We start from the raw sequence: 115,343 nt of genomic DNA, 5'->3' as shown, positions 1-115,343 counted from the left end.
TCCACATTGGGTATTTTCGCTATTTTAAATATTAAAGCTGACACCTTTGCTTATCCGGGGATTATGTTTGTTTTATTAATGTTTTTATCTTTATTTGGAACAAGCGGTCGGAATTTAATATTATTTTGCAAAAACAAAGAGGCAAAAAATGTTTAGTATTATCGTGCCATCTTATAATCGTAGTGAAGAAATTAAGGCTCTACTGGAAAGTTTAAAACAGCAAACGGTTTATAATTTTGAAGTGGTGATCGTTGATGACTGCTCCAAAACGCCTGTTACTGTTAATGAAGATTATCCTTTTGAGGTTAAAGTTATTCGTAACAATCCAAATGTTGGGGCTGCACAAAGCCGAAATGTCGGAGCGAATAGTGCCAGCCGAGAATGGCTGCTGTTTTTAGATGATGATGATCGTTTTATGCCGGAAAAATGTGAGCGATTAGCGACCGAGATTGTCCAAAATCCAACCGCAAATTTCATTTACCACCCGGCAAAATGCGAAATGGTAAACGAAGGCTTTAGCTATGTGACTACGCCCTTTAAACAGAAAAGCGAGCTCACGAAAGAAAATATCCTCAGAGCGAATAAAATTGGTGGAATGCCGATGATTGGCTTGAAAAAAGAGCTATTTTGCAAAATTGGCGGATTATCTGACCGCTTGCGTTCGCTGGAAGATTACGATTTCTTGCTGAAGCTGTTGGAAGAATCGAGTTTTGAGCCACTTTATATTGATGCCGCTTTAACGTATTGTACATTCCACACCAAGCGTTCCAGCGTTTCAACCGATACTACAAATACTGAAAAAGCGATTGAATATATTCAACAAACTTATATTCAAACCCCTGAGCAAGCGAATAATTTTAAATTAAATTCACTTTATATTTTAAGTTATCCGCATATTATGAATTTATCTCGCAAGGCGGCAGGCTATTATTTTGAGATGTTCAAACAGACAAAAAATATTAAACAGCTAATTATTGCCGCTGCGATTTTAATTTCGCCGAAATTGGCGATTAATTTAAAAAGGTTTATTTAATGAAATTTTCTGTTTTAATGTCGTTATACATTAAAGAACAGCCGCAATATTTAAGAGAATGTTTTGACAGCCTCAAAGCCCAAACTCGCCAAGCCGATGAAATCGTGCTCTGTTTTGACGGAGCGGTCACGCCGGAACTTGAAGCTATTGTGGACGAATACGCTGCTATTTTGCCGATAAAAGCAGTGAAATTCCCGCAAAATCGAGGTTTGGGTAAAACACTAAATGAAGGCTTAACCTATTGTTCAAACGAATGGGTTTTCCGTATGGATACGGACGATATTTGCTTGCCAGAACGCTTTGAAAAGCAAGTGGCGTTTATTGAGCAAAATCCTGATGTGGTGATTTTCGGCGGGCAAATTGCTGAATTTGGACAGAATATTGAAGATATCGTGGCGTATCGCAACGTGCCGACAACGGCGGAAAAGATTGTGAAATTTACCCGCTTGCGTTGCCCGTTCAACCATATGACTGTGGCGTATCAAAAATCCAAAGTGCTGGAAGTAGGCGGCTATCAAGATTTACAAGAGGATTACTACTTGTGGATTAAGCTGATTGCTCAATTCAAGCAAGTAGCAAATTTACCTGAGGTGCTGGTTTACGCCCGAGTAGGCAACGGAATGGTCGGCAGACGCCGTGGAATGGCTCAAGCCGAAGCAGAATGGCGTTTATATAAATTGAAAAACCAGTGTAAAATCCACGACCCGATTTCAGGTTTAGCCGTTTTCCTAATGCGAGCCGTACCACGCTTGTTACCACTTTCCGCCTTGAAAGCGGTGTATGGGCTGTTGAGGAAATAGAAAGAAAACCACAGATGTTACTCTGTGGTTTTTTATTATTGATTTTTCAAAATCTCATTCATCAATTGAATATCAATATGGCAATAACCCGTTGGGTTTTTGACTAAATATTCCTGATGATATTCTTCGGCAGGGAAATATTGCTCCAGCATTTCGTTTTCAACCGCAAGTGGTTTGTCGAACTGAGTTTGTAACTCGGCAAGGGCTTGGCTGATTACCGGCTCATCTTGCGGATCGACATAATAAATCCCAGTGCGGTATTGAATGCCGATGTCACCACCTTGTTGGTTAATGCTTACTGGATCAATCACTTTAAAGAAGTAATCCAATAATTTTGCAAGGCTGATTTGGTTAGCATCGTAAGTGACTTTTACCACCTCAGCATGTCCGCTACCGGCGCACACGTCTTGATAACTTGGGTTGTCTGTGCTGCCGTTGGCGTAGCCAGATTGAGCTTTAATCACGCCTTTAATGCGCTGCATAAAAGATTCAACGCCCCAGAAACAGCCCCCAGCTAAATAAATTTCACGAATGTTTTGCATATTTGCTCTCCTATAACCCTTGAATTTAAAGCATTGTAAAAAAATAGCTGAAATTATACCGCTTGTAAAACACAATAATATATATTTTACCGATTTCAATTATAGATAATTGCATTTTTTACAAGATTTTTTACGCAAAAATAGGTATAGTATCGCCACTTTTTTAACTTCATTTTATTAGAGGTCTTATGGGTACGCTTAATAGCCTTTTAGGCATTATTGTTTTACTATTTATCGCATTTTTATTTTCGAGCAATAAACGTTCAATAAATGTGCGTACAGTGTTAGGAGCATTGGCATTGCAAATTGCGATTGCGGCATTGGTACTTTATGTGCCAGCAGGTCGTGATGCGTTAAATGCAATGGCAAGCGGTGTTTCTAAAGTTATTTCTTATGGTAATGAAGGTATTTCATTCCTATTTGGTGGCTTAGTCAGCGACAAAATGTTTGAAGTCTTTGGTGGCAGTGGCTTCATCTTTGCTTTTCGTGTGCTTCCTGTGATTATTTTCTTCTCGGCACTTATTTCATTGCTTTATTACATCGGGGTAATGCAATGGGTAATCCGTATTTTAGGTGGTTTATTGCAAAAAGCTCTTGGCACATCTAAAGCAGAATCTATGTCTGCGGCGGCGAATATTTTCGTTGGTCAAACCGAAGCTCCACTTGTGGTAAAACCCTTTATCAGCAAAATGACTGAATCTGAACTCTTTGCGATTATGTCGGGGGGGTTAGCTTCTATTGCAGGCTCAGTAATGGCAGGTTATGCAGGAATGGGTGTGCCTTTAACCTACTTAATTGCAGCATCATTTATGGCAGCTCCGGCAGGTTTATTATTTGCGAAAATTATGGTGCCACAAACAGAAACGTTCCGTGATGAGTTAGAGGCAGTTGATTTAGAAAAACCGGCTAATATTCTTGATGCGGCTGCTTCAGGTGCGTCATCAGGTATGCAACTAGCCTTAAACGTAGGGGCGATGTTGATTGCTTTCGTAGCGTTAATTGCCTTAGTGAATGGTATTTTAGGTGGTATTGGTGGCTGGTTCGGCTATGACTCATTAAACTTAGGTCAAATTTTTGGCTGGATATTCAAACCACTTGCTTGGGTAATTGGCGTTCCTTGGGAAGAAGCTGAAATTGCAGGGCAGATGATTGGTCTAAAATTAGCGGTTAATGAATTTGTAGGCTACTTAGAGTTTGCAAAATATTTAGCACCTGAATCAGCCATTCAGTTAAGCGATAAAACCATCGCAATTATTACTTTTGCACTTTGTGGTTTCGCTAACTTCAGTTCTATTGCTATTTTAATCGGTGGTATCGGTGCAATGGCTCCAAATCGCCGTGGCGATATTGCTCGACTTGGCATTAAAGCCGTAATTGCAGGTTCACTGGCGAACTTAATGAGTGCGACTATTGCAGGCTTATTTATCGGCTTAGGCGGTGCAGTTTTATAATCTGAATAATGAATAAAACCACTAGAAATAGTGGTTTTATATTTTTTTATCTAGCGTAAACGGTTGCTTGAAATTTGTCTATTTACAAGCGGTCAGATTTTTATAAAAATTTACTGAATCATTCATTTAATTAAAAAGGAGAATCGTATGAGTCTAAAAAATTCAGCTGAGATTGCACTTTCTTTAATGGATCTCACTACATTAAATGACAATGATACAGACGAAAAAGTTATCGCACTGTGTGAGCAGGCTAAAACCGATTTTGGTACACCGGCAGCAGTATGTGTTTATCCTCGCTTTGTACCGATTGCACGTAAAACCTTGAAAGCAAAAGGCATTGAGCAAGTAAAAATTGCGACTGTTACTAACTTCCCACACGGTAATGATGATATTGATATTGCCATTGCCGAAACCAAAGCTGCGGTGGCTTATGGAGCAGATGAGGTTGATGTAGTATTCCCTTATAAAGCGTTAATTGCAGGTAATGAACAGATTGGTTTTGAATTAGTTAAACAGGCTAAAGCGGTATGCCAAGAGAAGAATGTTTTACTTAAAGTGATTATTGAAACGGGCGAGTTAAAATCAGAAGAACTCATTCGTAAAGCAAGTGAAATTTCAATTCGTGCCGGGGCAGATTTCATCAAAACTTCCACAGGTAAAGTGGCAGTAAATGCAACGCTTGAATCGGCTCGCATTATGCTTGAAACAATTCGTGATTTAGGCGTGGCGGAAACCGTAGGCTTTAAAGCCGCCGGTGGGGTAAAAACCAGCGAAGAGGCAGCGGAATATCTAGCTTTAGCTCGTTCCATTTTAGGCTCGGATTGGGTTAATTGCTCACATTTCCGTTTTGGTGCATCAAGTCTATTAGGTAATCTGTTAGCAACATTAAAAGGCGAGCAGCAACAAGCTGTTCAAGGTTATTAATTATTCATCATAAGAGGAAAATAAAATGGCAACTCCACACATTAACGCACCTGAAGGTGCTTTTGCAGACGTTGTATTAATGCCGGGCGATCCGCTTCGTGCAAAATATATTGCTGAAACCTTTTTAGAAGATGTTAAGGAAGTAACTAATGTACGCAATATGTTAGGTTACACCGGTACTTATAAAGGTCGTCGCATTTCTGTGATGGGACACGGTATGGGTATTCCATCTTGTTCGATTTATGCTAAAGAGTTAATTACGGAATATGGTGTGAAAAAAATTATTCGTGTCGGCTCTTGTGGTGCAGTGCGTAGCGATGTTCGCATTCGTGATGTTATCATTGGTTCAGGTGCTTGTACGGATTCTAAAGTAAATCGTATTCGCTTCCGTGATAATGATTTTGCCGCCATTTCAGACTTTGAAATGACATTAGCCGCATATCAAGCGGCACAACAAAAAGGCGTGAATGTTCGAGTAGGGAATTTATTCTCAGCAGACTTATTCTATAGCCCAGATGTTAAAATGTTTGATGTGATGGAAAAATACGGCATTTTAGGTGTGGAAATGGAAGCTGCGGGTATTTATGCGGTAGCAGCGGAATATGGTGCGAAAGCATTAGCGATTTGTACCGTTTCAGACCATATTCGTACAGGCGAGCAAACCAGCTCGGAAGAGCGTCAATTAACTTTCAATGAAATGATTGAAATTGCGTTAGAGTCAGTACTGATTGGCGACAAACAATAAGCGGTCATATTTCTAAAATTTTTTGCAAAACCCTAACAATGCTAACGTTAGGGTTTTTTGTTATTCTTAAGTGAATAAAAACTCAATTTTAGTGAATTTATATTCAAAAATAAACTTGAGTTTAGCCGGAAATAACCTTAGACTACGACCTAATACAAGCGACAGATAGAAGGATTTTTAATGAGCAAATACAAAATTTTTGTTGATGGGGCAGTTGGCACAACAGGGCTACGCATTCACGAACGTTTGAGTGCAGCAGAAGATATTGAACTTTTGACTTTGCCTGACGAACTACGAAAAGATCTGAATGCCCGAGTACAAAAAGTGGCAGAGGCTGATTTAACTTTCCTCTGCTTGCCTGACGATGCTTCGAAAGAATTAGTAGCAAATGCCCCAAAAAATGCCCGTATTTGCGATACTTCCACCGCTCATCGAGTGAATCCTGATTGGATTTATGGCTTTGCCGAATTAAGCGGACAACGAGAGAAGATCCAACAAGCCAAGCGTGTCGCCGTGCCGGGCTGCCACGCCACGGGTTATATCGCCTTGGTTCGCCCCTTGGTGGAAAATGGTGTTTTGCCGGCGGATTATCCCCTCAGTTGCCATTCACTAACCGGCTATTCAGGAGGCGGAAAAGCGATGATCGCCAATTATGAAAATGCAGAAAGAGCAGAAGAATTTAATGCTCCTCGTGTTTACGGCTTAGCTTTAAAACACAAACATTTGCCTGAAATGCAAGCCCTCACCCAAATGCAAAATCCGCCGATTTTCACCCCCGTGGTGGCAGATTTCTACAGCGGAATGTTGGTTACTGTGCCACTGCCGATTGTAGCGTTACAAGCGGTCAAATCTGGCGAAGAAATTGCAAATCTATTCGCTGATTATTACCAAAACCGCAACTTGATCACCGTTCACCCATTCCAAACTCTGCCTGAAGATGGAATGCTCGCCGCCAATGCCTATTCAGGAAAGGACAGCCTTGAGATTTTTGTCTACGGCAATGAAAGCCAAATTTTACTTGCTGCTCGTTTTGATAATTTAGGCAAAGGAGCATCAGGAGCAGCGGTGCAGTGTATGAATATAATGTTGGGGAGAGAGGAAACCTCGGGGTTAGAAGTTTAATCATCAACTCCCCTCTTTTCTAAAGAGAGGAACTAGATAGTGAGAAAAATATGCAACTACAAGAAATCAACCAATTCGCAAATTTATTAGAAAAATCCACCGCTTGTCTTGCCAAGTGGCAAGATAAAATCATTGTGGTGAAATACGGCGGTAATGCAATGATCAACGAGGAACTGAAGAAATCGGTAATGGCAGATATTTTGCTGTTAAACCGACTAGGCGTGAAAGTGGTGCTAGTGCACGGCGGTGGGCCGGAAATTTCGCAAGGGGTGAAATTGCTTGGTAAAGAGCCGCAATTTATCAACGGTTTGCGTGTGACGGATAGCGACACCATCAACGTTGTGCTTCAAATGCTGGCAGGTAAGGTGAACAAAAGTTTGGTAGCATTGCTTAAAGGTAAAGGCATCGGCTTGTGTGGCATTGACGGGGCTATGTTGCAGTGCAAAAAACTCGAAGGCGAGGTAGATTACGGCTTCGTAGGTGATATTGTAAACGTGAATCCGCAAGTGATTGACATTGCCCTAAACGCAGGCTTGATTCCAGTGATTTCAACCGTGGGCGTTGATGAAAACGGACAAGCGTACAACATCAACGCAGATACGGCAGCGAGTGAAATTGCGATTGCCTTAAATGCAGCGAAATTAGTTTCAATGACCGACATCGCAGGATTATTGCGAGATCGCTTTGATGAAAGTACGCTGATTCCAGAAGTGGAAGTGAGTGAAGTACAGGGGTTGATCGACCAAGGCATTATTGCTGGCGGAATGATCCCGAAAATTGCCTGCTGCACCGATTTCATCAACGCCGGCGGCATTGAAGCGAACATTATTGACGGACGCATTGACCACGCTATTTTAGTGGAGCTGTTCGGCGGCAAAAACGGCACTCGATTTTATAAGCAATAGGATAAAAAATGACAACTTCGAACAACATCAAACAGTTAGATAAAGATTACATCGCCCAAACTTACGGCAGATTTGACCTTGCCCTGTCGCACGGCAAAGGCTGCGAGGTGTGGGATTTTGAAGGCAACCGCTATTTGGATTTCACCAGCGGCATTGGCGTGAATAGCCTTGGCTGGGCAGATGACGATTGGCTACAAGCAGTTGTGAACCAAGCCGGAAAATTGCAACACACCTCAAATCTGTTCTTCACCGAACCCTCAAGCCAACTTGCAAAAAAATTGGTGGCAGCAAGCGGTTTAAAACGGGCATTTTTTTGCAATTCAGGGGCGGAAGCGAATGAAGGAGCGGTGAAAACGGCTCGTAAATATAGCCACGATAAATACGGAGCAGGGCGTTCAACCATTTTAACTTTAGTGAACTCTTTCCACGGACGCACGATTTCCACCCTTGCCGCAACAGGGCAAGAGGTATTCCACCAACATTTCCACCCTTTCACGGACGGTTTTGAATATGTGCCAGCGAACGAAATTGAGGCTCTCAAAACTCGTTTAAACACCAATGATGTGTGCGGTATTTTGGTTGAAGTGGTGCAAGGCGAAGGCGGCGTTTGCTCGCTTGATAACGACTACTTGCAAGCGGTGCAAGCCCTCTGCCACGAAAAAGATATCGTCTTTATTATTGACGAAGTGCAAACCGGCATTGGGCGAACCGGCACAATGTTCTCTTACCAACAATTCGGCTTGCAGCCCGACATCGTGAGTTTGGCGAAAGGCTTAGGCGGTGGCTTGCCGATTGGCTCGTTCCTACTCGGTGAAAAAGTGGAAAATACCCTCGGCAAAAGCGACCACGGATCAACCTTTGGCGGCAATCCTGTGGCTTGCGCAGGGGCGAATGTGGTAGTGGATAAAATCAACGCTGATTTCTTGGCGGAAGTGCAACGAAAAGGGCAATCGCTACAAGCAACACTTGCCGCTCTTCCAAAAGTGAAATCGGTTTCAGGTCTAGGTTTAATGCTTGGTGTGGAATTTGAAGATGGCGTGTTAGCTTCTGATATCGTGGCAAAATGTATCGCTAAAGGTGTGCTGTTTTTAACGGCGAAAAGCAAGCTACGTTTGCTCCCACCGCTCATCATTTCTGATGAACAAATTGCTCACGGAATGCAAGTGCTAAAAGAAGTGCTGGAAAGCGAGTGATTTTAGAGAAGAAAGGCTACACAGTGTGTAGCCTTTAACATTTTATTTGGGTTTAAATTAGGAAATAAAAACACTTATCATTAGTAAGTTGTTGATTTTATTCGTTTTTTGATGTAAGTCAAGTCAGGGGTACTTCTTTTGAGTTAAAGTTAATTTACTTAATTTTCGTGGGGGAAATTATATGAGTGATTTTAACTTAAATCGTCGTCATTTTCTGAAAACTGCCTCTGCAACAAGCCTAGCGGCGGCATCTGGTCTATCTCTTCCTTTCTCAGCTAAAGCTGAATCTATTCCTGTTCAAAATACAAGTGATGAAAAAGTCGTTTGGAGTGCTTGTACAGTAAATTGCGGTAGCCGTTGTGCATTACGCATGCATGTTAAAGATGAACGTATTACCTATGTTGAAACTGATAATACAGGAACTGAAACCTACAATCTCGATCATCAAGTTCGAGCCTGTTTGCGTGGACGTTCAATGCGTCGCCGTGTGTACAATCCTGACCGATTAAAATATCCGATGAAGCGTGTTGGCAAGCGTGGCGAAGGTAAGTTTGAGCGAATTACTTGGGACGAAGCCTTAACAATCATTGCAGATTCTTTAAAGAAAAATATTGCCAAATATGGCAATGAAAGCATCTATCTAAATTATGGTACAGGGACTCTAGGTGGCACAATAACAAAATCTTGGCCACCAGGTTCAACATTAGTTGCTCGTTTAATGAACTGTATTGGCGGTTATTTAAATCACTATGGCGATTATAGTACGGCACAAATTGCAGTGGGCTTAGATTATACTTACGGCGGTGGTTGGGCATTAGGTAATGGAATGGCTGATATGGAAAATTCCAAATTGATTGTGCTATTTGGGAATAATCCAGCCGAAACTCGAATGAGTGGTGGTGGTTTAACTTACTGTATTCAGCAGGCCAAAGCAAAATCTAATGCGAAATTAATTATTATCGATCCTCGCTATACGGATACAGGGCTGGGTAAAGAAGATGAGTGGATTCCAATTCGACCAGGGACTGATGCCGCGTTAGTTTCTGCCTTCGCTTATGTATTGATTACCGAAGATTTAGTTGATCATCCTTTCCTTGATAAATATTGTGTTGGTTATGATGAAAAAACATTACCAGCCTCAGCTCCGAAAAATAGTCATTATAAAGCCCATATTTTGGGGCAAGGGGAAGACGGTATTGCAAAAACCCCGGAATGGGCGGCTAAAATCACAGGTATCCCAGCTGATCGTATCGTGAAATTAGCTCGTGAGATTGGCTCTACAAAACCGGCTTGTATTTCACAAGGTTGGGGACCGCAACGCCGTAGTAATGGCGAAATTCTTTCTCGTGCTATTGCAATGTTGCCGATATTAACTGGAAATGTGGGGATTAGTGGCGGTAATACAGGAGCTCGTGAAAGCTCTTATGGCGTACCTTTTGTGCGTATGCCAACATTAACCAATCCGGTAAAAGCCAGTATTCCAATGTTCCTCTGGACAGATGCGATTTTCCGTGCAACAGAAATGACGGATAAGACAGATGGTATTCGCGGCGTAGAGCGTTTAACCGCACCAATTAAGGTTATTTGGAATTATGCTAGTAATTGCTTAATTAATCAGCACGCAGAAATTAATCGAACTCACGAAATTCTACAAGATGATTCTAAATGTGAGTTGATTATTACCATTGATAACCATATGACATCAACCGCAAAATACAGTGATATTTTGCTTCCTGATTGTACGACATCAGAGCAAATGGATTTCTGTTTAGATGCGTTTACTTCGAATATGAATTACCTCATTTTTGCTGACCAAGTAGTGAAGCCGCCATTTGAATGCCGCAATATCTACGATATGTTGAGTGATTTGTCAGAAAAATTAGGGGTGAAAGAGAAATTTACTGAAGGTCGTACACAAGAAGAGTGGTTGCGTCATATTTATGAACAATCCCGAGCTCAGCTACCTGAATTGCCTAGCTTTGAAGAATTTAGAAAACAAGGGATCTTCAAAAAAGTTGATCCTAACGGTTTCTATATCGCCTATAAAAATTTCCGTGAAAACCCAGATGCAAATCCACTAGCTACACCGTCAGGTAAGATTGAAATTTATTCTGAACGTTTAGCAGAAATTGCGAAAACTTGGGAGTTAGACAAAGACGAGGTTATTCATCCATTACCGATTCACGTTGATAGTTTCGAGCATTATGGTGATCCACTAATGGAAAAATACCCTCTACAAATGTGTGGTTTCCACTATAAAGCCCGAACACACTCTACCTATGGCAATGTTGATGTGCTGAAAGCAGCTACGCCACAAGAGGTTTGGATTAACCCAATTGATGCAGAGCCTAGAGGCATTAAAAATGGCGATATGCTGAAAATTTTTAATGATCGTGGTGAAGTGCATATTAATGCCAAAGTGACTCCTCGTATTATGCCGGGAGTTGTGGCATTAAGTGAAGGTGGTTGGTATGCACCGGATAATAAAGGTATCGATCATGGTGGTTGTGTCAATGTGCTGACTACCCAGCGTCCATCACCTTTAGCCAAAGGTAATCCACAACATTCTAACTTAGTCCAAGTTGCAAAATTATAGAGGTGAGCTATGGAACAATATGGTTTTTATTTTGATTCTGAACGTTGTACCGGCTGTAAAACTTGTGAGTTAGCTTGTAAGGATTACAAAGATTTAGGAACAGAGGTGAATTTTCGCCGAATTTATGAATATGCAGGTGGTAATTGGATACAAGATGGAAATGGTTGCTGGAATCAAGATATTTTTACCTATTATATGTCGATTTCCTGTAACCATTGTGATGATGCAGCTTGTAGTAAAGTGTGTCCAACTGGAGCTATGCACAAAAATGCTGATGGATTTGTCATTGTTGATGAGGAAAGATGTATTGGCTGCCGCTACTGTAGTATGGCTTGTCCTTACAATGCTCCGCAATTTGATGTGAAAAAAGGGCTAATGACGAAATGCGATGGCTGTTATTCACGAGTGAAAGATGGAAGTAAGCCAATTTGCGTAGATGCTTGTCCGCTACGTGCATTAGATTTTGCCCCAATTAAAGAGTTGCGTGAAAAATATGGCAATCAAGCCTCTATTGCACCATTGCCATCTGCTGAGTTTACCAAGCCGAATTTGGTGGTGAAACCGAATAAAAATGCACGCTCAAGTGGCGATAAAACAGGCTTTTTAGCCAATCCAAGAGAGGTGTAATATGAACGGACTACACGAATTACCTTTAATTGTTTTTACTGTACTTGCACAATCCGCAGTTGGCTGCTGGCTATTATTGAGTTTTGTGCTATGTCGCAATAATTCGGAGCAGAGCCACTCGTATATTCATAAAGTGATGTTTATTCCGCTTGTTTTATTAGCTCTCGGTTTTGTGGCATCTGCACTACATTTAGGCTCTCCTCTGCGAGCATTTAACAGCCTAAATCGTATTGGTGAGTCAATGCTCAGTAATGAAATTGCCAGTGGGGCAGCTTTCTTTGCTTTAGCTGGTTTATATTGGTTATTAGCGGTGTTAAATAAAATGCCAACAGGATTTGCAAAAATTTGGTTAATTTTGACCGCTTGTGTGGGCTTGATTTTTATGTATATGATGAACAATCTTTATCATATTAGCACCGTACCAACGTGGAATACCGTATTTACCTCGTGGCAGTTTTACTTAACGGTGATAATTGGCGGTAGTGCATTAGCTTACGTTCTATTACACTCTAATCCTCATCGAGAATACTCGTTCTGCTATTATCCTTGGCTATATGTTATCGCCATATTTCTAGCTGCTATTGTGGTGCTTGATCAAGGTTTTGGATTAAGCCAAATCCATAGTTCGGCAGCACAAGCGGTCGATTTGGTGCCAGATTATGCAATTATGCACGTAGTTCGATTATGTCTATTAGGTTTAGCAGGTATTTTATTATTTAAGGGTAAAAATACAATGCTTTTAGGAATGGCACTTATAATAGTGCTATTGGCTGAAATGATTGGCAGAACCGTGTTTTATGGATTACATATGACCGTTGGAATGGCGGTAGCAGGGTAAAAATAAAGGGCGGATATTCGCCCTTTGAGCATTTTTTATATTCGAGGTGGTATGGATAAAGCATTATTAGAATGGATTTCTTTAAGTGGACGATTGTTAGGAACGCTATTTTATTATTCGCCAAATGAGCAGCAGGCCCAAACAGTGTTATCACTATTCTCTGAGCCAGAGTGGGAACAGCAATGGTCAATTCAGCATTCGGAAATTCCTGCGTTAATTGCTAAAGGGCTGAAACAGAATATTTCTAGAGATTATCAAGCACTATTTATTGGTCCAAATGAACTACTCGCACCACCTTGGAGTTCAGTATATTTAGATAAAGAGCAGGTGAATATAGAGATTATCTCATCACAACTCTATCGGTAATGAATATGCAAGGCAGAAATGAACAATATTATGAGGCATATTTAAATCATAAACAGATTTCAAGGCGAGGGCTATTACGAACACTCTTCCACTCTATAAATAAAGGGCAGAAAGAGCATAATTCTCGTTTAGCTTATCGTCCGCCTTTTGCCGCAGAAGAACATCTATTTCTAGTTGCTTGTACTGGTTGTGGAGATTGCATTCAGGCTTGCCCACATAATTTAATTCAAATTCAGCGACAAAAAGCTGTTTTAGAGTTAGATTATATGAGTTGTAGTTTATGTGGAAAATGTGCTGAAAGTTGTTCTACTAATGCTTTAAATATTGCCTTCAAAAGAGATACTGAGCTTCGCCCAAGTTTTTCTAATGAATGCTTAGTGAAACAAGCTCAATTTTGTACTATGTGCCAAGATAAATGCCCTCAGCAAGCTATTTCTGAAAATTTAGTCGTGAATGATGAATTATGTAATGGTTGTGGGGAATGTAAGATAAGCTGCTTTTTATCAGCAATTCAACTGGTTTAATCTTTCAAAAAAATCAGCACCTAAATGGTGCTGATTTTTTTATGTTCTACGAACGTTTCATAATCTCAAAAAACTCTTCGTTGGTTTTTGCCATCATTAATTTATCAATTAACCATTCGATAGCGTCCACTTCATCCATAGGATTGAGCACTTTACGTAGCATCCAGGTTTTTTGTAGCTCATCGGCTGCCATTAACAAGTCATCTTTACGCGTGCCTGAACGGTTAAAGTCAATCGCAGGGAAGATACGGCGTTCAGCAATACGACGAGATAAATGTAATTCCATATTACCTGTACCTTTAAATTCTTCAAAGATAACCTCGTCCATTTTCGAACCGGTATCCACAAGGGCAGTCGCGATAATGGTTAAGCTGCCGCCTTCTTCCACATTACGAGCGGCACCGAAGAAACGTTTTGGACGATGTAATGCGTTTGCATCCACACCACCGGAAAGAATTTTACCTGACACAGGGGTTACTGTGTTGTAAGCACGAGCAAGACGGGTAATAGAGTCTAATAAAATCACCACATCTTTTTTATGTTCAACCGAGCGTTTGGCTTTTTCAATTACCATTTCAGCTACTTGAACGTGGCGGGTTGCCGGTTCGTCAAAGGTAGAGGCAATCACTTCGCCACGCACGGTACGTTGCATTTCGGTTACCTCTTCCGGGCGTTCATCAATTAAGAGAACGATCAATTCACATTCAGGGTGGTTAGAGGTAATGCTTTGAGCGATATTTTGTAGAAGAACGGTTTTACCCGCTTTTGGAGGCGCTACGATTAATGCACGCTGACCTTTACCGATAGGAGCCGCTAAATCTAGGATGCGAGCAGTTAAATCTTCTTTTGAGCCGTTGCCACGCTCCATTTTCAAACGAGAATTTGCGTGTAGAGGGGTTAAGTTCTCGAATAAAATTTTACTACGAGAGGCTTCAGGTTTGTCATCATTGACGGAATCCACTTTTAACAGAGCAAAATAACGTTCGCCTTCTTTTGGTGGACGGATTTTACCTTCGATTTTATCCCCGGTTTGCAAGTTAAAACGGCGAATTTGACTCGGTGAAACGTAAATATCATCAGGTCCGGCTAAGTAAGAACTATCTGCAGAACGCAAGAAACCAAAGCCATCAGGCAAGATTTCTAACACGCCTTGACCAAAAATATCCTCACCACTTTTTGCGTGTTGTTTGAGAATGGCAAAAACAATGTCTTGTTTACGTAAACGGGCTAAATTTTCTAATCCCATTTGGTTTTCACCCATTTTAACAAGATCAGAAACGGGGGTATTTTTTAATTGAGTAAGATGCATAATTTGAATATTAAATTTATGATTAAATAAGATTGGATTATTTGATTAGATATTGATAAGCACATAAAAGATGGGCGAAGAATACCGTAACCATCGGAAAATTGCAAATTTTTTATAAAAAATAACCGCTTGATTATATAAAGCCATCTTTAAATGGATATATTAATATTTAAAGATGGCTTTAACATTTGGTTATTCAATTCCTGTCGTGACAGTAAATGAACGGCTTTCTTTTGGCGCTAACATAATTAGCGAACCATTTTTTTGTGCTGAAAGAAAGCCTTCAGGGCGGCAAGTCGCAGGTAAAACAAAAGCTCCGACTTGTTGATCTGCATTATATAAAATCCAGCGAGTGGCATAATTAAATTGATCTGATGAAAATGTAGCTAGATAATTATACCCTTTAGGTGAGTGCATACGATATTCCAACTTTTCTTGATATTGCTGCAAATTATCCATAAAGAATACAATTTCAGGATTATACATTTCATCATTTTCTAATGCTGATAAAGTATATTTTCCTTGCTTGATTTCTTCATTAAAAGCTAACCATTGTGGCGTTGGTTTTACGTGTGCTGGAATCGTTTGACGTAATTGCACGGCATTATCTGGAATATTTTGGCTGAATGTGGCTCCATGCTCATAGCAGTAATTCATATGACACATATATTGTAGTGGCATTTCAACACTTGCTAGATTGGTCACCTTCATATTAATATCAAAAAGTGTACTATCTGCCGGTAATACAACTTCAGGCTGAGCTAAGTAATGGTCGCCAAATCCTTTTACGTATTCAAATTCTCCCCCAACGCCTAATTTATTATCTTCAATGAACAACCAAGCTTTGTTCATTTCTGCACAAGGCATTTCACCGTGTAATGGATGATCATCTTCTGGACTAGGACATCCATTACGAATAAGTCCGGAGTGGAAGGCGAAACAACCGTAAGTATCAATAATGCTTGTACCACGTTTCGGTTCGCTAAACATATTTTTCATTGTGAGTGTTTGCCCCAAGAATTGAGCATCCCAAATAATTTGCCCATAAAAGGGTAATACAATAATAAACCCTTTACTGTTAATAAGTTTAATCGCTTCAATAGCCGAATTATATTTAAAAGCGATAGCACTTAGATGATCATTTTGAAAAATGAGACGTTCTTCGGCTGTAAATTGTGATTTACAAAGATAAATATAGTTTTTCATTTTATTTTTCCTCATTTTCTTTTAATTTGCCGTAAAAATAGTAACCAACATATGCAAAACAAAATAGTGGTACGATGAAGGCAAGTTGTAGCGAGCCTAGAGTATCTGAAACATAGCCATGAACAGCGGGCACAACAGCTGCACCAATGATCGACATAACAACAACAGCACCACCTACTTCTCGATGTTCTTGAGATACAGTACCTAATACAGAAGCGTAAATTGTTGCCCAACAAGGTCCAAATAGTAAGCTGGCAAAAATAGCGGCATAAACAGCAGAGAAATCATGAACAAATGCGGTATAAGCTAGAGTAATTACCCCCAAGATTGAATACCATAATAAAACTAAGTCGGACTTAAATTTAGTCATTAGGAAGTTGGCGACAAATTTACCAATGAAAAATCCTATAAAGCTATAGACCATATAGTCGGAAGCGGCACGTTCATTCATATTACTTAAGTTTAAAGCAAGGCGAATAGTGAATGACCATACAGCTACTTGCATTCCTACATATAGGAATTGAGCAATAATTCCTTTTTGGAATTTTTTATTTGAAGCTAAATATTTTAATGTATCTGTAATTTTTACTTCTGATTTTCCAGCTTCAATAGCTGCTTTACATTTTGGAAATGGAGTGAGTAAGAATAAGGCTGTTACAGCAATGAGAACAAATATTAAATATTTATACGGTTTTAAAGTATGTTCTAGCATTGATAATTTGAATGCGTGAATCTGTTCTGGTGTCATCCCAATCATTTGCTCTTCAAGGCTTGCTCCCTCTTGGAAAATAAGATATTTGCCAAGTAAAATACCTGCAATTGCACCGATTGGGTAGAAGGTTTGGCTGATATTTAAACGTAAAGTTGCATAATCTTTATGACCAATCATTGAACTATAGGTATTAGCGGAGGTTTCTAGAAAACTAAGCCCAATAGCTATAGCGAAAATAGCTGCTAAAAACATTGTATAAGTGGCCATGTGTGAGGCTGGATAAAATAGTGAACAGCCGCCAATATATAAAACTAGTCCAATAAGAATGGCAATTTTATAACTTGTTTTTTTAATTACTAAAGAGGCTGGAATTGCGATTAAGAAATAGCCACCATAAAATGCGCTTTGGACTAATGCACTAGCAAAATCACTTAATATAAATACACTTTTAAATTGAGTAATTAGAATATCATTTAAACTTGCTGCAGCTCCCCAAAGCGGGAATAGGCAAGAAAGCAAGATAAATTGGAAAATAGGGGTTTTGTTGAGATAACCATCTGGCATTTGTTGAATATCTTTCATGGTACTATTCCTTATTTTAAAGATTGTAAGAACTGTTCAAATTGAACTTTGTCCGGGTAAGAGGTTTGTGTGCCTTGTCCTGTAACACTATAAGCTGAGTAGGCCGATGCCATTTGCATTGCTTGTTCTACATTTTGAGTTTGAATATAAAAATGAGCGAAACAACCTATAAAGGCATCGCCTGCACCGCTAGTATCAATAGCATTGACCTTATGAGGAGGAATGTGAGTTACTTTATCTTGATGGAACCATACAGAACCTTTTTCACCTAAAGTTACAATGAGATTTTTTAAACCTTTTGCAAATAAACAATTTGCAGCTTCTTGAATTTGCTCCATAGTTTTTACAGGCATGCCTGTTAGAATCTCTAGTTCAGTTTCATTTGGCATAAAGAAATCACATTTACAAGCATAGTGAATATCTAATGATTTACTTGCCGGTGCAGGGTTAAGAATTACAGGAATGTTATATTTATTGGCAAAATCAATTGCGTAATAGACAGTTTCTAAAGGAATTTCGAGTTGTAGAATAATAAGCTTACAGACTTTTAATTGCTTTTCTGCACGGTCAATATCTTCCGGTTTCAAACAAGCATTTGCACCTTTGATAATTAGGATTCGATTTTGCGACGATTGATCTACAAAGATAGGGGCTACACCACTAGAAACTCCCTCTACTTTTTCAACAAAATCGGTATTAACACCATATTGTTGGAAATTCTTAATCGTATTTTCAGCAAACATGTCATCACCAACTTTAGTGATCATCATAACTGAAGCACCTAATTTAGCAGCTGCAATAGCTTGATTAGCCCCTTTACCCCCACAGCCTATTTTAAAGTCTGGGGCTTCAAGTGTTTCTCCCATTTTTGGCATATCTTCAATATAGCTAATTAAATCCACCATATTAGAGCCAATTACTGCAATATCCATAAATTTCTCCTTATCATTGAATTATGTTAAAATAATAACAAAATTTATTTTTATTTATTGTATTACAATAAAAATGTTATAAAAGTGACAAAGATCACAGTTTTTAAATTTTTTTTAAGTATCATATAAAAAAGTAAAAATAGTCACATAAACGTAATATTAGGAGAAAATTTATGTCATCTTACAATCTTGCCAGATTTATTGATCACACAGCCTTAACGGCAGAGAAGACAGAGTCAGATATTCTGAAACTTTGTGGGGAAGCAGTAGAAAATCATTTTTTTTCTGTTTGTATTAATTCTGCATATATCCCTCTAGCTAAGCAAAGGCTAGAAAATTCAGATGTTAAAATTTGCACAGTTGTTGGTTTCCCTCTTGGAGCTAATTTATCTTCTGTAAAGGCTTTTGAGGCGAAAGAAGCTATTAAAGCTGGGGCGGAAGAAATTGACATGGTTCTGAATGTAGGTTGGGTAAAATCAGCAAAGTGGGCTGAGGTAAAATCGGATATTCAAGCAGTTTTGGATGCTTGTGATGGAGTATTATTGAAAGTTATTTTAGAGACTTGTTTATTAACACAGGATGAAATTATCAAAGCTTGTGAGATTTGCCGTGAATTGAAAGTAGGGTTTGTAAAAACATCGACAGGCTTTAATAAAGGAGGAGCTACTGTTGAAGATATTGCCTTGATGCGCCAAGTTGTTGGGGATAATATTGGAGTAAAAGCATCCGGTGGAGTTAGGGATACTGAAACGGCTGTTGCAATGATTAATAACGGTGCAACCCGAATTGGTGCGAGTGCGGGGATTGCTATTATCAATGGTTTAAAGGACAATAGTAGCACCTATTAACGATTAATAAGAGCCTGTTATGGATAAAAAAATAAAATCGCGTATCCAAAAATTGGAGTTTTTGCTCAAACAGATGGATAAAATTCATTTGAGAGATGCTGCAAATATTTTGAATGTATCAGAGATGACTATTCGGCGTGATTTAAATACAGAAACAGGCTCAGTTGTTTTATTAGGTGGCTATATTGTGAGGGATCCTCAAAAAAATAGTGATAATAACAATTATCAGATTTTTGAGCAGGAAACCAAACATATTGCCGAAAAAATGGAAGTAGGACGGTTAGCTGCAGAATTAGTGAAAGAAGGAGATGTTGTTTTTTTTGATTGTGGGTCCACAATTCCTTTTATTGCTTCTCAAATTGATGCTTCAATAAAATTTACTGCACTTTGTTGCTCCATTAATACTTTTATGGTGTTGCAGGAGAAACCACATTGTGAAGTTATTTTATGTGGTGGAAATTATTCTCGAAACAATTCGTTTTTAGTACCTATTCAGCTTAAAAATGAATTAGATGTTATTTGTACAACAAAGGCTTTTATTTCTGCAGCTGGAATTGATGCTAAAAAAGGGGTAACTTGTTTTAATTTTGATGAGGCTAAAACAAAAGAAAAGGCAATGGAAAAAACTAAAGAGTCTATATTAGTTATTGATTCCTCAAAAATTAACCAGGTTCAAAAAGCGTATATTAATGATATTAATAAATTTGATAGAATTGTGTGTGATCAGCCACTACCTAGCATTTTTTTTAGTAAAATTGAATAACATCTATAGAATTTAAAGGCTGTATTTTATGTTTTAAATACAGCCCTTATTGAATTAAGCTTCAATTCCTTCGAATAAAAGCGTACTTAAATAACGCTCTGATGCAGAAGGTAAAATCACTACGATAAGCTTGTCTGCAAATTCAGGAAGTTTAGCAATGCGATCTGCTGCTGCAACTGCCGCCCCTGATGAAATTCCGCCTAAAATACCTTCTTCAGCCATTAAACGGCGTGCTGTTGCAAGGGCTTCTTCGCTAGACACTTGTTCTACACGATCCACTAAAGATAAATCTAAGTTTTTCGGAATAAAGCCAGCACCGATACCTTGGATTTTGTGTGGGCCCGGTTTCACTTCTTCACCGTTTAAGGTTTGGGTGATGACTGGCGATTCTGAAGGCTCTACCGCCACAGAAATAATCTGTTTACCCTTGTCTTGTTTAATCGCACGAGAAACACCGGTAATAGTACCGCCGGTTCCCACACCTGCCACTAACACATCAATTTTACCTTCAGTCGCCGCCCAAATTTCAGGGCCGGTAGTTTGTTGGTGGATAGCTGGGTTAGCCGGGTTTTCAAACTGTTTTAATGTCACATAGCGGTTTGGATCAGAGGCTGCGATCTCTTCTGCTTTCGCAATCGCCCCTTTCATACCTTTCGCCCCTTCGGTAAGCACTAAATTTACACCTAAACCACGTAATAAACGCTTGCGTTCGGTACTCATTGTTTCAGGCATTGTAAGGGTTAATTTGTATCCACGAGCTGCTGCCACATAGGCAAGAGCGATGCCAGTGTTACCGCTGGTTGCATCAACGATTTCCTTATCTTTTGTTAAAATACCGTCTTTTTCCGCTTGCCACACCATATTTGCACCGATACGGCATTTTACGCTAAAGCTCGGGTTACGCCCTTCCACTTTAACCACGATATTGCCGTTACCGAAATTTTTTAAACGTACAAGTGGGGTGTTGCCGATGGAGTATGAGTTGTCTGCATAGATAGTCATAGAAAATTCCTCTTAAAGTAGGTATTAAAATTTGATTTCATCATACTGATTTTTTTGAGCTTGGCTAGTAGCGGAAATTTATTTTATATAACCAAATGGAATATTGCAGAGGGGAAGCAAGCGGTCAAATTTTGAGGATTTTTTGCAAAAATCCGACAAAATCCAACCGCTTGTGGTAGGCAATAATGTTAAATATGGGCTTTATTAATTAAGAATTGTGTCAGTAACGAAACCGGTCTGCCGGTTGCCCCTTTCGCAGCCCCTGATTTCCACGCTGTGCCGGCAATATCTAAGTGAGCCCAAGTGTATTTTTTAGTGAAGTTGGCGAGGAATTGCCCTGCGGTAATCGCCCCCCCCAAACGCCCGCCAATGTTGGCGAGATCGGCAAAATTAGATTTGAGCTGCTCTTGATATTCCTCGCCCAACGGTAAACGCCACGCTTTGTCATCGGCTTGCTCGGCGGCAGATAAAAGCTCATTCGCTAAGCTGTTAGATGGTGACATCAATCCGCTGTTGTGGTTGCCGAGTGCGATCATACAAGCCCCCGTGAGAGTTGCGATATCGATGACCAGCTCCGGCTCGAAACGTTCTACATAGGTGAGGGCATCGCATAGCACCAAACGTCCTTCCGCATCGGTATTCAACACTTCCACGGTTAGCCCCGACATTGTGGTGAGAATATCGCCCGGGCGGTACGCTTTGCCGTCCACTGCATTTTCGCAACCCGCTAACAGCCCAATCACGTTAAGCGGTAATTTCATCTCTGCAATCGCTTTCATTGTGCCGTAAACGCTGGCGGCTCCGCACATATCGTATTTCATTTCGTCCATTGCTTCTGCCGGTTTAATGGATAAACCGCCGGAGTCGAACGTCATTCCTTTACCGACTAACACAATCGGTTTCGCATTCGGATTTGGGCTGCCTTTGTATTCGATAACCGATAAAAACGCTTCGTTTTCAGAGGCTCGAGATACCGCCAAATAAGCGTTCATTCCCAATTCTGCCATCTGTTTTTCATCGACAATCGTGGTGGAAATCGCGCCATATTCCGTAGCAAGCCCTTTTGCTAATTCCGCAAGGTATTTCGGATTGCACACATTCGGTGGGCAGTTCGCTACATTTTTTGCATTTGTTACGCCTAAAGCGACCGCTTTACCGTGCTCTAACGCACGCTCGGCATCAGCTAAATCTTTGCGGTTCGCCACATTAAAAATCACACGGCGTAGTTCACGGCGAACTTCTGGTTTAATGCTTTTGAAATCGTTGTAGGCATATTGGGTTTCTTGGATAGCCTCCACCGCAAAACGGACATTCCAGTAAGGGCTTCTGCCTTTCACGTGCAGTTCGGTTAAGAAGCAAACCATCTCCATTGAGCCTGTGTCATTAATGGTTTGCATAGTTTTTTGGATAATTTGCTTATATTGGCGTTCGGTGAGTTCACGCTCCTTACCGCAACCGACCAAAAGCACTCGGTCTGCCGGCACATTCGGCACATTGTGTAGCAACAATGTTTGCCCAGCTTTACCCTCTAAATCACCTCGTCTAAGTAGCGAGCTAATATAGCCATTGCTTAATTTATCCAGTTGCTCGGCGGCGGTACAAAGTCGGCGAGGCTCATATACGCCCACTACCAAACATGCGGTTCTTTGTTTTTCAACACTGCCGTTTTTAACGCTAAATTCCATTATTCTTCCTCTAATTATGGTTTCATTTTGGGTAGAGTGATAAATAAATCCTTAGTATAAATAAAATTTTCAAAAATTTACGCTTTATATTGAAATATCCGTAAATTTTTTGGTCATATAGATGATTTTATTGGTTTTTCTTTTAGTTTGCTTACTTTATACTAGAAGAAATATTGAGATTTCAAGATTATGGGAGATAAATATGCGGTTTTTCGGTAAAACATTAATTATGAGTATGATTGGGGTGTTTATTCAGAACTCTGCGTTAGCCAACGATGATGCCCAAATTAGCCGCTATGAGCAGGCAAAGTTGCGCCTTTCTTATGAGGGCGATGTTGGTAATTTGCTTCAGCAACTTTCACAACGTTTGAAAGTAGGTTTTATTGCTTATGATATTGATACAGCTCGCAAGGTTTCTATTCAAAACACTGCTGAAACCTCTATTAAAAAGATAAATGAACAAATAGGACAACAGCTCTCCAATACTGATGTACGTTTTGAAAAAATAGGCGAGCGTTTATTTATGGTGATTTCAGCGAAAAATGCTGAACCCTTATTGAAAGATCTTCCTCAGCCTAAAGAGCAGTTTGTTGGGGACATTATTTTTGATGGCGAGCAGGCAGCATCTGAATCAACTCAAACTGAGGTAAGTTCAACATCTCAATCAGATGCAACAACAAAAGTTCAACATATTTTTAGTACGGCAACAGATAAAGAAAATATTGCAGCAGCAAAAAATAAAAAAGCCCCTCAATATAAAACTGTTACTAAGGAAAACTTGGGGTTAAAAAACATTCGGGTAACGCCATTAGGAACTTTCTTGATTTTTGATAGCCAAGTAGAGGCTGGAAAATTAACTGTAAAAGGAAATTTTGAAGAGTTAGCACAAGGAGAAAATATTATTGCAATTCTCCACCAAAAATCAGATGCGCCGGTTAAGATTGAAGTCGTAAATGAGCAAGGTAAAAAGTTAATCCTTGAGGCACATAAAGTAACATCATCTAAGAAATCAAAGAAATAAACAATGAATTTACGCACGCTTAGCCGTGCGTAATTTTTCTATAGATGATTTTTCTAGCTAAAAAAGGTATTATTACCAATTCGTATGAAGAACACTTTTGCAAAAAATTGTAAAAAAGAGACCGCTTGTTATAGCTAAGTGTGACTTAATATTTTAGACATTATAGATAGAGAAAAACTGTGATTTTAAGCCGATATTTAACTAAAGAGATATTTAAAAGCCAATTAGCGATATTGTTTATCCTACTGCTCATCTTTTTCTGCCAGCAATTAGTGCGAGTTTTGAGTTCTGCAGTAAGTGGTAAAGTACCGGCTGATTTAGTGGTTAGTTTGTTAGGATTAGGTATGCCGACAATGGCACAGCTTATGTTGCCATTGTCGCTTTTCATTGCTCTATTATTAACGCTTGGGCGTTTTTATGCCGAGAGTGAAATCACGGTGATGCGAGCCTGTGGGATAGGGCAAGGCTTATTAGTTAAAGTGGCGATGTTCTTGTCTATTTTTACTACTGCATTAGCGGTTTATAACGTCTTTTGGCTGACTCCTTGGGCGATTAACAAACAAAGTGAAATGCTAGCCGAAGCGAAAGCGAATCCACGTTTTGCCGCCCTTTCTGCTGGGCAGTTTATGTCGGCAGGCGGCTATGTACTATTTATTGATAGTATTGAAAATAACAGTTTAAACGATATTTATGTGTTCCAACCTGAACAACAGAAGAATAATAAACCTTCGGTAGTTGTGGCAGAGTCTGGTACTTTACAAGGTTTGCCAAATGGTGATCAGGTTTTAACGTTATCAGAAAGTAAGCGTTTTGAAGGGACGCCGAAAAGCCCAGATTTTCGTATTTCTCACTTTGAAAATTATTCCGCTTATTTAGGTTATCAAGATGTGGAATCAGACGAAAAATTAGTACAGCGAGCTGATTTCGCGAAGCTAATGGAAACTGACACTCCGGAGGCTAAAGCTGAATTACATTGGCGTTTAGCCTTGATTCTGGCGGTGCCGTTAATGGCATTATTAGCTGTGCCGATGAGTAGTGTAAACCCTCGACAAGGGCGTTTTGCTAAATTATTACCTGCATTACTACTTTATTTAATCTATTTCTTACTGCAAAGCTCGCTCAAATCATCAGGTGGCTCGGGCAAGCTAAATGCAGAGATTTTGATGCCGTTAGTCTCCGTTGCCTTTTTAATTTTAGGTATTGTGTTGAATATATGGAATGGTAAATTTATGTCTAAATTACGCTATCAGTTTAGTGCAAAAAAGCCAACGAATAAGGCGGTAGCATAATGAAAATTTTCTCAATGAATATTTTAGAACGCTACATTGGCAAAACGATTTTATCATCTATTTTCCTCACTCTTTTTTTGCTGATTGGGCTAGGGGCTATCATCAAATTTGTTGAGGAGTTTCGTGATGTAGGGCGAGGTTCTTATGATGGTTTGAAAGCAGCTTATTATACCTTTTTAACCATTCCAAGAGATATCGAAACCTTTTTCCCGATTGCGGCCTTATTAGGCTCACTATTAGGTTTAGGTAATCTTGCCAGCCGCAGTGAATTGGTGGTAATGCAAGCCTCTGGCTTTTCTCGTTTTAGAATTGGTTTAGCTGTAATGAAAACTGCATTGCCTCTGGTGCTTTTTACAATGATTATCGGCGAATGGGGTGTGCCGCAAACTGAACAATTTGCCCGTAATATGCGTTCTATTGCGCAAAGTGGCGGTTCGATGATTGCTACTAAAGACGGTTTTTGGGCGAAAGATGGTAATTCCTTTATCTACATTAAACGTATTAATAATGAAAAAAGCTTGAGCAATATTCTGATTTACGAATTTGGTGACAGTGAGCAAAAGCGTGAACTGAAATCAATTCTCAGAGCAGATTCGGCTAAATATAGTGATGATAAAGGTTGGAAGCTCTCTAAAGTGGAAAAATCGGAAGTGGGTGATAATCAGATTGAGCAGGCAAAACAGCCTGATCAAGTTTGGCAAACTAGCCTAACACCAAGCAAGCTTGGGATTGTATCACTCAAACCGGAATCACTCTCTATTTCGGGTTTGGCGGATTATGTCGGCTTCTTGAAAGATACCGGGCAAGATCCGAAACGCTTTGAAATTACGTTCTGGCGTAAAGTATTCCAGCCGATCTCAATGGCAGTGATGATGCTGCTTGCGATCTCCTTTATTTTCGGACCGCTTCGCAGCAGCACGATGGGGGCAAAAATTGTTATCGGGATTGTTGCCGGCTTTATGTTCTACGTGGCGAACATTGTATTTGGCAATTTAAGTCTTATTGCCACTTGGCTACCTGTGCCTGTTGGGGCATTAATTCCAAGTTTGCTCTGTTTAGTCATTGTTTGGTGGTTACTGAGCAAAAAACGTGATTAATTTTACAAGCGGTCATTTTTACAAAATTTTTTGCAAAGATGACCGCTTGAATATTCCTTTAAATCTTAATTCTACCTTAGCATTATGTCTGATTGTCGTTTCGTCCATTTAAAAGTTCACAGTGATTTCTCAATGATTAACGGTTTAGCCAAAGTGAAATCGTTAGTCAAAGCAGCTGTTGCCAATAATATGGTGGCAATGGGCTTAACCGACTTTACAAACTTCTGTGGCTTGGTGAAATTTTATGGCGAAGCACTGGGCTCAGGTATTAAACCGATTATCGGTGCTGACGTGTATGTCAAATCGGATACAGGTGGTGATAATTATTTTGAGCTAACGCTATTAGCTAAAAACAATATAGGATACCACAATATTACCCAAATTCTCTCCAAAGCCTATCAACAAGGCTACATTGAATTTCCAATGGTAGAGAGAGAATGGCTGGCTGAGCTGAATGAAGGCATTATTGTGCTTTCAGGTGGGAGAATGGGCGATGTGGGTAAAGCTTTACTTAAAGAAAATCTATCAGAAGCTGCTGAGAAACTCGCTTTTTATCAACAATATTATCCAAATCATTTTTATATGTCGGTTTGCCGTACAGGGCGAGCAGACGAAGAACGCTACATTAAACAAGCGGTCGAATTTTCCCAAAAAAATGCAATTCCTTTAGTGGCGGTGAATGATGTTGTTTTCTTAAAAGAAGATGACTTTGATGCTCACGAAATCCGCGTGGCAATTCACGACAGCTATACTTTAGATGATCCGAAACGCCCGAAAAAATATTCTCCAAAGCAATATTTCCGCTCAGAAGAGGAAATGTGCAAGCTGTTTGCAGACTTACCGAGTGCCTTAGCTAATACGGTGGAAATTGCGAAACGCTGCTCAGTGACGGTGCGTTTGGGCGAATATTTCCTACCAAATTTCCCGACAGGTGAGCTTTCAACCGAAGATTTTTTAGTAAAAAAATCTCGAGAAGGTTTAGAAGAACGCCTTGAGTTTTTATTTCCTGAGCCTGAAGAAAGAGTTAACAAGCGGGCAGTTTATGACGAAAGATTGCAAGTTGAATTAGATGTTATCAACCAAATGGGCTTCCCAGGTTATTTCTTGATCGTGATGGAGTTTATTCAATGGTCGAAAGATAACGATATTCCGGTTGGTCCGGGGCGAGGCTCGGGAGCGGGCTCGTTGGTTGCTTATGCATTAAAAATTACCGACCTTGATCCGCTGGAATTTGACTTGCTTTTCGAGCGTTTCTTAAATCCTGAACGGGTTTCAATGCCCGATTTTGATGTGGACTTCTGTATGGACGGCCGAGATCGCGTGATCGAACACGTGGCGGAAACTTACGGTCGCCAAGCGGTATCACAAATTATTACCTTCGGAACGATGGCGGCAAAAGCAGTAATTCGAGATGTAGGGCGAGTGTTGGGGCATCCGTATAGCTTTGTGGACAGAATTTCCAAGCTGATTCCGCCCGATCCGGGAATGACACTAGAAAAAGCTTTTGCCGCTGAGCCAAAACTCCCTGAGCTGTACGAGGCTGATGAAGAAGTTAAAGATCTAATCGATATGGCTCGCAAGCTTGAGGGCGTAACCCGAAATGCCGGTAAGCACGCAGGGGGAGTGGTGATTGCCCCAACAGCAATTACCGATTTCTCACCACTCTATTGCGATAGCGAAGGTTTGCACCCGGTTACCCATTTCGATAAAAACGATGTGGAATATGCAGGCTTGGTGAAATTCGACTTCTTAGGCTTGCGTACGCTCACCATCATTAAATGGGCGTTGGAGATGATCAACGAGCGTTTAGCCCGTGAAAGCAAAGAACCAATTCGGATTGAAACTATTCCGCTTGATGACAAAAAATCCTTCGACTTATTGCTAGCAGCGAAAACCACAGCTGTGTTCCAGCTTGAAAGCCGAGGAATGAAAGATTTGATTTCCCGCCTCAAGCCTGACTGTTTTGAGGATATTATCGCTCTTGTAGCCTTGTTCCGACCAGGTCCGCTGGAGTCGGGAATGGTGCAGAACTTTATCGACCGTAAACACGGCAAAGAAGAGGTTTCTTACCCTGATCCTGAATATCAGCACGAGTGCCTACAGCCGATTTTGGAGCCGACTTACGGCGTAATTGTTTACCAAGAACAAGTAATGCAAATTGCTCAAGAGCTGGCAGGCTATACCCTCGGTGGAGCGGACTTACTTCGCCGTGCGATGGGTAAGAAAAAGCCGGAAGAGATGGCAGCTCAACGTGAAGTTTTTGAAAAAGGGGCAGAATCGAAAGGGATTGATGGTAAATTAGCCGGGGCAATTTTTGATTTAGTAGAAAAATTCGCCGGCTATGGCTTCAACAAATCTCACTCCGCAGCCTACGCTTTGGTTTCCTACCAAACGCTTTGGTTAAAAGCTCACTACCCGGCTGAATTTATGGCGGCGGTAATGACTTCTGAGATGGACAATACCGACAAAATCGTGGGCTTCTATGATGAGTGTATCAATATGGGGCTCACCGTTGTACCGCCGGATGTGAACAGCGGAAAACACCGTTTCAGCGTGAATGAAAAAGGCGAAATTGTCTATGGTTTGGGGGCAATTAAAGGCGTGGGCGAAGGCCCAATTGAAGCAATTTTAGAGGCACGTAACAAAGACGGGCGTTTTAAAGATCTGTTTGATCTGACGGCTCGGGTCGATTTAAGAAAAATCAACCGCCGAACCTTTGAAAGCCTGATTATGTCAGGAGCGTTCGACAAATTAGGCCCGCACCGTGCTGCCTTGATGAAAAATCTCGAAGATGCGTTGAAAGCTTCAGATCAACATAGCAAAATGGAAGAACTTGGGCAGAGCGATATGTTTGGCGTGCTGACCGAAACCCCTGAAGAAGTGCAAAATGCCTATGCCAATACGCCAAAATGGTCGGAACAAACTATTTTAGACGGCGAACGTGCAACATTAGGGCTATATTTAAGCGGTCACCCAATCGGTAGATTTTTGAAAGAGCTGTCGCACTATTCGCCAAATCGCTTAAATGAGTTACAACCAACTTTCCGTGGGCAAATGGCGACTGTTTCTGGTATGGTAATGGCATCTCGAGTAGCGGTTACCAAGCGTGGCAGCCGTATTGGGATTGCAACTATTGAAGACCGTTCGGGTAAACTCGATATTACGCTTTTCTCTGAGGCATTAGAGAATTTCGGGCATTTAATGCAGCAAGATCAGGTTATTGTTGCCAGCGGCTCGATTCAATTTGATGATTTCAGCGGCGGCTTGAAAATGTCGGCAAGAGAGGTGCTTTCCCTTGATGAGGCGAGATCCCGATTTGCAAAAAGTTTGGCATTGGCAATTAGCCAAGAACAGCTATCTGCAACTTTTATCAAAAAAATGACCGCTATCATCACCCCTTATAAGGAAGGAACACTACCGCTACACTTCTACTATCAAAGCCCGGAAGGGCGTGTATTGCTAAAAGGCGGCGTAGAATGGAGGGTAACGCCAAACGAGCAAATGTTCTCTGAGCTCAAAGCGTTGTTGGGGGAAAATTCGGTGGAGTTAGAGTTTGAGTAGAGGAAAAATAAAAGGTGGGAGTTTCCCACCTTCGTTTTATGCGATTATTTGTATTTTTTGTGATACTCACGCTTAATCATTTCAAGCTCTGAAACCATCATTTTGGCTTCTTGTAACTCACCAGCTTTGGCTTTTTCGTCTGCTTTTTTCACCACATCAATTAATTTCTGCATTCCAGCTTGATAATCTTCAGCCGCCGCTTTGTCGCCCTCTACGCTGTTAGGCAAAATTGCTTTGGTTTTCTCAGTAATTTCAATGAAATCTTTGGCGATTGCCTGAAAATCTTCCGCACTGCCGGCTCTCATTAATTTGCTGGCGTTCATATTCATCTGCATCATTTCCATTTTGATGCTTTGAGCTTGGCTTAACGCCGAAAATGCAAGCAAGCTTGTTGCTAAAATAAGTTTAAGTTTCATCGCTTTGTTCCCCACAAAAAGTGTAAATAAAAGAGCTTAAAGAAGCGAATTGTATGGATTAACTTGCCAATATGCAAGATTTCTTAGAAAATAGACCGCTTACGCTTTCCCTTGTTGGAAAGTCCTGACTTGTTATCAGAAAAGAGATTACCTATGACTTTAAAATATGCCAAACCTGAGCTGCTTTCGCCAGCCGGTTCATTAAAAAATATGCGTTACGCTTTTGCTTATGGAGCCGATGCGATTTACGCCGGTCAGCCACGTTACAGCTTGCGTGTGCGTAACAACGAATTTAACCACGAAAATTTAAAAATTGCGATTGATGAAGCTCACGCTCTCGGTAAAAAATTCTATGTGGTAGTGAATATCGCCCCACACAACTCCAAGCTCAAAACCTTCATCAAAGATTTAAAAGTGGTGGTGGATATGAAGCCGGACGCATTGATTATGTCTGATCCGGGCTTGATTATGTTAGTGCGTGAAAACTTCCCTGAAATGGATATTCACCTTTCCGTGCAAGCAAATGCGGTGAACTGGGCAACGGTGAAATTCTGGCATCAAATGGGTTTAACTCGTGTGATTTTATCCCGTGAATTATCCCTTGAAGAAATCGAAGAAATTCGCCAACAAGTGCCGGAAATGGAGCTGGAAATTTTCGTTCACGGTGCGTTATGTATGGCGTATTCAGGTCGTTGTTTGCTTTCAGGCTACATCAACAAACGTGACCCGAACCAAGGCACTTGCACCAATGCGTGCCGTTGGGAATACAAAATGGAAGAGGGTAAAGTGGACGAAGTCGGTCAGATCGTGCCGAAATATGAGCCGGAAATTGAAGTAAAGAACATTGCTCCAACCTTAGGCTCAGGCGAAGCGACCGACAAAGTGTTCCTCTACACCGAATCACAACGCCCTGACGAGCAAATGACCGCTTTTGAAGATGAGCACGGCACCTATTTTATGAACTCGAAAGACTTGCGTGCAGTGCAGCACGTTGAGCGTTTAACCCAAATGGGCGTACATTCTCTGAAAATTGAAGGGCGTACCAAATCGTTCTACTACTGTGCGAGAACCGCTCAAGTTTACCGTAAAGCGATTGATGATGCTGCCGCTGGTAAGCCGTTTGATGAGTCGTTATTAGATACGCTCGAAAGCCTAGCACACCGTGGCTACACCGAAGGTTTCCTACGCCGCCACACGCACGATGAATATCAAAATTACGAATACGGCTATTCGATCTCCGAACGCCAACAATTTGTCGGCGAATTTACTGGTAAACGCAATGAGCAAGGTATGGCAGAAGTCGCCGTAAAAAATAAATTCTTAGTGGGCGATTCAGTGGAAATGATGACGCCAAAAGGCAACATTGTATTCAAAATCGAACGTATGCTAAACCGCAAAAACGAAAGCGTAGAAGCCGCCCTTGGGGACGGACATTTCGTCTTTTTAGATGTGCCGCAAGACATTGATTTGGATTTTGCCCTATTAATGCGTAATTTGGTGAAGGCTAATACTCGCAATCCACATCAAGCCTAATTTCAGTTAAAATAATGTAAACCACGAAATCCAAACTATTTCGTGGTTTATTTTTAGGTATAATAAGGCTGATTTGCAAAAAAATTAGAAAAAAAGACCGCTTGTAAGGAAAATAAATGCTCCGTTTACTCTATATCTGCTTAAGTTATTTATTACAGCCCGTGATTTTGCTTTTGATGTGGTACAAAGGGCGTAAACAGCCGGCTTACCGTAAGCGATTGTGGGAGCGTTATGGTGTTTATGACGAGGCGGAAAAGCCGAAAGCCAAGGGAGTAGTGATTCACGCTGCTTCTGTAGGTGAAGTGATTGCGGCAACACCGCTAATCAAAGCGATTGGCAAACAATATCCGGATTTACCACTTATTGTTACAACAGTTACACCAACAGGCTCGGATCGTGTGATGTCCGCTTTTGGCGATTCAGTTTCGCATTTTTATCTGCCTTACGATTTGCCTGATGCGGTGGAGCGATTTTTAAATTTTATCGATCCAAAGATGATGATCGTGATTGAAACCGAGTTATGGCCGAATTTGATCCGCAAAGTACATTTACGTAATATTCCGTTTGTGATTGCCAATGCAAGGCTTTCTCCTCGTTCAGCTAAACGTTATGGTTGGATTAGAGGCAGTATAAAAGATATGCTTAATCAAATTTCGCTTATCTTGGCACAAGATGAAGTGAGTAAAGATCGTTATTTAGCACTAGGCTATAATCCTGCCAAAATGGTAAATACGGGCAACCTTAAATTTGATTTGGAAATTACGCCAGAGCTACACCAAAGCGTACTAAAAACAAAGTCAGCTCTGAATTTACGGACAAGACCAGTTTGGATTGCAGGTAGTACGCACGAAGGTGAAGAAAAATTGATTTTAGAAGCGCATCAAATGTTATTGAATAAGTATCCGGATTTGGTATTGATTTTAGTGCCGAGGCACCCCGAACGTTTTAAGTTAGTCGAGCTTTTGGTTAAAAAATCAGGTTTGGATTATGTAAAACGCTCAGGACATAAGGCATTAAATCAAGACACCAAGGTCCTGTTAGGCGATACAATGGGCGAAATGATGTTACTATACGGGCTTTCTGATATTGCTTTTGTTGGTGGTAGTTTAGTTAAACATGGCGGACATAATCCGCTTGAACCAATCGCTTTTAATATACCTGTTATTTCAGGACTATTTACCTACAATTTTCCGGAAGTATTTGAAAAATTGAGGGAAGTGAAAGGCGTGATTGAGGTTGAAAGTTCTGCGGAAGCCTTAGCTGAATGTATCCAGTTATTATTAACTCAACCACAAATCGGGCGAGACATAGCCGCGTCAGGTTTTAGTGTATTACAAGAAAACCAAGGAGCGTTAAAACGGCATTTGGAACTGTTAAGCCCCTATTTAGAGAAATAGATCAGAGAAATAAAATGAGCTATAACGTTATTTATGCAGGGACTTTTGATCCCATTACCAACGGGCATTTAGATATTATTCGTAAGGCTTCAATGCTCTTTGGAAAAGTGATTGTTGCGGTGGCTAAAAATCCAAGTAAGCAACCGCTTTTCGAGCTAGAAGAGCGTGTTGAATTAGTGAAAAAAAGTTGTGCAGAGCTTGATAATATTGAAGTGATTGGTTTTAGTGGTTTACTGGCGGATTTTGCTAAAGAGCAGAATGCGAAGGTGCTTATTCGTGGCATTCGTAGTGCAGACGATATTGACTATGAAATCCAACTTGCTCAGATCAACCACAAACTTTCGGGAAGCCTAGAAACGATTTTTTTCCCACCATCAGTGGAGTGGCGTTATCTCTCTTCCACAATGGTGAGAGAGATTTACCGCCACAATGGTGATGTGAGCCAGTTTGTGCCACAAGCGGTCAAAAATGCCCTAAAATTTGCAAAATAATTGAGTAATAAAAAGGAAATAAAATGAGCCAAGATGCACAAAATCTAATTTGGATCGATCTTGAAATGACAGGTTTAGATCCGGAAAAAGAACGCATTATTGAAATAGCAACTATTGTGACTGATAAAGATCTGAATATTTTAGCGGAAGGTCCGGTTTTAGCAGTTTATCAATCTGATGAATTATTAGGAAAAATGAGTGATTGGTGTGTGAAAACCCATACGGCAAACGGCTTAATTGAGCGAGTGAAAGCGAGTAAATTCACTGAGCGTGCGGCAGAATTACAAACTATTGATTTCTTAAAGCGTTGGGTACCAAAAGGAAGTTCGCCAATTTGTGGCAACAGTATTGCACAGGATAAACGTTTCCTTTATAAATATATGCCTGATTTAGCGGATTATTTCCACTACCGCCATTTAGACGTGAGTACGCTCAAAGAGTTGGTAAGACGCTGGAAGCCAGAAATTCTCGACAACTTCAGCAAAGGTAATACGCACTTGGCGTTAGACGATATTCGTGAATCCATCAACGAATTAAAATTTTATCGGGAACATTTTATTAATTTAGACGAAAAATAATGGCTGATTTACTCTCTTTTTACTGCGAAGATGAAACTAAATTACTTGAATTTGGTCAATCATTCGCATTAGGGCTAAAAAACTATTTGTTGCAAGACAGCAATCACGCTCTGGTAATTTACCTAAACGGCGAGTTAGGGGCGGGCAAAACGACCTTAACTCGTAGTATTGTAAGAGGATTTGGGCATCAAGGTAATGTGAAAAGTCCGACTTATACGTTAGTTGAAGAGTATCATCTCGCTCCTTTTAATGTTTACCATTTTGACTTATATCGCTTAGCTGACCCGGAAGAACTGGAATTTATGGGTATTCGTGATTATTTCAAACCACAAACATTGTGTTTGCTTGAATGGGCAAGCAAAGGCAAGGGAATGATTCCGGAAGCTGATTTTGCCATTCAGATTGATTATATGAATGAAGGGCGACAAATAACGGTTGTTCCGCAGAATCAATCGGCAACAGATATTTTAGTAAATTTTAATCAAAAATAGATCGCTTGTAGGGAAGGTGATGAAGAAGGTTATCCAATATATTGTTTTTGGTGCATTAAGCATATTCAGTTTTTCCAGTTTTGCAAAAACGGTAGTGGTGATTGATGCAGGGCATGGAGGAAAAGATCCGGGGGCAATTGGTAAAAACTTAGGACTTCTTGAAAAAAATGTAACACTTTCTATTTCTAAAGAGCTAAAAGCATTATTAGACGCAGATCCAAATTTTAAAGCAGTAATGACACGCTCAGGCGATTACTTTATTCAACTGCCGCAGCGTACCGAAATTGCGCGTAAACATCGTGCAGATCTATTGGTTTCTATTCACGCAGATTCTTCACCGAGAGGTGATTCTTTAAAAGGTGCTTCTGTTTGGGTGCTTTCTAATAGCCGTGCTAGTGATGAAATGGGAAAATGGTTAGAAGATCACGAAAAGCAATCTGAATTGCTTGGTGGTGCGGGTGCCGTGCTATCTGCAAATAAAGAGCGTTATTTAAATCAAACAGTGTTAGATTTACAGTTTTCACATTCTCAGCGTGCAGGTTATGAATTAGGCAAAAGCATATTAAGCAAAATGGCTGGTATTGCAGCATTGGCTAAATCTTCTCCGCAACACGCAAGTTTGAGTGTATTGCGTTCACCTGATATTCCCTCAGTATTAGTTGAAACGGGGTTTTTATCTAATTCAACAGAAGAGGCAAAATTAGCGAGTGCAAATTATCGTAAACAGCTAGCTCGAGTAATTTATCAAGGATTAGTAGCTTATCGTGCGAAAAGTGGGCTTTCAACTTCAACAAATTTAAGTAAGACATTGGATAAAAATGAGAAGAAAGAAGTGAGTAAAAAAGAGGAAAAATCCGCTAAAACCGATTCTAAAAAAGTGAAGGAAGAAAACCAAAAAGCCACGAAGAAAGAACAAAGCAGCAGTGTGGATAAGAAGAAAGAGCGAGCAGCTAAAGAAAAGTCTGCTAAAGAAAAAGTAAAAGAGTCGAAAAATAAGGACGAAAAATCTTCATCTAAAAAGGAGATTAAAACCTCAAATAATGGCTACCACATTGTTCAACAAGACGAAACCGTTTACTCCATTGCCAGAGCGTACGGCACAACCCCGCAAAAAATTAGTGAGCTGAATAATCTGAAAAATTATCAGATTACGGTGGGTAAAAAGTTGAAGGTGAAGTAAATTCGCTTTTGCAAAAAATCCGAAAAAAATGACCGCTTACACAAGCGGTCATTCTATTTTTTTCATCCTATATTTTTAATTTTTTATGGCACAGCCAAAATCCGGCAGTTGCATAAATCATCGCTTTCAAATTCGGTGAGGTCTCCGGCTTTTTTGTTAGGAATTGGGAAAACTCGCACAGTAAGTGGTTTATTAAGTCTGAATGCCATTGTGCCAGTATCTCGCATTAATGCGGCAATTTGTTCAATGCTGGCTTCAGATGAAATCGGTACGGTGTCTAGCCCTATGCCGCATACTGCACTGTAAGTGAGTAAGGCTCGAATATCAAATTGCTCTTTTTGTGTACCAGCGGCTAACCCTAAATCTTCGGTAACGGCAAGCATTAAGCCGGAAAAGCCGATAAGCGGTACATTTTTGACGGATTTAAACACTTTGGTGAGCAGCGATGAAGCCTCAACCGTGCCAGCTGCTCCAAAATATGGGACTCCCATTAATTCGTACACTTCCGTCATCGAGGCACAGTTTTTAGACGGAGCGGCAGAGCTATCAATGCCGGCAAATTCAAATTTCAGTGAGGATTGCACCGATTTTACCGCTTCTAGCACTTCGTCGACGTGATATTGCAATGCCTGAGCCATCGCTTCATAACACTGACGGTAAAAATCGTTGTGCTTGGTTTTCTCTACCTCTTTTAACACGGCAACCAATAAATCCGGCGTTTCGAGCCCAATCACAAAGCTGTTTGGTAAGGCACTTTCGTGGTAACTGGCTGGAAAATAAGGAATAAATGGCTTGCAATTGAAATTGACGGTGAAGTTAAAATTCCCTTCGCCTCGAGGAGTGATTTCTGCAATTTTTTGTACAATTTGGGCAGATTGTAAAATTTTGTCGTTATCTAAAATACCAAATTCATCGCATTCAATATTGACGCAAGCGTTAGATAAATCCCCATAATTTAAGATCAGTTCAGGCAGTAGAGCAATTTCTTGTGGCGTTTTGGCTTCCCCAATCGCAAAGCGGATCCGCAGTCCGCTGTCGTTTAATTCGCTCAATAAATTTTTCAGATAAGCCAGATCTTGTTTTGCCGTGTCGATGTTGGTTAAGTCTAAATATTCGCCAAAACCGTTAGTCACGATGCGGATAGATTGAAGTGTATAACCTTGGTTTTGGATAGCTGGCACAAGTAAATCAAACTCTGCTTTGGCTGATTTTAATGCGGTTTCCCATTGCGATTTATCTTTGGTGAGGCTGAGAAATAAGGTGATGGTTCGTACTCGGCAGAGGGCTTTGTTTTGGTAGGTTTGCATAGGATTTTCCTTTTTATTTTTCGAGATTTTCGCAAAGAATAGCAAAAAAATGACCGCTTACACAAGCGGTCGTTTTCTATCTGAAATTTACCAATTAGCCTTCCGCTAACAGAGCTGGCAATTCAATGAAGGCATAGCCAAAAATCACCAGCAAGAGTGCCAAAATCACTTTCTCGAAAGTGAAAAGCGTGAGTTTGCCGTGGAATTTGTAGTTTGAGTAGAGGTATAACAAAATCCCCGGTACATAGAGCACGACTGAGAGCAGTAAGTATTCCAAACCTGCAGCATACACAATCCATAAACCGTAAGCAGCTGCCATAAAACCGGTGAGTTTGATGTACCACGCAGCATTGGTTTGGATGGAGAGCTTGAATAAGTACGCCCCGATGAGGAAGTAAGGAATTAGAATCATCGAGGTGGAGATGAGCAGCAAGGTGTTGTAACTTTGCTCAAAAACGAACACCAACACCAGGCAGAGCTGAACCACAAAACCGGTGAACCAAAGGGAATTAATCGGCGTGCCGTTTTCATTGAGCTTGTCTAAGATTTTCGGGAAAGCCCCGTTTTTCGAGCCACGATAAGGCACTTCGGCGGAGTACATTGTCCAGCTAATGTAAGAAGCTAATACGGAGACGATCAAACAAGCGGTGATGATCACTTTGCCGGTCGGGCCCATCATAGCATCAAGTAGCGGTCCCATTGATGGATTCGCCATATTCGCAATGGTTTCACGAGGTAAGATCCCAAGTGAAAGAATGGTGATCGCCACATATAAACAGAGGGCAATCACAATGCCAAGCACAGTTGCCAGGCCAACGTCTGAACGTTTTTTAGCGTGAGCAGAGAGCACCGAAGCCCCTTCTACCCCGGTAAATACCCACAAGGTAATCAGCATTGTGCTTTTGACCTGATCGCTGATGCTATTGTTTAATGCCGTGGCTTTTACATCGGCATTGAACACCTCCACATCGAAATACCAAAGCCCAAGAGCGATGAAAAGAATAAGCGGAGCCACTTTCACAAAGGTCGCAATTAGGTTTACAAACGCAGCTTCTTTAATACCACCGGCAATCAAAGCGTGCACCAGCCAAACGATGATTGATGAGCCAATGAATGCGGCAAGCGTGTTGCCTTGCCCGAAAATCACCGTGCTTTCGTTATCGGTGAATACGCCCAAGCCCTCAAAAGCAACGGTTAAATAGCCGACAATCCCGATGGTGGCACAAAGCCAGTAGCCCCAAGCCGACATAAAGCCCATTAGATCGCCAAAACCTTCACGGGCGTAGGTGTAGATGCCGCCGTCTAGGTCGGGGCGAAGTCTTGAGATAAAGAAGAATGATAAGCCTAAAAAGATGATCCCCACACCGGTGATTAACCAACCAATAGTGATCGCTTCCGCCCCAGCAACTTCCGCCATATTTTGCGGTAAGCTGAAAATACCCGAGCCGATCATTGAGCTTAATACGAGAGCAGTAAGGGAAATTAATCCGATTTTTTTATTTGACATTGCTATTCCTTACTTTAAATTTTTTGCCAGTGTTTCAATATATTCCACACCGATACCGCAACAACCACCGATAATGGTTGCCCCTTGCTCCGTCCATTTTTTGGCCCACGCTAAATAAGCATTCGGATCTAAATCTTTGCGAACCTCATCTAAGCCGTCATTAGCGGTTGCATCTTTGGGCTGAGGTGCAAACGCATTAGCATAAGCTCCTGTGCGGATATGAGTTGCATTGAGTTCAGCTAACATTTTTTGCGTAACTGCTAAGGCTTCGCCAATCACTTCGGGTTGGCAACAGTTAAATAAAATTGCCTGAACGCCTAATGCTACCATTTCTTCAACGGCTTGTTTTACCGCTTCACCTGAGCGTAATTTTGGCTCTGTGGTTGGTTCATCATCAATAAGCGTGAACGAAACCCATAAAGGGCGGTTATCTTTTGGTAATAGTGCTTTGATTGAAATTGGCTCAATAATCGCACTTTGCGTTTCGCATAACCAAACATCCACATAAGGCGAAAGCCCATCAATTAACGGTTGAGCAATTTCTGCAAAACGTTCCATTTTAATCAGATCAGCTCGGTAAGAACCAAACATTGGAGGGAGAGAACCTGCAATTTGAGTTGCAAAATTTCCGGAATTTTTGACCGCTTGTTTAGCAAGACGACCAGCCAAATCAGCCAAACTTTTGCCATCAGCGGCAAAACGTTTCTCGCCAATGTGAAAAGGCACAACGGCATAGCTATCAGTAGTAATCACTTCTGCTCCATGAGCAATAAAATCTTCGTGAACGGCTTGCACAAAGTGCGGACCTTCATACAAAGCGGCAGCAGACCATTCGGGCTGATGGAAAGGGGCGTTGCGACGCATTAATTCACGGCTCATTCCGCCGTCTAATATCGTGATTGACATAAAATTTCCTAATTAAAAGATAAGAATAATAGAATAAACTCAAGCAGTTTACTGACTTTTTGAGTAAGTGCTTATAACTAAATGAAATAAATTAGATTTTTTTGTAAAACAGATTGTTATTCCAAACTAAAATAAGAAAGCACTTCTTGTAGATTAGTTTGTATTACCATCGGATCGACTGGATTATCTGACATCACAATATGTTCCATCATTGCAATAGAAAGCGTTGCAAAGAGTTTACCTTGAAACTCAGCATCAATATCGTCAAGACTTTTTCGTGTTGATATAACATCAATATATTTCTTTTTTACTTCTTCTTGAATTTGCCTTTTTAAGCTAATACGGTGGGTATCAATTTTCCATAATGCCTGTAATGTGTGGCGAAGCGTATTAATCACAGGGGCTGCTTTTATTGCAAATTCCAGAGTGGGGGTACTAAAGCGTTCTTCAAGAAGAGGAAGAAGGGATTGGTGTTTGAGTTTTTCGATAATATCGGTTGCCAAATGGTCTTTATTTAAGTAATGCTTATAAAAAGTAGAGCGGTTAATGTTGGCATTATCTAAGATATCTTGCACCGTAATGTCATCATAATCTTGCTTTTCAAGCGTTGTAATGAAAGCTTGGTGGATAATCTCTTTTGTGCGGGTAATTCTAGGATCTTCTTTTTTCATATTTCCTACTAACCATTGTAAATAAGCAACATTTTATGGTGTTTTGTATTATTAGACAACATTTTATCGCTTTTTGGTGGTTGCTAATAGGAAGCTATTTTTTTACACTTCAGACCAGTTAGATAGATTATAAGGGTAAAAGATGAAGAAATTATTAATTGCAACTTTGATTTTTTTTGTCGCAGGTGGGGCTTATTTGTGGCAGCAAATACAGGATGAACGTACGGAATTGTCAGGAATTGTTGCAGTAAATGGACGCTTGGAGTTAGAACGTTTAGATGTTGCAACCCTTTATGCAGGAAAAGTAGAAGAAATTTTAGTTAAAGAGGGGCAAAACGTTGAGAAAAATCAACCGCTTGTACGCTTTTCTTCTACGCAATCACAAAGCCAGGTAACTTCCGCAGAGGCTCAAATTTCCGCTGCGAAAGCTCAAGTAGAAAGTGCCAAAGCTCAAAAATTACGTGCAGAAGAAGCAGTGGCTCGAGCTTCAGCGGAAATGAGTGCCCAGCAACAGCAAGTCTCTGTTGCTAAATTAGAATTAGATAATGCAAGAAAATTACGCCGTGAAAACTTAGTTTCTGCCAGTGAACTAGAACGCCGACAAGCGGCTCATAAAGCAGCTTTAGCGGCAGTTGAAACCGCAAAAGCAGCAAGAGCAGAAGCTCAGGCGGCAGTTAATCAAGCAAAGGCAGTGATTTCTCAAGCAGAAGCAACGGTTAATCAAGCTGAAGCAGCAGCCAACCAAGCAACTTCACAAAATGATGATATGTTAATTAAAGCACCAATTGCAGGCAGAGTAGAGTACCGCATTGTTGATGTGGGTAATGTGGTCGGTATGGGGGCAAAAGTTATTAGTTTGCTGGATACTAAAGATGTTTACTTAAATGTATTTTTACCTGCCCATCAATCAAATAATGTCAAAATAGGCGAAGAAGCTCGCATTAAAATTGATGGTACAGACTATGTTTTCCCAGCACATATCGGTTATGTGGCGAGTGAAGCCCAATTTACGCCAAAATCGGTGGAAACATTGGAAGAACGCACAAAATTAATGTTTAAAGTGAAGCTCCAAATTCCAGAGGACATCGCCCAACAATATGCTGGCTTTTTCAAGGGTGGAATGACCGCAATGGGCTATGTGAAATATGACGACAGCGTCGATTGGCCTGAAACCTTATCTGTAAAACTGCCAGAGAGCCGATGAATGATGACTGAACTTGCGGTTAAAATTAGCAATCTTCGCCATACTTATAAAAACACGGTGGCGGTTGATAATGTTTCGCTTGAAATTCCGAAAGGCAGAACAGTTGGGCTGATTGGCCCTGATGGTGTGGGTAAATCTACGCTACTTTCGCTGATTACTGGGGTAAAAATTCTCCAGCAGGGAGAAATTTCGGTGTTTGGTTTAGATGTATCGAAAGCAAAAGACCGAGATATCTTAACCCATAAAGTAGCTTTTATGCCGCAAGGGTTAGGGAAAAACCTCTACCTTACACTTTCCATTTATGAAAATATTGATTTTCACGCTCGAATGTTCGGGTTATCGCCAAGCCAGCGAAAAGCACGTATTCATCGTTTGCTAAAAGCAACGGGACTGTTGCCATTTGCCGATAGAGCAGCAGGCAAATTATCAGGTGGAATGAAGCAAAAACTCAGCCTTTGCTGTGCGTTGGTGCATAGCCCTGAATTACTGATTTTAGATGAGCCAACAACAGGGGTAGATCCACTTTCACGCCGCCAATTTTGGGAATTAGTCGAAGAATTGCGTGTTGAAACACCAGATATGACAGTTATCATCGCCACCGCCTATATTGATGAAGCCGAAGGGTTTGAATATGTCATGGCAATGGACGATGGCAAGCTAATTGTTGATAAACCAACTCAAGCTGTTATTGCTGAAACAGGCAGCCAAAATTTAGAACAAGCCTATATCAAATTATTGCCACCTGAAAAACGAGGGGTAGTTGATGGTTTGGTTATTCCGCCTTTTGAGCCGTTAAAAGATGAACCACCTGTTATTGTGGCAGAAGGTTTAACCAAAAAATTTGGCGATTTTGTTTCAGTAGATAATGTGAGCTTTGTGATTCCGAAAGGTGAGATTTTTGGCTTTTTAGGCTCTAACGGCTGTGGAAAATCCACTACAATGAAAATGCTAACTGGTTTGCTGGAGCCAACCGAAGGCTCGGCATTACTGCTTGGGCAGCCGATTGATGCGAGCAATATCGACACCCGAAAACGGGTTGGTTATATGTCGCAGGCATTTTCACTTTATGAAGAGCTAACCGTGCGTGAAAATCTTGAATTGCACGCCAAATTGTATCAAATTCCCCGTAGCGAATGGTCGCATTACGTTAATAATGTAATGCACCAATTTGATCTTGCTGACTTAGCTGAAGAAAAACCGTTATCTTTACCGCTTGGTATTCGCCAACGCTTACAGCTTGCCGCTGCGTGTTTGCATAAACCTGAAGTGTTGATTTTGGATGAACCTACTTCTGGGGTTGATCCGGCTGCCCGTGATATGTTTTGGGAGTATTTAATTAAACTTTCCAGAGAAGATCGTATTACCATTTTTGTTACTACCCACTTTATGAATGAGGCGGCTCGCTGCGATCGTATTTCTTTTATGCACAGAGGAAAAGTACTTGGCGTTGGTACACCTGAAGAATTAAGGCAAGGTAAGAATGCGAAAACACTTGAAGAAGCCTTTATTATCTATTTAGAAGAACAAAATGATGAAGTAACCGCCCCGAAAGAAACGGTTGATAATGAAGAGCTGGAAAATAGCTCTCTACAAGCGGTCAAAAATCCGCAATTTTTTGCAAATGGGTTAAGTGTTATCTGGACTTTTGCCGTGCGTGAAGGGAAAGAACTGTTAAGAGACAATATACGCTTATTATTCGCTTTGCTTGGGCCATTGATAATGTTGTTGGCGATGGGGTCGAGTATTTCTTTTGATATTAGACCATTAAATTTTACCGTGCTTGATCACGATAATAGTTCGGAAAGCCGTAAATTGATTGAAGCCTTTTCCGGCTCGCCTTATTTTATTCGGCAAGACAATATTTATTCGATAGATGAGATAAACCTCAGCCTCCAAACAGGTACAGCAAAGCTGGTATTAGAAATTCCGTCTGATTTTGGTCGGGATCTTTTAGCCCAAAGAATGCCTGAGGTAGGAATATTTATTGATGGAGCTTTCCCAAGTACCGCAGAGAATTTACGAGGCTCTGCACAAGGCGTTATTGGGCAATATATGCAAGAGATGTTAAGAGAAAATGGCATTAGTGCAAGCATTCCTTCGGTAACCGAACCTCGAATGATCTACAACCAAGATTTCAAAAGCGTGTTTGCGATGACACCGGGTATTATTATGCTTGCAATGATGCTTGTGCCGCCAATGATGACCGCACTTAGTGTGGTAAGAGAAAAAGAGATGGGAACAATTATGAACCTCTACGGATCGCCTGCTTCGCAATTTCAGTTTTTGTTAGGCAAACAGCTTCCTTATATCGCACTCTCATTTATCAGCTATTTAATTATGGTACTGGCAGCTATTTTTGTATTTGGTGTGCCGATTAAAGGCTCAATAACCGCAATGTTCTTAGGTGTGTTATTGGCAATTTGTGCTTCAACAGGTTTTGGCTTATTGGTTTCTAGTTTTGTGAAATCACAAGTAGCTGCTATTTTTGCCGCCGCAATTATTTCAATTGTACCGACTATTAACTTCTCAGGAATGATGTATCCTGTATCTCGTTTAGATGAAAATGTGCAGCTGGTTTCAAAGATTTTCCCTGGGGCTTGGTTCCAGCAAATCAGCTTAGGTGGATTTACCAAAGGACTTGGCTTTGCCGATTTCCTCCAGCCTTACTTGGCACTCGCAGTTATTTACGCCGTTTATCTTGCATTAGCAACTTTTGCGTTGAAAAAACAGGAGAAATAGATGAACCGTTGGTTTAAAAATGTTGGTTTCCTCGCAGTTAAAGAGTTGAAAAGTTTATTTAGTGATAAGGTATTGGTTTTACTGATTATCTATATGTTTTCCTTTGCGGTTATCACTATTGCAAAACAAGGTATGACCGATGTTAAAAACGGCTCAGTGGGAATCATTAATTACGATCATTCAGCCTTATCTTATCGCTTGAAAGATGCATTAATTCCCCCTTATTTTAAAACGGTAGAAGATATTGAGCCTCAAACGGTTGATCGTGCAATGGACGTGGGGCAATATACCTTTATTGTCGAAATTCCACCCAATTATCAACGCGATACTTTAGCTGGAAAAAATCCCAAAGTGCAGCTATTGGTTGATGCAACGGCAATGACGCAAGCAAATATTGGTGCTCATTACGTCAGCCAAATTTTTAACCAAGAAATTCAGCGTTTTGTTGGTTCTACAGAAATGCCTGTTCCGTTCAATACCGCAATCAATGTGCTATATAATCCTAATTATGATAGTGCTTGGTTTATGGGAGCAGGGCAGATTGTCGGTAATCTTACCTTATTAACGTTGTTGCTTTCAGGTTCTGCGGTAATTCGGGAAAGAGAGCGTGGCACAATAGAGCATTTATTGGTAATGCCTGTTCGCTCAAGTGAAATTGCAGTATCAAAAATTCTTGCTAATGATGTAATACTGTTAATTGTTACTTTATTCTCACTGAAATTTATTGTTTCGGGCTTTCTCGGTGCACCGATAAGCAATCAACAAATTGCGATTTTCATTTTAGGCGTAGCCATTTTTCTGTTTTCGATTGCTTCACTTGGTATTTTATTGGCGGTTTTTGCCCCCACAATGCCACAATTTGGCTTGCTCTGTATTCCGATTTATTTAGTTATGTATATGCTTTCAGGGGCAAATTCTCCGCTTGAAAATATGCCTCAATTGGCACAGCAATTAACGCAATTCTCGCCCACTACTATTCTGGGGAGTTATGCTCAAGATGTATTATTTCGCAATGCAGGCTTAGATTTAGTGTGGTTGCACTTAGTAAAAATGGCGTTAATTGGGGCGGTTTTTTTAGGCATCGCATTAATGCAATTTAAATCTATGCTATCTAAACAAGGATAAAAAAATGAATCTTTATAAATTATCGACAATTGCAATTTTTACCGCTTTTTTGACCGCTTGTAATAGCATTACCGTCGATACCCAATCTTCCGTTGAAGTACCGCTTGAGTTTGATCAAACTCAAGCAGCGAAAGGAGCCAATGAAATCCAACAATGGTGGAAAAACTGGAATGATCCGCAATTAACAGCCTTGATTGAAAAAGGATTAGCTAACAGCCTTGATATCAAACTCGCCCAAGCCCGATTAGCGGAAGCTCAAGCCAACAGCCAATATACCGAAGCCGATAAAGGGATTAACATTGGGGCAAGTGGTTCTGTTGGTGGAGGTCTGATGGATATGGACACCGGGTTGTTTGACCCAAAACGCTCTGATGTAGCAGCGATACAAGGCGGAATCTCTGCTTCTTGGGAGCCAGATTTTTTTGGTAAAAAACGCAGCGATGCTGATGCTGCAAGAGCAGGAGCGTTAGCACGCCAAGAACAAGTTTATGGTGCACAGCTTTTAGTTTCCAGCAGTATTGCGGAAAATTATTTCCGAATTTATGCCATTGAGCAGAAACAAGAAATTCTTCGTAAAAATGTGGCCATCTTGAATGAACTACAGCGTTATATTCAAGGGCGTTTTAATGCAGGGCAGGCAACTGCGTATGAAATCAGTGAAATTAAAGCTCAAATCACTGCATTACAGGCTCAACAATCAATGTTACAATCACAAGCTGATGCCCTCACTCGTAATATTGCGGTATTGATTGGTTCAGTGCCACAAGGTTTTCACATTGCCAAAAGTGGTAATCCGTTAGCGAAAATTCCGGATAGCCCAAGTGGGCAAATGCCAAGTACAGTGATTGAACGCCGCCCGGATATAAGGGCAAATGCCCGTCAGGTAGAAGCAATGGCGGCTAAGCTTGCAAGTGCGAAAGCAGATCTCTACCCACGTTTTGACATCCAGTTCTTGGGGCAGGGCGGTTATATCAAAATCAATAATGATCTATCGCCAATTTCGGCTTTAGCGAACCTAGTGAGTGTTGGCGTGAAGCTCCCGATTTTTACCAATGGCAGAATTCAAGCCAATATTGATGCTTCAGATGCTCGCTTGCAAGCAGCAATGATTGAGTACGACAATAGTCTCTTAAAAGCTCTCGGCGAGGTAGATTCTGCTTATCAACATCAATCCAGTTTAGCTAAGCAAAGCCGATTATTGCAAAATGCAGTACGCCAAGCCCAAAAACAGGCAAATGATGCTCAAAGTTTGTTTAAATATGGCGAAAAAACTTTAGATGTAGCGATTGGAGCAAGAACATCGGTGCTGAATTATCAACAGCAGCTTGTTCAATCTCAGCTTTCACAAGCATTAAATTTAATTAGCTTGTATAAAGCACTCGGCGGTGGTTGGCGATAGCTTACAAGCGGTAAGGTTTTTTAATTATTTTTGAACTTTTGTTATTCTTGCAAAAAGACAAACAAAAATGACCGCTTGTAAGCGGTCATTTTTATCAGAATGAAAGATTATTCTGTTTTGCCATAGTAGGCTTTTGTCATAATCTCTTCCATATCTTCAATCATTGCTAAGCGTGGATTTGCTGGTGTGCATTGATCTTCAAATGCGTGTAAGGCAAGTTCACGGCGAGCATTTAAGAATGCTTGTTCATCAACGCCTTGCTCACGTAATGACATTTTCACACCGCAACGTACCGCTAAATCATGTACTGCCTTAGCGTAAGATTCCACCGCTTGTTCCGGTGTTTTAGCCGGTAAGCCGAGCATTCTGGCGATGTCTTGGAAGCGAACGTCTGCCACATAGTTGGTGTATTTCGGCCAGGTTGCCACTTTGGTTGGGCGTGTGCCGTTATAACGAATGACGTGCGGGAGTAAAATCGCATTGGTTCTACCGTGAATAGTGTGGAATTTACCGCCGATTTTGTGTGCCATTGAGTGACAAATCCCTAAGAATGCGTTGGCGAACGCCATACCAGCCATTGTAGAGGCGTTGTGCATTTTTTCACGGGCGGCTTCGTCAAACTCTTTCACCGATTTTTCGAGGTTTTCGAACACTAATTTGATCGCTTGTAACGCTAAACCGTCGGTGTAGTCGTTGGCTAAAATTGAGGTGTAGGCTTCAGTAGCGTGGGTTAAAACGTCTAAGCCGGTATCTGCCGCAACGTGTGATGGCACGGACATCACCAATGCCGGATCAACGATCGCAATCGTTGGGGTTAAAGAGTAGTCCGCTAACGGATATTTAATATCACCGTCAGTAATTACTGCAAATGGTGTTACTTCAGAACCTGTACCGGAAGTGGTTGGAATACCAACAAATTTCGCTTTTCTGCCTAATTGTGGGAATTTAAACGCACGTTTGCGAATATCCATAAATTTTTGCACTAAATCACGGAAATCCACTTCAGGTTGTTCGTAGAATAACCACATAATTTTCGCTGCGTCCATTGGCGAGCCACCGCCTAATGCAATAATGGTATCCGGTTGGAAGCTACGCATTAATTCTGTACCACGCTGCACGGTTTGTAGGCTTGGATTCGGTTCAACATCGGTGAAAAGTTGAATCATTACTTGATTGCGGCGTTGGCGGAGTTGCTCGGTAATTCTATCCACAAAGCCGAGATCTACCATTGAACGGTCTGTCACGATCATCACTTTGTGTACATCGTGCATTGATTTGAGGTATTGAATTGAGTCACGCTCAAAGTAGATTTTTGATGGCACTTTAAACCATTGCATATTATTTCTCCGTCTGCCCACTCGTTTGATGTTGATTAAGTTCACTGCACTCACGTTGTTGCCCACGGAGTTTTTGCCGTAAGAGCCACAACCTAAGGTGAGCGATGGGAGGAAAGAGTTATACACATCACCGATACCGCCGAAGGTCGATGGCGAGTTCCAAATCACACGAATCGCTTTCACACGCTCACCAAATGTTTTGGCAAGCTCTTTGTTTTCGGTGTGGATCGCCGCACTATGCCCTAAACCGTGGAAATTCACCATCGCTTCGGAAAGCTCTAAACCATGTTCGGTAGAATTAGATTTGAGTAAGGCTAACACCGGCGAAAGTTTTTCACGTGTAAGTGGTTCGCCTTCGCCCACAAAAGCACATTCCGCTAATAAAATATTGGTTTTTTCCGGCACTTTGAAGCCTGCTTGCTCGGCAATCCAAGCTGCTGGTTTACCTACTACTGCAGAATTAAGTTTCGCCCCAGAGCAGCTTTCCGCATCGGCTTTATCAACACCAAAAATATATTTCTCTAACAACGCTTTCTCTTTTTTGTTCACCAAATAGACGCCGTAAGATTGCATCTCTTTGATGAAATCGTTGTAGATCTCTTTATCCACAATCGCTGCTTGTTCAGAGGCACAAATCATACCGTTGTCGAAAGATTTCGACATCACGATGTCATACACCGCTTGTTTTAATTTGGCGGTTTTTTCTACATAAGCTGGCACATTACCTGCCCCAACCCCTAATGCAGGTTTGCCACAAGAGTAAGCTGCTTCAACCATCGCATTACCGCCTGTAGCTAAGATAGTTGCAATACCTGAATGCTTCATTAAAGCAGAAGTACCCTCCATTGAAGGTTGTGTAATCCATTGTACGCAATGTTCCGGAGCTCCTGCAGCAACAGCTGCATCACGCACAATTTGAGCAGCGTGTGCAGAACATTGTTGAGCTGATGGGTGGAAAGCAAAAACGATTGGGTTACGAGTTTTGAGGGCGATTAACGCTTTGAAAATGGTAGTAGAGGTTGGGTTGGTAGTTGGGGTGATTCCGCAGACGACACCGACTGGGTCGGCAATTTCGGTGATACCTGTGACATCATCTTCACTAATGACTCCGGCGGTTTTTAAATGTCGCATATTATTGACAACATATTCGCAGGCAAACAGGTTTTTGGTGGCTTTATCTTCAAAAACGCCACGCCCGGTTTCTTCATAAGCATGCATCGCCAAGATGCCGTGTTTATCTAATGCCGCGACGGACGCTTTCGCCACAATGAAATCAACCTGTTCTTGGTTGAGTTTTCTAAACTCATCAAGGGCTTTTAAGCCTTTTTCAACAAGCTCGTTCACTTCTGCTTGGGCATCAAAGGGTTGTGCGTGTTTAGCCATAGTTTTGTTCCTCATAAAGTGTAAATTTGACAATTTTTTTAACTGATAAAATTATTACTCAAAAGGAGGTATTTTGTCGCGAGGAATTATACTTCTTTTATGTTGTTTTGATCTATGTCAAAATTAAAAAAATGTTATATATGCTATAAAAGTTGAATACTATTAGCTTGATAACTTCATTAAGATTTTTCATTTACCCTAAATGAATAGATACGATTATTTTTGGCAGTTGGATCAAAAAGTGGTAGGATTAACCACTACAAGCGGTTCAATTTTTAGAAATTTATGAAAGATATTTTACGTATTGCCACACGCCAAAGCCCATTGGCTTTATGGCAGGCGAACTTTGTGAAAGACGAATTAGAAAAATATTTCCCTGAGCTTTCCGTGGAACTGGTGACAATGGTCACTAAAGGTGATGTAATTTTAGATACGCCACTTGCCAAAATTGGTGGAAAAGGCTTGTTTGTCAAAGAATTAGAATTGGCTCTATTAGAAAACCGAGCTGATATTGCCGTGCATTCAATGAAAGATGTGCCGATGAGTTTCCCAGAAGGCTTAGGCTTGGCGGTGATTTGCGAGCGTGAAGATCCGCGTGATGCTTTTGTTTCCAATCACTATGCTTCCCTAGACGATTTGCCGAACGGTGCGGTAGTTGGCACCTCAAGCCTCCGCCGTCAATGTCAGTTAATGGCGAAATATCCGCACTTGGAAGTGAAATCCTTGCGTGGCAACGTAGGAACTCGCTTAAGTAAATTAGATAACGGCGAATACGATGCGATTATTTTAGCTTCGGCAGGTTTAATCCGTTTGGGCTTGAAAGAGCGAATTAGAAGTTATATTTCGGTGGAGCAATCGTTGCCGGCTGCAGGGCAAGGTGCGGTAGGCATTGAAACCCGAGTAAATGACGAGCGAGTGCTAAATTATGTTGCAAAATTAAATCATAATTTGACCGCTTGTTGCGTGCTTGCCGAGCGAGCGATGAACACTCGATTACAAGGCGGCTGTCAAGTGCCAATCGGTGGTTTGGCGACCTTAGAGGGCGATGAAATTACCCTGAATGCTTTAGTTGGGGCGTTAGACGGTTCGCAAATTATTCGAGTCTCCGGCAAAGCGAATAAACAAGATGCCGAAGCCTTGGGGATTAAGGTTGCAGAGCAATTATTGGCTCAAGGTGCGGATAAAATTTTGTCCGAAGTTTATAGCGATAATCCTATTAAATAAAATGAATGTACTTGTAACACGCCCTGATAATAGAGGGCAAGAATTAGTTGATATGCTAAGCGAACGACAAATTTTTGCCGTACATCAACCGTTATTTACGATTGAGGCGGGTAGTGAATTACCGCTATTGCCTTCTGTACTGTCTCGTCTTAAATCGGGCGATTATGTTTTTGTAGTTTCGCCAAATGCGGTGGATTATGCAGTGAAAACATTAACGGATACAGGGTTTCACTTTCGTTCGGATTTAAAATATTTTGCAGTAGGACAACGAACTGCGAAATATTTTACCGAAAAAGCTGAACAAGCGGTTATTTATCCGTTAGAATCAGAAAATAGTGAAGGCGTGTTAGCGTTGCCAGATATGCAAGATTTAACCGATAAAACAATTTTGATTTTACGGGCAAATTCCGGGCGTGAGTTATTAGCTGAAACGGCGATGTTGCGTGGGGCAAGCATTCAATATTTGGAGTGTTACCGTAGAGAACCTGTTTCGGTGGATATTCCGGAAAAAATTAGCGTTTGTAAGCGTTTAGGCGTGGATACTATTGTAATTACCAGTAGTGAAATTCTAAAAAGCCTTTATGAACAAATAAATGAAAATTGTCTAGAATGGTTATTTGCGTGTAATCTTGTGGTAGTAAGCCAGCGTATTGGCAAAATTGCTAAGCAGATGGGGTGGCAATCAGATAAAATTTTTGTATCGGATAAGGCCGATAATGTAACGTTGATGAATACATTATTATTTAAAATTGACAAATCTAACTAAGGTGGGTGAGTATGTCAAAATCAAGAAAAGTACCTGAAAAAGTAGAGAATACAACAGAAGAAGTTGTAGTAGAAAACCAACAAGCGGTCGATTCTACACAATCTTTTGCAAAAAACGAGATTGAGAAAGATATTTTGAATGAGCCTATGATTGAAGAAAAAGAAGTACCGCTAAAAGAGCAAATTCCAACCCCGGAAAAAATCACAACAGAAGAAAAAATGATTGTTCAGAAGTCGGGTGGGAAAGGTTTGGCATTATTAGCCTTGTTAGTCGCACTTGCAGTAGGCGGTGCTGGTCATTTTATGACGAATAAAAAATTTGATGAAATGGAAGCTCAAATTCAAGCTCTATCTGCTAAATCAGATCAGCAAGCATCAACCCAAACTGTAGTTGAAATGCCAAACTTCGATAATGAAAAAGCCCAAATTGTAGAGCTTTCAACTAATTACCAAAAAGCATTGGAGCGTATTGAAGAGCTTGAAAATACACAAAGTGGCTATACTCAGCAAATTAGTGGCTTACAGTTACAACTGCAAAAATTAAATAATGTGTCAGGTTCGGATAAAACTTTCTGGTTATTATCTGAAGCGGATTTCTTATTAAATAATGCTGCTCGTAAAGTTGTGTTGGATAATGATATTGATACTGCAAAAAATCTGTTGTTAGAAGCTGATCAAGTTTTAACTCAAGTACCGAGTGCAACAAATGTGCGTGAAGCAATCAAGGCAGATTTAAATACTTTAACTAACATTAATAATATTGACCAAAATGCCTTAATGCAGCGTGTAGCGAATTTAACTAACCGATTAGATGACTTGCCGATTTTAGAAAGTGAACAATCGCAAGCTGCCATTGCAGAAGGTCAAGTCAGTGATTCGATTGCAGATTGGGAGAAAAATTTAGAGAAAAGTGCAAGTTCGTTCTTAGATCATTTTATTCGAATATCTAAACGTAACGTTGCTGATGAAAAAGCCTTTGTTGCACCTAATCAAGAGATTTACTTGCGTGAGAATATCCGTTTACGTTTACAAATTGCGATTTTAGCTATTCCTCGCCAGCAGAGTGAGCTTTATACAAAATCTCTTCAAACAGTGGGCTCTTGGATAAGAAGTTATTTTGATACTTCAAATGAGGCCGTAAAAAACTTCTTGAAAGAGGTAGATGAGTTAGCCGATCAAACAATTTATGTTGATGTTCCAGATTCATTACAAAGTTTGAAAGTATTGTCTCAGCAAATCAATAAGACTCCTCAACAGATTGAGAAAGTAGAAATTCAAGCTGAGAAAGAACTAGAGCAAGCAGAGTCTGTAAAAACGGAAGAAGCGGAGCCTGTTAAGAAGGAACAGGTAGAACCCTCTAAGCCGGCAGAAAGCGAACCTGCTAAGTCAGAAGAAGTTTCTGAACAATCAGCTCCTTCAGCACAATAATGAATAAAAGGAGAATTAAATTATGTTTAGAACGCTCTTTTTAATGCTTTTGTTATTGGCAGGCTTAATTGCCGGACCTTATATTTCAGGCAGTCAAGGTTATGTTCGAATTGAAACCGCGACCACAGTCATTGAGATGAGCATTGTAATGCTTGTAGTGTTCTTTGTAGTAGCAATGGCGGTGGTATATCTGCTTGAATGGATTTTTACTAAAATTTGCCGTATGAGTAGTGGTGCTTATAACTGGTTCTCAGCGCGTAAGCATAAAAAAGCTCAACAAGAAACCCTTGAAGGCTTAATGCGTATGAGTGAAGGTAACTACTCTAAAGCGGAGAAGCTATTTAGCAAAAATGCAAAACATGCAGATGAACCTGTACTTAATCTAATTAAAGCAGCTGAAGCAGCTCAACAAAATGGTGATGATTTAGCAGCGAATAAATACTTAATCAAGGCAACTGAAATTGCAGGACCAAATAATGTTGCGGTTGAGTTGGCTCGTACTAAAATCTTATTGCAACAAGGTAAACTACCAGCTGCCCGTACGGCAATTGATAGCTTATTAGAATTAGCTCCACACAATGATGAAGTATTACGTTTAGCAATTCAAATCTACAGAGAGTCGAAAGCCTATATTGCTTTAGATCGTTTATTATCAGAAGTAGGGCAGCGTAATTTCTTAACACCAATAGAGTATGCAGAATTAGAACAGTTCGTTGATGATGGTTTACAAGATGAACGCTTACAAGAGGAAGGTCAAGAAGGTTTACTTATTTGGTGGGAAAATCAGCCGAATCGTCGTCGTAAATCCGTTTACAGCCGTGTTGGTGTAATTAAGCGTTTAATTGATAGTGATGATCATCAATCTGCAGAAGAAATTGCGTTAGAAACCTTGAAAAAATTTGAAGATGGGCAATTACACGGATTATTCGTTCAATTAACTCGCCTACAAGTGGCTTCTGATAGCAAGTTAGTGAAAGTATTAACCAAACGTGCAGATAAAGCGGATGTTAAATATACCGATGATTATGCAAGAGTGTTAGGTTATATCTATACTCGTAATAGTGAGTATGCAAAAGCGAAAACACAGTTTGAGTTGCTATTAGCTCACGATGAGTGCCAGCCTGATGACCGCATTATGGCATTGCACGTTGCAGAGCAAACAAATGACTACATACTTGCAAATCGCATTCGTGAGGAGAATCTCAAACAAGTAAATATGGAAGTTCTACCAAAACCAGATGAAGTTCTCGCATTACCTGGAAATATAGATAATGTGAAACCATTATAATGTCAAAAATAGCAGGTTTTCCCTGCTATTTTTATATTACTTTCAAGGAGTTGTTATGAAATTATACGTTTACGATCACTGCCCATATTGTGTAAGGGCTAGAATGGTTTTTGGATTAAAAGATTTACCGATGGAACTGGTAATGATTGCAAATGATGATGAAGCCACACCTGTTGAATTAGTAGGCAAAAAAGTTGTGCCGATTTTAGTGAAAGAAGATTGCACTGCAATGCCGGAAAGTTTAGATATTGTACGCTATGTTGATACACATTACGGAAATCCAATCATTAAGGAAAACATTCGATCTGAAATTGAAGAATGGGTAGGTAAATTATCGAAAGTTTATAATCATTTATTACTCCCTCGCTTCGTGAAATTAGGCTTGGCTGAATTTGAAAAACAAAGTGCAATTGACTATTTTGTGAAGAAGAAAACAGAAAGTATTGGTGATTTTGAACAAAATTTAGTAGAAACAGATAAATACATTACTATTGTTCAACTATTAATAGATGAGTTATCAGTTCTGATTAAATCAAAGGAAGCATTGAACGGTGAGTTATCTTTAGAGGATATTATCGTGTTCCCAATGCTTAGAAATTTAACTTGTGTGAAAGGCTTTCAATTCCCGCCAAAAGTATTAGATTACATTAATAAAATGGCAAAATTGAGCAAAATTGATTTATATTTTGCAAAAGCAATTTAAAAATAAAGCGTTGGTTTTGAAAATCAACGCTTTTAAATTTTAATATGCTTTCTTTTTAGAAAATATTTTTATAAGGGGTAAGATAATTAAACAAGCAATAGCTCCAACAATGATACCCACTACTAAATCAACCAAGAATGAAAGATTTGGATTGATATTTAATGTTTCGACGAAATGATGAATCATTGGTAAATTATGGGTAAAGATGCCGCCCCCCACTAAAAACATTGCAATAGTGCCAACCACAGAGAGCCCTTTCATAAACCAAGGCATTGTAAATAATAAGCTTTTTCCGACCGCTTGTGAGAATGCACTTTTTTTCTGAATAAGCCATAATCCGATATCATCTAATTTTACAATTAATGCGACCAAGCCATACACAAACACAGTAATACCGATCCCGATGGCGGAAAGTGATAAAATTTTGGTCAGGGTAGACGAATCTTGCAGCACTCCTAAAGCAATAATAATAATTTCTGCTGATAAAATAAAATCAGTACGAATAGCCCCTCTGATTTTATCTTTTTCGGAAAGTTCTTCTTTAGGATCATCTTCGCCTTTATGGAAGAAATGGTGAAGTAATTTTTCCACCCCCTCAAAACACAAATAAGCCCCACCAATCATTAATAGTGGAACAATTAATTGTGGTAGAAAGAATGATAAAAGTAATGCAACTGGAATTAAGATCACTTTGTTAATAAATGATCCTTTGGCAACTTCCCAAACAATCGGCAATTCACGCTCTGGAAGTACATTTTTTCCGCTTACTTGATTTGCATTTAATGCAAGATCATCGCCAATTACACCAGCGGTTTTCTTTGCTGCCATTTTAGTCATAATAGACACATCATCAAGAACAGCAGCAATATCATCTAATAAAGTAAATAATGACGCAAATGCCATAATTTTTCCTCGAATAAAATTTATAAAAAAGCCGAACTTTTCAGCTCGGCTCTCATATTCAATATTTGAAATTAGCGACGTAAACCTAAACGTGCGATAGTTTCTGAATATTTAGCAAGATCAGTACGTTTTAAGTAGTCTAATAATTTACGACGGCGTGAAACCATACGTAATAAACCACGACGACCGTGGTGATCTTTTTTGTGCTCAGCAAAGTGTGCTTGTAAGTGGTTAATTTGTGCAGTTAATAATGCAATTTGAACTTCTGAAGAACCAGTATCTTTTGCATCACGACCAAATTCAGCAACGATTTTTGCTTTTGCTTCTACGCTTAGAGACATTTTAATTTCCTTTTTGTTAAGGGTTGATAATACATCGATAGCCGATCTCTAACTCAGCTATGACAGGAACTATAAATTCTAAAGAGAAAGCGGTCAAATATCAATAAAAATTTGCAATTTATTTCTAATTTGAGAAAGAGTATAATTAACAGCAATTTTTTATAAATAGTTAGGAATTTTAAATGATTGAATCAATGCACGAGCGGTCAAAGGGGCCTGTGTTTAAAATTGTTTTTGCCTTAATCTCTATTTCATTTGTGATTGGTGGGATTGGTACAGGTTTTATGGCTTCAGATAATTCTGTAGCTAAAGTTAATGGCGAAGAAATTAGCCAACAACTTTTTAATAATGCGGTTAATCGTCAACAAAATATTTTAAATACCGAAATGGGTAGCCGTTTTTGGGATTTAATGGACAACCCTGAATATGCACAACAATTTAATCAATCGGTGCTAAACAGTTTGATTGATGAAGAATTGTTACGCCAATATGCAAAAGACCTAAAGTTAGGCGTGAGCGCGGAACAAATTAAATCTGAAATCGTAAATAGCCAAATGTTCCAGCAAGATGGCAAATTTAGTAATGAATTATATCAACAAACCTTACGCCATAATAACTTAAGCCCTGATGCTTATGCAGCTATTGTGCACGAGGGGATGTTGCAATCCCAAATTCAAGAAGGGATTGTAAGCAGTGATTTTACCGTGCCGGCACAGCAAGAAACATTAGCAAAATTATTGCTACAACAACGTGAAGTGCGTTTGGCTGAGTTTTCAATTGCAAAAGAAATGGAAAATCAGACCGCTTCACAAGAAGAATTACAGGCTTACTATGATGCGAATAAAACTAAGTTATTAGCAGCTGAAAAATTAACAGTTGAATATGTAGTTCTTTCGCCAAAAGATGTTGAGAGCAAAGTGGATATTACCGATGAGCAAGTTCAAACCTATTATGATCGCAATAAAGGCGATTATGTTACTAAAGGTGAAGTTCATTTAGCCCATATTCAAGTCGCAACAGAAGCAGAGGCTCAAGCCGTTGAGCAAGAGCTGAAAAATGGTGCAGATTTTGCCACTGTGGCAAAAGCAAAATCAGCAGATACTCTATCAGCCAATAATGGCGGCGATTTAGGCTGGGCAAAAGCAGGAACATTTCCAAAAGCATTTGAAGATGCAGTAGCAAATTTAGAGGCAGGGCAAGTAAGCAATCTTGTTAAAGTGGATAACGCTTATCATATTATCAAAGTATTAGAACGCAAGCCTGAGCAAGCGATTGAGTTAGCCCAAGTGAAAGACAAAATTGCTCAAACGATTCGTCAAGAGTTAGTATTAACCGAATATTCAAATATCGCTCGTGAAATGGCAAACAGAGCTTTTGAAAATAATTCTTCACTGGAAGAAGTCGCAAAAGCCGGTAATGTGAAAGTTCAAAAAACCGAACAATTTACCCGTGCAAATGTGCCGGCTGCATTACAGAATGAGAAAGTATTAAAAGCGTTATTTGAAGGCGAGCTACGTCAAAATAAACAAAACTCTGATGCGTTAGATATCGGTACAGACAACGCCCCACAAACATTATTTGTGCGTGTGAGTGAGTACGAAGCAGAACGCCCACAAACGTTAGAAGAAGCAAAATCGGCGGTTGAAAACTTTGTGAAAGCAGAGAAAGCGGAGAAAGTATTATTAGCTAAAGCAGAAGAAAACGTAAAAGCGTTAAATGAAGGCAAATCAGCTGAGGTGAAATTTAATGCTTCACAAACATTAGTTTATATGCAGTCGGAAGTGGAAAATCCTGCCTTAGCTCAAACAGTGTTTGCAATGAAACAAGAGCAAAATAAACCGGCTTACCAAATTGCACGTAACCAAAAAGGTGATGTTGTGATTGTGGCATTGGATAAAATTGTAGAGGGGAATACGGAACAATTTAAAGCTCTTGCTCCACAATTTGAGCAAGCTAACCAACTAATGTTGCGTAATGAGCTATTAAAAGCCCTTCGAGCAAAAGCTTCTGTAGAAATTAATGACGAGTTTATGCAACAAAACTCATCACGATAGTCTAAGTTTTGATTAAGTAAAAAAGCACTCAGTTTTGTTTAAGACGGAGTGCTTTTCCTATATAATAACGTCGAAATATCGTTGTTTGAGAAAGTGTTTGTGGAAATCGTTATTAATTTTGCCATCTATCTCCAGTTCTTTATTGGTTTATTTGCCATCGTCAATCCTTTTGGTTCTTTACCTATTTTCTTCAGTATGACTGCTCATCAATATGAGGGGGAGCGAAACCGTACTAGCCTTATTACTGCCGTTTCTATTGGTGTGATTTTATTGGTCAGTCTTTATTTTGGAAACCTAATTCTAAATGCCTTTAGCATTTCACTTAGTTCTTTTAGAGTAGCGGGTGGGATTCTGATTGTCAGTATAGCAATGACGATGATTAGTGGTAAACTAGGCGAGCACAAGCAAAATAAAGAAGAGAAAAACGAAGATATTACTGAGTATGAAAATATTGGTGTTGTGCCACTGGCTATGCCAATTATGGCAGGACCGGGAGCAATAGGCTCAACCATTGTATGGGGAACACGTTATCACACTTGGGAAGACTATGTTGGCTTTAGTATTGCCATCATTATTTTTGCATTTATTTGTTATATCTTATTCCGTTACTCAGCACCATTAGTTAAAAAATTAGGCAAAACGGGATCAAATGTAGTTACCCGTATTATGGGGCTAATTCTAATGGCTCTTGGTATTGAAATTATAGTGGCAGGTTTGACAACATTGTTCCCTGCACTTCTTGTTAAATAACTTATTTTGGTGGGATGCTTATGTTAAAAGTTTTACAAGTGGTTAAAATTGCAAAAAAATTCACAAAAATGACCGCTTGCGTTTTGCTGATCACCTCTTGTGATAAATTAAATAGCCCGAAACCAGTTTCGCAGTCACCTACCGAGACCCAACCAAGTAGCTCTAAACTTAAGCGTGCTATCTATTCTGCAGTTTTTCAGCTTGATCCGCATAAAGTTAAAGTTTCCGCTGATGCTGCACCTCTACGAGATCTATTAATCGGTTTAATGGCATACAACGTAAAAGGCAATGTTGTACCAGCCATTGCACAAAATTGGTTTACTGAAGATGAAAAGTCGTGGTTATTTATTTTAGACGATAAAGCTGCTTGGTCGAACGGTAAAGCTGTTACCGCACAAGATTTTGTCGCAAGCTGGCAACGTTTGATTGACCCGACCAATCATTCTTTATTGGCAAAATATCTGGTTTATATGGGGGTTGAAAATGCCAAAGCGATTGCAGAGCAACAAAAGCCTGTGTCAGAATTAGGGGTAGTAGCATTAAATGATCATACGCTACAAATTCGCCTTAACCAGCCAAATCGTCAATTGCCAGAAATGTTGGCACACGTCGCATTACTGCCGACTTATCAAGGTAAAATCCCTAATACTACAGATTTTATTAGCAATGGAGTTTACCAAATCAAACAAATAGCGGATAAAAAACTTGTTCTGCAAGCGCGTTCTGAAGATGTAGCGTTTCAAACCGTCGAGTACAATTTAATTACGACTATTCAAAATTATTCGCCATTTGATATTGTGGAAAATCCGCTATCAAGCCAGAAAACTAATGTAGTTAAGCTTCCTCGTTTATGTTCATATTATTATGAATTTAATTTTAACGACGAACAGCTTAGTAAGAAAGAAGTTCGTGAAGCATTAAGAGCAATGGTTGCTTCGGCAAATATTGGGCAAGCTTATGGGGTTCCAAGCCAATCGGTTATTCCACATAGTTTAGTAAAAGATCGAGAAAAACAATGGCAGCCAATCATTGTTGAGAAGCTGTTAACGAAAGCAGGTGTGAGTTTGCATAATCCTTTAAAACTCACGTTGTTATATGATGATAGTGAGATGAATAGTAATATTGCAAACCAGATTACTCGCACATTATCACAATCAGAACTGTTTAATATCACGCCTAGACCGGTGGATTGGCAGACGGCTAACAATTTACGTGAGCAGAAAGATTATCAGTTAATACGCTCCGGTTGGTGTGCAGATTACCCTGATCCACTCATTTTTTTACAGAAATTTCATTCAGAGAGCCCGGATAATCACTCTGGCTATAAAAACGATTTAGTTGATGAAAAGTTAAATCAATTACAAACAGAAACGCTCAACGAAGAGCAGCGCTCACTCTTGATTAAGGAGATTAACGACCAGCTTTATAACGATGTTGCAGTATTACCGTTATTTCAGTATCAAAACCGAGTAGGCGTAGTTTCCTCCCTTTGGGGTATTGATTTAAGTAACGATAGCGAAGTAATTTATAGCAAGGATTTAAAACGAATTTCAGAACAAAAGGATTAATCCAATGAACCAATTGACAGAAAAGCAACTTGTTGAAATTAAAAGCATTTTACAACAATTTGCTCACCCAACGTTGCAAAAAGATCTTATTGCCCTTAATGCTTTTAAAAAGGCAGAGCTGGGTGGTGGAACTTTACGAATTGAAATTACAATGCCTTTTGCGTGGAACAGCGGTTTTGTTGCGTTAAAAGCCGAAACCGAAGAAAAGCTCAAGCAAGCAACGGCTGCAAGCGGTATAAAATGGGTGTTAAATTACCAAATTGCCACCTTAAAACGTGCTAACAAGCACCCAGCGGTAAATGGAGTAAAAAATATTATTGCGGTAACCTCTGGTAAAGGCGGGGTGGGGAAATCAACCACTTCGGTAAACCTTGCGTTAGCGTTGCAAGCACAAGGGGCAAAGGTAGGGATTTTAGATGCGGATATCTATGGTCCGTCTATTCCACATATGCTTGGTGCGAAGGACCAACGCCCGACTTCACCTGATAACAAACATATCACACCAATTACGGCTCACGGTTTGCAATCAAATTCTATTGGTTATTTGATGGAAGAAGATAACGCAACTATTTGGCGTGGACCGATGGCAAGTAGTGCATTAAGCCAACTGTTAAATGAAACGTGGTGGAATGAATTAGATTACTTGGTGATTGATATGCCACCGGGTACGGGCGATATTCAGCTTACACTTTCCCAACAAATCCCCGTAACAGGAGCAGTGGTCGTTACCACACCACAAGATATTGCATTATTAGATGCGGTAAAAGGCATTTCAATGTTTGAAAAAGTCTCTGTGCCGGTGTTGGGAGTGATTGAAAATATGTCAATGCACATTTGCTCGAATTGCGGACATCACGAAGCCATTTTCGGTACAGGCGGAGCAGATAAAATTGCTCAAAAATATGGTACGAAAGTTTTAGCACAACTGCCATTACACATTCGCCTGCGTGAAGATTTAGACCGCGGTGTACCAACCGTTGTGGCTGCACCGGAACACGAAATCAGCCAAGCCTATTTAGCCTTAGCTGAAAAAGTGGCTGCTGAGCTTTACTGGCAAGGTAGTGTTATTCCGTCTGAAATTATGATCCGTGAAGTGAAATAATTTTTTGCAAAAATAAACGGAAAATATACCGCTTGCAGCTGTGGTGATTTGCAGGCGGTATATTTTTATTGTGCTGAGTAACCTTTCAAAACCGCTTGCCAATTTTCTTCATTAAATAGAATATTCAATCGCCCTTGCTCTTTTTTAAATGAACGCAACAGTCTATCTAAATTACTCTGTTTCCAACTTTCACCTTGCTCAATGCCACATTTGTCAAAATCAATCAGCCAAAATCTCCCCTCATTACCGAGCAAAATATTATGAATATTCAAATCAGAATGATGGACTTGATGGTTATGCAAACGGCGAATGAGTTTTCCGATCTGTTCATATTGCTCATTTGAGATAGCTTGAGATTGCAAAATCTTGCTTAAATCCTGCGTATTTTCCAGTTTTTCCAGCATAATGTCGGCACGATAGCAACATAACGATTTTTCTACTTTGATTGCAACAGGGCGAGGTACTGGTAATCCCCAAGCTAACATTTGTTGCAATAAGAAAAATTCTTTATAAGCACGGGTATTTTCAAAACGGGTAAAAACATAGCTATCTTTAATGAATTTCCCAAACAAACCACCACGATAATAATGGCGTAGTACCACATTAATGCCGAGTTCCGGAACTGTGTTTAAAAACCACGTTGTGCCACGCCCTTTAGAAAAGCCTAACAAGCGGTCAGAATTTTCAAAATTTTTGCAACTAAAAAGGCTTTGCACAAATTCCGCCTGATCTTTGGAAATTAAGTCGGCATTGAAAAGGTAATGAATATTTCGCATAGTTATAGAATCGTTATGGCTGAAATAGCCCATTTTAGAGCTATTTTTTTTGATGTCAATTTGTTAGAATCTGCGGCTTACATTTGAGAGGAAAACCAATGACAACGATCTCGCCCGAATTAAAAAATGCGGAAAATCAGCTTTCGCCGGAAGCGCAAAAAGTTCGACAAGCCTTATTGGCAAAGGGCATTGAAACGCCCACTGTTGCACATCAAAAAGATAAAGACAGTCGCCGTGAGGAAATTCAGCACCATATGAAGGCGGTGTTAGAGCTGCTGGGCTTAGATTTAACCGATGACAGCTTAGAAGAAACGCCGCATCGCTTAGCGAAAATGTATGTGGACGAGATTTTCAGCGGCTTAGATTATGCGACTTTCCCGAAAATTACCAACATTGAAAATCGAATGAAAGTCAGCGAGATGGTGTTAGTTGATGATATTACCCTTACCTCAACTTGCGAACACCATTTTGTAACTATTGATGGCAAAGTTGCAGTTGCTTATTACCCGAAAAAATGGGTGATTGGTTTATCTAAAATCAACCGTGTGGTGCAGTTTTTCGCTCAGCGTCCACAAGTGCAGGAACGTTTTACTGAGCAGATTTTAACCGCATTCCAAACCATTTTGGAAACCGATGATGTGGCGGTGTATGTAAAAGCAACACACTTCTGCGTAAAATGCCGAGGCGTAAAAGACACCAACAGCTACACCGTGACCTCTGCTTTTGGCGGCGTGTTCTTAGAAGACAGAGAAACCCGCAAAGAATTTTTAGGTTTATTAAATAAGTGATTGTAGGGGCGAAACATCTTTCGCCCTTATTTTTTCGCTTTTATTTTAGGATAAAAAATGAAAATCGCATTAGGTATTGAATATGATGGCAGCCGTTATTTTGGCTGGCAGCGTCAAGAATCTGTGGAAAGCGTGCAGCAAAAATTAGAACAAGCACTTTCTGTTGTTGCCAATTCGCCGGTGGAAGTGTTTTGTGCTGGCAGAACCGATGCTGGCGTACACGGTACGGGGCAAGTGGTTCATTTTGAAACTGAAGTAAATCGGCCGCTGCAAAGCTGGTGTTTCGGCACTAATGCTCATTTGCCGGATGATATTGCGGTGAAATGGGCAGTGGAAGTCAGTGAGGATTTCCACGCTCGTTTTAGTGCCACCGCTCGCCGTTATCGCTATATTATTTTCAACAGCAAACTGCGTTCCGCCATTTTGCCAAAAGGCGTTACCCATTTCCATTTTCCGCTTGATGAAACCAAAATGCATCAAGCAGGGCAGCATTTACTGGGCGAAAACGATTTTTCCTCATTCCGTGCGGCGAAATGCCAATCGAATACGCCGTGGCGAAATATCCACCATTTAAATGTTTCCCGACAAGGTAATTATGTGATTGTGGATATTCAGGCTAACGCTTTTGTGCATCATATGGTCAGAAATATTGTCGGCACTTTGCTTGAAATCGGGCAGGGCAGACAGCCGGTAGAATGGGCAAAATGGGTGCTAGAGCAACGAGATAGAGAAAAAGCTGCTCCCACAGCCAAAGCGGAAGGTTTGTATTTGGTAGAAGTGCATTATCCGGAACATTTCGGTATTCCGAAAACTGCATTAGGCCCCCTGTTTTTGGCAGATTAATTAAGGCAAGCGGTTGAATTTGTAAATTTTTTTGCAAATTCAACCGCTTGAATTATTTCAACAATCTTTGGCTATTCAGCACTACTGTAATAGAGGACAATGTCATCGCAATCGCAGCAATCATCGGGTTGAGTAACCAACCGGTAAACGGATAAAGCACTCCCGCAGCGACAGGAATCGCAACGATATTATAGAAAAAAGCGCCAAGCAAGCTCTGTTTCATATTTTGTAGCACACGTTTTGAGAAAGGGAAGATTTGGCTCACCGGTTCTAATCCGCTTTTCATTAGGGAAAGATCGGCGGTTTCCACTGCAATATCCGAGCCGTTGTGCATCGCAATACCCACATTCGCTTGAGCAAGGGCTGGAGCATCATTAATGCCATCGCCAATCATTGCGACCTTTTTTCCTTCAGCTTGCAACTGACGAATTTTTTCGGCTTTTTGCTCCGGTAATACTTCAGCAATCACGCCATTTAAGCCCAACTCTTTAGCAAAATAGTCAGCCGTTTCTTGGCGATCGCCTGTAAGCATCAAGCATTGATAACCTTCAGCTTGGAACTGTTGGATTGTAGATTTTGCTTCAGGACGAAGTTGGTCTTGCAGCGAAATTCTACCAACAACTTCATCATTAACTGCAACATAAATAAGTGTGGCAGTACAAGCGGTGGTTTTTTCCAAAAAATTTACAAATACGGCATTGCCGATTTTAATTTTATCTTCTCCCACTTTGCCTTGAATGCCTAATCCTTTCTCCACTTGAATTTCACTTACCTCGCAAGTGGTCTGATTTTCCGCAAATTTTACAATCGCCTTCGCAATAGGGTGAGAGACGTGTTGCTCTAAACTTTTGGCAAGAGCAATCAAATGATTTTTATCAAAATCATTGAACGTAATAACTTCCGTAACCTCCATTTGCCCGGTGGTAAGCGTACCGGTTTTATCGAAAACTAAAGTATCAATTTCGCTCCCTGCTTGTAAGGCTTGAATATTTCTGACCAATACGCCAAATTCTGCCGCACGAGCTACACCCGCAATGGTGGAAAGCGGAATGGCTAATCCCAACGCACAAGGGCAGGCAATGATTAATACGGTGGTAAAAATGGAAAGTACAAAGGCGAAATCTTGCCCGACAAAAAGCCAAATCAAGGCAGCAAGTAAAGCGATAGAAACCACCACAGGCACAAACACAGCGGCGACTTTATCGACAAATTGAGCCAGTGGAGGCTTACTACTTTGAGCGTGGCGAACGGCATTAATTACACGGGCGAGAGCGGTTTGAGAGCCAACTTGTTCGGCAATGTAAATACCTGAGCCATCTTGAACCAGCGTACCGGCTCGGACTTTATCGCCTATTTTTTTCTCAATCGGTAATGCTTCGCCTGTAAGCATTGATTCATCAACCCAAATTGAGCCGCTTGCTAAAATACCATCAACCGCAATACGATCACCCGTTAAGGCTTGCACTCGCATTGCAGGCTTAATGCCTTTCGCCGGAATGGTTTTTGCAATATTTTCTTCAAAAATGACCGCTTGTTTCGGGGCGAGATCGAGCAATTTTTCCAATGCAAGGGAAGAGCGTTGTTTGGCTTTAAGTTCAAGATATTTCCCTAAATTGATAAAGCCGATAATCATCACACTCGCTTCAAAATAAACGTGAGCATTCGGCTGTGGAAACAGCGTAAGCCAAAGTGAATAAAGCCAAGCCGTGCCGGTGCTGATTGCCACTAGCACGTTCATATTGGCGGATCTGTTTTTAAGGGCATTACAAGCCCCCAAAAAGAACTCTCTGCCTGAAAAATACATTGTAGCAACAGTGATAATAGACCAAACCAACCAAAGCGAACGGTTGTTTTCGGTAACCAACATACCTTTATAAAAGCCAAATAAGACCAACGCAAAGCCAACAATAAGAGCCACGATAAATTGTGAACGCTTATGACTTAGCACACGTTTAGTTTGAGCTTGCTGTTTGGCTCTGCGTTCTTCCTCGCTTTCTAATAGTTCTGCCCCAAAACCAATTTTAGTCACCGCAGCAATAAGGGCTTCCGAAGGGGCATTTCCTTGCACAAAAGCGGTTTGATCGGCAAGATTAACAGAGGCAAAACGGACGTTTTCTACTTTAAGTAACGCTTTTTCAACTCGCCGAACACAAGCGGCACAATGCATTCCGTCAATTAAAAGTTGTTGTTCGGTTATCATCACGCTAATTTCGCCTCAAATCCAATATCTTCAACGGCGGCAATTAAATCTTCAGCGACAACATCGCCTTGGACTATCGCCGTTTGATTTTCTAAGGTTACGATGGCTTGCGTTACGCCTGCTACTTCATTTAAAGCCTTTTCGACACTTTTCACACAGTTGCTACAATGTAATCCGTCTAGTTGTAATTTGATTGTCATACTAAGCTCCTATTTATCTTTATGGGTTATCATTATGAGTGTTGAAAATGGTGGTTGAGGCATCTTTTTTCAGTAACAACACATCATATTTTTCTTTCACGCCATTGTGTTTTGGTTGATCCATACCCAGTGAACCAATCGGCATTTCAGGTACAATTAATCCAAGGGCATCGGCAGGTTTTTCAGCCAATAAACGTTTAATATCTTCGGCAGGAACGTGCCCTTCAATCAAATAGCCATCAACCATTGCACTATGACAGGCTTGTAATTTTGGTTGTAAGTTAAGTTTTTGATGGAGTGCTTGATTTCCTGTGTCATTGGCTTTCACGTCAAAACCGTTCTCTTTTAAATGATCGATCCAGAAATTACAACAACCACAAGTTGGTGTTTTCCATACTTCTACTGTTGATTGAGCATAAGCCAATGAAAATAGTGCAGTTGCAGCCCATACACTTGCAGTTTTAAACAGTTTTGATTTCATACAATGCTCCTAGTAACAAACTAAAAAATGACAAATCGATAATTTGCGTATATGCTAAACCCTAACCTTAGGTTAAAGTCAAGAGGGGAAAATGAATATCAGCCAAGCTGCCGAAAATACAGGATTATCCACCAAACAAATTCGAGACTATGAAAAAGCAGGATTGCTTCCAGCACCAATTCGTACACAGTCTGGCTATCGTTTTTATAATGAAGCTGATTTAGATCGATTGTTTTTTATTTGTAATGCAAGAAAAGTCGGCTTTTCTCTTGTGCAAATTGCCGAATTATTGAAACTAAACGACAACCCAAACCGCACCAGTCGAGAGGTAAAACAGCTTACAGAACAACACATTGTAGAGCTGGAACAAAAAATAAATGACTTAAACGAAATGCTTAAATTACTTAGAAGCTGGAGCCGCACTTGCTGTGGCAACCACAGCCCTGAGTGCTCGATTTTGAATGGGTTGAGAGATCATTGAGCCGACAAGCGGTCTAATTTTCCTAAAACTTTGCAAAACAGGCTAAATTTTCTTAAAATTCAGCCTTATTTTATTTTGTAGCCTAAGAGAAAGAATAATGTCAGAAAAACGCTATGGGGCGGATGAAATTACCGTTCTGAAAGATCTTGAGCCGGTGCAGCTTCGTCCGGGGATGTACACCGATACCACTCGCCCAAACCATTTGGGGCAAGAGGTGATTGATAACAGTGTGGACGAAGCGTTGTCGGGCTATGCTGATAAAATTGACGTTATTCTGCACGCTGACAACTCGCTTGAGGTGATTGATAACGGGCGTGGTATGCCGGTGGATATTCATTCCACCGAGAAAATTTCAGGCGTTGAGCTGATTTTGACGAAACTGCACGCCGGCGGTAAATTCTCGAATAAAAACTATACTTTCTCAGGTGGTTTACACGGCGTGGGGATTTCGGTGGTGAACGCCCTTTCCGAACGTGTGGAAATTCAGATCAAACGTGGTGGTGAGGTCTATTCCATTGCTTTTGCCAACGGGGTAAAAGTGGAAGAACTGACGGTGATCGGCACTTGCCCGAAAAAGCAAACCGGTACTACCGTGCGTTTTTATCCAAACCCGAAATATTTCGACAGCCCACGTTTTTCGGTAAGCCGTTTACGCCATTTACTGCGTGCCAAGGCGGTGCTTTGCCCGAAACTCACCATCAATTTCATTGATAAAATCAACAATACTGAAGAAACATGGTATTACGAAGACGGATTATCCGATTATCTAACCGAAGCGTTAAACGGCTATGAAATCGTGCCAAATCCACCGTTTATTGGCGATGTGACGGCGGATACTGAAGCAGTTAGCTGGGCTTTAACGTGGCTGCCTGAAGGTGGCGAATTAGTAGCGGAAAGCTATGTGAACTTGATCCCAACCGCACAAGGCGGCACGCACGTTAATGGTTTGCGTAACGGCTTGCTTAAAGCGATGGTGGAGTTCTGCGAAATCCACAACCTGTTGCCGAAAGGCTTGAAACTGACCGCTGACGATGTTTGGAACCGTTGTGCTTATGTGCTTTCACTCAAAATTCAAGAGCCACAATTTGCAGGACAGACGAAAGAGCGTTTATCTTCTCGCCAAGCCTCAAACTATGTGGATAACACTTTAAAAGATGCGTTTAGTTTGTGGTTAAATCAAAATGTGCAAACCGGTAAATTGATCGCAGAAATGGCGATTAGTTCCGCTCAGAGCCGTTTGCGTGCAGCGAAAAAAGTGGTACGTAAAAAGCTGGTAAGCGGACCGGCTCTGCCGGGTAAATTAGCGGATTGTACTGCACAAGATTTAAGTCGCACTGAGCTTTTCTTGGTGGAAGGGGATTCTGCCGGCGGTTCGGCAAAACAGGCTCGTGATAAAGAGTATCAAGCCATTCTCCCTCTACGTGGTAAAATTTTAAATACTTGGGAAGTATCATCAGACCAAGTATTAGCTTCACAAGAGGTTCACGATATTGCGATTGCATTGGGAATTGATCCGGATAGCGATAATTTAGAGGAATTACGTTATGGCAAAGTTTGTATTCTTGCCGATGCGGATTCAGACGGTTTGCATATTGCAACCTTACTTTGTGCTTTATTCCTCCGTCATTTCCCACAATTAGTGAAAAACGGGCACGTTTATGTGGCAATGCCACCGCTTTATCGTATTGATATTGGCAAAGATGAAGTGCATTACGCCTTAGATGAGAGCGAAAAAGAGGCGATTTTAGCACGTTTATCCAAGAAAAAAGGCAAGCCGAATGTACAACGCTTTAAAGGTTTGGGTGAAATGAACCCAAGTCAATTGCGTGAAACCACGATGGATCCGAGTACTCGCCGTTTAGTGCAACTCACATTTGATGAAAGTGTGGATGTAGAAGAGGGCGAGGTCAGTACCTTTGAAATTATGGATATGTTGCTTGGCAAGAAACGAGCAGAAGATCGCAAACAATGGCTACAAAACCGAGGCGATGAGGCGGATTTAGCGGTTTAGTGCATTACAAGCGGTAAGATTCTGTTAATAATTTGCAAATAGGTATAGTGTTTCAGCACTATGCCTATTTTTACGCTTTCTTTTTCTTTAATTTATCCCACACTTTATCTTCCTGCCCACGCCATAAACGTTGAATATTGTCGTGGTGGCGGTAGACCAACAAACAACATACTAAGGCAACAGGGAAAGTAAATTGTGGTTCAAACCACCAAATATAAAACGGTACAAGTAGGGCAGTTAGCACTGCACTTAAAGATGAGTAGCCGGAAATCAAAAACACCAAAAGCCAAGTACAAATTGCTCCACCGGCAACAATAAAGCTCAACGGAGCCATTGCCCCAAAGGCAGTAGCAACGCCTTTTCCTCCACGGAATTGGAAGAAAATCGGGAAAATATGCCCTAAACAGACCGCTAACGCCACAAAGCCAAGTTGTGAAGGCGTGAGGGCGAAGTAAATCCCCATCGCAACCGGCAATGTGCCTTTTAAAATATCAAATAGCAGCACGCCAAGTGCGGCACTTTTACCCCCGATTCTTAGCACGTTAGTGGCTCCAGCATTATGCGAGCCACTTTCTCTCGGGTCTGGCAAGCCAGCGAGTTTGCAAAAAATAATCGCGCTAGAGATGGAACCTAGCAAATAGGCAATCAAGATCAATAAATAGGGAATTAAATTCATAAATTTTCCTGATCAAATTTATCTTGTGCTATATTTTACAGAATTTCCAGAAATATAACAGGACGAAAAATGAGTGATAAAGTGTTTATTCGAGAGTTAACCGCATTTGCCTCTATCGGAGCGTATGATTGGGAACACACTATTAAACAACGTTTGGTGTTTAATATTGATATGGCGTGGGATTTTTCTAAAGCCGTAGAAACAGATGATGTACAGTATTGCTTAAATTATGCGGAAGTGTCGGAAAAAGTACTACATTTTGTAGAGTCTCAGCCGTTTAAATTAGTGGAAACTGTTGCATATCAACTGGCGGAATTATTACAAAAAGAGTATCAACTTTCTTGGATTCGCATTGAGTTACATAAACCTAAAGCAGTTGCTCAGGCAAGTAGTGTTGGGGTAATTGTGGAACGAGGTTACTAATAAGATTTCACTAAAGAATTTTTTATTATACTGGTTATAGCTAGGAAATTCACTTACTATAAAAATATTAACTGGAGGTAGTAATATGTTTCGTACAGAAATTTCAGAACGTTTTGAGCAATTAATAGCAGAAAAAAATTGTGAAATTACGAAAGCCGTGATTGAACAACTAATTAGGCAAGATTTTCATGGGCAATTATCTTACGAGATTGTTGATGAATTATGTAGCCAATTTAAACGTTCTCGTATTGAATTGGCCCTATTTTGTGTTTCAATTGCAGCGTGCTATGCGATTACGCCAGTCTCTCATTTTAATGTTGGAGCGGTAGCAATTGGAAAACGAGGGGATTTCTACTTTGGTGCTAATCAAGAGTTTGCAAGGGAAGCAATACAACAAACTGTGCACGCAGAACAAAGTGCAATTTCTCACGCGTGGCTTGCAGGTGAAACATTAATTACTGATATTGTCGTAAATTATACCCCTTGTGGACATTGTCGACAATTTATGAATGAACTCAATGGTGCAGAAAATCTAAAAGTACATTTACCTCACAGTCAAGATAATTTACTCCATAGCTATTTACCTGATAGCTTTGGGCCTAAAGATTTAGGCGTTGAAAGCGTATTTTTTAATGAGCAACCTCAACAATTTGAGATGAAAGGGGATAAATTGCAACAAGCAGCTATTGCAGCAGCGAATTGCTCTTATGCTCCGCATAGCAAATCTTTTAGTGGCGTTGCATTGCAGGTTGGAGAGCGGATTATTACAGGGAAATATGCCGAAAATGCGGCGTTTAATCCTACTTTGTTACCCTTGCAATGCGCGTTAAATTATCGCCTGTTATTAGGCTTAGCGGATATACCAATTAGCCGTGTAGTACTTGCAGAGGCTAAAGGCTCATTAAGTAGTAAATTGATGACAAGTTCAATGGTTGATTCTATATTAGGATTAAAATTAGAGTATATCTCGTTATAAATTGACTTTTTATAGAAAACTTGATAAGACTCATGTTTTTATTATGACGAAGTTTGTTTAATTTCTTGTTTTAGATATAGTTAGCCTTTAGTTACTAAGGCTTGTGAGGTTTGTATGGAAAATACACCATTAGTTGAACCAAATAAAAATAGACGCAATACCTTTATTTTTATTGCCGATATTATTTTGTTTTGTATTCTATTAAATACATTACCTTTTTCACTAGAAGCGAATAAAGGCTTAGCTCTATTAGCTTTTATTTCAATTTTATGGCTGACAGAAGCACTACATGTAACAGTAACAGCGTTGTTAATTCCTATTTTATCGGTTTTTTTAGGTTTAGTTAAACCAAAAGATGCATTAGCCTCTTTTGCTGATCCTACAATTTTCTTATTCTTTGGTGGCTTTGCTTTAGCAACTGCATTACATATTCAAAAATTAGATCGCCTTATTGCAAATAAAATAATGACATTAGCTAGAGGTAAATTATCTGTTGCATCCATTTATTTATTTTCAGCTACTGCATTTTTATCAATGTGGATGAGTAATACTGCGACGGCAGCAATGATGTTACCGCTTGCAATGGGCATTTTAAGTGAGTTAGATCCGAAACAGAATCATAATACTTATGTATTTGTACTGCTAGGAATTGCTTATAGTGCGAGTATTGGTGGTATGGGAACGGTAATTGGTAGCCCTCCAAATGCAATTGTGGCTTCCCAGCTTCATCTAACATTTGCAGACTGGATGAAATATGGTTTGCCAATTATGTTAATGTTATTGCCGCTGATGATCGCTATTTTATATGTGATTTTTAAGCCAAACTTTTCTGTTAAATTTGAACAATCTTTTGAGAAGATTGAGCTAAATCGCTCTCGTATTATTACTTTATCTATTTTTACGGTAATTGCATTAGGTTGGATTTTTGGTGATAAATTAAACCCATTTATTGCAAATTTATTAGGTATTCAAGGCAAAATTGCGAGCTTCGATGCAATGTTAGCACTTGTTGCAGCAGCACTGATTTGTATTACTCGTGTCGCAAATTGGCAGCAAATTCAAGAGAATACAGAATGGGGTGTTTTATTCTTATTTGGAGGAGGCTTAACTCTAAGTGCTGTATTAGGGCAAACAGGAGCAAGTAAAATTATGGCTGATGGCGTTGTTTCTTTGATTGAAGGTGGGCATTTTTATGTGATTGGCTTAATTGTTGCTGCATTTATTATTTTCTTAACCGAAGTAACTTCTAATACCGCGAGTGCTGCTTTACTTGTACCAATCTTTATTTCGATTGCTCAAGCCCTCAATATGCCGCCATTAGGATTAGCTTTGATTATTGGCTTAGGTGCTTCTTGTGCATTTATGTTACCAGTTGCAACGCCACCAAATGCGATTGTATTTGGTACAGGTAAAATTAGACAAACTGAAATGGTTAAAGTTGGTTTTTGGCTAAATATTATTTGTGTGTTTGTTATTGCAACAGTCGGTTATCTATTCTGGTTATAAGTATTCCCAAATATAACAAAGCGAGCATAATGGCTCGCTTTGTATTTTTTGATTTTGAATGGAAAAGGTTATTTCCCCCAAACTTCTTCCGCAATTTCTTTAATTAAGTTTAATTTTGCCCATTGTGCCGCTTCAGTTAAGATATTACCTTCTTCGGTTGATGCAAAACCACATTGTGGTGATAAACATAACTGGTTAATCGATACAATTTGAGCGGCTTCTTTAATACGCTCGATGATCGTATTTTTATCTTCCAAATCACCAAATTTCGAGGTAATTAAACCTAACACTACTTGCTGATCTTTAATATGACGTAACGGCTCGAACGTGCCTGCACGCTCGGTATCATATTCTAAGAAGAAGCCATCAATACGACACTTACCGAATAATGTTTCAGCAACAGGACCATAGCCACCTTCCGAGAACCAAGAAGAACGGAAGTTACCACGACAAATGTGCATTGTAATAGACATATCTGCCGGTTTTGCATCAACAATACGGTTTAATAATGCTACGTAGTTTTCAGCAAGTTGAGTTAAATTAATACCTCTTTCTTCAAACTCTTTACGTTTGTTTTCTGCACAGAGCTGCCCCCAGCTTGTATCGTCTAATTGTAGATTGCGCAACCCCATTTCATAGAATTTATGCATTGCTTTGATGTAAGCATTAGCAATATCATCATAGAGTTTTTGCTCATCTTGATATTGTGGGAGAGGCTGATAATTTTCATCACGAATACAGCAAACAAGATGTAGCATTGTTGGTGCTGGAATAGTGAATTTAGTTGGATAATCGCCGGCAGCTTCTTTTAAAATACGGTAAGCATCAATAAAAGAGTGATTGTCAGAGAAATCGATATCGCCTACGATTTTTACGGTTTGGCCTTTTGGCTTATGACCTGTGAAATTTACATTAAAGACTTCGGTTTCCTGCCAATCCATACCTTCAAGTTCAGCTAAGAAATCCAAATGCCACCAAGTACGGCTGAATTCACCGTCAGAAACCGCTTTTACACCGTGCTGTTTTTGCAATTCAACTAGCTTTTTAACTTCTTGGCGAGTAACTTCTCTAAGCTCCTCACGGCTGATTTTTTGCTGATTGAAATCTTCTCTTGCTTGCTTCAACACATCAGTACGCAAAAAACTTCCCACAATATCATTGCGATAAGGGGCTTGAGTACGAACAGTTGCTTCTGGAAATAATTGGCTCATAAATCACTCCTTGTAATTGTATTGGTTATAAACACCATTAATCATAGCAAAAATAGTAATAAAAAACCCTTCATTAGCTTATGAAAATTAATGAAGGGCAATATGAAAATTTTTACTATGCAAGCGGTTATATTTTGCCAATTTTTTGCAATTTTTAACCGCTTGTTAACGCTATTACTGAGTTGCCACAATTCGCCCGTCTTGGTAATCCACCGTTACAGGTTTATTTGGTAATAATTTACCGCTTAAAATCTGTTGAGCAAGTGGATTTTCAAGCTCTTGTTGAATTGCACGTTTAAGTGGTCTTGCTCCAAATAATGGGTCAAAGCCTGCATTGCCGATATGATCTAAAGCTGCATCGGTTACGATTAGGCTATAACCACGTTCTGCTAAGCGAGTAATTAAGCGTTGTAGCTGAATTTTCGCAATCGAGCGGATATGCTCTTTTCCTAACGAGTGGAACATTACTGTTTCATCAATACGGTTAATAAATTCAGGGCGGAAATGGTGTCCAACAACTTCCATTACCATCTCTTTAACCGCATCATAGCCTTTATGTGCATTCTCTTGAATGAGGTGCGAGCCTAAGTTTGATGTCATAATCACAACGGTATTACGGAAATCCACGGTTCTGCCTTGACCATCGGTTAAACGCCCGTCATCTAGCACTTGCAGTAAAATGTTAAACACATCAGGGTGGGCTTTCTCCACTTCGTCAAGTAGAACTACAGAGTATGGACGACGGCGAACCGCTTCGGTTAAGTAACCACCTTCTTCATAGCCCACATAGCCCGGAGGTGCTCCTACTAAGCGAGATACGCTGTGTTTTTCCATAAACTCAGACATATCAATACGCACCATTGCATCAGGGTCATCAAACAAGAAGTGGGCTAATGTTTTGCTTAATTCCGTTTTACCCACGCCGGTCGGGCCTAAAAATAAGAACGAACCAATCGGTTTATTCGGATCAGAAAGCCCTGCACGGCTACGGCGAATCGCATTTGCCACCGCATCAACCGCTTCATTTTGCCCGATAACACGAGCGTGCAATACCTCTTCCATACGAAGGAGTTTTTCCTTCTCGCCTTCCATCATCTTAGAAACAGGAATGCCAGTCGCTTTTGAAAGCACTTCGGCAATTTCTTCTTCGGTTACTTTAGTGCGAAGTAATTGCGTTTCTGCATTTTTTTCGCCATTTTCGACCGCTTGTAACTGCTTTTCTAAGTTTGGAATCACGCCATATTGCAACTCAGACATTTTCTCAAAGTTGTTCTCACGGCGAGCTTGATCCATCGCAATGCGAGCGTTTTCCAACTCTTCTTTAATGTGTTGCGTGCCAAGCAAGGTGGACTTTTCCGCTTTCCAAATTTCTTCCAGCTCCGAATATTCACGCTCTTTGGCTGCCATTTCTTCGTCTAATTTCGCTAAACGTTGACGGCTGGCTTCATCTTCCTCTTTTTGTAACGCTTGGCGTTCCAATTTGAGCTGAATAATACGGCGTTCTAATTTATCCAACGGCTCCGGTTTGGAATCAATTTCCATACGCAGACTTGAAGCTGCTTCATCAATCAAGTCAATCGCTTTATCTGGTAATTGGCGGTCAGATACATAACGGTGCGAAAGTGTTGCAGCTGCCACAATGGCTGGGTCTGTAATTTGCACGTGATGATGGATTTCATAACGCTCTTTCAAACCACGCAAAATTGCAATGGTATCTTCCACCGTCGGTTCATCAACTAACACTTTTTGGAAACGGCGTTCAAGGGCGGCATCTTTCTCAATGTATTGACGATATTCATCAAGAGTAGTTGCCCCAACGCAGTGTAATTCGCCTCGAGCAAGGCTTGGTTTGAGCAAGTTACCAGCATCCATTGCCCCGTCGGTTTTACCTGCTCCCACCATTGTGTGAATTTCATCAATAAAGAGGATCACTTGTCCTTCTTCTTTGGCAAGTTCGTTTAAAACGGCTTTTAAACGCTCTTCAAATTCGCCACGATATTTTGCCCCGGCAATTAATGCGCCCATATCAAGAGAAAGTACACGTTTGTTTTTCAAACCTTCCGGCACTTCGCCATTGACAATGCGTTGAGCCAATCCCTCTACAATTGCTGTTTTACCTACGCCCGGTTCACCGATAAGCACGGGGTTATTTTTTGTACGGCGTTGTAACACTTGTACGGCACGACGGATTTCTTCATCACGCCCGATAACCGGATCTAACTTACCAGATTTGGCTCGCTCGGTTAAATCAATCGTATATTTTTTCAATGCTTGGCGGGTTTCTTCCGCATTTTGATTATTCACGTTTTCTCCTCCTCGAATTTGGCTAATTGCTTGGGTGACTTTTTCTTTGCTCAAGCCAAATTTTTTCCATAATTTTCCTAAATCGCCATTATCCTCAATGCTTGCCAACACAAACAATTCAGAGGAAATAAAGCTATCGCCAAATTGCTGTGCCAACTTGTCTGATTGATTTAACAATCTCACTAATTGTTGTGAAACCTGTGTGTTTCCACCTTGCACTTGCGGCAAGCGGTCTAAAATGGCTTGCAATTCGCTAATCAAGGTCTGCACATTGATATTTAATGCTGTAAAGAGTGGGGCAACAGAACCGCCATCTTGTTTCACTAACGCATATAGTAAATGGGCAGGTTCGATATAAGGGTTATCTTTTCCAACCGCAAGCGATTGGGACTCTGCCAACGCTTCTTGCAGTTTTGTGGTCATCTTCTCAAAATTCATATTTACTCCAGAATCTATTTATTTTTAATAATGAATTAAGCGGTGTATAAACGGCTTAACCTTTAACGATGTTATAAATAGTGTTTGTCAAGCACTTTTCAAGTAAAAATGTGAAAAAGATCACAAAAATAAATGAAATAACTCGCTATGGGTAGTTTAATGTTAAAAATTTGATAAATATCAATTCATTTTTATTTCACTTCATTTACACTTCTCTAAAGTTTACCTCGTTATAGGTAATCTGATTATTTTTGAGGAAATTAAAATGAAAAAAACAACTTTAGCAATTCTTTTAGGTAGCACTTTATTAGCAGGTTCAGTAATGGCACACCAAGCAGGCGATACAATGTTTCGTTTTGGTGCGGTACACGTGCAAGCAAATTCAGAGTCTAACACCGTTACGCCGGTTAAGATTGATTTAAAAGTAAAAAATAATACTCAACTTGGTTTAACCGCAACTTATATGTTAGCGGACAATGTCGGTATTGAATTATTAGGTGCAACGCCGTTTTCTCACAAAATTAACGGTAAAGTGCCTGCGTTAAACTTAGATTTAGGCAGAGTAGTGAGCTTAAAACAATTACCGCCAAGCCTTTATGCTCAATACTATTTCTTTGAGCCAATGGCAAAAGTAAAACCTTACGTTGGTGCAGGTATTAACTATACTCGCTTCTACCACGCTAAATCAGTTCACGCAGCAGTTACTAATTTAAATGTGAAAAAACACTCTTTCGCACCTGTAGCTAACTTAGGGGTAGATGTGAAATTAACTGACAACATCTACTTCAACGCAGCAGCGTGGTACACACGTATTAAAACCACAGCGAAATTTAAAGCGTTAGGGTTAGATCACGAAGTAAAAGTGAAACTTGACCCTGTTGTATTATTCGCAGGTTTTGGTGTGAAATTCTAATGCATATATCACTTAGAATGGTATAAGTCTCAAGAACACCTAAAGAAAAAGACTGTTTCTGCTATTAGCAGATTCAGTCTTTTTCTTTAGGTGTTTTTGATATTATCTGTGATTGAGATTCTGTTTTCGGTAGAGTTTATTACAGGGAATGCTGTCATTATTACCATCTAGTTCTTTCCAACCGCATTGCTGAAAGTAGAGTTTAGCTAGTTCAAAGTCCCCAATTTTGTTACAACTGAGTTTGGTTTGGCAGTTGACAATTGAGGAGGCATTTGCAAAATTCTTAGCTTTTTTAACCGCTTGTTGAGGCAGTTGATTATGTATTTTTCGCCATTCTGATGGATTAACTGGTGAGTAATCTTGCCATAGTCCGATTTTTCTCGATTGGGCTTGCTGTTGGGCATTGTTGTACTCTTTTTTAGTAGTGTATGCCCAAGCCATTCCAGATTCTACCAATTTTAAGTTGATATTTTCATTATTGTAATAAACAACTGCCAACATTCGTTGATAGCGGTCATAACCGTAAACTGTTAAGGTTACATTCTTACTGAAAATAAAGTTAGCTAAAGTTTGTTTGGCTTTACTTCCGTAAGCTTGCGCTTGTTCTGGTGCATCAATATACTGTAGCCGAACTTTTATTTGAGCTTTATTAAGCAAACAGGTTAGGGTATCACCATCGCTAATACTGACTACTTTACACTGCAGTTGTCGCTCTGCCGTATAGGCGGTAGAGAATAAGAGGTAAAAAATAATAGAATAAAGAAATTTCATAAACAAAAAATATAGGGCGGTGTTAATGCCCTATATTTTATCCATATTTATAGTATTTTGTCTTTTTTAAGACGATGAAAGAAATCCTTTGTTTCTCCAATAATGACTTTACGTAGTGCGATAAGTGCAATTAAGTTAGGGAATGCCATTAAACCGTTTACAATATCGGCGATTGTCCAGATGGTATCGAGTTGTAAAAACGGGGCGGCGGCAATTAACGCAATAAATAAAATGCGATAGAGCTTGATATATTGGGTTCGCCCACGTGTTAAATAGACAAAACAACGTTCACCATAATAGCACCAGCCTAAAATAGTGGTGAATGCGAAGAAAACTAAGCCAACCGTTACAATAATCGCACCAAATGAGCTGTCTAAGCCTTGAGTAAAGGCAGTTGTAGTGAGAGCTGCACCTTTAATATCGCCTGTCCAAGCACCTGAAATGACAATAACCAGACCTGTCATTGTGCAGACAATAATGGTATCTAAAAACGTGCCTGTCATTGAAATTAATCCCTGTCTCACCGGTTCTTTGGTTTGGGCTGCGGCTGCAGCAATCGGGGCTGAGCCTAAGCCTGATTCATTCGAGAAAATACCGCGTGCTACACCAAGCTGAATGGCTTGCATTACAGTAAAACCAAATGCACCGCCTAATGCCGCTTGCGGATTAAAGGCGGCGTGAACAATAGTAACGATAGCTTGTGGTACTTTTTCGGCGTTGAGAATAATTACACAAAGTGAAGCAACAACATAAGCGATAGCCATAAATGGCACAACAATGGTTGCTATTTTAGAAATACGTTTTACACCGCCAAGAATAATTGCCGTAACAATCAGCGTTAAAATAATAGCACTAAAGAGAATTGGTACATCGAAGGTACTTTCTAAGGCGTGTGTAATCCCATTTACTTGTGGGAAAGTTCCAATACCGAGTAACGCCACTAATACCCCAAAAAAAGCAAAGGCTTTAGCGAGCCAACGCCATTTTTTCCCCATACCTAATTCGATATAGTACATCGGTCCGCCGGCAATAAAGCCTGCTTTATCTTTAGTACGATATTTAATCGCAAGCAAGCCTTCGGCGTATTTAGTTGCCATACCAAATAGGGCGATGAGCCACATCCAAAATAATGCACCCGGGCCGCCTGAATGAATTGCGGTAGCAACGCCAACAATATTCCCTGTACCGATAGTCGCTGCAAGGGCAGTAGCAAGGGCGGCAAAAGCGGAGATGTCTCCTGATTGTCCTTTTCCTTTTTCAGGTTTGAACATATAAACGAACGCTCGCCCAAGCTGGCTTAATTGAATGCCTTTTAAGGCAAGAGTCAGATAAATCCCTACGCCTGAAATTAAAATCAGAAGCGGTGGACCCCAAATAAAACTGTTGATTTGATTAAGAATGGTGTCAATTGACATTAAGTGTTCCTCGTAAAAATTGCTTACAAGGAAAGAAAAGGAATGCTAGAACAAGCGGTTAAAAAACGGAAATTTTTTGCAAAAAATCAGCAAAAAACAACCGCTTGTATTATATAACTTTTCTCCCCTGTCCTTTTGCCTGAGCGTTTCACACATTGCTGCATTTTCGCCTTCGGCGGCTGATTTTTCATCAGCTCTCTCCAAGGGTTCGTCCAGTAACAGTCCTCGCAACATAGTCGCACCTGAAAGAGTTTACCTCGTCGGTGAAATGTTAATTCATTTCTCTCCAGCTACCTTCATCCGAACAATCTGATTTATTTCAGTTTGTGAAATAAAAAAGAGTTGCCAAATTCTAGCAACTCTTTTTCGCTCGTCAAGTTATTTAGTGATATTTTTTGCCTCTTGGCACTTCTTCTAAATCGCTGAACAGTACAGCATATTTTTTCGTTTCTTTATTTGATTCTAATGCTACTTTACACGCCATAGTTAAAGGTACAGAGAGTAGCATTCCCACCGCCCCAAGCAGCCAGCCCCAGAACAGAAGTGAAAGAAATACGACAAGTGTTGAAAGCCCCAATTTCTTACCCATTAAACGAGGCTCTAAAGCATTACCGATCACCATATTAATGGCAACCATACCAATTAATGTTCCTAACCCGATTGAAAAACCATTTAGCACGAGAGCCTGAATAACAATAGGAATGCCTGCCAAAATTGAACCGATATTTGGCACATAGTTAAGTAAGAAACTAAACATTGCCCATAAAATCGCATATTGGACATCTAACGATGTTAATAATATCCATACACAAATACCTGTAAGTAGGCTAACAAAAGTTTTTACGCCCAAATAGCCTATCACACCTTCTAATACTTGATTGATGTACTCTTTTTCGTTGCGTAAATCATCATCTTCACTTAATGCTAGGGCCAGTTTATATTTTGCGACAGGCATTTCCATTAGCATAAAAATAACGATTAAGAAAACCACAAAGATATTTGATAATGTGCCAGAAAGGCCTACCAATAGTGAGCTGACGAAATTCATAATTGAACTTGGGTCAAATTTACTCATCAGTTCATCTTGAGAAATACTAATTGGTAAATTCCATTTTTGTGCAAATTCGACCAGAACACTAACACGGGTTGAGAGCTGTGTTTTATATTGTGGTATTGAGCTAGTAAATTCTTGCAATGAGCTATTAATAATGCCTGCAAAAAAGGTAAAACCCAACAAAATGACTATCAGCAAGAGTGTAATTGCTAACCATAGCGGAATTTTTCGCTTCGTCATAAAATTAATCATTGGCGAGCAAATAATTGCAATGAAAAGTGCGAGCAGAAATGGCATTACAATCTCACTAGACAATTTAATACCGGCTAAAATAATAATGATCGCAGCGATAGATACTAAACTGCGGCTAGATGAAAGTATCATAAATATCCTTTTACAAGCGGTCGAAAATAGTCAATTTTTTGTAAATTACCGATTTTCAAACCAACTTTCTAAAATTAAACAAGCGGAAATGGAATCCACTTTATCCTTTTTTAATGCTTTGTAGCCACCACGAGAAAAAATTTCTGCTTTTGCTTCGACAGTAGTTAAACGTTCATCCTGTAACTCAACAGGCAAATTAAAACGCCCGTTTAAGCGGTTGGCAAATTTTCTGGCTCTTTGGGTTAAAGGTTGTTCTGTTCCGTCCATATTTAATGGCAAGCCGACAACTAAAATATCGGGCTTCCATTCTTGCAACAGTTTACCAATTTCTTCCCATTTTGGAATACCGTCTCGGGCTTTAAATGAGCTCAAGCCTTGGGCTGTGCCGGTAATACTTTGGCCAACAGCACAACCAATGCTATTTGTGCCGAAATCGAAGGCAATAACGGTTTCGGACATTAAGCTCTCCCCGCTCTGGCTGGTATACCTGAGAGCCCCATCATTTCATAGGCTTCTGGCCAGCGATCTAAATAGCCGGTTTCAAACAATGTTTTTTCATTTGCTTCAGACACGATCCAATAATTTTGTGCAATTTCTTGCTCTAGTTGGTTGGTTTGCCACGTGGAACAACCTAAACAAACAATAAATTTTTCCGGCGATTGGGGCGTGCCGAAAGAGTCTAACACGTCGCCTGAAGTTGTGAGTGTAATTTTATCAGTGATCGGATAAGTGTGGATAAAATCATTTTCTGTTTTGGTGTGAATAATAAAGCCTCTATCTTGATTAACCGGCCCGCCACTTAATACCATTTGATCTTTGTTATAATTACGCTGGTTTGCCATTTGGAAATCCATACGGGTAAGCAGTTCAAGCACAGAAAGATCGGTTGGTGTGTTAATTACAACGCCCATCGCCCCTTGCTGGTTATGCTCACAAATATAGATAACGGTACGCTCAAAATAATCATCGTCCATTTCTGGGGTGGCAATTAAAAATTTGCCTTGTAAATTTTCTAGCATTAAATATCTCCAAAACAAACTTGTAGAGCAGTAATGGCGGCAAGTGAGGCAGTTTCTGTGCGTAAAACCCGTTTGCCTAACAATACTTCGGTAAAACCTTCGCTTTCTGTCATCGCAATTTCTTCTGATGATAAGCCGCCTTCTGAGCCAATTAATAAGCGTACGCCTGCGTTCGGTACATTTGGCAGTTCCCGAATGGTATATTTGGCTCTTGGATGCAGATTAAGTTTTAGCATTTCATCTTGCTCTTTGCACCAATCGGTGAGCTTCATAATCGGGCGAATTTCAGGAATTTCATTTCGTCCGCATTGCTCGCACGCAGCAATCGCAATTTTTTGCCATTGTTGTAGTTTTTTATCTTGTCGTTCATCATTGAGCTTTACGCCACAACGTTCCGACCAAAGTGGAGTAATAATTTTTACACCCAACTCCACTGATTTTTGAATGGTAAACTCCATTCTATCACCTCTGGAAATCACTTGCCCTAAGTGAATTGGCAAGTTGGACTCTCTATTATCTAATTCACTTGAATGAATTTTTGCAATAATTTGACGTTTCTCGACCGCTTGTAACGTGGCGTGAAAAATATGGTTAGAGCCATCAAACAAAATAATTTGCTCTCCTTCTTTCATTCGTAGCACACGGCCAACGTGGTTGAATGCATCCTCACTTAAAATACAGCTTTGCTGATTAGCTAATGGCTCTGGATGGTAAATTCTTGGGATTCTCATTTTATCTCTATTTAAAATACATCAAAGGCAGACTTATGTCTGCCTTATGGTAAGGGGAAATTGTTTAACAGTAAATTGAATTTATGCTATTTTCACGCAACATTACAAAATAGAAAACAACAAGCGGTTAAATTCCTTCAATTTTTTGCAAAAAACTGAATAAACTTAACCGCTTGTAAAATGAATTCAATTAATTATTTGAATTGATGAATTGCGGCTGCAATTTCGTTATCGTTATAAATTGATTTCACAACATCAGAATAGGCTTGGTCTAATACTTTCTTGATTTCATCATTACTTGCTCCAAATGCACCTTCATATCCGCGAGTTGCATTGAAGTTTTTGCTAAAGTTACCTTTTGAACCTTGAACTGTAACTTCAACTCCCACTTGTGCATCCGCTTTATAGCGTAAATTACCTTGTTCAACTGTTGCGAAGAATTTACGAATATTCACAGTAACGTTTGCATTTGCTGCACCTTGCACAATTTGGAAGCCTTTTGCGTTAAGGTCTTGTTGTACTGCCTGTTGGAACATTGCAGCTACTTCAGGTACTGCTGTTAAACGAATTACTTCGCCATTTTTAGTGTAACTTGCAATTTCACGAGAAGTACGCAAGTCTTGTGTCATTACATTTACTGCTGCTGTTTGATTATTTGTATTAAATACAGCAGTTGGTGTAGGTGTTGCAAAAGTTAAGGTGTTTGATTGACTTTGGCAACCTGCTAATAGAGCTGCTGCAAATGTGGTTGCTAAAACTAAGGTTTTTGTAGATAGTTTCATAGTTGTTAAATCCTTCTTGTTTAAAGAAATTTTGAGATAATTTCATTCTAGTATAGTATTATTTTGTTTAGGTTTTCAATCAAAGAGAGTAAAAATGTTAGTAGAACAATCTATTATTGCGAAAATTAATGCAGAATTTTCACCTATTGTTTTCAATATAGAGAATGAAAGCTATATGCATAGTTCAGGCAGAGGAGCAGAATCTCATTTTAAGCTGATTTTAGTATCTGATAAATTTGAAGGAAAAAGAGCTGTAGCTCGCCATCAAGCTGTGTATGCTTGTTTAGCAGACGAATTAGAAAAAGGTGTTCACGCATTAGCGTTGCATTTATATACGCAAGGAGAATGGGAAGAAATTGGTGGGGTAGTAGTAAAATCTCCGAATTGCTTGGGCGTAGGGCAGTAACTGCTTAAAAAGTGATTTAATTCATTTTGTGAAGAAAATACTTGAAAGAAAAGAGAAAAATTGCTATATTTATGTTGTCTTTTTATTGATTCGGTGAGATGTCCGAGTGGTTGAAGGAGCACGCCTGGAAAGCGTGTATACGGGAAACTGTATCGGGGGTTCGAATCCCCCTCTCACCGCCATTCAATTAGAAAGATTTCTTACTGTTTTCATAGATATTTCCTTGGTTAAGTAAAAGTAGAAATACTTTTTCATTTTTAGGTTATCCCCAAACATTTTTGTTTGGGGATTTTTTATTGCTTTTTGTACAAATAAAAAAGAGATTCTATGAATCTCTTTTAGGGAATTATTGCACTTTATTTAATTTGTAGTTATTGCTGCTCTTTATTGTATTACCATTTGGGTCACAAAGTTCAACGTGTTGTTCAGAAACGTGGAAAGCAAGGTTACCAGAGGCTTTTTCTAAGCGGATAACGTTTGATTTATTTGGTTCCCAAGTATATGTACCTTTGTCGCGAAATGCATGCTCTTTCTTGTCTTTAAAATAGATCGTGTCGTATTGATAGGTTCTATCCGCATTTAGCGTAAGTTGAGCTTCAATTTTCTCACAGTCTGCACAAGGTAATACGCCTGTATAAGTGCCACTTACGTTCTTCTGTGGTAATAATGAACAGGCCCCCAATATTGCGGTAAACCCAATTACTGCGATTTTTTTCATACATTTTCCTCTTTCAAATTAAATCATTTTAGACTAGGAGTTACTCTAAATTCCAGTTGAGTAATTTCAGGTAAATCAGCTTGTATTTGTTGTAACAGAGTAACTTGCTGTAATAGTAAACCTTGCCTTACGGTTGCATTTTTTACATTAATGATAAGTTGATTATTAACTAAATTTGCTACACGGTAAAGCCCGCGATAAGGTTCTGGCAAGATTTTCTGTATTTTTTGGTTCAACTCATTAATGAAATTTGCTCTTTCGACAATTCGAGTTAATGTTGAGTTCTGTAAAATATCATTAATCTTTTTAGGTGCTGAATTTTTCATCTATTATTTACTTTATCTCAATTTTTATACTTGATTTTACGTTACTTGACCCAATTATTTGATAATTCTGATGGAATTTAGCGTATAATCATATAAATTTTCAGTTATATTAACTTAATGAGCTTATTTTTTAAACACTTTCATAAAACGCCTTTTTGGTCGCAACTTTTTTTCGGAATGGTTGCGATGCTTGCGTTACCTGAAATTCAGGCGGTTAATCCAAATGAAAGTGAGCAAGAAGCAGTTATCAATCAATCTTTTCTTCAGTATGTTCAAGCTACGAATGAGCTAGAGCAGCAATCACTTTTTATCGCAGAATTGAACTACGATATTGTGGAAATTAAACCACAAGCGGTCAATTTTTGCGAATTTTTTACCAAATCTTACCGCTTGGATAAACAAAATATTTATCCAATTCGAGCAGGACCTCACGCCTAACTATAAATTTCATTTTAAAATCAATTAATTAACAATATTTATATTTAGGAAAATACAATGATTTCAAAACTACTTACCTCTATTTTTGGTTCAAGCAATGATCGTACGCTAAAACGCTTAAGAAAGCGTGTGGCACAAATTAATAAACTTGAACCGACATTTGAACAGCTATCTGACGAAGAATTAAAAGCCAAAACGGCTGAATTTAGACTCCGTTTAGCGGATGGGGCAACTTTAGACAGTTTATTGCCTGAAGCCTTTGCAACGGTTCGAGAAGCGAGTAAACGTGTACTAGGTATGCGCCCGTTTGATGTACAGCTCATTGGCGGTATGGTTTTAACAGGGCGTAATATTGCCGAAATGCGTACCGGTGAAGGGAAAACCTTAACGGCGACACTGCCGTGCTACCTCAATGCCTTAACCGGCAAGGGCGTACACGTTGTGACTGTGAATGATTACTTAGCTCGCCGTGATGCGGAAACTAACCGCCCATTATTTGAGTTTTTAGGTTTAACCGTTGGCGTGAATATTCCGGGCTTACCGCCGGAAGTGAAACGTGCGGCATACCAAGCAGACATTACTTATTCCACCAACAGCGAATTAGGTTTTGATTACCTACGTGATAATTTGGCTCATGACAAAAACGAACGTTTCCAACGTGAATTGCACTATGCGTTAGTGGATGAAGTGGATTCGATCTTAATTGACGAAGCTCGTACGCCGCTTATTATTTCAGGGCCCGCGGAAGATGCCACACAAATTTATCAAGCGGTGGATCAGATCATTCCACACTTAATCGTACAAGATAAAGAAGACACCGAAGAGTACACCGGCGAGGGCGATTTCACCCTTGATCTGAAAAACAAACAGGCTCACTTAACTGAGCGTGGTATGGTGAAAGTGGAAGAATTCCTCACCCAAATGGGCTTGATGGAAGAGGGCGAAAGTTTGTATCACCCGGCTCGTATTTCGCTATTACACCACGTGAGTGCGGCGTTAAGAGCTCACAAATTATTTGAACGTAATGTGGACTACATCGTAAAAGATGGCGAAGTGGTGATCATTGACGAACACACCGGCCGTACAATGGCTGGTCGCCGTTGGTCTGACGGCTTACACCAAGCGATTGAAGCGAAAGAGCGTGTGAATATTCAAGGCGAAAACCAAACTGTTGCTTCAATTACCTACCAAAACTATTTCCGTCTATACGAAAAATTGGCAGGTATGACCGGTACGGCAGACACCGAAGCCTTTGAGTTCCAACAAATTTACGGCTTAAATACGGTGGTTGTGCCAACCAACCGCCCGGTTATTCGTGATGACCGCACTGATTTAATGTTCAAAAGCGAAGCGGAAAAATTTGCGGCGATTATCACCGAAATCAAAGATTGTATCGAACGCAAGCAGCCTGTTTTAGTCGGTACGGCCTCGGTGGAAAAATCGGAATTGTTGTCGGAAGAATTAACCAAAGCAGGCATTCCTCACAATGTATTGAATGCGAAATTCCACGCCCAAGAAGCGGAAATCGTGGCTGAAGCCGGGGCTCCGGGAGCAGTGACCATTGCAACCAATATGGCTGGTCGTGGTACGGATATCGTGCTTGGCGGTAACTGGAAAATGGAAATTGCTAAGTTAGAAAATCCGACCGAAGAGCAAATCGAGGACATCAAATCAGCGTGGAAAGAGCGTTATGAAACGGTAATGAAGGCCGGTGGCTTACACATTATCGGCACGGAACGTCACGAATCACGCCGTATCGACAACCAGTTGCGTGGTCGTTCAGGGCGTCAAGGTGACCCGGGTTCATCACGTTTCTACTTATCGTTAGATGACTCGTTGATGCGAATTTACCTCAATGAAGGTAAATTGAATATGATGCGCAAAGCGTTTACTGAAGAAGGCGAAGCGATGGAATCTAAACTATTAACCAAAGTAATTGCATCGGCACAAGCAAAAGTAGAAGCTCATAACTTTGACGGTCGTAAAAACCTTTTACAATATGACGATGTGGCGAACGAGCAGCGTAAAGTGATTTATGAACAACGTAACCATTTATTAGACACAGACGATATTTCTTCAATGATTGAAACTATTCGCCAAGATGTATTTGATAGCACTATCAGCGAATATATTCCACCTCAATCAATTGAAGAAATGTGGGATGTACCGGGCTTGGAAGAGCGTTTACGCCGAGAGTTTGGCTTAGACTTACCAATTTCTCACTGGTTAGAAACCGAAAAAGATCTACACGAAGAAACCTTACGTGAGCGTATTCTCAATATTGCTATTCAAGAATATAAAGCCAAAGAAGAGAAAGTTAGCCCAGAAGTAATGCGTAACTTTGAAAAAGGTGTAATGTTACAAAATCTTGATGAGTTATGGAAAGAGCATCTCTCTTCAATGGACTACCTCCGTAAAGGTATTCACTTGCGTGGTTATGCTCAAAAAGATCCGAAACAAGAGTACAAAAAAGAGTCTTTTGCCATGTTCACCAATATGCTTAACACCTTGAAATTAAATGTGATCAGCATTTTAAGCCGCATTCAAGTGCGTAGCCAAGAAGAGGTGGAGGAAGCTCAACGCTTACAAGCAGAAATGGAAGCTAAAGCAGCAGAACAAATCCAGACCAATGAAGATGAACATCAGCAGTCTAGTGTAGAAAGCTTAAACGATGAAGAATTAGCAAACTTAAGCATTGGTCGCAATGACCCTTGTCCTTGTGGTTCAGGCAAAAAATATAAACATTGTCACGGCAATAAAGCGAAATACGCATAATGATACAAGCGGTTATTTTTAGACAGAAATTTGCAAATTATCGTCTAAATTTGACCGCTTGAATTTAGATAAACAAGGAAAACTATGTCAAAACCGATTATTCAAGTATCAGCTGGCATTATCCGCAATGAATTTGGACAAATTTATTTAACCCAACGCTTAGAAGGGCAAGACTTTGCTCAATCTTTAGAATTTCCGGGCGGTAAGGTTGATGCTAATGAAACCCCTGAAGAAGCTCTTAAACGTGAGTTGGAAGAAGAAATCGGCATTCAAGTGTTAAGCGCTTTTCCGTATGAAAGTTTCAGCTTTGAATATCCAAACAAGATTATTGAGTTTTTCTTCTACTTGGTGGAAGAATGGATAAATGAACCTTTTGGGCGAGAAGGGCAAGAGGGATTTTGGATCGCTCAATCTGATTTAGATGAAGGGGCTTTTCCACCAGCAAATGCAGAATTAATTCAACGCTTAAAAGCAGAAACAGAAAACTAAGAATAGCAGTAGTTTAATCTGCTATTCTTTCTTTTAAAGAAATAATCTTTTTTCATAACGGTCATTTATTCCTTATCTTTATTTGGATAGAATGAAAACTCTTTAACCAAAATTTAACAAACCTAAATTTGATAACGAGGAGTTTTTATGAAAAAAATTGTTATGTTAGCCGCAGCTATTGCTGCTGTATCTGCCAATGCAGCAACTTATAAAATTGACCCATACCACGCAAATGCAAGATTTAGCATTGACCACTTTGGCACAAGTAGCAACGTGGGTGGTTTTTACAATTTAACAGGCGAATTACAGCTTGATGTAGAAAAAGGTACTGGCTCAATAGATGTAACTATTCCGGTAAGCAGCTTACAAGCAAGTAGTGAAGATTTTACTAAGCATTTAAAATCAGCTGATTTATTCCACGCAGAAAAATTTCCTGAAATGCGTTTTGTTTCAACAAAATTCTATTTTGCAGATAAAAAAGTAACCAAAGTTGAAGGCAATTTAACCCTATTAGGTCAAACTCATCCGGTAACTTTAAAAGCAACTAAATTCAATTGTTATGACAGCCCAATGCTAAAAGCTGAAGTATGCGGCGGCGATTTTGTAACTACTATTGATAGAAGCCAATGGGGTATGAATTACCTTGTTGATGTCGGTATGACAAAAGACGTTGAAATTGCGATTCAAATTGAAGCTGCGAAGCAGTAACTCTTAGGCAAATCCGCACTTATGTGCGGATTTTTTATGGTTTTTGCCACCTTTTTTTGATTAAAATTAAATCATCAAGCGGTTAAATTTGTAAAAAATTTTGCAAATTTAACTACTTGCTCTTGAAAGTCTGAAATCAGCCTTTATATTATTAAATATCACGCTTTTTGCGTAGAATTATCAATCATTAATTTATAAGAGGAATAGAATATGGCACTTCGTCCATTACACGATAAAGTTATTTTAAAACGTGAAGAAGTTGAAACAAAATCAGCAGGTGGTATTGTTTTAACAGGTTCGGCAGCAACAAAGTCAACTCGTGGCAAAGTTATTGCAGTGGGTACAGGCCGAATTTTAGAAAATGGTTCAGTTCAACCTTTAGCGGTTAAAGTAGGCGATGTGGTTATCTTCAATGAAGGCTACGGTGTTAAAACTGAAAAAATTGATGGCGAAGAAGTATTAATTTTAGCTGAACACGATATTTTAGCGATTGTAGAATAATTATGATGGTGCAAGCGTCCACGCTTGTACCTAATTTTGTTTTAAAGCACAAGCGTGGACGCTTGCGCTATCAATAAATGAGGAATAAAAAATGGCAGCAAAAGACGTTAAATTTGGTAATGATGCACGTGTAAAAATGTTAAAAGGCGTGAATGTTTTAGCCGATGCAGTAAAAGTGACTTTAGGCCCGAAAGGTCGTAACGTGGTGTTAGATCGTGCTTACGGTGCACCAACGATTACTAAAGATGGGGTTTCGGTTGCTCGTGAAATCGAATTAGAAGATAAATTTGAAAATATGGGTGCTCAAATGGTGAAAGAGGTTGCCTCTAAAGCCAATGATGCCGCCGGTGACGGTACAACTACCGCAACCGTGCTTGCTCAAGCGATTGTAAACGAAGGATTGAAAGCGGTTGCCGCCGGTATGAACCCAATGGATTTAAAACGTGGTATCGATAAAGCGGTTGCTGCGGTAGTTGAAGAGTTAAAAGTGATTTCAAAACCGTGCGAAACCTCAAAAGAGATCGAACAAGTGGGAACAATTTCTGCAAACTCAGATTCAACTGTCGGTCAATTAATTGCTCAAGCAATGGAAAAAGTGGGCAAAGAGGGTGTGATTACCGTTGAAGACGGTACAGGTTTAGAAGATGCGTTAGATGTGGTTGAAGGTATGCAGTTCGACCGTGGTTACTTATCGCCATACTTCATTAATAAGCCAGAGGCGGGTACGGTTGAGCTAGAAAATCCATATATTCTTTTAGTAGATAAAAAAGTGTCTAACATTCGTGAATTATTACCTGTGTTAGAAGGCGTAGCGAAAGCGGGTAAACCGTTATTAATTATCGCTGAAGATATTGAAGGCGAGGCGTTAGCGACTTTAGTGGTGAATACTATGCGTGGTATCGTGAAAGTGGCGGCGGTAAAAGCGCCGGGCTTTGGCGATCGCCGTAAAGCGATGTTACAAGATATTGCGATCTTAACCGCAGGTACTGTGATTTCGGAAGAGATCGGTATGGAGCTTGAAAAAGCGACTTTAGAAGAGTTAGGTCAAGCTAAACGCGTGGTAATTACTAAAGATAGCACGACAATTATTGATGGTATTGGTGACGAGGCTCAAATTAAAGGCCGTGTAGCACAAATTCGTCAGCAAATTGAAGATTCAACCTCAGATTACGATAAAGAGAAACTGCAAGAGCGTGTTGCAAAACTTGCTGGTGGTGTTGCCGTGATTAAAGTCGGTGCAGCAACAGAAGTAGCGATGAAAGAGAAGAAAGATCGTGTTGATGATGCTCTTCACGCAACCCGTGCAGCGGTGGAAGAAGGTATCGTTCCAGGAGGTGGTGTTGCATTAGTGCGTGCAGCAAGCAAAGTAGCAGCAACCTTAAAAGGCGATAATGAGGAACAAAATGTGGGTATCAAACTTGCCCTTCGTGCGATGGAAGCACCTTTACGCCAAATCGTAGCAAATGCCGGTGAAGAGTCTTCAGTGGTTGCTCGTAACGTGAAAGATGGTTCGGGTAACTATGGTTATAATGCAGGTACAGAGCAGTATGGCGATATGTTAGAAATGGGTATTTTAGATCCAACTAAAGTAACCCGTTCAGCATTACAATTTGCGGCATCTATCGCAGGTTTAATGATCACGACAGAATGTATGATTACAGACCTTCCAAAAGATGAAAAATTAGATCCTGCCGCAATGGGCGGTATGGGTGGAATGGGCGGAATGATGTAATCGCTCATCTAAATAAACAAAAGCTACTGGAGCAATTCAGTAGCTTTTGTTTTACTATCAATAGCAAGCGGTACTTTTTTAAAAAAATTTTGCAATAAAAAACCAAGCTAAGAATAGCTTGGTTTTTTTATTATTGATGTTTTTGCCTTAGGTTATTTAATGCGGTTAAACCTTTCTCACAACTTTTTTGTTGTAGGGCAGTATCCATTTTGAGGAGTTGTTGTTTTGTTGAAGAAAGTTTATTCTTCATTTTAGCCAATTGAGTATGAGTACCGGGCTGTCTTTCTGCATCAGAAACTAACTTATTCGCCGTACTAAACATTTTTTCACATTCAGTGGGTAATGCTTTACTTAAAGTAGGTTTTGCAACTGTCAGTGATGAGGTTTTAACACTTGCAAAGGTTGCTGTTGAAGCAAAAACCGTGAAAAGTGTAATTCCTAGAATTCTTTTTAGCATGCGTTCTCCACACATTAAGTGTTAATACAATAAATGTTTTCTATCTATTTGATAAGACGTCTGGATACTATCAAAAGTTATATAAAAAGTCATCAAAAAGTGCGATCTTTTTCGATAAAAAGTGAGATCGGGTAGGGATTTAGCTAAATAGTGAGATATTTGTTACATCTTTGTTAAAGATAACCCTATGGGTAGGTAGGGGATATAACATTTATTATATAAATAACGTAATTTTGTGACGAATATAACAAAATTACTATTTTTTAATTAGTTATTTACAGGTAGAATAGCCACCGACACTTTATTATAAATTTAACCAATTCGGGTTATTATTAAAATTGAGTGATAATTAGTGGGTGATTACTTTTAGTAATCTATTGTTAAATTAGTATATTAATATAAGAGGTTTGAGATGTTAGACGTAGTTGAACTCTCACGTTTGCAGTTTGCATTAACTGCACTCTACCACTTCTTATTCGTACCACTTACATTAGGTCTTTCATTCGTACTTGTTGTGATGGAAACTATTTATGTAACGACGGGTAAAGAAGTCTATAAAGATATGACTAAATTCTGGGGTAAGTTATTTGGTATTAACTTTGCTCTAGGGGTAACAACTGGTATTACAATGGAATTCCAGTTTGGTATGAACTGGTCATATTATTCTCATTATGTAGGTGATATTTTTGGTGCTCCATTAGCTATTGAAGGGTTAATGGCATTCTTCTTAGAATCTACATTTGTGGGATTGTTCTTCTTTGGTTGGGATCGTTTGTCAAAAGCTAAACACTTGCTATCTACTTACTGTGTAGCATTTGGTTCTAACTTATCAGCATTATGGATTTTAGTTGCAAATGGTTGGATGCAAAATCCAGTTGCTTCAGAGTTCAACTTTGAAACAATGCGTATGGAGCTTTCGAGTTTCTCCGAGCTACTTTTAAATCCAGTAACACAATCTAAATTCTTACATACTGTAACAGCAGGTTATGTGTGTGGTTCTATCTTTGTATTAGGTATTAGCTCATACTATATCTTAAAAGGTCGTGATTTAGGTTTTGCTAAACGTTCATTCTCTGTCGCATCTAGCTTTGGTTTATTATCTATTATTGCGGTATTAATTATGGGTGATGAATCAGGTTACGAAATTGGCAAAGCTCAACCAACAAAATTAGCCGCAATGGAAGGTGAATTTGAAACTCACCCTGCTCCAGCGGCGTGGAATGCATTTGTAATTCCAAATACTGCAGAAATGAAAAATGAAATGGCAATTTCTATTCCTTATGCAGCAGGTATTATTGCAACTCGTTCTTTAGATACTGAAATCAAAGGTTTGAAAGATATCCGTGTAGTTAACGAACAACGTGTTCGTACGGGTATTGTTGCTTATGGGTTATTAGAAAAATTACGTTCTGGTAACTATACAGAAGCGGATAAAGAAGCATTTAAAGCAGTACAAAAAGATTTGGGCTTTGGTCTATTGTTAAAACAATATACAGACAATGTTGTTGATGCAACAGAAGAGCAAATTCAGAAAGCTGCGGATAATACTATTCCGAATGTGGGACCTACATTCTGGGCATTCCGCGCAATGATGATCTCAGGTCTCATCATGTTATTACTAATTATTGCAGCATTCGCTCAAAATGTACGTGGCCGTGTTAGCAATAGCAGTTTCTTATTGAAAACCTTATTATGGGGTATTCCACTGCCATGGATCGCAATTGAATCTGGTTGGTTCCTGGCTGAATATGGTCGTCAACCATGGGCTATTTATGAAATGTTACCAGTTGGAGTGGCAAACTCAGCATTAACAACAGGTGACTTGTGGTTCACAATCGGCTTGTTATGCGGTTTATACTCGTTATTCTTAATTGTAGAGATGTATTTAATGTTCAAATATGGTCGTCTTGGCCCAAGCGCATTAAAAACAGGTCGCTACTACTTTGAACAATCAACTAAATAATAGGAGTGAAAAATGATCGATTATGAAATTCTCCGCTTTATTTGGTGGAGCTTAATTGTAGTATTATTAGTCGGCTTTGCGATTACTGATGGTTTTACTATGGGCGTATTAAACCTTTTACACGTAATTGGTAAAAGTAATGTAGAGCGCCGTATTATGATCAATACTGTAGCTCCTCACTGGGATGGTAACCAAGTATGGTTATTAACCGCAGGAGGTGCATTATTTGCAGCGTGGCCAACAGTATATGCAACTTCATTCTCAGGTTTCTATATTGCGATGGTCTTAGTGCTTGCAGCACTATTCTTTCGCCCAGTAGGCTTTGAATATCGTGCAAAAATTGATAACCCTAAATGGCGTAATGCTTGGGACTATGGTTTACTAATTGGCGGTTTTGTTCCATCATTAGTATTTGGTGTTGCTTTTGGTAATCTATTACAAGGTGTGCCATTTGAATTTAACAACATCAATCAGTCATTATATACTGGCACATTCTTTGGCTTATTGAATCCATTTGCATTGTTGTGTGGTATCATTAGTTTAATGATGCTAACTACACAAGGGGCAACTTGGTTACAAATGAAAACTACTGAAGAACTTCATAATAACTCAAGAAAAATTGCTCAAGTTACTGCTTCTGTCGTATTAGTTGCATTCATTCTTGCGGGTGTGTGGCTATATTTTAAAGATGGCTTTGTAATTACAAGTGAGTTAGATCATAATGCTCAGTCTATCTTTACAGCTAAAACTGTTGTAGTAGAAACTGGAGCATGGTTTAAAAACTTCTATGAAATGCCTGTATTATGGGTTGTACCTGCATTAGTCGTAATTGGCTCACTAATGACTATTGCTGCATCGAAAGCAAATCGTTCTGGTTTAGCATTCTTCTCATCATCAGTGATGATTATTGGTGTGATTACAACAGCAGCAGTTTCTATGTTCCCGTTTGTTATGCCATCAATTACTCATCCGAATATGAGTTTAACAATGTGGGATTCAACAGCTAGCCATACAACTTTAACAGTAATGTTAGTTGTAGCATGTATCTTCGTACCAACAGTACTAGGTTATACTATTTGGTCATATATCAAAATGTATGGTCGTTTAGATGCTAGTTATTTAGAAGAAAATAAATCAGCTTACTAATAGGAGAGTTCATTATGTTTTATGTAACTTGGATTTTAGGTGTGATGCTGGCAATTTTCTTTGCAACCGTTATTACTATCAGCATCGAGAAAACAGGTAAGTTTGACGAGTAATGATAAATGCTCTTTATAACTTCACAGCAAAGGGCTTGTTAAAAGCCCTTTCTTTTATTTTAGCAACATCGCTTTGTGCAATGATTTTGCTAAATTCTGCTGAATTTGCCTCACAATTTGGGGGTAAAACACCATATTTAGTGATCGTAATCTTTTATGGTATGGCAATTTTATGGATTCATGGTATTGGATTTGAAATTAGATCAACCTTATGGAAAGCGATTTTTCTTCCACTGTTAGGCTATGCTATTGTTATTCCAACACTATTTATTTTTTTGATGAAATAGAGGCATTTTTATGCCTCTTTTTTATTTTTAATAGTTAAAGAATATTTTTGTGATTTATAGAAAAATATGCTTGCATAAAGATGACTCTAACTCTAGAATATCACCCAATTTGCGCCTAAATTTTGGGCGTTTTTTTCGTTTTGAATGAGAGAAATACTGCCTATGGACTTCCCAATTCGAGTTTATTATGAAGATACAGATGCAGGAGGAGTGGTATATCATTCTAACTATCTTAAGTTTTTTGAACGCGCAAGAACTGAGTTCCTAAGACAGTATAACTTCTCTCAACAGGAACTTTTTGCTCAATCTATTGCCTTTGTAGTAAAGAAGATTGAAATTGAGTATAAATTTCCTGCTCGTTTAGATGATTTATTAAATGTAGAAACAACAATCTCAGCATTTAAAAAAGCAACTATCCTATTTCAGCAAAATTTATGGAAAGATGGTGGTTGTTTGAGTAGCGCAACTGTCACAGTTGCTTGTGTTGATCTCGTTAAAATGAAGCCAATTGCAATTCCTGATGATATTCGTCAAGCATTACAAACAAATAAATTTTCTATTTAAAAACTATTCGGAGTTTTATTGATGCAAACTGAATTTAGCCTTCTATCGTTATTTTTAGAAGCAAGTATTGTTGTAAAGATCGTTATGTTGATTCTTGTTGTGTTCTCAATTTTATCTTGGGCGGTTATTATCCAGCGTAGTAAGGTATTAGCAAAAGCGAGAAAAGACTCATTGACGTTTGAAGATCGTTTCTGGTCTGGAGAAGATTTAAACCGTTTACATCAAGGTTTAGAAAACCGTCGTGATGCTTTAACAGGCTCAGAACAAATTTTCTATGTTGGATTTAAAGAATTTAACCGCTTACAGCAAGCAAATCCTGATGCACCTGAATCTATCATTCAAGGTTCAACTCGTGCAATGAATTTAGCATTAAATCGTGAAATGGAAAGTCTTGAAAATTATATCCCATTCTTAGGTACAGTAGGTTCAATTAGCCCATATATCGGCTTATTTGGTACAGTATGGGGAATTATGCACTCATTTATGGGGTTAAGTGCGGTTAAACAAGCTACTCTACAATCTGTAGCACCTGGTATTGCAGAAGCATTGATTGCGACTGCGATTGGTCTATTTGCGGCAATTCCGGCTGTTATGGCATATAACCGTTTAAACTTACGTTTAGGTAAAGTAGAACAAGGTTATGTGAATTTCATTGATGAATTTACGACCTTATTACATCGTCAAGCCTTTTCAAAAAGATAAGCATCAAGCGGCCTCTTTTTGATAAAAATTTGCAAAATTTAGTAAAAAATTGACCGCTTGTAAAGTAATAATGCGTAGCTAAAAGTGTTACGTTATATAAAATTAATGATAGATGCAAAAGCATCTTAAAAGAGGGAAATATGTCGATTCGTCGTGTAAAACGTAATGACATTAAATCGGAAATTAATATTGTTCCATTCCTAGACGTATTGTTAGTACTATTGCTTATTTTTATGGCAACAGCACCTATTATCAGTCAAAGTGTGGAAGTTAATTTACCTGAAGATACACACAGTCAATCTGTATCAAATGAAGATAAAACGCCTGTTATTTTAGAAGTGGCGGGTGTAGGTGCATATAAATTAAAAATTGATGGTAACTATGTGCAAAGTAATGGGCAAGATAATATTTCTGAATCAGAAGTGATCGCTTATGCCGGAGAACAATTTCAAAAAGATAATAATACATTATTTTTAGTTGCCGGTGATAAAGTTGTACCTTATGAAGAAATTATGAAAGGTATCACATTACTTAAAGATGCAGGTGTTAAATCAGTGGGTTTAATGACTGAAGGTAAATAATCAGCAAGGATAACGTGTGAAATCTCAACAAGATAGACTAGAGCTTGCAGTTATTATTTCGATCTTATTACATATATTATTGATTGGATTATTATTGCTTGGGTCTCTTTTCACCAAAACGGAATTAGCGACAGCCGGTGGCAGTGGTGGCGATAGCGATAGTTTTGAAGCAGTAATGGTTGATACCGGGCAGGTTGCTGCCGAATACGGTCAACTTATGGCAGAAAAAAAAGGAACTAAAAAGCCAAAAGTAGAGCCTAAAGAAGAACCGAAAGAAGAGCTAACCGAAGAGCCTGTAGAGGATAAACCAACTCCAGAGGAAATCCAAAAACAGCAGCAAGCTGAGTTAGCTGCGATTCAAGAAAAGCAACGGCAACAAGAAATTGAGCGTCAAGAAAGAATTGAAGAGCAGAGAAAGCAAGAGCAAGCTAAACAAGAAGAGCTGAAAAAACAGCAAGCGGAAGAGGCTACTCGTAAAAAGGCAGCTGAAGCAGCGAAGCTAAAAGCGGATGCAGAAGCAAAACGCTTAGAGGCAGCAGCAAAACAAGCTGAAGAAGAGAAAAAAGCGAAGGAAGCTCAGAAAAAACTGGAACAACAGAAAAAAGTTGAAGCAGAGAAGAAGTTACAAGAGCAGAAAGAACTGAAAGAAAAACAGGCTAAAGAAGCGAAAGAGAAAGCTGAGAAAGAGGCTAAGGCAAAGGCTGAAAAAGAAGCGAAAGAGAAAGCGGAAAAAGAGGCTAAAGCGAAAGCGGATAAAGAAGCGAAAGAAAAGGCAGAAAAAGAAGCTAAAGCAAAAGCTGAAAAAGCAGCTAAAGAAAAAGCGGCAAAAGAGGCTAAAGCAAAAGCGGCTGCGGAAGCAAAAGCAGCCCAAGCTAAGAATAACCAGGCATTAGATGACTTCTTAAGTGGAGGCGATATTGGTGGTGGTTCGAGCAAAGGTGGAAATAAAGATTCATCCGGCTCGCAAGGTTCAGGTGGAACAAAAGGCTTAGGGCAAGGGGCTAATGTGGATGGCAATGCTTATGGTCAACGAATTAAGAAATTGATTCAGTCTAAATATCGTGTTGATCCAAGTTTTGCAGGCAAACAATGCGATGTTAAGATTTTCTTAAGTCGAGATGGTACAATCACTAACTATCAAGTTGTGAGTGGCGATAAAGCAGTATGTGATGCAGCAGTAAGTGCAATTGTGGCAACCCGAAAAGTGCCGCCTGCACCATCAGATGCAGTCTATAATATGTTTAAATCACCAACCCTTGATTTTAGTTTAAAAGTTAAATAGTTTTTAGAGGACTAAATATGAAATTATTCTCTCGTCTATCGAGTGTAATAGGTCTTTTTTCTGCAGTGATGGCAACCTCTGCCATTGCAGATTCAGATGTGCGAATTTCCATTGATGAAGGTGTGAGTATGGCTCAACCGATAGCGGTTGTTCCGTTTAAATCAACTGGTGTGCCTGCTGACGTTGCACAAATCATTTCTGACGATTTGCGAAATAGTGGCAAATTTACACCGCTTGAGCGTTCACAAATGCCGGCTCAACCAGGTTCGGCAGGTGAAGTGGTCGCAGATCAATGGAGTGCAATTGGTATTGATAACATCGTAGTTGGGCAAGTCAGTCCCGCTGGTGGTGGTTACAATGTCGCTTATCAATTAATTGATACATTAGGTACTTCTGGGGCTGCGGGAGGCGTGGTTGCTCAAGGTTCATTTATTGTGCCAGCCGCTCAAATTCGTCAAGGAGCCCATACTGTAAGTGACCAAGTGTTTGAAAAATTAACTCAAATTCGTGGTGCATTTAGAACAAAAATCGCTTATGTAGTGCAACGTGGCGTATCATCATATGAATTACGTGTATCGGACTATGATGGTTTTAATGCATTTACTGTTACCACAAGTAAAGAGCCATTAATGTCTCCTGAGTGGTCTCCAGATGGTAGCAAATTAGCGTATGTTACCTTTGAAAACAAAAAAGCACAGGTTGTTGTGCACGATATTCGTTCAGGTTCTCGCCGCGTAGTGGCTGCTTTACAAGGGCATAATGGTGCACCGGCATTCTCACCAGACGGTTCTCGTATTGCATTTGCTTCTAACCAAGATGGTGAGTTGAATATTTACGTTGTAGGTAGTGGCGGTGGAACACCGAGTAAATTAACCTCAAATGCAGGTAATAATACCGAGCCGAGCTGGTCTCCAGATGGAAGTACAATTTACTTTACATCTGACCGTGCTGGTGCTCCGCAAGTTTACAGAATGAGTTCATCAGGTGGTGGTGCGAGCCCAATGGGAGGTCGTGGTAGCTATAATGCTAAAGTATCATCTGATGGTAAGAATCTAATCATGATTGCTGGAGATAGAGTTGTGAAACGTGATCTCGCTTCAGGTGGCACGGAAGTATTGAGTTCAACTTTCTTAGACGAAAGTCCAAGTATTTCTCCAAATGGCATTATGGTTATTTATAGCTCTACCAAAGGTACGAGTAAAGTGCTACAATTGGTATCCGCAGATGGGCGTTTCAAAGCTAATTTGCCGGGAGCAGGTGGACATTATAAATTCCCTGCATGGTCACCATACTTAACTAAATAATAATATTTCTCTAATTAGGAGCAACAAATGAAAAAATTTGCTAAAGTTTTAATGGTAGCAGTACCAGCTTTCGCATTAGCAGCATGTAGCAGCTCGTCAGATGACAAAGCAGCTAACGCATCAGCTAACGCAGCAGCAAATGCAGCAGGCGAATTCGGTGGTTTAACAGCTGACCAATTAAAAGCACAATACAACACAGTATACTTCGGCTTTGACAGCTATGCAGTTGAAGGTGAGTACCGTCAATTATTAGACGCTCACGCTCAATTATTAGGTCAAACTCAAGGTAATGTAACTATCGCAGGTCATGCTGATGAGCGTGGTACTCCAGAGTACAACATCGCATTAGGTCAACGCCGTGCAGATGCGGTTAAAAGCTACTTATCAGCTAAAGGTGCTAACAACACTTCAACTGTTTCTTACGGTGAAGAGAAACCAGCTGTGTTAGGTCACACTGAAGCTGACTACGCGAAAAACCGTCGTGCAGTATTAGAATACTAATTCTTAGTTAATTCTAAAATGAAGCCCTGAAAAATCAGGGCTTTCTTTTTATGAAGTCTCTATTATGAATTTTTGGAATGCCCTATCTCCTCTTTTTAAAGCCATATTTTGTGTGCTTTTATCGGCATTAAGTTTTGCTGCTATGGCAGTATTCCTTCGCTTATCCGGCAATTTACCTGTTGCAGAAAAAGCCATTTTTCGTAATGCTATTACCGCATTAATAAGCGGCTATATTATTTGGAAAAATCGCCAATTATTCTTTGGCCATAAAGAAAATAGGTTATTGTTACTTTACCGTTCAGTTACAGGGCTGATTGGCATTTTGGTTGGTGTTTATATCATAGATCATCTTGTATTAAGTGATGTAGATATGATTGGCAAGCTGACCTCTTTTATTTTGATTATTCTTTCCGCTATCTTTCTGAAAGAAAAAGCCTCTATAGCACAATGGATCTTATGTATTGTTGCCTTTATTGGTGCACTTTTTATTATTAAACCTGCTTTTGATATTCGATTTATCCCTTATTTAATTGGTATTATTGGCTCTGTTTTTGCAGCGATTGCCTACTTATGTTTGAGATTGCTCTCAAAAACAGAAAAAGTAGAATCGCCAAATACCATTGTTTTCTTTTTTTCTGCATTCTCTACCTTGATATTATTACCTTTCGTCGCCATTGATTATGTACCACTAACTTCTATGCAATTAGTGTACTTAATTCTAGCGGGTATCACTTCAGCAATAGGGCAGTTTTGTGTCACTACTGCGTATAAATACGCTGCTGCTAAAGATATCTCAATCTATAGCTACGCATCAGTAATCTTTAGTGCGGTTTTAGGAGTCCTGCTTTTTGAGCAATACCCTGATGCGTGGAGCTGGCTAGGTTATGTCATTATTTTTATAGCAAGTTGGTTTATGTTTGTTTTAACGAAAAAGCAAGCAAAGTGAAATCATTAATCTTCGCTATAAATTTTGTTAGAATAGCACCATTCAGTTTACGAAAAGGATAAAAAATGCAATTTATTGGAAAAATAATTGGCTTTATTTTAGGTTACCAAATCTTTCACGGCTTATTTGGGGGGCTATTAGGGGCATTTATTGGGCACTTGGCAGATAAAAAACTCTATGCCTTAGGCACAGTACGCTCAAGTACGTTTGGTAAAAATCTTACTCGCCAATCGCTTTTCACTCAAACTACCTTTGCCGTCTTAGGGCATATTGCGAAAGCGAAAGGTCGTGTAACCGAAGCTGATATTGAATTAGCCCGTGCATTAATGGTTCGCCTAAAATTAGATGGTGCAGCTCAACAATTGGCTCAAGAGGCTTTCACTTTAGGTAAAGAGCCTAATTTCCCATTGCGTCAAGTTATTCAAGAGTTTCGTGAAGCCTGTGGTGCAAGAACCGATTTACTGCGTTTCTTTGTTGAAGTGCAAATGCAAGCCGCATTACAAGATGGCGAGCTAGATGCAAAGGAGCAACAAATTCTTTTTACCATCGCTGAAACAATGGGAATGTCTCGTTTCCAATTTGAGCAAATGATCGCGATGATTATGGCGGCTCAACAATTCCGCACCGGTGGTTATTACCAACAAGGTGGAAGCTATCATCAGCAATCGCAAGGTGACTACAGTTCTCAAGGTGGTGGATATGGTTATCAACAGCCGGCAAGACCAAGCATTGAGGCAGCTTACACCGTATTAGGTGTAACAGCACAAGACGATCAAAACACAGTTAAACGGGCTTATCGCAAGCTAATGAATGAACATCACCCCGATAAATTAGCAGCAAAAGGCTTGCCTGATGAAATGATGGAGCTGGCAAAAGAGAAAGCTCAGCAAATTCAATCTGCCTATGATTTAATCTGTAAAGTAAAAGGGTGGAAATAATGGATTCACGTTCGCATATCATTCCGCTGTTCTTAGCTATAGTTATTACCGTTATTGCCGTTTGGTCTGGTTTTAATCCAACAGATAGAGCGGTATGGTATGCGGAAGTTGCTCCTATTTTTGTAGTATTCGGCTTGCTGATTATCACTTATCCGAAATTTCAGTTTAGCGGCTTGGCGTATTTTCTAATGTCGCTTTGGTTGATTATGCATTTAATCGGGGCGAAATATACCTTCGCCAATGTGCCGTTTGATTGGGCGAACCAATTTCTCACGCCGATTTTAGGAGAAGATCGTAACCATTTTGACCGTGTGGCACACTACATTATCGGTTTTTATAGCTTTCCAATGGCAGAATGGTTACTGCGTAAGCGTAGATGTACCTTTGGTGTTGCTCTCTTTTTCTCGCTATTTTTTATTATGTCTGTGGCGGCAGCCTATGAAATTATTGAGTGGCAATATGCCGTAATTGAAGGTGGCAATGCAGGCATTGAATTTTTAGGCTCACAGGGCGATATTTGGGATGCTCAAAAAGATATGTTAGCAGATACGTTAGGAGCAATTACCGCTCTGATCATTTATGTGATTGCTCGTCCTGACTTGCGTATTCACGATAGACATTTTTAATTTTTAAGCGGTTGAATTTACACATTTTTTTGTAAAATTTTTATAAAATTCAACCGCTTGTCATTTTTACTTTAACTAATGAACTCAATTCCAAAAATCATTCTCGCTCCAATGCAAGGGGTGTTAGATCCCTTCGTTCGTAACCTTTTAACCTCTGTTAATGAATACGATCTCTGTATTTCTGAATTTGTGAGAGTCGTCGATCAAAAATTACCGAAAAAAACTTTTTATCGTTTAGCACCAGAGCTCCATCAAGGCGGATTAACGGATTCTGGCACGCCGGTGCGAGTGCAAATTTTAGGTCAGCATCCCCAGTGGTTGGCTGAAAATGCGGCACTTGCGATTGAGCTGGGCTCGCACGGGGTAGATCTCAACTGCGGTTGCCCTTCTAAAACTGTAAATGGAAGTAACGGTGGAGCATCGTTGCTCAAAGATCCCGATTTAATTTACCGAGCGACAAAAGCAATGCGGGAAGCTGTGCCAAATGAACAGATTGTGTCTGTAAAAGTGCGTTTAGGTTGGGATTCTGCCGAGCAATGCTTTGAAATTGCCGATGCGGCTCAGCAAGGTGGAGCAAATGAAATTACTGTACATGGGCGAACAAAATCCGATGGTTATCGAGCAGAACGTATCAACTGGCAAGCGATTGGAGAAATTCAACAGCGTTTGACTATCCCTGTAACCGCTAATGGCGAAATTTGGGATTTTGAATCTGCAAAAAATTGCCAAAAAATAACCGCTTGCAATACTTTAATGATTGGGAGAGGTGCATTAAATACGCCAAATTTGAGTAAAGTCGTGAAATATAATCAGCCTAAAATGGCGTGGAATGAGGTTTTGCAACTGCTGTTTAAATATGTACAGATGGAAAATCAGTTTGACACAGGCTTTTACCACGTTGCTCGCATTAAGCAATGGCTGCGTTATTTGGATAAAGAATATCCACAAGCAGCAGAATTATTTGATATTTTGAAAACGGAACACGGATATGATGGTCTAAAAGCACGTATTGAAAAGGCGGTGGGCTAAATGAGTAAACAAATTTTTAATGAAGAAGAGCTAAAAACAACCGAGCATTTTGAGCCTAAACAAGAGTTTGATATCGAAAATGCGATTATTGAAGAAGAGGCAAAAGCCGTTGAGGCAGAGCTGATTATTGAAGAAAGTCTCAAGCCTTCTCGCTTTTGGGTTCGAGTGCTGCTTGCTACGCTTGTCCTGTTTGGCGTAGCGGTGATTGCTCAAAGCATTCAATGGTTGATTGATACTTTCCAACAAAAAGAGTGGATTTATTTTGCTTTCTCAATTGTATTTTTTGTTATCAGTTTGCTTGGTGTGGGCGTGATTGTTTCTGAATGGCGTAAATTGGTTTATTTGCGTAATCATCAGAAAAATCAACAGATGAGCCAGCAGCTTTTATTAGAGCAACTTCCCTCAAATGATGGCGAACAAGCGGTCAAATTTTGTGAAGATGTTGCAAATAACCTCAATCATTTACCAACCGTTGCTCAAGCAGAGCAACGCTGGAAAAGTCAGCTTAACGAGGCTTACAATGCCAAAGAGGTATTATATCTTTTTAGTGAAAATGTACTGAAGCCGATTGATAAACAGGTTAAGCAGATGATTTCTCGCAATGCGGCGGAAAATGCCGTAATTATGGCAGTTAGCCCATTGGCGGTGGTTGATGTGCTGTTAATGGCGGCAAGAAATATCGCCTTAGTGAATAAAATTACTAAAGCCTATGGAATGGAGTTAGGGTACATCAGCCGCTTAAAACTGTTCAAAATGGTGTTAAAAAATATGGTGTTTGCCGGGGCAACGGAAATGGCCACTGATGTGGGAATGGATTTCTTCTCGCAAAACCTTACGGCGAAATTGTCACTCCGTGCCGCACAAGGCATAGGTGTGGGCTTACTGACCGCACGATTAGGCATTAAAGCAATGGAATTTTGCCGCCCGGTTGCTTTTCAAGTTAATGAGCGACCAAGAATTTCCGCTATTCGCCAAGAGTTATTAACGTCGGTTAAAAATACGGTATTTGCTAAAACGGAAACAAAAGAAAAAGTGTTCAGTGAACACTAAATTAGTTGGCTTGTTGAGCTGAGGGCGGACAATATTCCGCCCTTAATATTATCGTTTATATTGACTTGTTGGCACACTATCCAAATGGTCGGTATTATTAAATTCCAGCACCGTTACTTTGCCATTATCCACTTCCACTTTAGTAATAGCCGTGTTGATGATAAAACGATGCTTTTCCTCATTACGAAAATCTTGCCAAGCAATTTCTTTTAACACAGCAGTAAGCAGTGTTAAGGTCATACCGTGTGAAACAATTAGCACCTTACCGCCGTTTTGATGTAGCTCCGCAATTTGGTTGAATACCTGCGTAACACGCTGATAAAGCTGCTCGAAACGCTCACTACCATTTTCTTTAGCGAGATATTCAGCAGGCGTGCGTTTCATTACCCAATATTCTTCATTCTCTTGTAAATCAAGGGATTTCATTCCCTCCCAACTACCGAAATCAAATTCGTTCAGCCCTTTATGATGAAAGTGAGGGATATTACTCAATTTATTTTCCGCTAAAATGTAGTTTGCGGTATCTTGAGCCCGTTTTTGCATACTGGAATAAGCAGCGGTAAAAGGCACATCTTTTAACGCAATGCCGGTTTTCTTTGCCCCGATAATGCCTTCTTCCACAAGGGCTGAGTCGCCAGAGCCTTGCAATCTACCTTCAATATTCCAAACGGTTCTGCCGTGTCGAACTAAATAAATGGTAACAGCCATCGTAATTCCTTGTTAAAATAGATAAAAATAAACGAGATTATAGCAAAATGACCTTAACATTGCCTATTTGTTATCAGCACCCCGATTTTATTATTATCAACAAGCCTGATGGTCTAAGCGTGCATAAAGACGAAGCAGAAATTGGCTTAACGGAAATTGTGGCTCGTCAGCTGAATGTTGAGCAAGTTTGGCTAGTTCATCGCCTTGATAAAATTACCTCTGGATTGTTGATTTTGGCATTAAACAAAGAGGCTGCGGCAACGTTTTATCATCTGTTTGAACAGCATAAAATCCAGAAAACTTACTGGGCATTGAGTGATAAAAAACCGAAGAAAAAGCAGGGGAAAATTGTGGGTGATATGGAAAAAAGCCGTAATGGAGCTTGGAAATTATGCCACAGTAAAGAGAACCCAGCGGTAACACAATTTAACTCTAATTTGCTTGAGCCATCACTTCGCCATTTTATTTTGCAACCGAAAACGGGTAAAACCCACCAACTAAGAGTGGCAATGAAAAGTTTAGGCAGCCCGATTTTAGGCGATAAATTTTATTCAGGCACAGAGGCGGATAGGGTTTATTTACACGCCTACCAGCTTGAATTTGAATACGAAAAGGAACATATCTGTGTTCAAGCAGAGCCTACAAGCGGTCATTTTTGGCAAAAAATTTGCTAATTTATGTTACTAAAAAGAAACGGAGAACAGTATGAAACTTTGGTACTCAACAACAAGCCCTTTTGCTCGCAAAGCCCTTGCGGTTATTAAACATCACCAGCTTGATGACAAAGTGGAAATGTTGCGGGTAACCGCCGCAATGGATCCAAACTCACCACACAACCAAGACAATCCGCTAGGACGCATTCCTGCCTTACAACGCAACTGCGGTCGCTGGCTGTTCGGCAGTTTGCTGATTAGCGAATACCTCGATCAAAAAGGTAATAATACGCCACTTTTGCCTAAAGAGGGCAAACCACGCTGGGCGGTATTAGCTTTGCACAATTTGACAGACGGTATAATGGAAAACACAATGCACACCATTATCCAAGAAAAAATGGCTCGCCCCGAAAATGAATGGTGGGTAAGTCGCCACGAACAATTAATGGAAAGAAATATCCGCACTTTCCAACACTTAGAAGAAGCCATACAAGAATTTGGTACAGAGCTTAATTTAGGCACATTAACCGCAGTTGCATTAATTGACTGGTGGGCGTTCCGCTTAGAAAAAATCGGCTATGATCTTGCAAAAAATCACCCAAATTTAACCGCTTGGGCGGAAGAAATGAATAATAAATACAGTATTTTGGCTGAAACCAAGCCGAGAGTGTAGAGATTTTGCATTGAAAATAAAGGCATTGAGTTTGTGGTTCAATGCCTTTTTGTTCAGCTAATTTACCTAAATTTAGGTGGGTATAAAAATAGCATATTGTGCAAAAAAACAACTGTAAAATCCAAAAAGTTTTAATCACTCCTTTAAGAAGATATTTATGAAAAATACTATTAATTAAGTATGAAAGAACTAAAATTCACAGATAATATCATTATAAATTCATCTGAAATACAAAATTGGTTAGAGCAATTTAATAAAGATAAATTGGATAAGGAAATTGCCATCAAAATCCTTAAACAGTTACGATTTTTTACGATTAGTGATTTTAATATTTTTATTAAACAATCTCTTACTGATTTAGTTAGAAAAATTTCAAAAGATAGAATTAAATTACCAATTTACCCTATCATAAAACTTACGAATGAGAGTGAGAAAATTTGGGAGGTTGATAATAAAGGTAATTTTTCTATTGTTGGTAGATCATCTAAAGGTAAAGGAAGTGAAGATTTGGTTATTAATGCCATTCATGACCTTTGCAAATCAAATGAAAGTCCATTTTTAGAGAGTCCAGACACTAGAGAATTAAGCGTAAATAAAGTCAGGAATATAATTTTTGTTGTTGATAATAGTATTTCTGGAGATCAAGTAAATCATTATCTGAATGCGTTTTTTGATAATAAAACGATAAAAAGCTATTGGTCTTTAAATTATTTCAAAATAACAATATTAAGTTTCTATATTTCAGAGAGAGCTAAAGATAAAATAAAAACAAATAAATTTATAGCTAATAAATTTAAAAAAGGCCCATCATGTGTTTCCTTTGAATATTTTGTAAGTGAAAGGGGGTGGGAAGATTATCAAATTATAAAGGAATTATTAGATAGATATACTGTAATACCTAAAAAATATAGGTTTGGGTATGATGAAAGTGCGGGTGATGTTATTTTTGAATATAGTATACCAAATAATGTTTTTGGAATTTTTTATTATAAGGCGGGAAATAAATGGAAACCTTTGTTTGAGAATAGAAGAGTTTCTAATGAATTGATAAAGATGTTAAATAATGAAAATATTGATTCTTATTCTGAGATACCTAAAGATCATCTAAGGGTTTTGCATCTTATATACAATAAGAAGAATACATTAAGTAAGATTTCTATTAGTGTAGGGGTTTCTGAAGAGTATATTAAAATTATATGCGATTGGTTGATTAAAATAAAATTTATTGATTTAACTAATATTAAAAAATTTTATAGATTAACAGAGTCAGGTAAAAACTATCTTACCAAACATAATGTGACTCCAGACAAAATTGACAATTTTAATTTTGAAATATATACTCCTAAGAATATGGAGAGACATAAACTACCTCTTTTTACAAAGAAAAGAAATGGTGAAAATTTTTCTTTTTAGCGAATTACAGGAAGATTTTTCTCTGTAATGACACAGTTGTCTGTGTGGGAGTACTCCGAGGAGTGCTCTTTGATAAAGCTAGCGCTGAGCTTCCTTGTTTGTAGTTCAATTTTATGTTCTACGAACAACGCTCGGGGTCTCGCTTAAAATTGAACTACACACATGGCTCCTATTGTCGCCATGTGTCATCTATATAGATAGGTTGGTAAATGGAAAATTGGTCTCTCCATACTCTTAATAAAAAATTAGAAGAAGATTTTTCTGGTAAGTAACTAAATATATGGATTGAATATGCAAGAAAATTACGTAAGCAAAATCTGCCAATAATATTCAATCTAAAGCACCTTTCAAAAATTACCAATGTAAGTCAAGACTTTCTTTATTCTGTTATATACCAATTTAGAAATAAAAGCTGTTATAAAGTATTTAGAATAAATAAAAGATCTGGAGGCTATAGGTTTATCCATTCTCCAAATGGTGAATTAAAAAAAGTTCAACATTTTATCAATAAATATATTTTATCTAGACTGGAGATACATCATTCTTGCCTTTCTTACCATAAGAATGGTGGGGTTCTAAAATGTGCTCAGCAACATACGAATGCAAAAATCTTATTTAAATATGATTTGAAAGATTTTTTCTTTTGTATTAATGAGATATCTGTATATCATCTCTTTAAGAATTTAGGATATACAAAAAAATTATCGTTTCAAATGGCTAAATTGTGTACAATAATTCTAATAAAAGAGCATGAAAAATATATAAAAAAATATAAGTTAGGTAATAAAGAAATAGAATTAGGTGTTTTACCTCAAGGAGCTCCAACTAGCCCTATGCTCAGTAATTTGCTAGCTAATCAATTAGATATAAAGCTTAGCAATTTAGCAGAAGATAATAATCTTATCTATACAAGATATGCTGATGATCTTGCTTTTAGTTCTAATGAGAATTTATCAAAATTACAAATTAAAAAAATTAATCATCATATTATGGAAATAATAAGAACCGAGAATTTTATTGTTAATAAAGATAAAATTTCTATATCTAGACAAGGTAGTAGAAAACAAGTATTAGGGTTAATAGTCAATAATGATACACCTAAGCTTCCTAAAGATAAGAAGAAAAAAATTGATACTTTTTTATATGCTATTGATAAATTCGGGTGGGAGGCTACTACAGAACACTATGGTTTCAAAGATGCTTTAGGCTTTTTACATCCTTTAGAAGGGACTATCATTTATGCTGAACATATTGATCGAGAATTAGGCATAAAATATAGAAATAGACTAAATAAATTATTACCAAGTTTATTTATATAAGATTAGAATTATTACAATAAAAGAGAGTTACTTATTTGTTATATTAATCTGTAGAAGAGCAAGTCTTTGCTCTTCTACAACATACTGATTAATCTTTATCTCAATGCATAAGCGTTTAGCCTAACATTCCCTCTAACTCTTCCTGAGCTTCCAGCCATTGCATTTCAATCTCCTCCACCTGCCTTTTGGCTTCGAGCTGTTTGGCGAGGGTTTCGGTTAATTTGGCTTTATTTTCGGCTTCGTAAATCTCGCTTTCGGCGAGCATTGCTTCAAGTGTATTCAGTTTTTCCGTGGCTTTTTCTAAATCTTTTTCCAACTGGGTGATTTTTTTCCGCAGCGGAGCAGTTTGTTGGCGGAGTTCAGCCTCCAAGCGTTTTTGTTCTTTGCGGTTGGCAGCACTGTTTTCGTTGACTGCTGGCTCACAAGCGGTCACATTTTCTGAATTTTTTGCAAGCACTGATTTCGGCTCATTCGCTAAGGCGTTTTGCTCATTCAGCCATTTTTGATAATCGTCTAAATCGCCTTTAAATTCTTCCACTTTGTGATTATGCACCAAGTAAAATTCGTTCACGGTGCTGCGGAGCAAATGGCGGTCGTGCGAAACTACCACAAGCGAGCCCTCGTAATAAGTCAGAGCATCGACAAGGGCTTGTCGCATATCCAAATCCAAGTGGTTAGTTGGTTCGTCTAACAACAGCAAGTTCGGGCGTTGCCACACAATTAAGGCAAGCACAAGACGAGCTTTTTCACCGCCCGAAAAGGATTGCACCGCTTGCACCACTTTATCGCCTTTGAAATCAAAACCGCCCAAATAATTTCGCAGTTCCTGCTCGGTTTTTTCAGGAGCGATTTTCTGCAAATGCCAAAGCGGGCTCTCTTCAAAGCGGAGCGTATCGACTTGGTGCTGGGCGAAATAGCCCAACTGCACGCCTTTCGCCAGTTGCACATTACCGTTTTGAGGTGGAATTTCACCTGCCAGCAATTTAATTAGTGTGGATTTCCCTGCACCATTTCGCCCAAGTAAACCAATGCGAGAACCCGGCACTAAATTGAGCTTCACCGATTCCAACACGGTTTTTTCACCGTAGCCGGCACTCACTTTTTCCATCATCAGCAATGGGCTAGGCAGGGCAAGCGGTGGGCGGAACTCAAATTCAAACGGCGAATCCGCATAAGCCGGTGCGATAAGCTCCATTTTCTCCAATGCTTTAATACGGCTTTGAGCCTGTTTCGCTTTGGTAGCTTTGGCTTTGAAGCGATCAATAAAGCTCTGCAAATGGGCAACTTTGCGTTGCTGTTGCTGGAAAGCAGCATTTTGTTGCGAAATTTTGGTCGCTCTCTGAATTTCAAACGAGGTGTAATTGCCGGTATATTCATTGAGTTTTTGATGTTCGATATGAATGACACGGTCGATAATCGGATCAAGAAAATCACGGTCGTGGGAAATCAGCAGCAGCGTGCCACGATAGTTAGAAAGCCAACGCTCCAGCCAAATCACCGCATCTAAATCTAAGTGGTTGGTCGGTTCGTCCAGGAATAACAAATCAGAACGGCAAATCAGGGCTTGAGCCAAGTTCAACCGCATACGCCAACCGCCCGAAAAAGACTTCACCGGCAGTTGGAGTTGTTCGGTGCTAAAGCCTAAACCGTTCAACAGGGTAGAAGCTCGAGCTTGAATCGTCCACGCATCAATGGTGTCGAGATGGGCGTGAATGGTCGCAATGCGATTGCCATCATTTTTAGCATTTGCCTCATCAAGTTCTGCCATTAATTTGGTGTATTCACGATCGCCTTGAATAACATAATCCAAAGCGGAAATCTCCAACGCTGGTGTTTCTTGGTTTACCCACGAAATCGCCCAGTTTTTTGGCAGTGAAACCTCGCCACCTTCAGGCTGTAGCTCATTTTTAAGTAAGGCAAAAAGAGAGGATTTCCCACACCCGTTTTTACCCACCAAACCTACCTTCTGCCCGGTGTGGATAGTTGCAGAGCTGTTCTCAATTAGGACGGAATGCCCACGTTTTAAAATTAAATCTGTAAAAAATATCATTGCAAGCGGTCTGTTTTTATTAAAATTTTGCGTATTTTAGCATAGTAAATTTCAATACCATTAAAATTGTTTGAGGTGAAAATTAAGTGTAATTCAACATGTCATATTGAATTACGCTTAATTTGAGAAATTCTAGTGGAAGATGCCCTGTAATCCATTAATTTATGGTAATATTTGGGAAATTAAAAATTCATATAACAGGAGAGAATATGTTTGATTCATTAGCGGTGCAATTTGTGGTTCTTTGGGCGGTTATTGACCCGGTTGGATCTGTTCCTGTTTATTTGGCAAAAACCATCGGATTGCCGATTGAGGCGCGTCGCAAAATTGCGTTAAATGCGGTGTTGATTGCTGCAGGGATTTTAGTTTTTTTCCTCATTGGCGGACAGATTCTTTTAGAGTCTATGCAAATTCCTTTACCAGCTTTCCAAGCTGCTGGTGGTTTAGTGCTTTTATTATTTGCTTTAACGATGATTTTTGGTGAAAGCAAGCCGGATCAAGAAATCAGAATGAGTAGTAATTTAAATGAATTAGCAGTTTATCCGTTAGCTGTTCCTTCTATTGCTTCTCCTGGGGCGATGATGGCGATTGTGCTATTAACCGATAATCATCGTTTTAGTATTAGTGATCAATTTATTACCGCTGGTATCATGGTGTTAGTTTTAGCTATCACTTATTTATTACTATTAGCCGCGAATAGAATTCAACATTTAATTGGTAACGCAGGGGCAGCAATTATTAGCCGTGTAATGGGGTTAATTTTAGCGGCAATTGCAGTGAATAATTTGCTTATCGGTGTGCGTGATTTCTTCGTGCAAGTTAGCTGATTTTTGAATAGGAATAGAATAAATTTATGGCTCTTTTACCTCTTGCAGATGCATTAGAGAATATGCTTTCTCGTTTGCCTGCTCCAACAATGATTGAATATTTACCATTAAATGAATGTGCAAACCGAGTGTTGGCGGAAGATATTTCCTCGCCTATTAATGTGCCTAATTTTGATAATTCAGCAATGGACGGTTATGCAGTACGTATTGCAGATTTAGAGAAAAATTTCACCTTAAAGGTAGCAGGCAAAGCCTTTGCAGGTAATCCGTTCAGTGGTGAACTCCAAGCAGGCGAATGTGTGCGTATTATGACGGGAGCCTTAGTGCCAAAGAGCGTTGATGCCGTTGTAATGCAAGAGGAAACTAAATTAAATGCAGATGGTTCTGTAACTTTTAACAATGTTCCAAAATTAGGTAGTAACATTCGCCGTATTGGTGACGATGTCAAACAAGGTGCATTAGTATTGAAAAAAGGCTCGCTATTGAATGTTGCAAGTTTGCCATTGTTAGCTTCACTCGGCATTGCCTCTGTGCCTGTTTTTGCAAAATTAAAAGTAGCGATTTTATCTACTGGCGATGAATTAACATCGGTTGGTGAGCCTTTAAATGAAGGGAAAATTTACGATACCAATCGTTTTGCGGTGCGTTTAATGCTCGAAAAACTCAACTGCGAGGTTTTAGATTACGGCATTTTGCCTGATGATGAAGCCTTATTTGAACAAGCCTTTATTGAGGCACAAGAAAAAGCTGATGTAATTATTACGAGTGGAGGTGTGTCTGTCGGCGAGGCGGATTTCACCAAAGCGGTATTAGAGAAATTAGGCGAAATCGGTTTCTGGAAAATTGCAATGAAACCAGGTAAACCATTTGCATTCGGTAAATTAGAAAATGCGTGGTTTTTCGGTTTGCCAGGTAATCCGGTTTCCGCATTAGTAACCTTCTACCAATTAGTGCAACCTGCATTAGCAAAATTATCGGGCTTATCAGCAGATAAAATTGCAAATCTTACGAAAAATTTAACCGCTTGCAGTGCGGAAAAATTGAAAAAAGCGGTAGGTCGCCAAGATTTCCAACGTGGCTATTACTACGCTAATGAACAAGGCGAATTAGAAGTTCGCCCTGTTGGCACACAAGGCTCGCATATTTTTAGTGCGTTCAATGAAAGTAACTGCTTTATCGTGCTTGAAGCAGAGCGTGGCAATGTAGAGGTTGGAGAAAAGGTAACAATTCAACCGTTTAATTCGTTACTCTATTAGTTGAGAGAAGGTAATGGAACTCACTGATCAAGAAACCCTTCGTTATAACCGCCAAATTATTCTGAAAAGCGTTGATTTTGATGGGCAGGAAAAGTTAAAAGCCAGCCGAGTATTAATTGTTGGCTTAGGAGGTTTGGGTTGTGCGGCTTCACAATATTTGGCTTCAGCGGGTGTTGGGCATTTAACATTAGTTGATTTCGATACAGTTTCGCTTTCTAATCTGCAACGTCAAATTTTGCATACAGATGAAACGGTTGGTCAGCCTAAAGTGGAGTCGGCGAAAGCGCGTTTGTCAGCGATTAATCCAAATATTCAGATTGAAGCCATTAACCAAAAATGTAGTGATCAGTACTGGGCAGAGCTGATTGCTAAAACAGATTTAGTGCTAGATTGTACCGATAATGTTACTGTTCGTAATCAACTGAACTTGCAATGTTTTAAACAAAAACGACCGCTTGTATCTGGCTCGGCAATTCGTTTTGAAGGGCAAATTAGTGTATTTACTTATCAAGAAAATGAGCCTTGCTATCAGTGTTTGAGTAGTTTATTTGGTGATGGCACATTAAGTTGTGTAGAAGCGGGAGTTATTGCTCCAATTGTTGGGGTAATTGGCAGCTTCCAAGCGCTAGAAGCGATAAAAGTTTTGTTGAATATTGGTAAGACATTATCAGGAAAATTGCTGATGATTGATAGTTTACATTTTTTAATACGAGAAATGGCACTGCCTAAGCAAGAAAACTGCTCTGTTTGTAACTCTAATTAAGTATCAGCAATACTGAAAGCGTAAATAAATGTAAATAATGAACGAAGGTTCATTGTTTTGTTTGACGGCTAAAACGTTTTAGCCTATCATTCTCTTGTTAATTCCTCCTTAGTTCAGTCGGTAGAACGGTGGACTGTTAATCCATATGTCGCAGGTTCGAGTCCCGCAGGAGGAGCCAAAGATTTTTATTTTCTTTTGTTCTTGTTTTATTTGTCTCCTTTTATAAAACAGTAATTCAAACCTCCAGAATTAG

General features: G+C 39.6%; 110 protein-coding genes, 2 tRNA genes and 1 riboswitch (1 of these 113 cut by a window edge). Of the genes, 78 read left to right on the top strand and 34 right to left on the bottom strand.

Features of this window, described 5'->3' with window-relative positions:
• The 3 genes in view from A6B40_RS03610 to A6B40_RS03600 are tightly spaced (each overlapping or abutting the next) and all read left to right on the top strand, a layout consistent with a single transcriptional unit that may run on beyond the window.
• A protein-coding gene (locus A6B40_RS03610) for a hypothetical protein (RefSeq protein WP_176671600.1) crosses the window boundary here: on the top strand, window positions 1-156 show its 3' end. 1,032 nt of this gene lie to the left of the window's left edge; 156 of the gene's 1,188 nt are visible here — the last part of the coding sequence; its start codon lies off the left edge, out of view; the stop codon is at window positions 154-156.
• On the top strand, window positions 149-1,033 hold the full coding sequence (locus tag A6B40_RS03605) for a glycosyltransferase family 2 protein (RefSeq protein WP_138317185.1): 885 nt from the start codon (window positions 149-151) through the stop codon (window positions 1,031-1,033). The genes A6B40_RS03610 and A6B40_RS03605 overlap by 8 nt, the downstream gene beginning before the upstream one ends.
• Window positions 1,033-1,833: a glycosyltransferase family 2 protein gene (locus A6B40_RS03600; RefSeq protein ID WP_176671599.1), complete on the top strand. Its 801-nt coding sequence runs from the start codon at window positions 1,033-1,035 to the stop codon at window positions 1,831-1,833. The genes A6B40_RS03605 and A6B40_RS03600 overlap by 1 nt, the downstream gene beginning before the upstream one ends.
• Window positions 1,834-1,868: 35 nt before the next feature.
• On the opposite strand, the gene msrA is transcribed toward A6B40_RS03600, so the two are convergent.
• The gene (msrA, locus tag A6B40_RS03595; protein WP_176671598.1) at window positions 1,869-2,375 is read right to left on the bottom strand and encodes a peptide-methionine (S)-S-oxide reductase MsrA; all 507 of its coding nucleotides are present in this window, start codon (window positions 2,373-2,375) and stop codon (window positions 1,869-1,871) included.
• A gap of 188 nt (window positions 2,376-2,563) precedes the next feature.
• Between msrA and A6B40_RS03590 the strand changes: the two genes are divergently transcribed.
• From A6B40_RS03590 to napF, 11 genes are all read left to right on the top strand, one after another.
• Entirely contained in the window at window positions 2,564-3,826 is a 1,263-nt protein-coding gene (locus A6B40_RS03590) for a NupC/NupG family nucleoside CNT transporter (RefSeq protein WP_176671597.1), read from the top strand.
• A 147-nt stretch (window positions 3,827-3,973) separates the two neighbouring features.
• Complete coding sequence (gene deoC / locus A6B40_RS03585) at window positions 3,974-4,750, top strand: deoxyribose-phosphate aldolase (protein WP_176671596.1); 777 nt, start codon at window positions 3,974-3,976, stop codon at window positions 4,748-4,750.
• A gap of 25 nt (window positions 4,751-4,775) precedes the next feature.
• On the top strand, window positions 4,776-5,495 hold the full coding sequence (deoD, locus tag A6B40_RS03580) for a purine-nucleoside phosphorylase (protein WP_176671595.1): 720 nt from the start codon (window positions 4,776-4,778) through the stop codon (window positions 5,493-5,495).
• A gap of 180 nt (window positions 5,496-5,675) precedes the next feature.
• Window positions 5,676-6,617, top strand: coding sequence for an N-acetyl-gamma-glutamyl-phosphate reductase (argC, locus tag A6B40_RS03575; RefSeq protein WP_176671594.1), 942 nt, complete (start codon window positions 5,676-5,678; stop codon window positions 6,615-6,617).
• Window positions 6,618-6,667: 50 nt separating this feature from the next.
• Complete coding sequence (gene argB / locus A6B40_RS03570; protein ID WP_176671593.1) at window positions 6,668-7,522, top strand: acetylglutamate kinase; 855 nt, start codon at window positions 6,668-6,670, stop codon at window positions 7,520-7,522.
• 8 nt (window positions 7,523-7,530) lie between these two features.
• The gene (locus tag A6B40_RS03565; protein WP_176671592.1) at window positions 7,531-8,715 is read left to right on the top strand and encodes an aspartate aminotransferase family protein; all 1,185 of its coding nucleotides are present in this window, start codon (window positions 7,531-7,533) and stop codon (window positions 8,713-8,715) included.
• Between the two features lie 181 nt (window positions 8,716-8,896).
• Window positions 8,897-11,311, top strand: coding sequence for a DmsA/YnfE/YnfF family dimethyl sulfoxide reductase (locus A6B40_RS03560; RefSeq protein ID WP_176671591.1), 2,415 nt, complete (start codon window positions 8,897-8,899; stop codon window positions 11,309-11,311).
• A 9-nt stretch (window positions 11,312-11,320) separates the two neighbouring features.
• Window positions 11,321-11,938, top strand: coding sequence for a DMSO/selenate family reductase complex B subunit (locus tag A6B40_RS03555; RefSeq protein WP_176671590.1), 618 nt, complete (start codon window positions 11,321-11,323; stop codon window positions 11,936-11,938).
• Window position 11,939: 1 nt separating this feature from the next.
• Complete coding sequence (locus tag A6B40_RS03550; RefSeq protein ID WP_176671589.1) at window positions 11,940-12,776, top strand: DmsC/YnfH family molybdoenzyme membrane anchor subunit; 837 nt, start codon at window positions 11,940-11,942, stop codon at window positions 12,774-12,776.
• Window positions 12,777-12,827: 51 nt separating this feature from the next.
• Window positions 12,828-13,142 carry a molecular chaperone TorD family protein gene (locus A6B40_RS03545; protein WP_176671588.1) on the top strand — a complete coding sequence of 105 codons (315 nt, stop codon included), beginning with the start codon at window positions 12,828-12,830 and terminating at the stop codon, window positions 13,140-13,142.
• A 5-nt stretch (window positions 13,143-13,147) separates the two neighbouring features.
• Window positions 13,148-13,666, top strand: coding sequence for a ferredoxin-type protein NapF (napF, locus tag A6B40_RS03540; RefSeq protein WP_176672313.1), 519 nt, complete (start codon window positions 13,148-13,150; stop codon window positions 13,664-13,666).
• 46 nt (window positions 13,667-13,712) lie between these two features.
• On the opposite strand, the gene rho is transcribed toward napF, so the two are convergent.
• The 4 genes from rho to rbsK form a co-directional block, all read right to left on the bottom strand.
• On the bottom strand, window positions 13,713-14,975 hold the full coding sequence (rho, locus tag A6B40_RS03535; RefSeq protein WP_176671587.1) for a transcription termination factor Rho: 1,263 nt from the start codon (window positions 14,973-14,975) through the stop codon (window positions 13,713-13,715).
• Window positions 14,976-15,167: 192 nt separating this feature from the next.
• A complete protein-coding gene (locus tag A6B40_RS03530; RefSeq protein WP_176671586.1) occupies window positions 15,168-16,181 on the bottom strand; it encodes an aldose 1-epimerase family protein in 1,014 nt (337 codons plus the stop codon).
• Window position 16,182: 1 nt separating this feature from the next.
• Window positions 16,183-17,475, bottom strand: coding sequence for an L-fucose:H+ symporter permease (gene fucP / locus A6B40_RS03525; protein ID WP_176671585.1), 1,293 nt, complete (start codon window positions 17,473-17,475; stop codon window positions 16,183-16,185).
• A gap of 11 nt (window positions 17,476-17,486) precedes the next feature.
• Window positions 17,487-18,407 (bottom strand): ribokinase, encoded by a 921-nt coding sequence (rbsK, locus tag A6B40_RS03520; protein WP_176671584.1) that lies wholly within the window; start codon window positions 18,405-18,407, stop codon window positions 17,487-17,489.
• A 173-nt stretch (window positions 18,408-18,580) separates the two neighbouring features.
• Between rbsK and deoC (A6B40_RS03515) the strand changes: the two genes are divergently transcribed.
• Window positions 18,581-19,255, top strand: coding sequence for a deoxyribose-phosphate aldolase (gene deoC, locus A6B40_RS03515; protein ID WP_025217755.1), 675 nt, complete (start codon window positions 18,581-18,583; stop codon window positions 19,253-19,255).
• 19 nt (window positions 19,256-19,274) lie between these two features.
• Window positions 19,275-20,018 (top strand): DNA-binding transcriptional repressor DeoR, encoded by a 744-nt coding sequence (gene deoR, locus A6B40_RS03510; RefSeq protein ID WP_025248026.1) that lies wholly within the window; start codon window positions 19,275-19,277, stop codon window positions 20,016-20,018.
• 54 nt (window positions 20,019-20,072) lie between these two features.
• Here the strand turns inward: deoR and cysK are convergent, their stop codons facing one another.
• Window positions 20,073-21,020 carry a cysteine synthase A gene (gene cysK, locus A6B40_RS03505; RefSeq protein WP_025248025.1) on the bottom strand — a complete coding sequence of 316 codons (948 nt, stop codon included), beginning with the start codon at window positions 21,018-21,020 and terminating at the stop codon, window positions 20,073-20,075.
• 188 nt (window positions 21,021-21,208) lie between these two features.
• Complete coding sequence (pepA, locus tag A6B40_RS03500) at window positions 21,209-22,705, bottom strand: leucyl aminopeptidase (RefSeq protein ID WP_176671583.1); 1,497 nt, start codon at window positions 22,703-22,705, stop codon at window positions 21,209-21,211.
• A 121-nt stretch (window positions 22,706-22,826) separates the two neighbouring features.
• Between pepA and A6B40_RS03495 the strand changes: the two genes are divergently transcribed.
• The 4 genes from A6B40_RS03495 to dnaE all read left to right on the top strand — a co-directional run bounded on the left by A6B40_RS03495 (window position 22,827) and on the right by dnaE (window position 29,673).
• Entirely contained in the window at window positions 22,827-23,726 is a 900-nt protein-coding gene (locus A6B40_RS03495) for a hypothetical protein (RefSeq protein ID WP_236966874.1), read from the top strand.
• Between the two features lie 179 nt (window positions 23,727-23,905).
• Window positions 23,906-25,015, top strand: a complete 1,110-nt coding sequence (gene lptF / locus A6B40_RS03490; RefSeq protein ID WP_025217750.1) for an LPS export ABC transporter permease LptF — start codon at window positions 23,906-23,908, stop codon at window positions 25,013-25,015.
• Window positions 25,015-26,112, top strand: a complete 1,098-nt coding sequence (gene lptG, locus A6B40_RS03485) for an LPS export ABC transporter permease LptG (RefSeq protein ID WP_025217749.1) — start codon at window positions 25,015-25,017, stop codon at window positions 26,110-26,112. The genes lptF and lptG overlap by 1 nt, the downstream gene beginning before the upstream one ends.
• Before the next feature lie 84 nt (window positions 26,113-26,196).
• Window positions 26,197-29,673 (top strand): DNA polymerase III subunit alpha, encoded by a 3,477-nt coding sequence (dnaE, locus tag A6B40_RS03480; protein WP_176671582.1) that lies wholly within the window; start codon window positions 26,197-26,199, stop codon window positions 29,671-29,673.
• Between the two features lie 44 nt (window positions 29,674-29,717).
• Here dnaE and A6B40_RS03475 read toward each other — a convergent pair whose 3' ends face one another.
• The gene (locus A6B40_RS03475) at window positions 29,718-30,089 is read right to left on the bottom strand and encodes a cytochrome b562 (RefSeq protein WP_176671581.1); all 372 of its coding nucleotides are present in this window, start codon (window positions 30,087-30,089) and stop codon (window positions 29,718-29,720) included.
• A 153-nt stretch (window positions 30,090-30,242) separates the two neighbouring features.
• Between A6B40_RS03475 and trhP the strand changes: the two genes are divergently transcribed.
• From trhP to A6B40_RS03445, 6 genes are all read left to right on the top strand, one after another.
• A complete protein-coding gene (gene trhP / locus A6B40_RS03470) occupies window positions 30,243-31,622 on the top strand; it encodes a prephenate-dependent tRNA uridine(34) hydroxylase TrhP (protein WP_138317168.1) in 1,380 nt (459 codons plus the stop codon).
• Between the two features lie 116 nt (window positions 31,623-31,738).
• Window positions 31,739-33,019 carry a lipid IV(A) 3-deoxy-D-manno-octulosonic acid transferase gene (waaA, locus tag A6B40_RS03465; protein WP_176671580.1) on the top strand — a complete coding sequence of 427 codons (1,281 nt, stop codon included), beginning with the start codon at window positions 31,739-31,741 and terminating at the stop codon, window positions 33,017-33,019.
• 14 nt (window positions 33,020-33,033) lie between these two features.
• A complete protein-coding gene (gene coaD / locus A6B40_RS03460; RefSeq protein ID WP_176671579.1) occupies window positions 33,034-33,510 on the top strand; it encodes a pantetheine-phosphate adenylyltransferase in 477 nt (158 codons plus the stop codon).
• A 23-nt stretch (window positions 33,511-33,533) separates the two neighbouring features.
• Window positions 33,534-34,088 carry an oligoribonuclease gene (orn, locus tag A6B40_RS03455; RefSeq protein ID WP_176671578.1) on the top strand — a complete coding sequence of 185 codons (555 nt, stop codon included), beginning with the start codon at window positions 33,534-33,536 and terminating at the stop codon, window positions 34,086-34,088.
• A complete protein-coding gene (tsaE, locus tag A6B40_RS03450) occupies window positions 34,088-34,579 on the top strand; it encodes a tRNA (adenosine(37)-N6)-threonylcarbamoyltransferase complex ATPase subunit type 1 TsaE (RefSeq protein WP_176671577.1) in 492 nt (163 codons plus the stop codon). The genes orn and tsaE overlap by 1 nt, the downstream gene beginning before the upstream one ends.
• A gap of 19 nt (window positions 34,580-34,598) precedes the next feature.
• Window positions 34,599-35,759: an N-acetylmuramoyl-L-alanine amidase gene (locus tag A6B40_RS03445; RefSeq protein ID WP_176671576.1), complete on the top strand. Its 1,161-nt coding sequence runs from the start codon at window positions 34,599-34,601 to the stop codon at window positions 35,757-35,759.
• An 83-nt stretch (window positions 35,760-35,842) separates the two neighbouring features.
• Here the strand turns inward: A6B40_RS03445 and A6B40_RS03440 are convergent, their stop codons facing one another.
• The 4 genes from A6B40_RS03440 to A6B40_RS03425 form a co-directional block, all read right to left on the bottom strand.
• Window positions 35,843-37,066 (bottom strand): DUF711 family protein, encoded by a 1,224-nt coding sequence (locus A6B40_RS03440; RefSeq protein WP_176671575.1) that lies wholly within the window; start codon window positions 37,064-37,066, stop codon window positions 35,843-35,845.
• Between the two features lie 94 nt (window positions 37,067-37,160).
• Window positions 37,161-38,573 (bottom strand): basic amino acid/polyamine antiporter, encoded by a 1,413-nt coding sequence (locus A6B40_RS03435; protein WP_176671574.1) that lies wholly within the window; start codon window positions 38,571-38,573, stop codon window positions 37,161-37,163.
• A gap of 9 nt (window positions 38,574-38,582) precedes the next feature.
• Complete coding sequence (locus A6B40_RS03430; RefSeq protein ID WP_176671573.1) at window positions 38,583-39,479, bottom strand: homocysteine S-methyltransferase family protein; 897 nt, start codon at window positions 39,477-39,479, stop codon at window positions 38,583-38,585.
• 116 nt (window positions 39,480-39,595) lie between these two features.
• Entirely contained in the window at window positions 39,596-40,150 is a 555-nt protein-coding gene (locus A6B40_RS03425) for a TetR/AcrR family transcriptional regulator (protein WP_025217737.1), read from the bottom strand.
• Window positions 40,151-40,292: 142 nt separating this feature from the next.
• Between A6B40_RS03425 and A6B40_RS03420 the strand changes: the two genes are divergently transcribed.
• The 4 genes from A6B40_RS03420 to A6B40_RS03405 are packed head-to-tail and all read left to right on the top strand — an operon-like array spanning window position 40,293 to window position 46,617.
• Window positions 40,293-41,354: an HlyD family secretion protein gene (locus A6B40_RS03420; protein WP_176671572.1), complete on the top strand. Its 1,062-nt coding sequence runs from the start codon at window positions 40,293-40,295 to the stop codon at window positions 41,352-41,354.
• Window positions 41,355-41,357: 3 nt separating this feature from the next.
• Window positions 41,358-44,093: a ribosome-associated ATPase/putative transporter RbbA gene (rbbA, locus tag A6B40_RS03415; protein WP_418887716.1), complete on the top strand. Its 2,736-nt coding sequence runs from the start codon at window positions 41,358-41,360 to the stop codon at window positions 44,091-44,093.
• Window positions 44,094-45,218, top strand: coding sequence for an ABC transporter permease (locus tag A6B40_RS03410; RefSeq protein WP_176671570.1), 1,125 nt, complete (start codon window positions 44,094-44,096; stop codon window positions 45,216-45,218).
• Window positions 45,219-45,222: 4 nt separating this feature from the next.
• Window positions 45,223-46,617, top strand: a complete 1,395-nt coding sequence (locus tag A6B40_RS03405; protein ID WP_176671569.1) for an efflux transporter outer membrane subunit — start codon at window positions 45,223-45,225, stop codon at window positions 46,615-46,617.
• Window positions 46,618-46,724: 107 nt separating this feature from the next.
• Here the strand turns inward: A6B40_RS03405 and adhE are convergent, their stop codons facing one another.
• A complete protein-coding gene (gene adhE, locus A6B40_RS03400) occupies window positions 46,725-49,337 on the bottom strand; it encodes a bifunctional acetaldehyde-CoA/alcohol dehydrogenase (RefSeq protein WP_176671568.1) in 2,613 nt (870 codons plus the stop codon).
• Window positions 49,338-49,622: 285 nt separating this feature from the next.
• Between adhE and hemC the strand changes: the two genes are divergently transcribed.
• The 5 genes from hemC to grxB are packed head-to-tail and all read left to right on the top strand — an operon-like array spanning window position 49,623 to window position 54,745.
• Window positions 49,623-50,561 (top strand): hydroxymethylbilane synthase, encoded by a 939-nt coding sequence (hemC, locus tag A6B40_RS03395; RefSeq protein WP_176671567.1) that lies wholly within the window; start codon window positions 49,623-49,625, stop codon window positions 50,559-50,561.
• Between the two features lies 1 nt (window position 50,562).
• Complete coding sequence (locus tag A6B40_RS03390; protein ID WP_176671566.1) at window positions 50,563-51,327, top strand: uroporphyrinogen-III synthase; 765 nt, start codon at window positions 50,563-50,565, stop codon at window positions 51,325-51,327.
• Window positions 51,328-51,338: 11 nt separating this feature from the next.
• Entirely contained in the window at window positions 51,339-52,754 is a 1,416-nt protein-coding gene (locus tag A6B40_RS03385; RefSeq protein ID WP_176671565.1) for a uroporphyrinogen-III C-methyltransferase, read from the top strand.
• 22 nt (window positions 52,755-52,776) lie between these two features.
• Complete coding sequence (locus A6B40_RS03380; RefSeq protein ID WP_176671564.1) at window positions 52,777-54,042, top strand: heme biosynthesis protein HemY; 1,266 nt, start codon at window positions 52,777-52,779, stop codon at window positions 54,040-54,042.
• A gap of 55 nt (window positions 54,043-54,097) precedes the next feature.
• On the top strand, window positions 54,098-54,745 hold the full coding sequence (gene grxB / locus A6B40_RS03375; RefSeq protein WP_176671563.1) for a glutaredoxin 2: 648 nt from the start codon (window positions 54,098-54,100) through the stop codon (window positions 54,743-54,745).
• Between the two features lie 39 nt (window positions 54,746-54,784).
• On the opposite strand, the gene A6B40_RS03370 is transcribed toward grxB, so the two are convergent.
• Together A6B40_RS03370 and rpsO are read right to left on the bottom strand one after the other, a co-directional pair.
• Window positions 54,785-55,648 carry a DUF808 domain-containing protein gene (locus A6B40_RS03370; RefSeq protein ID WP_176671562.1) on the bottom strand — a complete coding sequence of 288 codons (864 nt, stop codon included), beginning with the start codon at window positions 55,646-55,648 and terminating at the stop codon, window positions 54,785-54,787.
• Window positions 55,649-55,719: 71 nt separating this feature from the next.
• On the bottom strand, window positions 55,720-55,989 hold the full coding sequence (gene rpsO / locus A6B40_RS03365; protein WP_005597777.1) for a 30S ribosomal protein S15: 270 nt from the start codon (window positions 55,987-55,989) through the stop codon (window positions 55,720-55,722).
• Window positions 55,990-56,171: 182 nt separating this feature from the next.
• Between rpsO and A6B40_RS03360 the strand changes: the two genes are divergently transcribed.
• The 4 genes from A6B40_RS03360 to apbC all read left to right on the top strand — a co-directional run bounded on the left by A6B40_RS03360 (window position 56,172) and on the right by apbC (window position 61,463).
• Window positions 56,172-58,043: a SurA N-terminal domain-containing protein gene (locus A6B40_RS03360; RefSeq protein WP_176671561.1), complete on the top strand. Its 1,872-nt coding sequence runs from the start codon at window positions 56,172-56,174 to the stop codon at window positions 58,041-58,043.
• Window positions 58,044-58,142: 99 nt separating this feature from the next.
• Window positions 58,143-58,793: a YchE family NAAT transporter gene (locus A6B40_RS03355; RefSeq protein WP_025247997.1), complete on the top strand. Its 651-nt coding sequence runs from the start codon at window positions 58,143-58,145 to the stop codon at window positions 58,791-58,793.
• Between the two features lie 20 nt (window positions 58,794-58,813).
• Window positions 58,814-60,361, top strand: coding sequence for a peptide ABC transporter substrate-binding protein (locus A6B40_RS03350; RefSeq protein ID WP_176671560.1), 1,548 nt, complete (start codon window positions 58,814-58,816; stop codon window positions 60,359-60,361).
• A gap of 4 nt (window positions 60,362-60,365) precedes the next feature.
• Window positions 60,366-61,463 carry an iron-sulfur cluster carrier protein ApbC gene (gene apbC / locus A6B40_RS03345; RefSeq protein WP_176671559.1) on the top strand — a complete coding sequence of 366 codons (1,098 nt, stop codon included), beginning with the start codon at window positions 60,366-60,368 and terminating at the stop codon, window positions 61,461-61,463.
• Between the two features lie 65 nt (window positions 61,464-61,528).
• Here apbC and A6B40_RS03340 read toward each other — a convergent pair whose 3' ends face one another.
• A complete protein-coding gene (locus A6B40_RS03340; RefSeq protein WP_038644354.1) occupies window positions 61,529-62,239 on the bottom strand; it encodes a 3-deoxy-D-manno-octulosonic acid kinase in 711 nt (236 codons plus the stop codon).
• A gap of 98 nt (window positions 62,240-62,337) precedes the next feature.
• On the opposite strand from A6B40_RS03340, the gene folE reads away from it, so the two are divergent.
• The gene (folE, locus tag A6B40_RS03335; protein ID WP_025247993.1) at window positions 62,338-63,027 is read left to right on the top strand and encodes a GTP cyclohydrolase I FolE; all 690 of its coding nucleotides are present in this window, start codon (window positions 62,338-62,340) and stop codon (window positions 63,025-63,027) included.
• 57 nt (window positions 63,028-63,084) lie between these two features.
• Complete coding sequence (gene truA / locus A6B40_RS03330; RefSeq protein ID WP_176671558.1) at window positions 63,085-63,870, top strand: tRNA pseudouridine(38-40) synthase TruA; 786 nt, start codon at window positions 63,085-63,087, stop codon at window positions 63,868-63,870.
• 52 nt (window positions 63,871-63,922) lie between these two features.
• Here truA and A6B40_RS03325 read toward each other — a convergent pair whose 3' ends face one another.
• The 3 genes from A6B40_RS03325 to A6B40_RS03315 are packed head-to-tail and all read right to left on the bottom strand — an operon-like array spanning window position 63,923 to window position 66,751.
• Window positions 63,923-66,070 (bottom strand): heavy metal translocating P-type ATPase, encoded by a 2,148-nt coding sequence (locus tag A6B40_RS03325; RefSeq protein ID WP_176671557.1) that lies wholly within the window; start codon window positions 66,068-66,070, stop codon window positions 63,923-63,925.
• Window positions 66,070-66,270, bottom strand: coding sequence for a heavy-metal-associated domain-containing protein (locus A6B40_RS03320; RefSeq protein ID WP_176671556.1), 201 nt, complete (start codon window positions 66,268-66,270; stop codon window positions 66,070-66,072). The genes A6B40_RS03325 and A6B40_RS03320 overlap by 1 nt, the downstream gene beginning before the upstream one ends.
• 19 nt (window positions 66,271-66,289) lie before the next feature.
• Window positions 66,290-66,751, bottom strand: a complete 462-nt coding sequence (locus A6B40_RS03315) for a DUF411 domain-containing protein (RefSeq protein ID WP_176671555.1) — start codon at window positions 66,749-66,751, stop codon at window positions 66,290-66,292.
• Window positions 66,752-66,842: 91 nt separating this feature from the next.
• On the opposite strand from A6B40_RS03315, the gene A6B40_RS03310 reads away from it, so the two are divergent.
• On the top strand, window positions 66,843-67,232 hold the full coding sequence (locus A6B40_RS03310) for a Cu(I)-responsive transcriptional regulator (RefSeq protein WP_176671554.1): 390 nt from the start codon (window positions 66,843-66,845) through the stop codon (window positions 67,230-67,232).
• A gap of 97 nt (window positions 67,233-67,329) precedes the next feature.
• Complete coding sequence (parE, locus tag A6B40_RS03305) at window positions 67,330-69,243, top strand: DNA topoisomerase IV subunit B (RefSeq protein WP_176671553.1); 1,914 nt, start codon at window positions 67,330-67,332, stop codon at window positions 69,241-69,243.
• A 70-nt stretch (window positions 69,244-69,313) separates the two neighbouring features.
• On the opposite strand, the gene plsY is transcribed toward parE, so the two are convergent.
• Entirely contained in the window at window positions 69,314-69,919 is a 606-nt protein-coding gene (gene plsY, locus A6B40_RS03300) for a glycerol-3-phosphate 1-O-acyltransferase PlsY (protein WP_025217713.1), read from the bottom strand.
• Between the two features lie 69 nt (window positions 69,920-69,988).
• Here plsY and folB point away from each other — a divergent pair, with 69 nt between their 5' ends.
• From folB to A6B40_RS03285, 3 genes are all read left to right on the top strand, one after another.
• Complete coding sequence (gene folB, locus A6B40_RS03295) at window positions 69,989-70,342, top strand: dihydroneopterin aldolase (protein WP_025217712.1); 354 nt, start codon at window positions 69,989-69,991, stop codon at window positions 70,340-70,342.
• Between the two features lie 85 nt (window positions 70,343-70,427).
• Window positions 70,428-71,318: a cytidine deaminase gene (cdd, locus tag A6B40_RS03290; protein WP_176671552.1), complete on the top strand. Its 891-nt coding sequence runs from the start codon at window positions 70,428-70,430 to the stop codon at window positions 71,316-71,318.
• A 114-nt stretch (window positions 71,319-71,432) separates the two neighbouring features.
• A complete protein-coding gene (locus A6B40_RS03285; RefSeq protein WP_176671551.1) occupies window positions 71,433-72,824 on the top strand; it encodes a DASS family sodium-coupled anion symporter in 1,392 nt (463 codons plus the stop codon).
• 68 nt (window positions 72,825-72,892) lie between these two features.
• Here A6B40_RS03285 and A6B40_RS03280 read toward each other — a convergent pair whose 3' ends face one another.
• A complete protein-coding gene (locus tag A6B40_RS03280) occupies window positions 72,893-74,035 on the bottom strand; it encodes a 5-methyltetrahydropteroyltriglutamate--homocysteine S-methyltransferase (protein ID WP_176671550.1) in 1,143 nt (380 codons plus the stop codon).
• Window positions 74,036-74,209: 174 nt separating this feature from the next.
• Window positions 74,210-76,777: an ATP-dependent chaperone ClpB gene (clpB, locus tag A6B40_RS03275; RefSeq protein ID WP_176671549.1), complete on the bottom strand. Its 2,568-nt coding sequence runs from the start codon at window positions 76,775-76,777 to the stop codon at window positions 74,210-74,212.
• Window positions 76,778-77,042: 265 nt separating this feature from the next.
• On the opposite strand from clpB, the gene A6B40_RS03270 reads away from it, so the two are divergent.
• The gene (locus tag A6B40_RS03270) at window positions 77,043-77,690 is read left to right on the top strand and encodes an OmpW/AlkL family protein (protein ID WP_176671548.1); all 648 of its coding nucleotides are present in this window, start codon (window positions 77,043-77,045) and stop codon (window positions 77,688-77,690) included.
• A gap of 102 nt (window positions 77,691-77,792) precedes the next feature.
• On the opposite strand, the gene A6B40_RS03265 is transcribed toward A6B40_RS03270, so the two are convergent.
• The 7 genes from A6B40_RS03265 to A6B40_RS03235 form a co-directional block, all read right to left on the bottom strand.
• Window positions 77,793-78,461, bottom strand: a complete 669-nt coding sequence (locus A6B40_RS03265; RefSeq protein WP_176671547.1) for a thermonuclease family protein — start codon at window positions 78,459-78,461, stop codon at window positions 77,793-77,795.
• Between the two features lie 47 nt (window positions 78,462-78,508).
• Window positions 78,509-79,876, bottom strand: coding sequence for an alanine/glycine:cation symporter family protein (locus A6B40_RS03260; RefSeq protein ID WP_176671546.1), 1,368 nt, complete (start codon window positions 79,874-79,876; stop codon window positions 78,509-78,511).
• 117 nt (window positions 79,877-79,993) lie between these two features.
• Window positions 79,994-80,090: riboswitch (glycine riboswitch) on the bottom strand.
• Between the two features lie 168 nt (window positions 80,091-80,258).
• Window positions 80,259-81,314: an AI-2E family transporter gene (locus tag A6B40_RS03255; protein ID WP_025217704.1), complete on the bottom strand. Its 1,056-nt coding sequence runs from the start codon at window positions 81,312-81,314 to the stop codon at window positions 80,259-80,261.
• A gap of 45 nt (window positions 81,315-81,359) precedes the next feature.
• Window positions 81,360-81,773 (bottom strand): Holliday junction resolvase RuvX, encoded by a 414-nt coding sequence (gene ruvX / locus A6B40_RS03250; RefSeq protein WP_176671545.1) that lies wholly within the window; start codon window positions 81,771-81,773, stop codon window positions 81,360-81,362.
• Window positions 81,773-82,333: a YqgE/AlgH family protein gene (locus A6B40_RS03245; RefSeq protein ID WP_176671544.1), complete on the bottom strand. Its 561-nt coding sequence runs from the start codon at window positions 82,331-82,333 to the stop codon at window positions 81,773-81,775. Before A6B40_RS03245 ends, ruvX begins: the two co-directional genes overlap by 1 nt.
• Window positions 82,333-83,064, bottom strand: a complete 732-nt coding sequence (gene rsmE / locus A6B40_RS03240) for a 16S rRNA (uracil(1498)-N(3))-methyltransferase (RefSeq protein WP_025247975.1) — start codon at window positions 83,062-83,064, stop codon at window positions 82,333-82,335. The genes A6B40_RS03245 and rsmE overlap by 1 nt, the downstream gene beginning before the upstream one ends.
• 194 nt (window positions 83,065-83,258) lie before the next feature.
• Window positions 83,259-83,846 (bottom strand): YajG family lipoprotein, encoded by a 588-nt coding sequence (locus A6B40_RS03235; RefSeq protein WP_025217700.1) that lies wholly within the window; start codon window positions 83,844-83,846, stop codon window positions 83,259-83,261.
• A 94-nt stretch (window positions 83,847-83,940) separates the two neighbouring features.
• On the opposite strand from A6B40_RS03235, the gene A6B40_RS03230 reads away from it, so the two are divergent.
• On the top strand, window positions 83,941-84,252 hold the full coding sequence (locus A6B40_RS03230) for a BolA family protein (protein ID WP_025342384.1): 312 nt from the start codon (window positions 83,941-83,943) through the stop codon (window positions 84,250-84,252).
• Between the two features lie 92 nt (window positions 84,253-84,344).
• Window positions 84,345-84,434: transfer RNA gene (locus tag A6B40_RS03225), tRNA-Ser, on the top strand.
• Between the two features lie 164 nt (window positions 84,435-84,598).
• Here the strand turns inward: A6B40_RS03225 and A6B40_RS03220 are convergent.
• Window positions 84,599-84,970 carry a copper resistance protein NlpE gene (locus tag A6B40_RS03220; protein WP_025217698.1) on the bottom strand — a complete coding sequence of 124 codons (372 nt, stop codon included), beginning with the start codon at window positions 84,968-84,970 and terminating at the stop codon, window positions 84,599-84,601.
• A gap of 23 nt (window positions 84,971-84,993) precedes the next feature.
• Complete coding sequence (locus A6B40_RS03215) at window positions 84,994-85,296, bottom strand: DciA family protein (RefSeq protein WP_025217697.1); 303 nt, start codon at window positions 85,294-85,296, stop codon at window positions 84,994-84,996.
• Window positions 85,297-85,413: 117 nt separating this feature from the next.
• Between A6B40_RS03215 and secM the strand changes: the two genes are divergently transcribed.
• The 6 genes from secM to groL all read left to right on the top strand — a co-directional run bounded on the left by secM (window position 85,414) and on the right by groL (window position 91,939).
• On the top strand, window positions 85,414-85,734 hold the full coding sequence (gene secM, locus A6B40_RS03210; RefSeq protein ID WP_176671543.1) for a secA translation cis-regulator SecM: 321 nt from the start codon (window positions 85,414-85,416) through the stop codon (window positions 85,732-85,734).
• A gap of 57 nt (window positions 85,735-85,791) precedes the next feature.
• Complete coding sequence (secA, locus tag A6B40_RS03205) at window positions 85,792-88,509, top strand: preprotein translocase subunit SecA (protein WP_176671542.1); 2,718 nt, start codon at window positions 85,792-85,794, stop codon at window positions 88,507-88,509.
• 84 nt (window positions 88,510-88,593) lie between these two features.
• Window positions 88,594-88,998 (top strand): 8-oxo-dGTP diphosphatase MutT, encoded by a 405-nt coding sequence (gene mutT / locus A6B40_RS03200; protein WP_176671541.1) that lies wholly within the window; start codon window positions 88,594-88,596, stop codon window positions 88,996-88,998.
• A 147-nt stretch (window positions 88,999-89,145) separates the two neighbouring features.
• Window positions 89,146-89,706 (top strand): YceI family protein, encoded by a 561-nt coding sequence (locus A6B40_RS03195; protein WP_176671540.1) that lies wholly within the window; start codon window positions 89,146-89,148, stop codon window positions 89,704-89,706.
• A gap of 210 nt (window positions 89,707-89,916) precedes the next feature.
• Complete coding sequence (locus A6B40_RS03190; protein WP_025236286.1) at window positions 89,917-90,207, top strand: co-chaperone GroES; 291 nt, start codon at window positions 89,917-89,919, stop codon at window positions 90,205-90,207.
• A gap of 91 nt (window positions 90,208-90,298) precedes the next feature.
• On the top strand, window positions 90,299-91,939 hold the full coding sequence (groL, locus tag A6B40_RS03185; RefSeq protein ID WP_176671539.1) for a chaperonin GroEL: 1,641 nt from the start codon (window positions 90,299-90,301) through the stop codon (window positions 91,937-91,939).
• Between the two features lie 130 nt (window positions 91,940-92,069).
• On the opposite strand, the gene A6B40_RS03180 is transcribed toward groL, so the two are convergent.
• Window positions 92,070-92,396 (bottom strand): DUF5339 domain-containing protein, encoded by a 327-nt coding sequence (locus A6B40_RS03180; protein WP_176671538.1) that lies wholly within the window; start codon window positions 92,394-92,396, stop codon window positions 92,070-92,072.
• A gap of 412 nt (window positions 92,397-92,808) precedes the next feature.
• Here A6B40_RS03180 and A6B40_RS03175 point away from each other — a divergent pair, with 412 nt between their 5' ends.
• The 15 genes from A6B40_RS03175 to A6B40_RS03105 all read left to right on the top strand — a co-directional run bounded on the left by A6B40_RS03175 (window position 92,809) and on the right by A6B40_RS03105 (window position 105,428).
• Entirely contained in the window at window positions 92,809-94,359 is a 1,551-nt protein-coding gene (locus A6B40_RS03175) for a cytochrome ubiquinol oxidase subunit I (RefSeq protein ID WP_176671537.1), read from the top strand.
• A 12-nt stretch (window positions 94,360-94,371) separates the two neighbouring features.
• Complete coding sequence (gene cydB / locus A6B40_RS03170) at window positions 94,372-95,505, top strand: cytochrome d ubiquinol oxidase subunit II (protein WP_025217688.1); 1,134 nt, start codon at window positions 94,372-94,374, stop codon at window positions 95,503-95,505.
• A 14-nt stretch (window positions 95,506-95,519) separates the two neighbouring features.
• On the top strand, window positions 95,520-95,618 hold the full coding sequence (locus A6B40_RS03165) for a CydX/CbdX family cytochrome bd oxidase small subunit (RefSeq protein ID WP_081732163.1): 99 nt from the start codon (window positions 95,520-95,522) through the stop codon (window positions 95,616-95,618).
• A complete protein-coding gene (gene ybgE / locus A6B40_RS03160; RefSeq protein WP_025342389.1) occupies window positions 95,618-95,905 on the top strand; it encodes a cyd operon protein YbgE in 288 nt (95 codons plus the stop codon). The genes A6B40_RS03165 and ybgE overlap by 1 nt, the downstream gene beginning before the upstream one ends.
• A gap of 162 nt (window positions 95,906-96,067) precedes the next feature.
• A complete protein-coding gene (gene ybgC, locus A6B40_RS03155; protein ID WP_025217686.1) occupies window positions 96,068-96,469 on the top strand; it encodes a tol-pal system-associated acyl-CoA thioesterase in 402 nt (133 codons plus the stop codon).
• Between the two features lie 21 nt (window positions 96,470-96,490).
• Complete coding sequence (gene tolQ, locus A6B40_RS03150; protein ID WP_025217685.1) at window positions 96,491-97,171, top strand: protein TolQ; 681 nt, start codon at window positions 96,491-96,493, stop codon at window positions 97,169-97,171.
• Window positions 97,172-97,311: 140 nt separating this feature from the next.
• Entirely contained in the window at window positions 97,312-97,752 is a 441-nt protein-coding gene (gene tolR, locus A6B40_RS03145; protein WP_025217684.1) for a colicin uptake protein TolR, read from the top strand.
• 16 nt (window positions 97,753-97,768) lie between these two features.
• Complete coding sequence (tolA, locus tag A6B40_RS03140) at window positions 97,769-99,034, top strand: cell envelope integrity protein TolA (RefSeq protein ID WP_025217683.1); 1,266 nt, start codon at window positions 97,769-97,771, stop codon at window positions 99,032-99,034.
• Window positions 99,035-99,051: 17 nt separating this feature from the next.
• Entirely contained in the window at window positions 99,052-100,338 is a 1,287-nt protein-coding gene (gene tolB, locus A6B40_RS03135; protein ID WP_025247968.1) for a Tol-Pal system beta propeller repeat protein TolB, read from the top strand.
• 27 nt (window positions 100,339-100,365) lie between these two features.
• Window positions 100,366-100,839 (top strand): OmpA family protein, encoded by a 474-nt coding sequence (locus tag A6B40_RS03130; protein ID WP_025217681.1) that lies wholly within the window; start codon window positions 100,366-100,368, stop codon window positions 100,837-100,839.
• A 61-nt stretch (window positions 100,840-100,900) separates the two neighbouring features.
• Entirely contained in the window at window positions 100,901-101,785 is an 885-nt protein-coding gene (locus tag A6B40_RS03125; protein WP_025342392.1) for a DMT family transporter, read from the top strand.
• A gap of 65 nt (window positions 101,786-101,850) precedes the next feature.
• Window positions 101,851-102,723, top strand: coding sequence for a co-chaperone DjlA (djlA, locus tag A6B40_RS03120; protein ID WP_176671536.1), 873 nt, complete (start codon window positions 101,851-101,853; stop codon window positions 102,721-102,723).
• Window positions 102,723-103,349 carry a DUF2238 domain-containing protein gene (locus A6B40_RS03115; protein WP_176671535.1) on the top strand — a complete coding sequence of 209 codons (627 nt, stop codon included), beginning with the start codon at window positions 102,723-102,725 and terminating at the stop codon, window positions 103,347-103,349. Before djlA ends, A6B40_RS03115 begins: the two co-directional genes overlap by 1 nt.
• Window positions 103,350-103,427: 78 nt before the next feature.
• Window positions 103,428-104,378, top strand: a complete 951-nt coding sequence (gene dusC, locus A6B40_RS03110; RefSeq protein WP_176671534.1) for a tRNA dihydrouridine(16) synthase DusC — start codon at window positions 103,428-103,430, stop codon at window positions 104,376-104,378.
• Window positions 104,379-105,428 carry a TIGR01620 family protein gene (locus A6B40_RS03105; RefSeq protein WP_176671533.1) on the top strand — a complete coding sequence of 350 codons (1,050 nt, stop codon included), beginning with the start codon at window positions 104,379-104,381 and terminating at the stop codon, window positions 105,426-105,428.
• Window positions 105,429-105,476: 48 nt separating this feature from the next.
• On the opposite strand, the gene A6B40_RS03100 is transcribed toward A6B40_RS03105, so the two are convergent.
• Entirely contained in the window at window positions 105,477-106,136 is a 660-nt protein-coding gene (locus A6B40_RS03100) for a histidine phosphatase family protein (RefSeq protein WP_176671532.1), read from the bottom strand.
• Between the two features lie 47 nt (window positions 106,137-106,183).
• Between A6B40_RS03100 and A6B40_RS03095 the strand changes: the two genes are divergently transcribed.
• The 4 genes from A6B40_RS03095 (at window position 106,184) to A6B40_RS03080 (ending at window position 110,194) form a co-directional block, all read left to right on the top strand.
• On the top strand, window positions 106,184-106,810 hold the full coding sequence (locus tag A6B40_RS03095) for a TIGR01621 family pseudouridine synthase (RefSeq protein WP_176671531.1): 627 nt from the start codon (window positions 106,184-106,186) through the stop codon (window positions 106,808-106,810).
• Window positions 106,811-106,841: 31 nt separating this feature from the next.
• Window positions 106,842-107,462 carry a glutathione S-transferase gene (locus tag A6B40_RS03090; RefSeq protein ID WP_176671530.1) on the top strand — a complete coding sequence of 207 codons (621 nt, stop codon included), beginning with the start codon at window positions 106,842-106,844 and terminating at the stop codon, window positions 107,460-107,462.
• Between the two features lie 180 nt (window positions 107,463-107,642).
• Window positions 107,643-108,875: a phosphoribosyltransferase-like protein gene (locus A6B40_RS03085; protein ID WP_176671529.1), complete on the top strand. Its 1,233-nt coding sequence runs from the start codon at window positions 107,643-107,645 to the stop codon at window positions 108,873-108,875.
• A gap of 278 nt (window positions 108,876-109,153) precedes the next feature.
• On the top strand, window positions 109,154-110,194 hold the full coding sequence (locus A6B40_RS03080; RefSeq protein WP_176672311.1) for a reverse transcriptase domain-containing protein: 1,041 nt from the start codon (window positions 109,154-109,156) through the stop codon (window positions 110,192-110,194).
• A gap of 115 nt (window positions 110,195-110,309) precedes the next feature.
• Here the strand turns inward: A6B40_RS03080 and A6B40_RS03075 are convergent, their stop codons facing one another.
• Window positions 110,310-112,244 carry an ABC transporter ATP-binding protein gene (locus A6B40_RS03075; RefSeq protein ID WP_176671528.1) on the bottom strand — a complete coding sequence of 645 codons (1,935 nt, stop codon included), beginning with the start codon at window positions 112,242-112,244 and terminating at the stop codon, window positions 110,310-110,312.
• A 209-nt stretch (window positions 112,245-112,453) separates the two neighbouring features.
• Here A6B40_RS03075 and A6B40_RS03070 point away from each other — a divergent pair, with 209 nt between their 5' ends.
• The 4 genes from A6B40_RS03070 to A6B40_RS03055 all read left to right on the top strand — a co-directional run bounded on the left by A6B40_RS03070 (window position 112,454) and on the right by A6B40_RS03055 (window position 115,268).
• Window positions 112,454-113,071 carry a MarC family protein gene (locus A6B40_RS03070; RefSeq protein ID WP_025247959.1) on the top strand — a complete coding sequence of 206 codons (618 nt, stop codon included), beginning with the start codon at window positions 112,454-112,456 and terminating at the stop codon, window positions 113,069-113,071.
• A 26-nt stretch (window positions 113,072-113,097) separates the two neighbouring features.
• On the top strand, window positions 113,098-114,327 hold the full coding sequence (gene moeA / locus A6B40_RS03065) for a molybdopterin molybdotransferase MoeA (protein WP_176671527.1): 1,230 nt from the start codon (window positions 113,098-113,100) through the stop codon (window positions 114,325-114,327).
• Between the two features lie 13 nt (window positions 114,328-114,340).
• Window positions 114,341-115,090, top strand: a complete 750-nt coding sequence (gene moeB, locus A6B40_RS03060) for a molybdopterin-synthase adenylyltransferase MoeB (RefSeq protein WP_025217665.1) — start codon at window positions 114,341-114,343, stop codon at window positions 115,088-115,090.
• Window positions 115,091-115,192: 102 nt separating this feature from the next.
• A tRNA-Asn gene (locus tag A6B40_RS03055) sits at window positions 115,193-115,268 on the top strand.
• Window positions 115,269-115,343: the final 75 nt, after the last annotated feature.

It is taken from the genome of Mannheimia varigena (assembly GCF_013377235.1).
Taxonomy (GTDB): Bacteria; Pseudomonadota; Gammaproteobacteria; order Enterobacterales; family Pasteurellaceae; genus Mannheimia; species Mannheimia varigena.
Note: the sequence above shows the minus strand (reverse complement) of the source record. Positions and strands in the feature narration are given on the sequence as shown.

What these genes read in the sequence shown, in the direction of transcription:
- pepA (WP_176671583.1), bottom strand. Translation starts at nt 22,705, where the DNA reads ATGGAATTTAGCGTTAAAAACGGCAGTGTTGAAAAACAAAGAACCGCA.
- A6B40_RS03270 (WP_176671548.1), top strand. Translation starts at nt 77,043, where the DNA reads ATGAAAAAAACAACTTTAGCAATTCTTTTAGGTAGCACTTTATTAGCA.
- clpB (WP_176671549.1), bottom strand. Translation starts at nt 76,777, where the DNA reads ATGAATTTTGAGAAGATGACCACAAAACTGCAAGAAGCGTTGGCAGAG.
- A6B40_RS03215 (WP_025217697.1), bottom strand. Translation starts at nt 85,296, where the DNA reads ATGAAAAATTCAGCACCTAAAAAGATTAATGATATTTTACAGAACTCA.
- A6B40_RS03190 (WP_025236286.1), top strand. Translation starts at nt 89,917, where the DNA reads ATGGCACTTCGTCCATTACACGATAAAGTTATTTTAAAACGTGAAGAA.
- A6B40_RS03180 (WP_176671538.1), bottom strand. Translation starts at nt 92,396, where the DNA reads ATGCTAAAAAGAATTCTAGGAATTACACTTTTCACGGTTTTTGCTTCA.
- A6B40_RS03360 (WP_176671561.1), top strand. Translation starts at nt 56,172, where the DNA reads ATGATTGAATCAATGCACGAGCGGTCAAAGGGGCCTGTGTTTAAAATT.
- A6B40_RS03265 (WP_176671547.1), bottom strand. Translation starts at nt 78,461, where the DNA reads ATGAAATTTCTTTATTCTATTATTTTTTACCTCTTATTCTCTACCGCC.
- groL (WP_176671539.1), top strand. Translation starts at nt 90,299, where the DNA reads ATGGCAGCAAAAGACGTTAAATTTGGTAATGATGCACGTGTAAAAATG.
- truA (WP_176671558.1), top strand. Translation starts at nt 63,085, where the DNA reads ATGAAAATCGCATTAGGTATTGAATATGATGGCAGCCGTTATTTTGGC.
- A6B40_RS03175 (WP_176671537.1), top strand. Translation starts at nt 92,809, where the DNA reads ATGTTAGACGTAGTTGAACTCTCACGTTTGCAGTTTGCATTAACTGCA.
- fucP (WP_176671585.1), bottom strand. Translation starts at nt 17,475, where the DNA reads ATGAAAGATATTCAACAAATGCCAGATGGTTATCTCAACAAAACCCCT.
- rbsK (WP_176671584.1), bottom strand. Translation starts at nt 18,407, where the DNA reads ATGGATATTGCAGTAATTGGCTCTAATATGGTGGATTTAATTAGCTAT.
- secA (WP_176671542.1), top strand. Translation starts at nt 85,792, where the DNA reads ATGATTTCAAAACTACTTACCTCTATTTTTGGTTCAAGCAATGATCGT.
- A6B40_RS03220 (WP_025217698.1), bottom strand. Translation starts at nt 84,970, where the DNA reads ATGAAAAAAATCGCAGTAATTGGGTTTACCGCAATATTGGGGGCCTGT.
- djlA (WP_176671536.1), top strand. Translation starts at nt 101,851, where the DNA reads ATGCAATTTATTGGAAAAATAATTGGCTTTATTTTAGGTTACCAAATC.
- A6B40_RS03090 (WP_176671530.1), top strand. Translation starts at nt 106,842, where the DNA reads ATGAAACTTTGGTACTCAACAACAAGCCCTTTTGCTCGCAAAGCCCTT.
- A6B40_RS03340 (WP_038644354.1), bottom strand. Translation starts at nt 62,239, where the DNA reads ATGCGAAATATTCATTACCTTTTCAATGCCGACTTAATTTCCAAAGAT.
- folB (WP_025217712.1), top strand. Translation starts at nt 69,989, where the DNA reads ATGAGTGATAAAGTGTTTATTCGAGAGTTAACCGCATTTGCCTCTATC.
- deoR (WP_025248026.1), top strand. Translation starts at nt 19,275, where the DNA reads ATGGATAAAAAAATAAAATCGCGTATCCAAAAATTGGAGTTTTTGCTC.
- A6B40_RS03410 (WP_176671570.1), top strand. Translation starts at nt 44,094, where the DNA reads ATGAACCGTTGGTTTAAAAATGTTGGTTTCCTCGCAGTTAAAGAGTTG.
- trhP (WP_138317168.1), top strand. Translation starts at nt 30,243, where the DNA reads ATGACTTTAAAATATGCCAAACCTGAGCTGCTTTCGCCAGCCGGTTCA.
- A6B40_RS03435 (WP_176671574.1), bottom strand. Translation starts at nt 38,573, where the DNA reads ATGTCAAATAAAAAAATCGGATTAATTTCCCTTACTGCTCTCGTATTA.
- tsaE (WP_176671577.1), top strand. Translation starts at nt 34,088, where the DNA reads ATGGCTGATTTACTCTCTTTTTACTGCGAAGATGAAACTAAATTACTT.
- A6B40_RS03350 (WP_176671560.1), top strand. Translation starts at nt 58,814, where the DNA reads ATGTTAAAAGTTTTACAAGTGGTTAAAATTGCAAAAAAATTCACAAAA.
- waaA (WP_176671580.1), top strand. Translation starts at nt 31,739, where the DNA reads ATGCTCCGTTTACTCTATATCTGCTTAAGTTATTTATTACAGCCCGTG.
- A6B40_RS03445 (WP_176671576.1), top strand. Translation starts at nt 34,599, where the DNA reads ATGAAGAAGGTTATCCAATATATTGTTTTTGGTGCATTAAGCATATTC.
- folE (WP_025247993.1), top strand. Translation starts at nt 62,338, where the DNA reads ATGACAACGATCTCGCCCGAATTAAAAAATGCGGAAAATCAGCTTTCG.
- rho (WP_176671587.1), bottom strand. Translation starts at nt 14,975, where the DNA reads ATGCATCTTACTCAATTAAAAAATACCCCCGTTTCTGATCTTGTTAAA.
- cysK (WP_025248025.1), bottom strand. Translation starts at nt 21,020, where the DNA reads ATGACTATCTATGCAGACAACTCATACTCCATCGGCAACACCCCACTT.
- dnaE (WP_176671582.1), top strand. Translation starts at nt 26,197, where the DNA reads ATGTCTGATTGTCGTTTCGTCCATTTAAAAGTTCACAGTGATTTCTCA.
- A6B40_RS03130 (WP_025217681.1), top strand. Translation starts at nt 100,366, where the DNA reads ATGAAAAAATTTGCTAAAGTTTTAATGGTAGCAGTACCAGCTTTCGCA.
- A6B40_RS03245 (WP_176671544.1), bottom strand. Translation starts at nt 82,333, where the DNA reads ATGCTAGAAAATTTACAAGGCAAATTTTTAATTGCCACCCCAGAAATG.
- A6B40_RS03495 (WP_236966874.1), top strand. Translation starts at nt 22,827, where the DNA reads ATGATTTTATTGGTTTTTCTTTTAGTTTGCTTACTTTATACTAGAAGA.
- tolR (WP_025217684.1), top strand. Translation starts at nt 97,312, where the DNA reads ATGTCGATTCGTCGTGTAAAACGTAATGACATTAAATCGGAAATTAAT.
- A6B40_RS03425 (WP_025217737.1), bottom strand. Translation starts at nt 40,150, where the DNA reads ATGAAAAAAGAAGATCCTAGAATTACCCGCACAAAAGAGATTATCCAC.
- hemC (WP_176671567.1), top strand. Translation starts at nt 49,623, where the DNA reads ATGAAAGATATTTTACGTATTGCCACACGCCAAAGCCCATTGGCTTTA.
- parE (WP_176671553.1), top strand. Translation starts at nt 67,330, where the DNA reads ATGTCAGAAAAACGCTATGGGGCGGATGAAATTACCGTTCTGAAAGAT.
- A6B40_RS03115 (WP_176671535.1), top strand. Translation starts at nt 102,723, where the DNA reads ATGGATTCACGTTCGCATATCATTCCGCTGTTCTTAGCTATAGTTATT.
- A6B40_RS03105 (WP_176671533.1), top strand. Translation starts at nt 104,379, where the DNA reads ATGAGTAAACAAATTTTTAATGAAGAAGAGCTAAAAACAACCGAGCAT.
- A6B40_RS03565 (WP_176671592.1), top strand. Translation starts at nt 7,531, where the DNA reads ATGACAACTTCGAACAACATCAAACAGTTAGATAAAGATTACATCGCC.
- A6B40_RS03420 (WP_176671572.1), top strand. Translation starts at nt 40,293, where the DNA reads ATGAAGAAATTATTAATTGCAACTTTGATTTTTTTTGTCGCAGGTGGG.
- A6B40_RS03070 (WP_025247959.1), top strand. Translation starts at nt 112,454, where the DNA reads ATGTTTGATTCATTAGCGGTGCAATTTGTGGTTCTTTGGGCGGTTATT.
- secM (WP_176671543.1), top strand. Translation starts at nt 85,414, where the DNA reads ATGAGCTTATTTTTTAAACACTTTCATAAAACGCCTTTTTGGTCGCAA.
- cydB (WP_025217688.1), top strand. Translation starts at nt 94,372, where the DNA reads ATGATCGATTATGAAATTCTCCGCTTTATTTGGTGGAGCTTAATTGTA.
- rpsO (WP_005597777.1), bottom strand. Translation starts at nt 55,989, where the DNA reads ATGTCTCTAAGCGTAGAAGCAAAAGCAAAAATCGTTGCTGAATTTGGT.
- A6B40_RS03280 (WP_176671550.1), bottom strand. Translation starts at nt 74,035, where the DNA reads ATGAGCCAATTATTTCCAGAAGCAACTGTTCGTACTCAAGCCCCTTAT.
- A6B40_RS03165 (WP_081732163.1), top strand. Translation starts at nt 95,520, where the DNA reads ATGTTTTATGTAACTTGGATTTTAGGTGTGATGCTGGCAATTTTCTTT.
- A6B40_RS03475 (WP_176671581.1), bottom strand. Translation starts at nt 30,089, where the DNA reads ATGAAACTTAAACTTATTTTAGCAACAAGCTTGCTTGCATTTTCGGCG.
- A6B40_RS03555 (WP_176671590.1), top strand. Translation starts at nt 11,321, where the DNA reads ATGGAACAATATGGTTTTTATTTTGATTCTGAACGTTGTACCGGCTGT.
- A6B40_RS03325 (WP_176671557.1), bottom strand. Translation starts at nt 66,070, where the DNA reads ATGATAACCGAACAACAACTTTTAATTGACGGAATGCATTGTGCCGCT.
- A6B40_RS03255 (WP_025217704.1), bottom strand. Translation starts at nt 81,314, where the DNA reads ATGATACTTTCATCTAGCCGCAGTTTAGTATCTATCGCTGCGATCATT.
- grxB (WP_176671563.1), top strand. Translation starts at nt 54,098, where the DNA reads ATGAAATTATACGTTTACGATCACTGCCCATATTGTGTAAGGGCTAGA.
- ruvX (WP_176671545.1), bottom strand. Translation starts at nt 81,773, where the DNA reads ATGTCCGAAACCGTTATTGCCTTCGATTTCGGCACAAATAGCATTGGT.
- A6B40_RS03230 (WP_025342384.1), top strand. Translation starts at nt 83,941, where the DNA reads ATGTTAGTAGAACAATCTATTATTGCGAAAATTAATGCAGAATTTTCA.
- moeB (WP_025217665.1), top strand. Translation starts at nt 114,341, where the DNA reads ATGGAACTCACTGATCAAGAAACCCTTCGTTATAACCGCCAAATTATT.
- A6B40_RS03405 (WP_176671569.1), top strand. Translation starts at nt 45,223, where the DNA reads ATGAATCTTTATAAATTATCGACAATTGCAATTTTTACCGCTTTTTTG.
- A6B40_RS03085 (WP_176671529.1), top strand. Translation starts at nt 107,643, where the DNA reads ATGAAAGAACTAAAATTCACAGATAATATCATTATAAATTCATCTGAA.
- A6B40_RS03315 (WP_176671555.1), bottom strand. Translation starts at nt 66,751, where the DNA reads ATGAAATCAAAACTGTTTAAAACTGCAAGTGTATGGGCTGCAACTGCA.
- A6B40_RS03095 (WP_176671531.1), top strand. Translation starts at nt 106,184, where the DNA reads ATGACCTTAACATTGCCTATTTGTTATCAGCACCCCGATTTTATTATT.
- rsmE (WP_025247975.1), bottom strand. Translation starts at nt 83,064, where the DNA reads ATGAGAATCCCAAGAATTTACCATCCAGAGCCATTAGCTAATCAGCAA.
- A6B40_RS03370 (WP_176671562.1), bottom strand. Translation starts at nt 55,648, where the DNA reads ATGGCATTTGCGTCATTATTTACTTTATTAGATGATATTGCTGCTGTT.
- coaD (WP_176671579.1), top strand. Translation starts at nt 33,034, where the DNA reads ATGAGCTATAACGTTATTTATGCAGGGACTTTTGATCCCATTACCAAC.
- A6B40_RS03320 (WP_176671556.1), bottom strand. Translation starts at nt 66,270, where the DNA reads ATGACAATCAAATTACAACTAGACGGATTACATTGTAGCAACTGTGTG.
- mutT (WP_176671541.1), top strand. Translation starts at nt 88,594, where the DNA reads ATGTCAAAACCGATTATTCAAGTATCAGCTGGCATTATCCGCAATGAA.
- A6B40_RS03260 (WP_176671546.1), bottom strand. Translation starts at nt 79,876, where the DNA reads ATGTCAATTGACACCATTCTTAATCAAATCAACAGTTTTATTTGGGGT.
- A6B40_RS03075 (WP_176671528.1), bottom strand. Translation starts at nt 112,244, where the DNA reads ATGATATTTTTTACAGATTTAATTTTAAAACGTGGGCATTCCGTCCTA.
- A6B40_RS03310 (WP_176671554.1), top strand. Translation starts at nt 66,843, where the DNA reads ATGAATATCAGCCAAGCTGCCGAAAATACAGGATTATCCACCAAACAA.
- cdd (WP_176671552.1), top strand. Translation starts at nt 70,428, where the DNA reads ATGTTTCGTACAGAAATTTCAGAACGTTTTGAGCAATTAATAGCAGAA.
- ybgC (WP_025217686.1), top strand. Translation starts at nt 96,068, where the DNA reads ATGGACTTCCCAATTCGAGTTTATTATGAAGATACAGATGCAGGAGGA.
- deoC (WP_176671596.1), top strand. Translation starts at nt 3,974, where the DNA reads ATGAGTCTAAAAAATTCAGCTGAGATTGCACTTTCTTTAATGGATCTC.
- A6B40_RS03530 (WP_176671586.1), bottom strand. Translation starts at nt 16,181, where the DNA reads ATGAAAAACTATATTTATCTTTGTAAATCACAATTTACAGCCGAAGAA.
- msrA (WP_176671598.1), bottom strand. Translation starts at nt 2,375, where the DNA reads ATGCAAAACATTCGTGAAATTTATTTAGCTGGGGGCTGTTTCTGGGGC.
- A6B40_RS03440 (WP_176671575.1), bottom strand. Translation starts at nt 37,066, where the DNA reads ATGCAAACCTACCAAAACAAAGCCCTCTGCCGAGTACGAACCATCACC.
- rbbA (WP_418887716.1), top strand. Translation starts at nt 41,358, where the DNA reads ATGACTGAACTTGCGGTTAAAATTAGCAATCTTCGCCATACTTATAAA.
- moeA (WP_176671527.1), top strand. Translation starts at nt 113,098, where the DNA reads ATGGCTCTTTTACCTCTTGCAGATGCATTAGAGAATATGCTTTCTCGT.
- tolQ (WP_025217685.1), top strand. Translation starts at nt 96,491, where the DNA reads ATGCAAACTGAATTTAGCCTTCTATCGTTATTTTTAGAAGCAAGTATT.
- A6B40_RS03195 (WP_176671540.1), top strand. Translation starts at nt 89,146, where the DNA reads ATGAAAAAAATTGTTATGTTAGCCGCAGCTATTGCTGCTGTATCTGCC.
- argB (WP_176671593.1), top strand. Translation starts at nt 6,668, where the DNA reads ATGCAACTACAAGAAATCAACCAATTCGCAAATTTATTAGAAAAATCC.
- A6B40_RS03590 (WP_176671597.1), top strand. Translation starts at nt 2,564, where the DNA reads ATGGGTACGCTTAATAGCCTTTTAGGCATTATTGTTTTACTATTTATC.
- A6B40_RS03605 (WP_138317185.1), top strand. Translation starts at nt 149, where the DNA reads ATGTTTAGTATTATCGTGCCATCTTATAATCGTAGTGAAGAAATTAAG.
- A6B40_RS03600 (WP_176671599.1), top strand. Translation starts at nt 1,033, where the DNA reads ATGAAATTTTCTGTTTTAATGTCGTTATACATTAAAGAACAGCCGCAA.
- A6B40_RS03285 (WP_176671551.1), top strand. Translation starts at nt 71,433, where the DNA reads ATGGAAAATACACCATTAGTTGAACCAAATAAAAATAGACGCAATACC.
- A6B40_RS03380 (WP_176671564.1), top strand. Translation starts at nt 52,777, where the DNA reads ATGTTTAGAACGCTCTTTTTAATGCTTTTGTTATTGGCAGGCTTAATT.
- A6B40_RS03390 (WP_176671566.1), top strand. Translation starts at nt 50,563, where the DNA reads ATGAATGTACTTGTAACACGCCCTGATAATAGAGGGCAAGAATTAGTT.
- argC (WP_176671594.1), top strand. Translation starts at nt 5,676, where the DNA reads ATGAGCAAATACAAAATTTTTGTTGATGGGGCAGTTGGCACAACAGGG.
- adhE (WP_176671568.1), bottom strand. Translation starts at nt 49,337, where the DNA reads ATGGCTAAACACGCACAACCCTTTGATGCCCAAGCAGAAGTGAACGAG.
- dusC (WP_176671534.1), top strand. Translation starts at nt 103,428, where the DNA reads ATGAACTCAATTCCAAAAATCATTCTCGCTCCAATGCAAGGGGTGTTA.
- lptG (WP_025217749.1), top strand. Translation starts at nt 25,015, where the DNA reads ATGAAAATTTTCTCAATGAATATTTTAGAACGCTACATTGGCAAAACG.
- tolB (WP_025247968.1), top strand. Translation starts at nt 99,052, where the DNA reads ATGAAATTATTCTCTCGTCTATCGAGTGTAATAGGTCTTTTTTCTGCA.
- apbC (WP_176671559.1), top strand. Translation starts at nt 60,366, where the DNA reads ATGAACCAATTGACAGAAAAGCAACTTGTTGAAATTAAAAGCATTTTA.
- ybgE (WP_025342389.1), top strand. Translation starts at nt 95,618, where the DNA reads ATGATAAATGCTCTTTATAACTTCACAGCAAAGGGCTTGTTAAAAGCC.
- A6B40_RS03550 (WP_176671589.1), top strand. Translation starts at nt 11,940, where the DNA reads ATGAACGGACTACACGAATTACCTTTAATTGTTTTTACTGTACTTGCA.
- deoC (WP_025217755.1), top strand. Translation starts at nt 18,581, where the DNA reads ATGTCATCTTACAATCTTGCCAGATTTATTGATCACACAGCCTTAACG.
- orn (WP_176671578.1), top strand. Translation starts at nt 33,534, where the DNA reads ATGAGCCAAGATGCACAAAATCTAATTTGGATCGATCTTGAAATGACA.
- A6B40_RS03100 (WP_176671532.1), bottom strand. Translation starts at nt 106,136, where the DNA reads ATGGCTGTTACCATTTATTTAGTTCGACACGGCAGAACCGTTTGGAAT.
- A6B40_RS03235 (WP_025217700.1), bottom strand. Translation starts at nt 83,846, where the DNA reads ATGAAACTATCTACAAAAACCTTAGTTTTAGCAACCACATTTGCAGCA.
- A6B40_RS03545 (WP_176671588.1), top strand. Translation starts at nt 12,828, where the DNA reads ATGGATAAAGCATTATTAGAATGGATTTCTTTAAGTGGACGATTGTTA.
- deoD (WP_176671595.1), top strand. Translation starts at nt 4,776, where the DNA reads ATGGCAACTCCACACATTAACGCACCTGAAGGTGCTTTTGCAGACGTT.
- napF (WP_176672313.1), top strand. Translation starts at nt 13,148, where the DNA reads ATGCAAGGCAGAAATGAACAATATTATGAGGCATATTTAAATCATAAA.
- plsY (WP_025217713.1), bottom strand. Translation starts at nt 69,919, where the DNA reads ATGAATTTAATTCCCTATTTATTGATCTTGATTGCCTATTTGCTAGGT.
- A6B40_RS03385 (WP_176671565.1), top strand. Translation starts at nt 51,339, where the DNA reads ATGTCAAAATCAAGAAAAGTACCTGAAAAAGTAGAGAATACAACAGAA.
- A6B40_RS03560 (WP_176671591.1), top strand. Translation starts at nt 8,897, where the DNA reads ATGAGTGATTTTAACTTAAATCGTCGTCATTTTCTGAAAACTGCCTCT.
- A6B40_RS03430 (WP_176671573.1), bottom strand. Translation starts at nt 39,479, where the DNA reads ATGTCAATCACGATATTAGACGGCGGAATGAGCCGTGAATTAATGCGT.